Genomic DNA, 111,080 nt, shown 5'->3' with positions numbered 1-111,080 from the left:
GAGGTCGATCTCCTGCGCCCCCATCGGGACGATCCCGAGGGCGTCCATCGCGACGTCGTGCGGGCCGAGGCCCCACGTCGGCCGGAAGCCGCCCTCGTCGAGCGACGCGGCGGTCAGGAGCGGGGACATCACCTCGCGGAACACGGCCGGACTCTGCAGGGCGCGCCAGGCGGAGTCGGGGTCGGTGTCGAGCACGTGCTTGAGCATCACCTTCACGCGGACCATCCTGCCGCGGGTCGCGCTGGGCGGGGACCGGGTGCGCGCCGAGCTTCGGACGTGTAGGCGCCGGGAGCGCTCGGTACCGTGGAGGGGTGAACGCCGCGCTCCCCGACTCCGACCGCCCCGCCGCCCCGGCCGCCGCCGTGCCCGACACCGCCCCCGTGCCCGCCGACACCGAGGCCGCGCGCGCCGCCGCGGACCAGGGCACCTACCAGATCCGCTTCGACTGGGGAGTGCGGGGCCTGCGTGCCCTCGCCCCCGCGCACATCACCGTCCTGGTGGACGCGCTGCCGAGCACGGGCGACGGACCGGCCGACGCGCTCGCCCCCACGGAGGTCGAGGGACACGTGGTCCGCGCGGGACTCGCCGACCGCACCGCGGTGGCCCGCTGGATCCTCGAGCGCCAGCACGAGAACGGCGGCCGGACGAGCGTCAACGTCGTCGCGGTCGGCGACGTCGACGCGGCGGGCGAGCAGCGCTTCGCGGTCGAGGACCAGCTCGCCGCCGGCGCGCTGATCGACGCCCTGATCGGGCTCGGCATCGACCACGTCTCGCCCGACGCGGCCGTCGCCTCCGCCTCCTACGAGGGCCTGCGCCGCGCCTGCGGCCACCTGCTCACCGCGTCCGCCACCGGCCGGCTGCTCACCGCGCGCGGGCGGGGGAGCGAGGTCCGCGCGGCCGCGCGGGTGGACACCGTCGACACCGTGACCGTGCTGCGCTCGCTGCGCTGACCGGTCCGCGCGCTCGGTCACGGCCGACCCGCATCCGCCCCGCCGCGCTCTGCCCCGCGCGGCGCCGCACCGCAAGGGGTCCGGCCGTGCTCGACCGGCGGGGGCGCGGCGGCGTAGCGTTCCCCGGGAGCGGAGGACCGCCTCCGCCGTTCCCGCGACAGGAAAGCTGGCCCGAATGAAAGCCGTCCTCAACGACGTCGTCATCGCCGACGCCCCCGACTCCGACCTCATCTCGATCGAGGGCAACTGGTACTTCCCGCCCACGAGCGTGAACCCCGACTACCTCGTCCCCAGCAGCACGGCCTACACCTGCCCGTGGAAGGGCGAGGCCCAGTACTACGACGTCAAGTCGGAGGACGGCATGCTGAAGGACCGCGCCTGGTCGTACCCGACGCCCTACCCGACCGCGTTCGACCGCGTCGGCAAGGACTTCTCCGGCTACGTCGCGTTCTGGAAGGACGTGAAGGTCGTCGACTGACGCCCGTCGGCCGGTGCTCCTCGTCGAGGACCCGGTCAATCCGCGGCGCGGTCCGCGCGCTCGGCGCTCCGGCGCCGATGCGCGCGGACCTTCGCCCGGTTGCCGCAGCGCTGCATCGAGCACCACCGGCGCGAGGCGGCCCGCGAGGTGTCCAGGTAGAGGATCCGGCAGTCCTCCGCGTCGCAGCGGCGCAGCCGGCCCGGGGTGCCGCCGCCCAGCAGGTCGACGGCCTCGCGAGCGAGGGTGGACAGGGCCTGCCGCGCCGCCGCCTGCGAGCGCCCGGCCTGGCGGGAGCCGCCGGAGAGCGAGGGCGGCACGTCGGGCATCGCGGCGAACAGGTTGACGACGTCGACGTCCGCCGCTTCTCCCGCCGCACCGCGCTCGGCGGCGACCGCCAGCCGCGAGATCGCGCCGCGGAGCATCAGGGCGTCGTCGAGCCGCACGTCGCGGGCTCCGGCGTCCACCGCGTCGAAGCGCTCGGCGAGCCAGGCGGCCAGGGCCTCGTCGGAGTCGAGGCGCTCGCCGGGGATCCCGCGCAGCGGCCCGGTGCAGGCGAAGTCCAGCGCGAGGCTCCCGGAGTCGAACCACCAGCGCAGTCCGCTCGCGTCGACCAGCCACTGCCCCGTGCTCGGCACGCGGCCGCGGACGACGCGGTGCCCCGCTCCCGCGCTGTCGCTCACTCCGAGCGCAGACGCTCCTTCGCTGTCGCTCACGCCGAGCGCTCGGTCGCGGCCGGCCGGGCCGGCACCTCGCGGCGCCGCCACTCGATCGCGTTCGCCGCCTCGAAGCGCCGCGCGCACCGACCGCAGGCCAGCGGCCTGCTCGGCCGGCGGTGCCGGTAGAAGAGGTGCCCGCTCGGGCAGGCGCCGACCCACGGCGCGAGCTCGTCCGCGGTCGGATTGCTGTGCGTCCGGGCGCCGGTGTAGCCGATCGCGGCGGAGATCCGCCGCCAGGCGGGCCCGTGCGCGGCCTTCGGGCCGGCCAGGGCGTGCGCGACCTCGTGCAGCAGCGTCTGGTGCACCTCCTCGTCGCTCCACCGCGCGGCGAGGTGCCGCGAGACGGTGATGCGCCGGTCGGACCAGTGGCAGGCGCCGCCGCGGGTGCGGGCGTGGTCGAAGGCGAAGCTCCACGAGTCGTCCAGGTGCTCGCGCAGCAGCGCGTCGGCCCAGCGGGCCACCTGGTCGAGCTCAGCCATCGATCGCGTCGGGTCCGGGGCTCAGGCCTCGTCGCCGTCGGCGCGGCGGCGGCCGCGCACGGCACCGTCCGCCCGCGGTCCGCGGGTCGACTCGTCCTGGAACTCGGAGGCGGCGGCGAAGCCCAGGCGGGCGACCTCGAGCTCCTCCTCCTCCAGGCCGACGCGCTCGCCGAGGGCGGTCGCGGCGTCGAAGTCGCGAGCGGCCTGGCTGTACTCGCCGCTCTCGAAGAGGGCGAGCCCGCGGTGCTTGAGCGCGAACGAGTGCTCGAGGTGCCACTCGTGCGTGCGGGCCTCCTCGACGCAGAGCGCGAGCTCGGAGAGCGCCTCGTCGGAGCGGCCGCGCAGCTGCATCAGGCGGGCGCGGCGCACGCGCGCGGTGAGCAGCTCGGCGCGGTCGCCGGAGAAGCGGGTGCGGCGGACGGCCTCGGTGGCGATCTCCCACGCCTCGTCGAGGCGGCCGAGCAGGCGGAGCAGCTCGGCCTTCTCGGTGAGCGCGGCGAGCGAGCGGAGGGCGCCGATCTCCTCCAGGCGCTCCTGGGCGGCGTCGGCGTCGACCTCCTCGCGGAGCGTCGAGGGGTCATGGCGGATGATGATGCTCAGAGCGGTTCTTCCTCGTGGATGCGGATCCGGATCGGCGCACGCGGCGGCGAGAGGACGGAGGGGGCGCTGGCCCCCGACCACTGTACGGGCAACAGGGCCGTGAGGACCCGGACGCGCGGTTGCTCAGCCCCGGCGCACCTGGAAGATGCTCCGGGCCGGCAGCGGCGAGGGGGTGGCGGTCTCGTCGGTGACGACCGAGGCGCCGCCGAGGAAGTTCTCCAGCTCGCGGCCCTGCACGAGCTTCGCCGGGGCGGGGTCCGAGGCGAGCCGCCGCGGCAGGCCGTCCACCGGCAGCGGCGACGGCGAGGCGAGCATCACGACGTTGCCGAAGCGCTTGGCCTTGAGCATCTGGGTGTCGGTCATGATCGCGGTGTGCGCGAAGACCGCGGCGAGGGTGGCGGCCTGGGCCCGGGCGAAGGCCAGCGCGCCGCCGTCGGCGACGTTCACCGCGACCACGCCGCCCGGGGCGAGCAGCGGGGCGATCGCGCGGTAGAACTCGGCGCTCGTCACGTGCGCGGGCGTGCGGGCCCCGGAGAAGATGTCGACCACGACGACGTCGACCGTGCCGAGCAGTCCTGGCGGCAGCTTGCCGAGCACCTCGCGGGCGTCGCCCTGGCGGATCCGGATCTGCGCCCCGCGGGGCAGGGGGAGCGACTCGCGGACGAGGTCGACCAGGGCCGCCTCGATCTCGACGACCTGCTGGCGCGAGCCCGGCCGGGTCGCGGCGACGTAGCGGGGCAGGGTCAGCGCGCCGGCACCGAGGTGCAGCGCCGTGACCGCCTCGCCCTCGGGCGCGAGCAGGTCGATGGCGTGGCCGATCCGCCGCACGTACTCGAAGGAGAGGTGCGTCGGGTCGGCGAGGTCGACGTGCGACTGCGGCGTGCCGTCGACGACGAGGACGGCCGCGTCGGCCAGGTGGCGGTCGGGCTCGATCTGCGCGAGGAACCCGCTGGCGAGCACGGCGCGGGGGTGCTCGGAGTCGTCGCCGCGTCGGCGACCGGTGCGTTCGGCCATCCGTCCAGTCTGCCGTGCCGCGCGACGGCGGGGGCGGAGGAAGCCGGCCTATACCGGAGCCCCGACCGGGACGCAAGCACCTGCACTTGCGCGGCGTGGCGCAGGGCATCTATAGTTGTACTTTGCGCTCCCGAGTGCCGAGTCGTCATATTGCGGTCGACCAGCCATCGGAACCCGGCATCAGATGGTGGATGCCGATGCCACACTCTAGCCCCCGCTCCGAAGGCCGCGTCAAACCGGTCGCCGCGTCAGACCGGCCGCGTCACCGCGTTCGTCCTCGGGGAGCAGGACGTGTCGGCCCGCCCGGCGGGAGCCCACTCCACACATCCCACAGATTGAGACCCGCGAGGGTCTACGGAGGTTCCTTCCTTGGCTGCTGCGCCCAACGCAACCACCACCTCACCCAAGAACGGACGCGGAGCTTCGCGTCTCTCGTTCGCCAAGATCAGCGACACCCTGACGGTTCCGGACCTGCTCGCACTGCAGACCGAGAGCTTCGACTGGCTCGTCGGCTCGGAGGCGTGGAAGACCCGCGTCGCCGAGGCGAAGGCCGTCGGCCGGGAGGATCTCCCCGCCAACTCCGGACTCGACGAGATCTTCGAGGAGATCTCGCCGATCGAGGACCTCAGCGAGACGATGCAGCTGAGCTTCACGAACCCGTACCTCGAGCCCGAGAAGTACACGATCGAGGAGTGCAAGGAGCGCGGCAAGACCTACGCCGCTCCGCTGTACGTCGAGGCCGAGTTCATGAACCACCTCACGGGTGAGATCAAGACCCAGACGGTCTTCATGGGCGACTTCCCCCTGATGACCGAGAAGGGCACGTTCATCATCAACGGCACCGAGCGTGTCGTCGTGTCGCAGCTCGTCCGCAGCCCGGGCGTGTACTTCGAGCGCCAGCAGGAGAAGACGTCCGACAAGGACATCTACTCGGCGCGCGTCATCCCCAGCCGCGGTGCCTGGCTCGAGTTCGAGATCGACAAGCGCGACCAGGTCGGCGTCCGCATCGACCGCAAGCGCAAGCAGTCGGTCACCGTCTTCCTCAAGGCCCTCGGCCTCACGAGCGAGGAGATCCTCGAGCAGTTCGCCGGCTACGATTCGATCGAGCTGACCCTCGAGAAGGACAACATCCTCACCAAGGAGGACGCCCTCCGCGACATCTACCGCAAGCTCCGTCCGGGCGAGCAGGTCGCCGCCGAGGCCGCCCGCGCGCTGCTGGACAACTTCTACTTCAACTCCAAGCGCTACGACCTCGCCAAGGTCGGCCGGTACAAGATCAATCGCAAGCTGGGCATCGACAAGGCCCTGTCCGACTCCGTGCTCACGGTCGAGGACATCATCGCGACCATCAAGTACCTGGTCGCGCTGCACGACGGCCGCACCAACCTGCCCGGTGTGCGCGACGGCGCCTCGGTCGACCTCCGCCTCGACGTGGACGACATCGACCACTTCGGCAACCGCCGCATCCGCGCGGTCGGCGAGCTCATCCAGAACCAGGTCCGCACCGGCCTGTCCCGCATGGAGCGCGTCGTCCGCGAGCGCATGACCACGCAGGACATCGAGGCGATCACCCCGCAGACCCTGATCAACGTCCGCCCCGTGGTGGCCGCGATCAAGGAGTTCTTCGGCACCTCGCAGCTGTCGCAGTTCATGGACCAGAACAACCCGCTCGCGGGTCTGACCCACAAGCGCCGCCTGTCGGCGCTCGGCCCCGGCGGTCTCTCCCGTGAGCGCGCCGGCGTCGAGGTCCGCGACGTCCACCCGTCGCACTACGGCCGCATGTGCCCGATCGAGACCCCGGAAGGCCCGAACATCGGCCTGATCGGCTCGCTCGCGTCCTTCGCGCGCATCAACTCGTTCGGCTTCATCGAGACCCCGTACCGCAAGGTCGTCGACGGCGTCGTCACCGCGCAGATCGACTACCTCACCGCGTCGGAGGAGGACGAGTACCTGGTCGCCCAGGCGAACGCCCCCCTCACCTCGGACATGCGCTTCGCCGAGGGCAAGGTCCTGGTCCGCCCCAAGGGCGGAGAGGTCGAGCTCGTCGACGCCGAGCGCGTCCACTACATGGACGTCTCGCCGCGCCAGATGGTCTCGGTCGCGACCTCGCTGATCCCGTTCCTCGAGCACGACGACGCGAACCGCGCGCTCATGGGCGCGAACATGCAGCGTCAGGCCGTCCCGCTGCTGCGCAGCGAGTCGCCCGTCGTCGGAACCGGCATGGAGGGCTTCGCGGCCATCGACGCCGGCGACGTCATCACGGCCGACAAGGCCGGCGTGGTCCAGGAGGTCTCCGCCGACTCCGTCACCGTCCAGCTGGACGAGGGCGGAACGCAGACCTACTTCCTGCGCAAGTTCGACCGCTCGAACCAGGGCACCTCGTACAACAACCGCGTGGTCGTCTCCGCCGGTGAGCGCATCGAGGTCGGCGAGATCGTCGCCGACGGTCCCGCGACCGAGAACGGCGAGCTCGCGCTCGGCAAGAACCTGCTCGTCGCGTTCATGCCGTGGGAGGGTCACAACTTCGAGGACGCGATCATCCTCAGCCAGAACCTGGTGAAGGACGACGTCCTCTCCTCGATCCACATCGAGGAGTACGAGGTCGACGCCCGCGACACCAAGCTCGGCAAGGAGGAGATCACCCGCGACCTCCCCAACGTCAGCCCGGAGCTCCTGGCCGACCTGGACGAGCGCGGCATCATCCGCATCGGCGCCGAGGTCCGCCCCGGCGACATCCTCGTCGGCAAGGTCACGCCGAAGGGCGAGACCGAGCTGTCGGCCGAGGAGCGCCTGCTCCGCGCGATCTTCAACGAGAAGAGCCGCGAGGTCCGCGACACGTCGCTGAAGGTGCCCCACGGCGAGCAGGGCACGATCATCGGCGTCAAGGTGTTCGACGCGCAGGACGGCGACGACGAGCTCGGCTCGGGCGTCAACCAGCGCGTGGTCGTCTACATCGCCCAGAAGCGCAAGATCACCGAGGGCGACAAGCTCGCCGGCCGCCACGGCAACAAGGGCGTCATCTCGAAGATCCTGCCGGTCGAGGACATGCCGTTCCTCGCCGACGGCACCCCGGTCGACATCGTGCTCAACCCGCTCGGCGTCCCCGGCCGGATGAACTTCGGCCAGGTCCTCGAGATCCACCTCGGCTGGATCGCCAAGCAGGGCTGGAAGGTCGACGGCAAGCCCGAGTGGGCCAAGCGCCTGCCCGAGCACGCCCGCGAGGCGGCGCCCGGCACCAAGGTCGCCACCCCCGTGTTCGACGGCGCGGCGGAGGAGGAGCTCGCAGGGCTCCTCGACTCCACCACCCCGACCCGCGACGGCGAGCGCCTCATCGGCTCGTCCGGCAAGACGCAGCTGTTCGACGGCCGCTCGGGAGAGCCCTTCCCGGACCCGGTCTCGGTCGGCTACATGTACATCCTGAAGCTGCACCACCTCGTCGACGACAAGATCCACGCGCGCTCGACGGGCCCGTACTCGATGATCACCCAGCAGCCGCTCGGTGGTAAGGCGCAGTTCGGCGGCCAGCGCTTCGGCGAGATGGAGGTGTGGGCCCTCGAGGCCTACGGTGCCGCCTACGCGCTGCAGGAGCTCCTCACCATCAAGTCGGACGACATCCTCGGCCGCGTGAAGGTGTACGAGGCCATCGTCAAGGGTGAGAACATCCAGGAGCCGGGCATCCCCGAGTCCTTCAAGGTCCTCATCAAGGAGATGCAGTCCCTGTGCCTGAACGTCGAGGTCCTCTCGGCGGACGGCACCGCGGTCAGCCTGCGCGACACGGATGACGAGGTCTACCGCGCCGCGGAGGAGCTCGGCATCAACATCTCCTCCCGGTTCGAGTCGTCCTCCGTCGACGACATCTGATCCCGCGCCAGCATCTGACGACTCCCCGTCTCTGACGAGACACCCTGTTTTCCGACAAGGAGAAAACATTGCTCGACGTAACAACTTTTGACGAGCTGCGCATCGGCCTCGCGACGGCCGATGACATACGTCGCTGGTCGCACGGTGAAGTGAAGAAGCCCGAGACCATCAACTACCGCACCCTCAAGCCCGAGAAGGACGGTCTGTTCGGCGAGCAGATCTTCGGACCCTCGCGCGACTGGGAGTGCTCCTGCGGCAAGTACAAGCGGGTCCGCTTCAAGGGCATCGTCTGCGAGCGCTGCGGCGTCGAGGTCACCAAGTCCTCGGTCCGCCGCGAGCGGATGGGCCACATCGAGCTCGCCGCCCCCGTCACCCACATCTGGTACTTCAAGGGCGTCCCCTCGCGCCTGGGCTACCTGCTGGACATGGCGCCGAAGGACCTCGAGAAGGTCATCTACTTCGCGGCGTACATGATCATCGACGTGGACGACGACGGCCGTCACGCCGACATGCCCGGCCTCGAGAACGAGCTCCGGCTCGAGATCAAGACCCTCTCGGACCAGCGCGACTCCCGCATCGCGGACCGCCTGGCGCGCCTCGAGACCGACCTCGCCGCCCTGGAGGCGGAGGGCGCGAAGAGCGACCAGAAGCGCCGCACCAAGGACGGCGCCGAGAAGGAGATGGGCCAGATCCGCAAGTCCTTCGACGAGGACATCGCGCGACTGGAGAGCGTGTGGGAGCAGTTCCGCACCCTGAAGGTCGGCGACCTCAAGCCCGAGGACGCCGTCTTCAACGAGCTCGTCGACCGCTACGGCGTCTACTTCGAGGCCTACATGGGCGCCGAGGCGATCAAGAAGCGCCTCGAGCAGTTCGACCTCCAGGCCGAGGCCGAGACGCTGCACCTGCAGATCGCCGAGGGCAAGGGTCAGAAGAAGATCCGCGCCATCAAGCGCCTGCGCGTGGTCAACTCGTTCCTCGCCACCGGCAACTCGCCGGCCGCGATGGTCCTCGACGTGGTCCCGGTCATCCCGCCGGAGCTGCGCCCGATGGTCCAGCTCGACGGTGGCCGCTTCGCCACCTCCGACCTGAACGACCTGTACCGCCGCGTCATCAACCGCAACAACCGCCTCCGCCGCCTGCTCGACCTCGGTGCCCCCGAGATCATCGTGAACAACGAGAAGCGCATGCTCCAGGAGGCGGTCGACGCCCTCTTCGACAACGGCCGTCGCGGCCGTCCCGTCACGGGAACCGGCAACCGCGCCCTGAAGTCCCTGAGCGACATGCTCAAGGGAAAGCAGGGTCGCTTCCGCCAGAACCTGCTGGGCAAGCGCGTCGACTACTCGGGCCGCTCGGTCATCATCGTCGGACCGCAGCTCAAGCTGCACCAGTGCGGTCTGCCCAAGCAGATGGCGCTCGAGCTGTTCAAGCCGTTCGTCATCAAGCGCCTGATCGACCTGTCGCACGCGCAGAACATCAAGGCCGCCAAGCGCATGGTCGAGCGCTCGCGTCCGCAGGTCTGGGACGTGCTCGAGGAGATCATCCGCGAGCGCCCCGTCCTGCTCAACCGCGCGCCCACCCTGCACCGACTCGGCATCCAGGCCTTCGAGCCCCAGCTGGTCGAGGGCAAGGCGATCCAGCTGCACCCGCTCGTCTGCGCCGCGTTCAACGCGGACTTCGACGGCGACCAGATGGCCGTCCACCTGCCCCTGTCGGTCGAGGCCCAGGCCGAGGCGCGCATCCTGATGCTCGCCTCGAACAACATCCTCAAGCCCTCGGACGGCCGCCCGGTCACCCTGCCCACGCAGGACATGATCATCGGCCTGCACCACCTGACGACCATCCGCGAGGGTGGCGCCGGTGAGGGCCGCGCGTTCTCCTCCGTCTCGGAGGCGATCCTCGCGAAGGACCAGGGCTCGCTGCACCTGAACTCGAAGGTCCGCATCCGCATGTCGGACGTGTACTTCGCCCAGGGTCAGGCCCCCGAGGGCGTCGAGATCGACGACAAGGGCAAGGTCACCGCGCCCGTCCTCCTCGACACGACGCTCGGCCGCGCCCTCTTCAACGAGGCGCTGCCGGTCGACTACCCCTACTTCGAGCAGGTCGCCGACAAGACGACCATCTCCGGGATCGTCAACGACCTCGCGGAGCGCTACCCGAAGGTGGAGGTCGCCGCCTCGCTCGACCGCATCAAGGACGCCGGCTTCTACTGGGCCACCCGGTCCGGTGTGACCGTCGCCCTCTCGGACATCCTCACCCCGCCCTCGAAGCCCGTGATCATCGCGGGCTACGAGAAGAAGGCGGCCAAGGTCGAGTCCGAGTACGACAAGGGTCTGACCACCCAGGCGGAGCGCCGCCAGGAGCTCGTGAAGATCTGGACCGAGGCGACCGACGAGGTCGCCAAGGCGATGCGCGCGAACTTCCCGATCGACAACACGATCAACCGCATGGTCACCTCCGGTGCCCGTGGTAACTGGCTGCAGGTGCGCAACATCGCCGGCATGCGCGGTCTGGTGAACAACCCGAAGGGCGAGATCATCGCCCGTCCGATCATCTCCTCGTACCGCGAGGGACTGTCGGTCGCCGAGTACTTCATCGCCACGCACGGCGCCCGCAAGGGTCTGGCCGACACCGCGCTCCGCACCGCGGACTCGGGCTACCTGACGCGTCGACTCGTCGACGTCTCGCAGGACGTCATCATCCGCGAGGACGACTGCGGCACGACCAAGGGCCTCGACCTGCCGATCATGCTCCAGGACGCCTCCGGCGCCTGGATCCAGGACTCCAACGTCGAGAACTCCGTCTACGCCCGCTCGCTCGCCACCGCGGCGACGAACGAGGCCGGCGAGGTCGTGGCCGAGGCCGGCGAGGACGTCGGCGACGTCCTCATCGAGAAGCTCGTCGGCGCCGAGGTGCGTCACATCAAGGTGCGCTCGGTCCTGACCTGCGAGTCGGCCGTCGGCGTCTGCGCGGCCTGCTACGGCCGCTCGCTCGCCACCGGCAAGCTCGTCGACATCGGAGAGGCCGTCGGCATCATCGCGGCCCAGTCGATCGGCGAGCCCGGCACGCAGCTCACGATGCGCACCTTCCACACCGGTGGATCGGCCTCGGCCGACGACATCACGCAGGGTCTGCCCCGCGTGCAGGAGCTCTTCGAGGCCCGCACCCCCAAGGGTGCGTCGCCGATCGCGGAGGCCGCCGGTCGCATCACGATCGAGGACACCGACCGGGCCCGCCGGGTCATCCTCCAGCCGGACAACGGCGACGAGGCGGTCATCTACCCGGTGCTCAAGCGCTCGCAGCTCCTCGTCGAGGACGGCCAGTCGGTCGTGCTCGGTCAGCAGCTGCACGTGGGAACGGTCGACCCCAAGGAGGTCCTGCGCGTGCTGGGCGTCCGCGAGGTCCAGAAGCACCTCGTCGGCGGCGTCCAGGGCGTCTACCGCTCGCAGGGTGTTCCGATCCACGACAAGCACATCGAGGTCATCGTCCGGCAGATGCTCCGCAAGGTCACCGTCGTCGACCACGGCGACACCGACCTGCTGCCGGGTGAGCTCGTCGACCGCTCGCGCTACAGCGAGGTCAACCGCGCGGCTCTGACCGAGGGCAAGCGGACCGCGTCCGCCCGCCAGGAGGTCATGGGAATCACCAAGGCCTCGCTCGCGACCGAGTCGTGGCTGTCGGCCGCGTCCTTCCAGGAGACCACCCGCGTCCTGACGCAGGCGGCCATGGAGGGCAAGCGCGACCCGCTGATGGGCCTCAAGGAGAACGTGATCATCGGAAAGCTGATCCCGGCCGGTACGGGTCTGCCCCGCTACCGGAACGTGTCGGTCGAGGCGACGGAGGAGGCGAAGGCCGAGCGGTACCCCAACCGCATCTTCGCCGACGACGCCGCGTTCAGCGACGCGGACCTCTCGTTCGTCGACTTCGACTCGTTCTCGAGCGACGGATACGAGCCCGGCAACTACAGCTGAGCACGCTCTGACTGACGAAGGGCCCCGCCGGGAGACCGGCGGGGCCCTTCGTCGTCCCCGCCCCCCGCCCGGGAGGGACGGGCCGGGACCGCCCGGTGCCGCGACCCCCGGGAAGGGGCACTCGGGAAGCGGACACGCGGTAAGGGCACCCTCACGGGGGGTCGGTAGATTCCCGCCAGGCGCACAACGGGGGGCGCGCGGATGATTGACTTCTGTGACGTTCGTCCGGTCGATCCCCTGAACCCGCTCAGCAGGGGTCGCGGCGGTGAGGAAACGTGCGGATGAGAGTCCTGATCGTCGTGCTGTCCGCCCTGCTCGTGGCGGTCGGTGCCGTCGTCGTCCCCGCCGGTCGCGCCACGGCGGCCCCGGCGGCCCCACCCGCGAGCTGCGGCATCGCCGAGCTCGCTCCCGTGCTGCCCGGTGACGAGGTCGAGGCGACGACGGCCGCGTCCCTGGTCCCGATCCTCGTGCTGCACGGCTGGCTCGGCACCGCGACGCACGACGAGTCGCGGACGGGCGCCTTCTCGCACCTCGTCGACCTGATCGCGACCGACGGCGTCGACCAGCCCGTCACCACCTCGCAGCGCTCGCTGATCGGTGCGTTCCAGGACACCGAGGGCGCCGTCGTCTACACCTTCGACTACCGCGATCTCGCGGCGCGCTGGGTGACCGATCCCGGGATCGCCGACGCGCTGGCCTCCTCGATCGCCTGCCTGACCGCGGCGACCGGGCACCAGGCGGTCGTCGTGGCGCACTCGATGGGCGGGCTCGCCGCGCGCCAGGCGCTCAGCCAGAGCGTCGACGGCGTCCCGGTCGAGTCGATGGTGCGCGAGGTCGTCACCTTCGGCACCCCGAACACCGGCTCCGACCTCGCCCTCCGCCTCGGCGAGATCATCGACTCGACCGGCCCCATCAGTCCCGCCGTGGTGAGCGGGCTGGAGCCGCAGTCGCGCCTGGGGATCTCCGCGCTGCTCGCCTCCTGCGGGGAGGCGGCTTCCGAGGACGCCTCGAAGGCGGGGGAGTGCACCGGGATGCCGATGATCGACGCGCTGTCCTCGCAGGCGGGGATCGCCATGCGCACCGGATCGACGGAGCTCGCCGCCCTGCCGCCGTGGCCGGCGAGCGTCCGCGTGGTGTCGCTCGCCGGCGACATCCGGGTCACGATCGCGTCGGTCCTCGGGGCGCGGACGGGCTCCGTCTCGCTCGGCGACATCATCGTCGCGCCGCCCTCGGCCGAGGCGGGTGTCGACGAGTACGTCGTCTCGACCTGCTACTACACGATGCTCTCGATGCCCGACGTCCCGTCCGTCCTGGCGGAGCTCAGCCCGATGGCGCGGCTGGGCGACGCGATGCGCTTCTCCGCGATGGTCGTGGCGATCGACGCCAGCCCCTGCCACCACGCCAAGCTGATGCGCAACGTCGAGCTGGCGGGACACGCCGAGGCGGAGATCGCCCGGGCCGTCGCCGACGAGCTCGGCCTCCCGCGCGCCGACGGCGTCCGTGCGGGCCAGCGGTCCCTGCCGCCGGCGGACGAGCCGCGGCGTCCCTTCCGCCACTGACTCAGGGGGCCGCTGCCGCCCTCCCTGTCACCGCCTAAGGGACATCATGTCCGGTGCTTTTGACGCCGCCGGGATCGAGCGCTTACGGTCGACTCGGCCGATGGGGCGGCCGCCTGGGGGACAGGCAGCGCGGCTCGCGCGACTCTGGAGTCGACCGCGAGCCGCGCCCGTCCGCCGGCGCCCGACGCGACGCGGAGTCGCCGCCGACCGCCTCGACGTGCGCGACGACTGTCGGCGATCGTCTACGCTCGGGTGCACCGGGGACCCCGAAGCCGCCCCGCTCACCCGCCTCCGGAGGCACGATGGGCAACGACACCCCGCCCGAGGTCCCACCGCGCCCGGCCCGCCTCAGCCGCGAGCAGGTCCGGACCCGGCTCCTCGACGCCGCGCTCGCGGTCGTCCGAGCGGAGGGCCTGCGCGTCGGCGTCTCGCACCTGCCGCTCGAGGACGTGATCCGCGCCGCCGGCGTGCCGCGCAGCACGGTGTACCGCATCTGGCCCACCCGGCAGGCGTTCTACGACGAGCTGGTCGCGGCGATCCCGGAGCGGATCCTCACCGCCCGGCTCGATCCCACCTCGCTCTCCGCGGGCGACTCCTACCTCCACCGCCGCCTCTCCGAGCCGCCGACCGCCGAGCAGATGCGCGAGATCCTCGTCGCCTCGGTCTCGGTGGCGATCGAGGCGAACTACGAGAACGTGTTCTCCTCGCAGCACTGGCGGAACTTCGTCGCCCTGGTCGGTGCCGTCGACTCGCACGCGGAGCCCGCCCGCACCGCGATCCGGGAGGCGTTGCGCTCCCGCCAGATCCACTTCATCGAGAACATGGCGAAGTACTACCGGCACACCCTCGCCGAGGCCGGACTGCAGCTGCGCTCCGGGCGGGACGAGGACCACGCCGTCCTCGCCTCCGCGATCTGCGCCTTCGTCGAGGGCCTCTGCATCGCCAGGATCGCGGCTCCGGAGCTGGTCACCGGTCCGCTCGACGCCGATCGGCCGGAGTCGCCGTCGCTCGTGGTGGCGGGCGCGCTGATGCTCATCGACGGCTTCTGCGAGCCGGTGCCGGCCGGCCCGGTTCCTGCGGAGGACGCTCCGGTCCTCTAGCGGCCGGTGCCGCGGTCCCCGGCGCTGTCGTCCTCGGCGCCGCTCTCCCCGGCACCGCTCTCCCCGGCACCGTCCTCGTCCTCCCCGACCGGCACGAGCATCCCCTCGACGATCGAGCGGATCGTCCAGGCGGTGAGCGTCCACTCGACCGGTTCGCCGTCCGGGCCCGGCGCCGTGATCACGGCGTCCAGCTCGTCGTCGAGCAGCCGGCCGCGGTGCACGAGCCCGTCGGTCACGATCGCGGTGAGATGCGCGAGCTGCAGCGTCGTGAAGCCGGGCTTGAGCGACGAGCGGAAGAGATCGAGGATCTCCTGGTAGTAGTCGCGCATCCGCTGGGTGAGCATGCTCTCCAGCCGCTGAGCCGTCGCGCGGACCGCGTCCCGGGCGGGGCCCTCCTCCATCGAGAAGGTGCAGGCCAGCAGCGCGTTGTAGGAGGACCAGTCGACCGAGGAGCGCAGCGTCTCGACGCTCGAGTTCGCTCCGATCCGGATCATCTCCCAGGCGACCTCGCGCCGGCCCGCCGCGGTGCCGAGACGATCCGCGGAGCGCTCGTACACCTCGGTCATGGCGCGCTGGGCGTCCGGATCGGCGCCGTCGGCGAACCGATCGGCGACGAAGATCTCGCCGATGAGATCGGCGACGAACTCCTCGCGCGTGCTCCAGATCCGGTACACCGAGCTGCGCGGCACGGCGGCGAGGCGGATGTACTCCTCCATCGGCAGGTGGGCGAAGCCGACGGTGAGCCCGTTGACCGAGATGACCTCGCGGGCAGCGGCGAGCATCCGGGTCCGCACCTGGTCGGCGGGGATCCGGGTCGAGCGGGTCGTGGTGTCCTCGGAGTCGTTCATCGTCACGGAGACTAGCCCTCTCCGACCCCGTCGCGGGAGAGCGGATCGGCCGCGACGGCGTCGACCGGATCCGTGAAGAGACGGAATGTCCCATGCGTCGCCCCGGCGGGCGCGCGTTCGCTACGGTTCGATCCAGGACGGACCCGACCGTCCTCGCAAGGGGTTTCCGTGGCGGAATTCGATCACTTCGCTGTGACGGTCGTAGGCGGCCTGACGATCGAGCGCGCCGCGCTCCTGGCCCTCCTCGCCGAGGTCGTCCCGCGCCTGCGGGTCGCCGGCGACGACGACGCGGCGGCCGACACCATCGCCGTGCTGGACCTCGACCGCGTCCCGCCCGAGACGCTCGCGAGCACCCTCGCCGCGGTCGGCGCGCGTCACCGCGGCCTGGTCGTGCTGTCGGCGTCGGACTCCCTCGAGGCCGTCCGCGCGGTGCTCCGCCTCGAGCGGACCGCGTTCGTCTGGAAGGGCGACGAGCCGGGCGAGCTGGTCGCCGCCGTCGTCTCGGTCGCGTCCGGACGCTCCTGGATCTCCGAGGCGGCCCGGCACCGCTTCCTCGCCGCCGGGGAGCACCGCCGGCCGGTCCTCAGCCGGCAGGAGAGCCGCGTGATGCGCTCCTACGGCGGCGGCACCGCGGTCAAGGACGTCGCGCTCGACATGCGCATCGCGGAGCACACCGTGCGGACCTACATCAAGCGGATCAAGGCCAAGTACCTCGAGGCGGGCATCGCCCTGGAGTCACGGGTCGACTTCTACCGCCACCTCGACGGCCACGACGTCGCCGTCCGCAACGGCCGCGACCGGGTGCGGACCGGCCTGCAGGAGCCGGTGGGCGGCCCGCGAGGCGGCGTCGCCGCGAGAGGCGAGCAGGATCGCGTTGCCGCTGCCGCGCCCTTCGGCGAGCGTCTGTGAGCCGACCGCGGCGAGCACCGGGAGCAGCGGCCGCAGTCCGCTCCGCAGGCGCCGGAGCCGCCGGTGGTCGGCGTCGTCGGCGACGTTGACCGCCAGCAGCCCGCCCGCGGCGACCAGCCCGGCGAGACGCGAGAGCACGTCGGCGCGGTAGAAGGGCTCGGGGATCTCGTCGCCGTCGTACACGTCGAGCACGACGAGGTCCGCCGGCGCCACGGCGAGGGGGCCTGACGCGTCGGCCGTGACGCTGCGCAGCCGGGTCCCCGTGGGCAGCGGTGCGTGCTCCCGCACGAACTCGACCAGTCCCGCCGCCCGCTCGACGACGGTCTGCTCGGAGCCGGGACGCGTCACGGCGACGTAGCGCGCGAGCGCCAGCGCGCCCGCGCCGAGGTGCAGGACCGAGACCGGCTCTCCCGCCGGCGCGAGAGCGTCGACCGCGGCGCCGAGCCGCGCGAGGTACTCCAGACCGAGCCGGCCGGGGGCGCGGAGATCGATCAGCGACTGCTCCGAGCCGTCGATCTCCAGGACCAGCGATCCCGTCCGGATCGGGTCGGGCTCGAGCGAGACCACCGCCCCGTCGGGGAGGCGGACCGTGGGCGGCATTCGCTCACGCTAGCGCGCGGACGCCTCGCGCCGGGTCGCACCCGCGGCTACGGTTGCAGCCATGGCCGCCCTCATCCTGCTCGACGTCGACGGCGTCCTGAACCCCTCCGTCTCGAGCGATCGCGCGCTGGGCAGCCATCGGCTGATGCTCGAGCCCGAGCGCGAGGAGCTGGTCCACCGCCTCGCCGCGGTCGGCACGATCGTCTGGGCCACCACCTGGCCGCCCAAGCTCACCTCGGTGCTGGCAGACGATCTGGGGCTCCCGGCGGGCACCGAGGCGATCGTCTTCGGCGGAGGGCTGCCGCGCGACCCCCGCTTCCCCGGCCAGACCGGCAAGCTGCAGCCCGTCGCCGTCTGGCTCGAGCGGGCCGGAGAGCGCTTCGACATCGACGCCGTCGTCTGGATCGACGACAACCTGCGCGGCGACGCGGTCGACTGGGCGCGCGAGCAGGAGATCCCCTTCCATCTCGTCGTGCCGGAGTCGGCCGCCGGACTGACCGCGGACGAGGTCGCCGGAGCCGAGGCCTTCCTCGCGGGGCTCGGCGCCCAGTCGACGACACACGGCGACATCCGGGAATAGGCGTCCCCCTCGTCCTGGTTGGGTGGAGGGAGCGGGAATCGCGCGATCGATCGCCTCCGCTCCTCCCCACCCCCCCCCGAACCGTGCGCGGCTGCGGCCGCTCCCGGTCGTCGGACACCGCGATGCACCGAAGGAAAGACACTGTGACGCTCCTCCCCGCCCGCACCTCGCTGCGAGTCCTGCTCGGCACGACCGCGGCCGCCGCCGCCCTCGTCCTCGCCGGCTGCGCCCCCGCCTCGACGGACGACGTCGTCTCCGGCTCCGGCGGCGACAGCACCGCGTCGACCGCGTCGGGGCTCACGCTCGCCGAGGTCCAGGACTCCGGCACGCTGACCATCGGCACCGAGGGCACCTACTCGCCGTTCTCGTTCCACGCGGACGGCGGCACCGGCGAGCTCACCGGCTACGACGTCGAGGTCATCACCGCGGTCGCCGAGAAGCTCGGCGTCGAGCCGGAGTTCGAGGAGACCCAGTGGGACGCGATGTTCGCGGGTCTGGACGGCGGCCGCTTCGACGTGATCGCCAACCAGGTCTCGATCAACGACGAGCGCAGCGCCAAGTACGACTTCTCCGAGCCGTACTCGGTCAGCCCCGGGGTCGTCGTGGTGCCGGCCGACGACACCGAGATCACCTCGCTGGAGTCGCTCTCCGGCAAGACGACCGCGCAGTCCCTGTCGAGCAACTGGTACACGCTCGCGCAGGACAGCGGCGCGACCGTCGAGGGCGTCGAGGGCTGGGCCCAGGCCGTGGCGCTCGTCGAGCAGGGCCGCGTGGACGCGACGCTGAACGACCGCCTCACCTGGCTCGACTGGTCGACCACCTACCCCGACCAGGCCGCCGGCCTCAAGGTCGCGGTGACCACCGACGACAGCTCCGAGAGCGCCTTCACCTTCCCGAAGGGCTCCGACGACCTCGTCGCCGCGGTCGACGACGCGCTCGACGAGCTGCGCGCCGACGGCACCCTCGCCTCCATCTCCGAGCGCTACTTCGGCGCGGACGTCTCCCAGTAGCCCCGATCGAGCGGCCCGCGTCATGCTGATCGAGTAGCCCGCGCAGCGGGCGTATCGAGATCCACCGTCGCCGAGACGGCGCCTGAAGACCGCCGTCTCTGCATCGGTGGGTCTCGATACGCCCCTCCGGGGCTACTCGACCAGCATGTCGGCTGCCCGCCCCGCAACCATGCTGATCGAGTAGCCCGCGCAGCGGGCGTATCGAGATCCACCGTCACGTGCCAGCATTTCTCGGAAGCGGGCGCCACACGCTCCGCCCCACGCATCCACCTCGACAAGCCGACCGCGGTCTTCTCCCGCCCCGGCGGGAGAAGACATGGACCTACTGCTCCGGTCGTTCTGGCCGATCCTGTCGGGCGGCATCGTCGGGACGATCCCGCTGGCGCTGTCGAGCTTCGTGCTCGGCCTGGCGCTCGCGCTGGCCGTCGCGCTGATGCGCCTGTCGCGCGTCCGGGTGCTCGCGTGGATCGCACGCGCGTACATCTCGGTGATCCGCGGCACGCCGCTCCTGGTGCAGCTGTTCGTGATCTTCTACGGCCTGCCGAGCCTCGGCCTCAAGATCGATCCGTGGCCGAGTGCGATCATCGCCTTCGCGCTGAACGTCGGCGGCTACGCGGCCGAGGTGATCCGCGCCGCGATCCTCAGCGTGCCGAAGGGGCAGTGGGAGGCGGCGCACACCATCGGCATGGGCCGCGGTCTCGCACTGCGGCGGATCATCCTGCCGCAGGCCGCGCGCGTCTCGGTGCCCCCGCTCTCGAACACCTTCATCTCGCTGGTCAAGGACACCTCGCTCGCGTCGCTGATCCTCGTCACCGAGCTCTTCCGCCAGGCGCAGAAGATCGCCACCGCCTCGAGCGAGTTCATGCTGCTCTACCTCGAGGCCGCCCTCATCTACTGGCTCATCTGCCTCGTTCTCTCCAGCGGCCAGAGCCTCCTCGAGAAGCGATTGGACCGCTATGTCGCCCGCTGACGCTCCCTCCGACGCCGCCGGCCGCCCGGCCGACGCCGCCACCGTCCTGCGCGCCACGGGGCTGCGCAAGTCGTTCGGCGGCGTCGAGGTGCTGCGCGGGATCGACCTCGAGATCCGCCGCGGCGAGGTCGTCGCGCTGATCGGGCCGTCCGGCTCCGGCAAGACCACCGTGCTGCGATCGCTGAACAGCCTCGAGGTGCCCGACGGCGGCGTCCTCGAGCTCGCCGACGGCTCGAGGCTCGACTTCGACGCCGCGGTCGGCAAGCGCGCCCTCACGGCGCTGCGCGACCGGTCCGCGATGGTCTTCCAGCACTTCAACCTCTTCCCGCACCTCACCGTCCTGCAGAACGTCACGGAGGGCCCGCTGCGGGTGCAGCGCCGGCCCGCGTCCGAGGTGGTCCCCGAGGCGGAGGCGCTGCTCGAGCGCGTCGGTCTCGGCGGCCGCGGCGGCGCCTACCCCTTCGAGCTGTCCGGCGGGCAGCAGCAGCGCGTCGGGATCGTCCGCGCGCTCGCGCTCCGACCCGACCTCCTGCTCTTCGACGAGCCGACGTCGGCGCTCGACCCGGAGCTCGTCGGCGAGGTCCTCACGCTGATGCGCGAGCTGGCGGGCGAGGGCTGGACGATGCTTGTCGTCACGCACGAGCTCGAGTTCGCCCGGCGCGTGGCCTCCGAGGTCGTCTTCATGGCGGACGGGGTGGTGGTGGAGCGCGGAGCCCCCGCGGACATCCTCCGCGACCCGCAGGAGCCGCGCACACGGCAGTTCCTGCACCGCCTGCTGAACCCCCTCGAGTAGGCCGCCGCCCGCTCGACCGCGTCGCCAGGAGCCGCGCGGCGGTCGCTCACCCCGCGCGGACCCGTGCCTAAGCTGTTCAGGTGACGGGGAACAGCGATGCCGAGACCACGCGGATGCCGACCGCGGCCGGGACGACCGACGGCTCCGAGCCGACCCGGGGGACCGAGCCGACCCGGGAGTACGTCTGGCCCGAGCCGGAGCCCGGCGGCCGCCACCCGGTGACCGGCGCGACGGCCGTGCAGGAGTCGCAGCCCGCCGCCGCCTCCCCGCTCGGCCCCGTCGAGCCCGAGATCGAGCCGGTCCGCAGGAAGGGCAACCGCCTGGCCGGTCTCGCGATCGCCCTGCTCACCACCGCGGTCTTCGCGGCCCTCCTCCTCGTCGCCCTCACCGCGATCCGCCTGCTGATCGACGGCGTCGAGGGCGACCCGGTGGCGGTCGCGCTCGCCCAGGGTCCGACGGCCGTCTTCCTCCTGCCGGTCGCCGCGTTCCTTGTCGGACTCGGCCTGATCGTCCTCGTCGTCAACCGAGCCGGCTGGTGGGCCTACGTGCTCGGCGGCTTCTTCATCGCGCTCCTCGCCGGTGCGGCCGCCCTGGTCGGAGCCTGGTCCGCCGTGGGCGGCTTCGCCGTGCCGCAGGACCGCGCGGCCGTCGTCGACTTCCTCCGCGATCCGGCGACGCTCCTCGCCGTCGCCGCCGCGGCGGTGCTGGCCCGCGAGGTCAGCGTCTGGGGCGGAAGTCTGATCGCGGCTCGCGGACGTCGCGTGACGCGCCGGAACGCCGAGCGCGACGCCGCCGCGCAGTCGTGACGCCCGCGGGCCCGGGGGAGCAGGGTCGCGGCGCGGGCCTCGGCTACGGCATCGCCCTCGCCGCCTTCGCCTCCTTCCTCTACCTCGCCCTCGTGGTCTGCGCGTTCGGCGTGCTCAGCCTGCTGCTCGACCAGGACGTCGTCCCCGAGCGCGACGCCGGTCCGATTCTCGGCCCGGTCGTCGTCGCGGTCTGCGTCCTCGCCGTCCTCGTCTCGATGATCGTGCTCGCCGCCCGTCCGGGCGTCACCCGCCTCGTCGGCCCGTCGCTGCTGACCGGCGTGGTCGTGTACGCGCTCTTCCTGCTGGTCGGCGGCGCGATCTACGGTCTGGGGGTGGGGGAGCCGGGCGCGATCCTGCGCTTCGTCCTCGACCACGCCGCGACGCCCTTCGCGATCGCGGCCGGGGTGCTCGCGGCCGCGGTGCAGATCCTCTTCCTCGCGATGCTCGCCCGACGCGACGCCGGCGGCGGCACCCCGCACTGGGGCTGGGAGGGCGACGAGCGCGAGTGAGGCCCGACGCGAGCGGGGCCTGCCGCGAGCGGGGCCCCGGGCGCCGTTCTCTCCCAGGGCGAACGCCGCTCGGTTGACCGCCCCCGTCACTCCCCGTAATATTCTTCGGGTGTGCGCTTTGGCGTGCGCTTGTGTCGTGCCTCCGGGTCGGCGCGGGTGCCGCTTCGCTCCACCGGGTCCGCGAGGACCCGCGGGTTCGTCCGATCGGGCGGCCCCCACGGCATACCCCTCCCCCTCCAGGTCTCCGCACGTCGGTGCCGAGAGGGAGTCGGGTCCAGATGAACTCGGCCGTCCCGGAGACGGGCAGGCCGAATGTCGACCATCGATCCGCTGTCACCGTGCAGCATTCAAGGAGCAAATCAGTGCCAACGATTCAGCAGTTGGTCCGAAAGGGACGCTCGCCGAAGGTCACCAAGACCAAGGCGCCCGCCCTGAAGGCCAACCCCCAGCAGCGCGGCGTCTGCACGCGCGTCTACACGACCACGCCCAAGAAGCCGAACTCGGCCCTCCGCAAGGTGGCCCGCGTGAAGCTCTCCAACGGCACCGAGGTCACGGCCTACATCCCCGGTGAGGGCCACAACCTCCAGGAGCACTCGATGGTGCTCGTGCGCGGCGGTCGTGTGAAGGACCTCCCCGGTGTCCGCTACAAGATCGTTCGCGGCGCCCTGGACACCCAGGCCGTCAAGAACCGCAAGCAGGCTCGCAGCCGTTACGGCGCGAAGATGGAGAAGAAGTAATGCCTCGTAAGGGACCCGCTCCTAAGCGCCCCGTCGTCGCAGACCCCGTCTACGGCGCCCCGGTCGTCAGCCAGCTCGTGAACAAGATCCTCCTGGACGGCAAGAAGGGCCTCGCCGAGCGCATCGTCTACGGTGCCCTCGAGGGAGTCTCGACCAAGAACGGCCAGGACGCCGTCGTCACGCTGAAGAAGGCGCTCGACAACGTCCGTCCGACCCTCGAGGTCCGCAGCCGCCGCGTCGGCGGCTCGACCTACCAGGTCCCCGTCGAGGTCAAGCCGCACCGCGCCAACACCCTCGCCCTCCGCTGGCTCACCAGCTATGCGAAGGCCCGTCGCGAGAAGACGATGACCGAGCGTCTCATGAACGAGATCCTCGACGCGTCGAACGGTCTGGGCGCCGCTGTCAAGCGTCGCGAGGACACCCACAAGATGGCCGAGTCGAACAAGGCCTTCGCGCACTACCGCTGGTAGCGCACCCCGCGCCCGCCCCCGGGCGAGCGCGACCCCCGGTCCCGCGGCGCGCGCCTTCGCGCGTGCGCCGCGGCCCGGACCCGGCGGCGGATCCTCGGATCCGACGTGGACGGGCGACCGCCACCACCAGAACCCAGCCGATCGGCCATGAACCCGTTGCGCTGGCTCCATCACCTATCGGAGGAACTCCGTGGCACAAGATGTGCTCACCGACCTGAACAAGGTCCGCAACATCGGCATCATGGCCCACATCGATGCCGGCAAGACCACCACCACCGAGCGCATCCTGTTCTACACGGGTATCACGCACAAGATCGGTGAGGTCCACGACGGCGCCGCCACGATGGACTGGATGGCGCAGGAGCAGGAGCGCGGCATCACGATCACGTCGGCCGCGACGACGTGCTTCTGGAACAAGAACCAGATCAACATCATCGACACCCCCGGTCACGTCGACTTCACGGTCGAGGTCGAGCGCTCGCTGCGCGTCCTCGACGGCGCCGTCGCCGTCTTCGACGGCAAGGAGGGCGTCGAGCCCCAGTCCGAGACCGTCTGGCGTCAGGCCGACAAGTACGACGTCCCGCGCATCTGCTTCGTCAACAAGATGGACAAGCTCGGCGCCGACTTCTACTTCACGGTCGACACGATCATCAACCGCCTCGGCGCCAAGCCGCTGGTCATCCAGCTGCCCATCGGCGCGGAGTCCAGCTTCGAGGGCGTCGTCGACCTCGTCGAGATGCGCGCGCTCACGTGGCGCGGCGACTCGAAGGGTGACGTCGCGCTGGGCGCGAAGTACGAGATCGAGGAGATCCCCGCGGATCTGGCCGACAAGGCCGCCGAGTACCGCGAGAAGCTGCTCGAGACCGTCGCGGAGACCTCCGACGAGCTGCTCGAGAAGTACTTCGGCGGTGAGGAGCTCACGGTCGCCGAGATCAAGGGCGCCATCCGCAAGCTGACCGTGAACTCGGACATCTACCCCGTGCTCTGCGGCTCCGCGTTCAAGAACCGCGGCGTCCAGCCGATGCTCGACGCGGTCGTCGACTACCTCCCCTCCCCGCTCGACGTCCCCGCCATCGAGGCGCACGACGTCCGCGACGAGGAGAAGGTCATCATGCGCCACGCGGACTCGACCGAGCCCTTCTCGGCGCTCGCGTTCAAGGTCGCGGTGCACCCGTTCTTCGGTCGCCTCACCTACGTCCGCGTCTACTCGGGCAAGCTCGACTCCGGCGCCCAGGTCATCAACTCGACCAAGGGCAAGAAGGAGCGCATCGGCAAGATCTTCCAGATGCACTCCAACAAGGAGAACCCGGTCGACTCGGTCACCGCCGGCCACATCTACGCCGTCATCGGCCTCAAGGACACCACCACCGGTGACACCCTGAGCGACCCGAACGCGCAGGTCGTGCTCGAGTCGATGACCTTCCCGGAGCCCGTCATCGAGGTCGCCATCGAGCCCAAGACGAAGGCCGACCAGGAGAAGCTCGGCACCGCGATCCAGAAGCTCGCGGAGGAGGACCCCACCTTCCGCACCGAGCAGAACCAGGAGACCGGTCAGACGGTCATCAAGGGAATGGGCGAGCTGCACCTCGACATCCTGGTGGACCGCATGAAGCGCGAGTTCAACGTCGAGGCCAACGTCGGCAAGCCGCAGGTGGCCTACCGCGAGACGATCCGCCGCACGGTGGAGAAGTACGACTACACCCACAAGAAGCAGACGGGTGGCTCGGGCCAGTTCGCGAAGGTCCAGATCTCCATCGAGCCGATGGAGGTCGAGGCCGACAAGACCTACGAGTTCGTCAACGGCGTCACCGGTGGTCGCGTCCCCCGCGAGTACATCCCCTCGGTCGACGCGGGCATCCGCGACGCCATGCTGGTCGGCGTCCTCGCCGGCTACCCGATGGTCGGCATCAAGGCCACGCTGACCGACGGCGCGGCGCACGACGTCGACTCCTCGGAGATGGCGTTCAAGATCGCCGGCTCCATCGCGTTCAAGGAGGCCTCGCGCAAGGCGCAGCCGGTCCTCCTCGAGCCGCTGATGGCCGTCGAGGTCCGCACGCCCGAGGAGTACATGGGCGACGTCATCGGCGACCTCAACTCGCGTCGCGGGATGATCCAGTCGATGGAGGACGCCGCGGGCGTCAAGGTCATCAAGGCCAACGTCCCGCTGTCCGAGATGTTCGGCTACATCGGCGACCTGCGCTCGAAGACCTCGGGCCGCGCGGTCTACTCGATGACGTTCGAGACCTACGCCGAGGTCCCCAAGGCCGTGGCCGAGGAGATCGTCCAGAAGAACAAGGGCGAGTAGCACTCGTCCCCATCCCGCCGCGGTTCTGCGGAACCGCGGCGGGCCTGGTAGTGTCGTGCGGGTTTGCTGCCGCGTTCTGCGCGCCTCGGATCCTCATCGGATGGCCCGCGCGACCACTGCCGGTAACATACCTACACAAAACCCCCGCAAGTCCTCCTGTCCTCGTGCCGCCCCGTGCGGCGTCGGATGCGGATGCTTGCACCTAAGTCCTGAGGAGGACCCACAGTGGCTAAGGCCAAGTTCGAGCGGACCAAGCCGCACGTCAACATCGGAACCATCGGTCACGTCGACCACGGAAAGACCACCCTCACCGCGGCGATCTCGAAGGTTCTGGCGGACAAGTACCCGTCCGCGACCAACGTTCAGCGTGACTTCGCGTCGATCGACTCCGCTCCCGAGGAGCGCCAGCGCGGCATCACGATCAACATCTCGCACGTCGAGTACGAGACGCCGAAGCGCCACTACGCGCACGTCGACGCCCCGGGTCACGCCGACTACATCAAGAACATGATCACCGGCGCGGCGCAGATGGACGGCGCGATCCTCGTGGTCGCCGCCACCGACGGCCCCATGGCTCAGACCCGTGAGCACGTCCTCCTCGCCAAGCAGGTCGGCGTCCCCTACCTCCTCGTCGCGCTGAACAAGGCCGACATGGTGGACGACGAGGAGATCCTCGAGCTCGTCGAGCTCGAGGTCCGCGAGCTGCTGTCCTCGCAGGGCTTCCCCGGCGACGACGCGCCCGTCGTGCGCGTCTCCGGCCTCAAGGCCCTCGAGGGCGACGAGACCTGGACCCAGTCCATCCTCGACCTCATGGACGCCGTCGACGCCTCCGTCCCGGACCCGGTCCGCGACAAGGACAAGCCGTTCCTCATGCCGATCGAGGACGTCTTCACGATCACCGGTCGTGGAACCGTCGTCACCGGTCGCGCCGAGCGCGGCACCCTCTCGCTGAACTCCGAGGTCGAGATCGTCGGCATCCGCCCGACGCAGAAGACCACGGTCACCGGCATCGAGATGTTCCACAAGCAGCTCGACGAGGCCTGGGCCGGCGAGAACTGCGGTCTGCTCCTCCGCGGCACCAAGCGCGAGGACGTCGAGCGCGGCCAGGTCGTCGTCAAGCCGGGTTCGGTCACGCCGCACACCGACTTCGAGGGCACCGCGTACATCCTGTCCAAGGACGAGGGTGGGCGTCACAACCCGTTCTACGGGAACTACCGCCCGCAGTTCTACTTCCGCACCACCGACGTCACCGGCGTCATCACGCTGCCCGAGGGCACCGAGATGGTCATGCCCGGCGACACCACCGACATGACGGTCGCGCTGATCCAGCCGATCGCCATGGAGGAGGGCCTCGGCTTCGCCATCCGTGAGGGTGGCCGCACCGTGGGTGCCGGAACGGTCACCAAGATCGTCAAGTAGGTTCTCCTACTGATCTCTCGAGAGGGGTCGTCCGCTTCGGCGGGCGGCCCCTCTCGTCGTTCCCGGGCCGGCGTCTGGCTAGCGTGGAGGCATGCCCTTCGTGAAGTCGAACCCGTCCGCGCCCGATCACTTCTTCGAGTGGGAGGCGGCCGGGCTCCGCTGGCTGGCTGACGCCGAGGGAGCCGGGGGTGTGCGCTGCGCCGAAGTGCTGGAGGTGCGTCACGGTCGGATCGAGCTCGAGGAGATCGCGCCCGCGCGACCGACGCGCGAGACGGCCCGCGGATTCGGAGGCGCCCTCGCACGCACCCACGACTCCGGAGCCGAGACCTACGGCGCGCCGCCCACGGGCTGGTCCGGCCCCGCCTTCATCGGCCGCCGCGCGATGCCCTGCACCCCCGAGGAGTCCTGGGGCCGGTTCTACGCCGAGCAGCGCGTCCGGCCCTTCCTCCGTCCGGCCGTCGAGGCGGGGAACCTCTCCGCCCGCGACGCGGCGACGGTCGAGAGCGCCCTCGAGCTCGTCTCGGCGGGGACCTTCGACGACGACGACGTCCCGGCCCGCCTGCACGGCGACCTCTGGAACGGCAACGTCCTCTGGTCGGACGGGGGAGCGGTGCTCATCGACCCGGCAGCGCACGGCGGCCACCGCGAGACGGACCTCGCGATGCTCGCGCTGTTCGGGCTGCCGCACCTCGACGACGTCCTCGCCGGCTACGAGGAGGTCCACCCGCTGCGCTCGGGAGCCGCCGATCGCGTGCCGCTGCACCAGCTCCACCCGCTCGCGGTGCACGCCGCCGGGCACGGTCCCTCCTACGGGCGTGCGCTGGGCGAGGCGGCGTCGCGCGTGCTCGCGCTCTGAGCTCCCGGCGCGTCCCGCACCGTTCGTCCAGGCGGTGTCGCCACACTGATGCTCGCGAGGCCCCTGCCCGCACGGATCAAGGAGGAACCATGGTGGATCTCGGCAAGCTCGGACGACAGGCCGGCGAGCTCTTCAACAGCAAGAAGGTCCAGGACACTCTGCGCAGCGAGAAGGCGGAGGGCGTCTCGGACCAGGTCCTCGAGAAGACCGGCGACATCGCCAGCCGCCTCACCAAGGGCAAGTACGACGACCGCATCGAGGACCTCAAGCGCCAGGCCGACAAGCGCATCGGCAACGAGTAGCTCAGGACCGAGGGGGCGCCCGTCAACCCTGTGCCGGGAACGGCGCCCCCGTCCTATCGTCGGGTCGATGGCTGATGCGCTGACCCAACGACTCCGCAGGACCGATTCGAGCGGACGCGGGTACACCCGGGTGCGCTCGGGCTCCGGCTTCAGCTACCGCGACCCCAAGGGCGTCACCGTCACGGACCCGGAGCTGCGGGAGCGCTTCGAGCACCTCGGCATCCCGCCCGCCTGGCAGGACGTCTGGATCGCGCCCTACCCCAACGGCCACATCCAGGCCACGGGCGTCGACGGCGCCGGCCGCCGGCAGTACATCTACCACCCGACCTGGCGCGAGCAGAAGGACCGGATCAAGTTCGACCGGGCGCTCCGCCTGGCCGAGGCGCTCCCGGCCGCCCGCCGCCGGGTCACCGTCGCGCTGCGCGAGGACGGTCCGACCCGTGACCGCGCCCTGGCCACCGGCTTCCGGATGCTCGACACCGGCTCGCTCCGCGTGGGCAGCGAGCAGTACGCGAAGGAGCACGGCAGCATCGGCCTCACGACGCTGCTCTGCTCGCACGCGACGACCCACGGCGATCGCGTCGCGCTGGCCTTCCCCGGCAAGAGCCACCAGGCCTGGACGAGCGAGATCCTCGATCACGACCTCGCCCGGGTCGTGCGGGCGCTGAAGCGCCGCGGCCCGAACGCCCGGCTCCTGGCCTGGAAGGACGGCCGGGTCTGGCGCCCGGTGTCCGCCGCCGACATCAACGACTACGTGCGCGAGCGCGCCGGCGACGACTTCACCGCGAAGGACTTCCGCACGCTGCACGGCACGGTCGCCGCGGCGCTCAGCCTCGCGCGGACCGGTCCGCAGCCCACGCAGCGGCTGCGCACGAAGGCGATCTCGCAGGCGATGAAGGACGCGTCGGAGGTCCTCGGGAACACCCCGACGGTCGCCAGGGCGAGCTACGTCGACCCCCGCGTCCTCGACCACTTCCGGGCGGGCGAGACCATCGATCCGTCGCGGCCCGGGTCGGCCGAGACCACCCTGCGCGCCCTGCTCTTCGAGTGAGCGGTGCCCAGGGTCCGGGCCCCTCGCGGCCCGGAATCCCGCGGCGGACCGGCGGCGGCGGAGGAGGCGTGCAACGCGACACGCCCGGGTTGCACGGGTCGCTGTTCCGTGAGAGACTCTTCTAGTTCAAAATTTCCTCCCGCACGACGCTGCGTCCACTCGACCAGGGCCGCGCGGGGCGAACACTGCCAGGCAGTGCCGAGACGGCGCCGCAGCGGCTCGACCCGAGAGGGCGGCCCCGCGAGTGCGACGTCGAGGCGGCGGGTAGCAGAACGACAACAACCGACAACTCAACGGGCTCTCCGTGCGTCGTGCGTTCTGCACGGCTCTCAGAGCGCCTCGAGCGCGGTGCTTTTGACAGAAGAACACTGGTGCACTTCTCCGGTTCTCCGGATGTTCCTTCGCGAGCGCGTCCTATGCGACACGAGTCCGGCTCCGGCCGGGGGAGTGGCGTACGACGCAATAACAAGAGAGTGAGAGATCACACATGGCGGGACAGAAGATCCGCATCCGACTGAAGTCGTACGACCACGAGGTCATCGACACGTCGGCGCGCAAGATCGTCGACACGGTGACCCGTGCCGGTGCAACGGTCGTCGGCCCCGTGCCGCTTCCGACGGAGAAGAACGTGGTCTGCGTGATCCGTTCTCCCCACAAGTACAAGGACAGCCGCGAGCACTTCGAGATGCGCACCCACAAGCGCCTCATCGACATCATCGACCCGACGCCCAAGGCCGTCGACTCGCTGATGCGCCTCGACCTCCCGGCCGACGTCAACATCGAGATCAAGCTCTAAGGAGGAGTGCCACCATGTCTGTCACTGTTTCCCCCACGCTGAAGACCAGCAAGGGCCTCCTCGGCACCAAGCTCGGAATGACCCAGGTCTGGGACGAGAACAACAAGCTCGTCCCCGTCACGGTCATCGAGATCAGCCCCAACGTCGTTACCCAGGTCCGCACGGAGGAGAAGGACGGCTACACCGCCGTCCAGCTCGCCGCCGGTGCGATCGACCCGCGCAAGGTGAACAAGCCCGCTGCCGGTCACTTCGACGCCGCGGGCGTCACCCCCCGCCGCCACCTCACCGAGGTCCGCACCTCCGACGCCGCCGACTACTCGGCCGGCCAGGAGCTGACCGTGGACGCCGTCTTCGAAGCCGGCACCAAGGTCGACGTCGTCGGCACCTCCAAGGGCAAGGGCTTCGCCGGTGTCATGAAGCGTCACAACTTCAAGGGCGTCTCGGCTTCGCACGGTTCGCACCGCAACCACCGCAAGCCCGGCTCCATCGGCGCCTCCTCGACCCCCAGCCGTGTCTTCAAGGGCATGCGCATGGCCGGTCGCATGGGTGGCGAGCGCGTCACCGTGCTCAACCTCAAGGTGCACTCCGTCGACGCCGAGAAGGGCCTGCTGCTCGTCAAGGGCGCCGTCCCCGGTGCGCGCGGTCGCCTCGTGTTCGTTCGCAACGCCGTGAAGGGAGCGTAGTTCCATGGCTACCTCTGTCGACATCATCGACGTCCAGGGCAAGAAGTCGGGCGCGTTCGAGCTCCCCGCCGAGCTCTTCGACGTCCAGACCAACATCCCCCTGATCCACCAGGTCGTCGTCGCGCAGCTCGCCGCGGCGCGCCAGGGCACCCACTCCACGAAGAACCGTGGCGAGGTCTCGGGAGCCGGCCGCAAGCCGTTCAAGCAGAAGGGAACCGGTCGCGCTCGTCAGGGCTCGATCCGCGCCCCCCACATGACCGGCGGTGGCGTGGTCCACGGACCGAACCCGCGCAACTACGCGCAGCGCACTCCCAAGAAGATGATCGCCGCGGCTCTGCTCGGCGCTCTCTCGGACCGCGCTCGCGGCTCGCGCGTGCACGTGGTCGAGTCCCTCGCCCTCGGCGACACCCCGAAGACGAAGGACGTCCTCGTCCTGCTCGACGCCCTCTCGGTGTCGCGCAACGTCCTCGTGGTCCTCGAGCGCGACGACTACATCGCCGAGCTCTCGCTCCGCAACGTGCCGTTCGTGCACATCCTGCCGTCCGACCAGCTCAACGCGTACGACGTGCTCGTCTCCGACGACATCGTCTTCACGAAGGCTGCGCTCGACGCGTTCGTCGCCGCGAAGTCCGGCGCCAAGAAGGAAGAGGTGAACGCATGAGCCAGTCCGCCGCGTTCAACAAGGACCCCCGCGACGTCATCATCTCCCCGGTGGTGTCCGAGAAGTCCTACGGCCTGATCGACGAGGGCAAGTACACCTTCGTCGTCGACCCGCGCTCCAACAAGACCGAGATCAAGCTCGCGATCGAGAAGATCTTCGGTGTGCAGGTCGCGTCGATCAACACGCTGAACCGTCAGGGCAAGACCCGCCGCACGAAGTTCGGAACCGGCAAGCGCAAGGACACGAAGCGCGCGATCGTCACGCTGAAGTCCGGCTCCATCGACATCTTCACGAGCGTCGGCTGAGCCGAAGAAGCGTAGAGGAAACAGACAATGGCTATTCGTAAGTACAAGCCCACGACCCCCGGTCGCCGCGGCTCCAGCGTTGCCGACTTCGCCGAGATCACCCGATCGACGCCCGAGAAGTCGCTCCTTCGCCCGCTGTCCAAGACCGGCGGTCGCAACAACTCCGGTCGCATCACGACGCGTCACATCGGTGGTGGCCACAAGCGCCAGTACCGTCTGATCGACTTCCGTCGCAACGACAAGGACGGCATCAACGCCAAGGTCGCTCACATCGAGTACGACCCCAACCGCACGGCGCGCATCGCGCTGCTCCACTTCGTGGACGGCACCAAGCGCTACATCCTGGCTCCGAACAAGCTCTCGCAGGGCGACGTCGTGGAGTCGGGCTCGGGTGCCGACATCAAGCCCGGCAACAACCTGCCGCTGCGCAACATCCCGACCGGTACGGTCATCCACGCGATCGAGATCAAGCCCGGCGGCGGCGCGAAGCTCGCCCGCTCGGCCGGCACCTCGGTCCGCCTCGTCGCCAAGGACGGCCCCTACGCGCAGCTCCGCCTGCCGTCGGGCGAGATCCGCAACGTCGACGCCCGCTGCCGCGCCACGATCGGCGAGGTCGGCAACGCCGAGCAGTCGAACATCAACTGGGGCAAGGCCGGCCGCATGCGCTGGAAGGGCGTCCGCCCGACCGTCCGCGGTGTCGCGATGAACCCGGTCGACCACCCGCACGGTGGTGGAGAGGGCAAGACCTCCGGTGGACGCCACCCGGTCAGCCCGTGGGGTCAGTCCGAGGGACGCACCCGTCGCCCCAACAAGGAGAGCGACAAGCTCATCGTTCGCCGCCGCACCGCCGGTAAGAAGCGCAAGTAGGAGTTGTAGAAGATGCCTCGCAGTCTCAAGAAGGGCCCCTTCGTTGACGACCACCTGCTCCGCAAGGTGTTCACGGCCAACGAAGCCGGCAACAAGAACGTCATCAAGACCTGGTCGCGCCGCTCGATGATCATCCCGGCGATGCTGGGTCACACCATCGCGGTCCACGACGGTCGCAAGCACATCCCCGTGTTCGTGACCGAGACCATGGTCGGCCACAAGCTCGGCGAGTTCGCCCCCACTCGGACCTTCCGCGGTCACGAGAAGGACGACAAGAAGGGCCGTCGCCGCTGACGCGGCGACGAGAAGGAGGAGAGAAATGGTGGAGTCGATCGCACGCGTGCGACACATCCGCGTCACCCCCCAGAAGGCTCGCCGTGTCGTGAACCTGATCCGCGGGAAGCAGGCGGAGGAGGCCCTGGCCATCCTCAAGTTCGCCCCGCAGGGTGCGTCCGAGCCCGTCTACAAGCTCGTCGCCTCGGCGATGGCCAACGCTCGCGTCAAGGCCGATGCCTCGAACGAGTACCTCGACGACCAGGACCTGTTCGTGTCCCGCGCCTTCGTCGATGAGGGAACCACCCTCAAGCGATTCCAGCCCCGTGCTCAGGGTCGTGCCTTCCGCATCAACAAGCGCACCAGCCACATCACCGTCGTGCTGGCCACTCCTGAGGAGGGGACCAAGTAATGGGTCAGAAAGTAAACCCCTACGGTTTCCGTCTGGGAATCACCACCGACCACGTGTCGCGCTGGTTCTCCGACAGCACCAAGAAGGGCCAGCGGTACAGCGACTTCCTCGCTGAGGACGTCAAGATCCGCCGGCTCCTCGCCACGCAGCTCGACCGCGCGGGCGTCGCCCGCATCGAGATCGAGCGCACCCGCGACCGCGTCCGCGTCGACATCCACACCGCCCGCCCGGGCATCGTGATCGGTCGCCGCGGCGCCGAGGCCGAGCGCATCCGCGCCGACCTCGAGAAGCTCACCGCCAAGCAGATCCAGCTGAACATCCTCGAGGTGAAGAACCCCGAGGCCGAGGCTCAGCTGGTCGCGCAGGGCATCGCCGAGCAGCTCTCCGCCCGCGTGGCCTTCCGCCGCGCGATGCGCAAGGGTCTGCAGGGCGCGCAGCGCGCCGGCGCCAAGGGCGTCCGCATCCAGGTCTCCGGCCGCCTCGGCGGCGCCGAGATGAGCCGCTCGGAGTTCTACCGCGAGGGACGCGTGCCGCTGCACACCCTCCGCGCGAACATCGACTACGGCTTCTACGAGGCGAAGACCACCTTCGGCCGCATCGGCGTGAAGGTCTGGATCTACAAGGGCGACATCACCAACAAGGAGCTCGCGCGGGAGCAGGCGAACAGCAAGTCGTCGCGCCCCGAGCGCAGCGACCGTCCGCGTCGCGCCCCCCGCCAGCAGAGCGAGGCGCCCGTCGCAGCAGGAGTTGAGGCATAACCATGTTGATTCCGCGTCGAGTCAAGCACCGCAAGCAGCACCACCCGGGCCGTTCCGGCCAGGCCACCGGTGGCACCAAGGTGTCGTTCGGTGAGTTCGGCATCCAGGCCCTCACCCCGGCCTACGTGACCAACCGTCAGATCGAGTCCGCTCGTATCGCCATGACGCGCCACATCAAGCGCGGCGGAAAGGTGTGGATCAACATCTACCCCGACCGCCCGCTGACCAAGAAGCCCGCCGAGACCCGCATGGGTTCCGGCAAGGGCTCGCCGGAGTGGTGGGTCGCGAACGTCAAGCCGGGCCGCGTCCTCTTCGAGGTCGCCGGCGTCGACGAGCAGCTCGCTCGCGAGGCCATGACCCGTGCCATCCACAAGCTGCCCCTCAAGGCACGCATCATCAAGCGCGAGGAGGGAGACGCATAATGGCGATCGGATCCAAGGAGCTCGTTCCCACCGAGCTCGACACCTTCGAGGACGAGCGTCTCGTCACGGAGCTGAAGAAGGCCAAGGAGGAGCTGTTCAACCTCCGCTTCCAGTCGGCCACCGGCCAGTTGGACACCAACGGCCGCCTGCGTGCCGTCAAGCGCGACATCGCCCGCATCTACACGGTCATCCGTGAGCGCGAGCTGGGCATTCGCGCCACCCCCGCACCCGTCGAGGCCCCGGCCAAGGCGGAGAAGAAGCCGAAGACCAAGAAGGCCGCCAAGGCCGAGGTCGAGGCGACCGAGTCGAACGAGGAGGCCAAGTAATGGCAACCGTCACTGACAGCGCCGGCCACGAGTCGGCCGCCCACGACGTCAAGGAGGCGGGCGCTCGCGGTTACCGCAAGACCCGTCGCGGCTACGTCACCAGCGACAAGATGGACAAGACCATCGTCGTCGAGGTCGAGGACCGGGTGAAGCACCCGCTGTACGGCAAGGTCATCCGCCGCACGTCCAAGGTCAAGGTCCACGACGAGCTGAACTCCGCCGGCATCGGCGACTCCGTCGTCATCAGCGAGACCCGTCCCCTCAGCGCCACCAAGCGCTGGCGCCTGGTCGAGATCCTCGAGAAGGCCAAGTAGGCCGCGGCCCGCTTGAGTTAGCAGGAGAGACACATGCTTCAGCAAGAATCCCGAGTCAAGGTCGCCGACAACACCGGCGCCAAGATGCTCCTCACCATCCGCGTCCTCGGTGGCTCCGGCCGCCGCTACGCCGGCCTCGGTGACATCATCGTCGCGACCGTCAAGGACGCGATCCCCGGCGGAAACGTCAAGAAGGGCGATGTGGTCAAGGCCGTCATCGTCCGGACCATCAAGCAGACCCGTCGTCCCGACGGCTCGTACATCAAGTTCGACGAGAACGCCGCCGTGATCCTGAAGAACGACGGGGACCCCCGCGGCACCCGCATCTTCGGACCGGTCGGTCGCGAGCTCCGCGACAAGAAGTTCATGAAGATCGTCTCGCTGGCACCGGAGGTTATCTAGTCATGGCCAAGATCAAGAAGGGTGACCTCGTGCAGGTCATCTCGGGCGCGACCCAGGCCCGCGGCGGAGACCGCGGCAAGCAGGGCAAGGTTCTCGAGGTCCTGGTCGAGAAGAACCGCGTCGTCGTCGAGGGCGTGAACTTCGTCAAGAAGCACAACCGCGTCGGCCAGTCGCAGCGCGGCTCGAAGGAGGGCGGCATCGAGACCATCGAGGCCCCGCTCCACATCTCGAACGTCGCGATCGTCGACCCGAAGACCAAGAAGCCGACCCGGGTCGGCCACCGCAACGTGGCCGTCACCAAGGACGGCGTGACCAAGACCGTTCGCGTGCGCTACGCGAAGGCGTCGGGTGAGGAACTGTAATGACTGACACCACCGCAGTGGCTGCGAAGGTTCAGCCGCGGCTCAAGGCCAAGTACCAGGCCGACATCATCCCCGCTCTCAAGGAGCAGTTCGGCTTCTCGAACATCCACCAGGTCCCCGGCCTGGTCAAGGTGGTCGTGAACACCGGAGTCGGTGAGGCTGCCCGCGACGGCAAGATCATCGACGGCGCCGTCAAGGACCTCACCGCGATCACGGGCCAGAAGCCCCTGGTCACGAAGGCCCGCAAGTCCATCGCGCAGTTCAAGCTGCGCGAGGGCCAGGCCATCGGCGCGCACGTCACCCTTCGCGGTGACCGCGCGTGGGAGTTCCTGGACCGCCTGCTCTCGGTGGCGCTGCCGCGCATCCGCGACTTCCGCGGTCTCTCGGACCGCCAGTTCGACGGCAACGGCAACTACACCTTCGGCATCACGGAGCAGTCGATCTTCCACGAGATCGACCAGGACCGCATCGACCGCGTCCGCGGCTTCGACGTGACCGTGGTCACCACCGCGAAGACCGACGACGAGGGTCGCGCGCTGCTCAAGCAGCTCGGCTTCCCGTTCAAGTCGGCGGACAACGCGTAGCACGACCTCCGAGGCCGGAGGGCGGATCACCCGCCCTCCGGCCTCGCTGTGCACCCGCGCACCGGTGCCCCGCACCGGTGCCGCTGCACCTCAGAGCTCCGATCCGTCTCCGGGCGGATCGGCCAGTCGGCCCTCGACCGCCGGCCTCCAGCCGTGTACCATGGCTCGTTGGCCTGCGCTCGCGCGGCCGCATGGGCGTCGACGTCGTCGGCGCCGTCCCACACCACAGGTCGTCACTCTTGTAAAGGGTGCCGAAACCAGGCGAGAAAGGCACCATCAGCCATGACCATGACTGATCCGGTCGCAGATCTGCTGACCAGAATCCGCAACGCGAACTCCGCGCACCACGACTCCATCGCCCTCCCCGGCTCGAAGCTCAAGGCGAACATCGCCGAGATCCTCAAGCGCGAGGGCTACATCTCCGACTGGAAGGTCGAGGAGGCGCGCGTCGGCACGACGCTCTCCATCTCCCTCAAGTACGGACCGAACCGCGAGCGCTCCATCGCCGGCATCAAGCGCGTCTCGAAGCCGGGACTGCGCGTCTACGCGAAGTCGACCGAGATCCCCACCGTCCTCGGTGGCCTCGGCGTCGCCATCCTGTCCACGTCGAGCGGTCTGCTGACCGACCGTCAGGCCGAGAAGAAGGGCGTGGGTGGGGAGATCCTCGCCTACGTGTGGTAACCCCATGTCGCGAATCGGAAGACTCCCCATCGAGATCCCGGCGGGCGTCGACGTCTCCGTCGCCGGATCCGTCGTCACCGTCAAGGGCCCCAAGGGCGAGCTGACCGTCCCGGTCGCCAGCCCCATCCAGGTCGCCGTCGAAGGCGGCCAGGTCCTGGTGTCCCGCCCCGACGACGAGCGCGAGTCGCGCTCGCTCCACGGCCTCACCCGGACGCTCATCGCGAACGACATCGTCGGTGTCACGCAGGGCTACTCCAAGGGCCTCGAGGTCGTCGGAACCGGTTACCGCGTGCTGGTGAAGGGCTCGGACATCGAGTTCGCCCTCGGCTTCTCGCACCCGGTCGTCGTCACCCCTCCCGCGGGCATCTCGTTCACGGTCGAGGGCAACAACAAGGTCACCGTGCACGGCATCTCCAAGCAGGCCGTCGGCGAAGTGGCCGCCAACATTCGTAAGATCCGCAAGCCCGAGCCCTACAAGGGCAAGGGCGTGCGCTACGCCGGCGAGGTCGTTCGCCGCAAGGCCGGAAAGAGCGGTAAGTGATCATGGGACTCGGAACCAGAGGAAAGAGCAAGTCCGCTGCGCGCGGTCGTCGTCACGACCGTCTGCGCAAGAAGGTCGTCGGCTCCGCCGAGCGCCCCCGTCTCGTCGTCAACCGATCGGCCCGTCACGTCTTCGTGCAGATCGTCGACGACGCGCAGGGTCGCACCCTCGCGTCCGCGTCGACCCTCGAGGCCGACCTCCGCGTGTTCGACGGTGACAAGACCGCCAAGGCCCGCCGGGTCGGCGAGCTTCTCGCCGAGCGCGCGAAGACCGCAGGAGTCGAGGCGGTCGTCTTCGACCGCGGAGGCAACAAGTACGCCGGTCGCGTCGCCGCGATCGCCGATGGAGCACGAGAGGCAGGGCTCAACCTGTGACCGCCGCAGAGAGCAAGGAACCCGAGGTCGCCGCCGTGTCGGAGGCCCCCGTCGAGACCGCTGCGTCCACGCAGCCCCAGCAGGAGGCTCGCGAGCCCCGTCGTGGCGGCCGTGACCGCAACCAGGGTGGCCGCGACCGCGGTGGCCGCGACTCCGAGAAGAGCCAGTTCCTCGAGCGCGTCGTGACCATCAACCGCGTGTCGAAGGTCGTCAAGGGCGGTCGTCGCTTCAGCTTCACCGCGCTCGTCGTCGTCGGCGACGGCAACGGGCTCGTCGGAGTCGGCTACGGCAAGGCCCGCGAGGTCCCCACCGCCATCTCCAAGGGCGTCGAGGAGGCGAAGAAGAACTTCTTCCGCGTCCCCCGCGTCGCGTCGACCATCCCGCACCCCGTCCAGGGTGAGGCCGCTGCCGGTGTGGTGCTCCTGCGCCCCGCCGCCGCGGGTACCGGTGTCATCGCCGGCGGTCCCGTCCGCGCCGTGCTCGAGTGCGCCGGCATCCACGACGTCCTGAGCAAGTCGCTCGGCTCGTCGAACACCATCAACATCGTCCACGCGACGGTGACGGCCCTGCAGCAGCTCGAGGAGCCGCGCGCCGTCGCAGCTCGTCGCGGGCTCGACTTCGACCAGGTCGCGCCGCCCCGGCTCGTCCGTGCCGAGGCCGACGCCCTCGCCGCCGCGTCCAAGTCGAAGGCAGGTGCCTGATGGCCCAGCTCAAGGTGACCCAGATCAAGTCGAAGGTCAGCGAGAAGCAGTACCAGCGCGACACGCTGCGCTCGCTCGGCCTCAGGAAGATCGGTCAGAGCGTCGTCCGCGAGGACAACTCTCAGAACCGCGGATACGTGAAGACCGTCGCCCACCTGGTGAAGGTCGAGGAGATTGACTAATGGCTGAGAAGAACCAGGCCGTCGCGGAGTCCACGACTCCCGAGCAGGCCTCGACCAAGGAGCACGTGCTCAAGGTCCACCACCTCCGTCCCGCAGTCGGCGCCAAGAAGGCGAAGACTCGCGTCGGTCGCGGTGAGGGATCCAAGGGAAAGACCGCGGGTCGCGGCACCAAGGGCACCAAGGCCCGCTACCAGGTGCGCGTCGGCTTCGAGGGTGGGCAGATGCCGCTGCACATGCGCACCCCGAAGCTCCGCGGCTTCAAGAACCCGTTCCGCGTCGAGTACCAGGTCGTGAACCTGTCCGCTCTCGCGGAGCTCTACCCTCAGGGCGGCGACGTCACCATCAGCGACCTGGTCGCGAAGGGTGCCGTTCGCAAGAACGAGAAGGTCAAGGTTCTCGGCGACGGGGACATTGCGGTTACGCTGAACGTCGCGGTCGACAAGGTCTCCAGCTCTGCCGAGCAGAAGATCGTCGCCGCGGGCGGATCCATCAAGTAGCACCAGCAGCTTGTCGGTCGGGCTTGCCACGACGACTCCCCACGGGAACACCACCCCTGGAGAGCGCGTGGCAAGCTCGACCTGTATCCCGCACCCAGAACTGAGCAGGAGACCCTAGGTAGTGTTTGGCGCCGTAGCGCGGATCTTCCGCACCCCCGACCTCCGCCGCAAGATCGGCTTCACCCTCGCGATCGTGGCGATCTTCCGGCTGGGATCCTTCATCCCTGCTCCGTTCGTCGACTTCGAGGCCGTCCAGGCCTGCCTCGCCGGCAACCAGGGCACCTCCGGTCTGTACGAGCTCGTGAACCTCTTCAGCGGTGGAGCCCTGCTCCAGCTGTCGATCTTCGCGCTCGGCATCATGCCGTACATCACGGCGTCGATCATCGTGCAGCTCCTGCGCGTGGTCATCCCGCACTTCGAGACCCTCTACAAGGAGGGCCAGTCGGGCCAGGGCCGTCTGACGCAGTACACCCGCTATCTCACGATCGCGCTGGGCGTCCTGCAGTCGACCACCCTCATCACCGTCGCCCGCTCGGGCGCGCTGTTCGGCAACTCCGGTGTCCCGGAGTGCTCGGCGCTCATCATCACGGACGAGTGGTACTCCATCCTCCTCATGGTCATCACCATGACGGCGGGCACCGGCATCATCATGTGGATGGGCGAGCTCATCACCGAGCGCGGCATCGGCAACGGCATGTCGCTGCTCATCTTCACCTCGATCGCCGCCCAGTTCCCCACCTCGCTCTGGTCGATCGCGCAGTCGCGCGGCTTCGAGACCTTCCTGCTCGTCCTCGCCGTGGGCCTCGTCCTCGTCGTCGCGGTCGTCTTCGTCGAGCAGTCGCAGCGACGGATCCCCGTGCAGTACGCCAAGCGGATGGTCGGGCGCAGAACGTACGGCGGCAACAACACGTACATCCCGATCAAGGTCAACATGGCCGGCGTCGTCCCCGTCATCTTCGCCTCGTCGCTGCTCTACCTGCCCGCGCTCATCGCGCAGTTCAACCAGCCCGCGGCCGGCCAGGAGGCTCCGTTCTGGGTCACTTGGATCACGAACTACCTGACGCAGGGCGACCACCCGCTCTACATGGCGCTGTACTTCCTGCTGATCGTCGGCTTCACCTACTTCTACGTCGCGATCACCTTCAACCCCGACGAGGTCGCCGACAACATGAAGCGCTACGGCGGCTTCATCCCCGGCATCCGCGCGGGGCGCCCGACGGCCGAGTACCTGAACTACGTGCTGACCCGCGTGACGCTGCCGGGCTCGATCTACCTCGGTCTCATCGCCCTGGTGCCGCTCGTCGCCCTCGCGCTCGTCGGCGCCAACCAGAACTTCCCGTTCGGCGGCACGTCCATCCTGATCATCGTCGGAGTCGGCCTCGAGACGGTGAAGCAGATCGACTCCCAGCTGCAGCAGCGCCACTACGAAGGGCTCCTCCGATGACCTCGACCCCGGTCGGCTTCCGTCTGCTGCTGATCGGCCCTCCGGGTGCCGGCAAGGGGACCCAGGCCGCTCGGCTCAGCGAGGTCCTGAAGGTCCCCGCGATCTCCACGGGCGACATCTTCCGCGCCAACGTGGCGAACGAGACCGAGCTCGGCCTGCAGGCCAAGTCCTACCTCGACGCGGGGCGCTACGTCCCCGACGAGCTGACCAACGCGATCGTGCACGACCGGCTGCAGGAGGCCGACGTCTCGACGGGCTTCCTGCTCGACGGCTACCCGCGGACGACGGAGCAGGTCGACGAGCTCGACCGGATCGTCGCGGCCGACGGCAACCGGCTCGACGCGGTCGTGCAGCTGACCGCCGACCCCGACGAGGTGGTCCAGCGCCTGCTCAAGCGCTCCGCGGAGCAGGGTCGCAGCGACGACACGGAGGAGGTCATCCGGCACCGGCTCGCCCTCTACGAGGAGCAGACCGCGCCGCTGATCGACATCTACGCCGCGCGCGGACTCGTGATCGTCGTCGACGGGCTCGGCCCGGTCGACGAGGTCACCGACCGCATCGTGGTCGCGCTCGAGGGCCACCGGGTCGGCCGCCTGGTCGGCGACTCGCCGGCCGCCTGACCCGTGGCACTGCGCTCCTCCCTCTACAAGACGCCGGCCCAGCTGCGATCGATGATCGCGCCGGGGCTGGCGACCGCCGCCTCCCTCGACGCGGTGCGGGCCGCGATCCGACCCGGGATCAGCACGCTCGAGCTCGACGCGATCGCCGAGGCCGCGATCGTGGCACTCGGCGGTCACTCGAACTTCCAGCTCGTGCCCGGCTATCGGCACACGATCTGCGCGTCGGTGAACGACGAGGTGGTGCACGGGATCCCCGGTGGCCGCCTGCTCGAGCCCGGCGACATCGTCTCGATCGACAGCGGCGCCGAGATCGACGGCTGGAACGGCGACTCGGCGATGACGATCGTGCTGCCGGACGCGGACCGTCCGGACGAGGTCGCCCTGCGGACGGAGCTGTCCCGCGTCACCGAGGGCTCGCTCTGGCGGGGCATCGCGGCCCTGGCGTCCGCGCGGCATCTCAACGAGGTGGGCGCGGCGATCGAGGAGTACATCGAGGACGAGGCGGTGGCCTCGGGCCGTGTCTACGGCATCCTCACCGACTACATCGGCCACGGCATCGGCCGCACGATGCACGAGGCGCCGCCGGTCTTCAACTACCGCGTGCGCCAGCGCGGACCGGAGGTGAAGCCCGGCCTCGTCGTCGCGATCGAGCCGATGGTCACGGCCGGCAGCGCCGAGACCGTGGTCCGCGAGGACGAGTGGACCGTCGCTACGATCGACGGCAGCATGTCCGCGCACTGGGAGCACTCGGTGGCGGTGCACCGCGACGGGATCTGGGTGACGACGCTCGCCGACGGCGGAGCCGCCGGGCTCGCGGCGTACGGGGTCGTGCCGACGCCTATCGCGTAGGCGCGGCGTACGGAGGGTCCGCGTGTCTGCGACGGTGGATCTCGATACGCCCGCTGCGCGGGCTACTCGATCAGCATGAGCGCGCGAGTGCGCCGATGCATGGTGGTCGAGTAGCCGCGCAGCGGCGCATCGAGACCCGTGTCAGCTGTCGATGACGCGGACGAGCTCTTCAATGAAGCCGCCGAAGTCGGTGGAACGGCGGATCAGGCGCTGCACCTCCGCGCGATCGGCGAACACCTCGACGAACTGGTCGAACACCGACTGGAAGCTGCTGCGCCCGGCGGCGGCGAAGGCGATCATCGCGATGACGTTCACCCGCTGCTCGCCCCACGCCATCGGCACGTCGTTGACGACGATCGCGATCGCCGTGCGCCGTGCGCTCATCGCCATCGCGTGCGGCACGGCGAGATTGTCGGTGAAGGCGGTCGAGCTCATCCGCTCCCGCTCGATCGCCCCGTCGACGTAGTCCTCGTCGATGATGCCGTCGGCGATCATCCGCTCGCCGAGGCGCCGGATCATCGCCGGCTCGTCGCGCGCGTGCTCGTTCCGGAAGAACAGCGACTCGTCGAAGAACTGCAGCAGCTCGTCCTTGATCCGCGCCCGGCGGCGGTGCCGGCGCACGCGGGCGATCGCGCGCCGGACGGCCTCCACGTCGTTGTCGGTGAGGAACGGCTGCACGACGACGACCGCGTCCGAGGCCGGGCGCTCGTCGATGGTGGTGATCACCAGGTCTGCGGTGAGGCGGTCCCAGTCGACGTCGCTGCGGGTGATCAGCGACCGCACCTCGACCTCGGTGCCGAGCGAGCGCTCGACCCGCAGGCGCAGCATGTGCGCGAGGTCGTAGTAGTTGGGGCAGACGATGACGCAGGACAGCCGCTCCTCGCGTCGCGAGACCCGCTCGAGGAACGAGCCGACGTGCAGGGCGATGTAAGCGATCTCGTCCTCGTTGACGGTGATGCCGCGCAGCCGCTGGAGTCCGCTCGCCAGGAAGACGGCGATCTCGTACGTCATCGGGAAGCTCGTCTTGATCGAGCGGGTGAGCGGGTTCCGCGAGTAGCCGCCCTCCGCGGCCCGCGCGACGAGGTTCCGCACGTGCAGCGCGAGGCGCACGATGAAGCCCTCGTCGTCGAGGTCCACGAGGTACGCCTCGTTCACGTCCGCGACCAGCGCGCGCACCACCGCGACGTCCTCCGGATCGAGGTAGTTCTCGACGACGGCGGCGACCGGCTCGTTCTGGCCGGGCGTCGCCACCCGCGTGGTCATCAGGATCGCCAGCTGGGCGAGCTCGGCGTCGGTCAGCCGGGTGGCGAAGTGGCGCTCGACGAGCTCGGCGAGCAGGGCGGCGAGCTCGCCGTGGACCGCGGGGGAGGGGCGGGCGCCGGACGGGTCGCCGATGCCCCGCGACACCCGGTCGACAGCGATGGCGATGTGCAGCAGCACGCTGTTCACGCCGTAGTCGTTGATGTAGTAGCCGCGCTGCTCGAGCTCGGCCAGGAGCTCCGTCTTGAAGGCGCCGAGACCGGGAGAGGCGAACTCGCGCTGCACGTCGTCGAGCGTGAAGACGCCCTGGGCGCTCTCGTCGCGGAACATGCGCGAGATCAGGCGCCGCCGCGCCTCCTCGCTGCCCTCGAGCCGCACGGTGGCGCCGCGGCGGGCGAGCGCGAGTCCGGCCTCGTCCGCGAGAGCCTTCACGCGGCGCAGATCGGCGTCGATGGTCGATTCGCTGACGGAGAGCGTCTCGGCGAGGACGGCGGAGTCGAGTCCGTCGTCGGAGTCGACCAGGCGCCGGACGATGCTGTACAGCCGGTCCCGCGGAGTGTCCGGCTCCACGTCGCGGACGCGCTGGCTCTCGAGGAACGCCGTGTAGGCGTCGCGCGCGAGCCGGTAGCCGTTCGCCGACGACTCGACGGGCTCGAGCGGCGCGGCCTGGGCCTTGACCGCGGTCACGTAGCTGCGGACGCTGCGGGTGGTGACCCCCAGCCGGTCGGCCAGCTCGTGCGCGGTCACCCAGCCGTCGGCGCGGGAGAGGTACTCCAGCAGTCGTTCGCGGTTGTCAGGCATCGGTCTTCCAGTCAACCATCTCCGGCTCGACGGGGGCGGACCCGCGCCGAACCGCCTGGGAGCGCTCTTCCGCCCCCGCGGAAGATTGGCTGGCGGACGGGACGCGCGGCCCCCGAGATGCTTGGATGAGGCAAGACCCGGACGCGAGGAGGCGAACGAGGTGCGCACGATCCTGATCGTCTGCGGTGCAGGCGCGTCGAGCACGTTCCTGGCCCATCGGCTGCGAGCGGGCGCGAAGCAGCGCGGCATCGACGCCGTCTTCCGATCCGAGACCCTGACGGGTCTCGCGGACGCCCTGCCCTCGGCGGACGTCCTCCTGGTCGGACCGCATCTCGAGCCGCAGTTCGACGAGCTCCGCCAGCGCGCGGTGCACGTCGGTGCCGCGACAGCCCTCCTCCCGCACGACGTCTTCGGAGCGCACGGTGCCGATGCCGTGCTCGACACCCTTCCCGTCCTCTTCGCCGCTCGCGCGGTCGTCGCAGGGACGGACGGGGACGCTCCACCGCCCGCACCGGGTCTCGAGCCCGGCGCCGGGAACCACTGACGCAGTTCCGACTGCAGGATCAAGGAGAAACGTTCATGGTCGAGCGCACCGTGCAGGTTGCATCGTCGAAGGGCCTCCACGCCCGCCCCGCCTCGCTCTTCAGCCAGGCCGCGGCGAAGTCGGGTCAGAAGGTCCTGGTGAAGAAGGGCGAGGGCACCGCGGTGAACGCGGCCTCCATCCTCGGCATCATCTCGCTCGGCATCGAGCACGGCGACTCGCTCACCCTCTCCGTCGAGGGCGACAACGAGCAGGCCGTCCTCGACGAGCTGGCCGAGTTCCTCGGCACCGACCACGACGCCTGAGCCCCACCGCACTCTCACCGACGAGACGCACGACAGGAACCGGGAACCCATGACGCTGTCCACTCCTTCCACCGCCTACGCCTCCGCGAAGCTCCAGGGCACCGGAGTCGGCCGCGGCCTGGCCCTCGGGCCGGTCCTGCGCATGCCCGACCCGCTCCCCGAGCCCGAGGACACCGCCAGCACCCGCACCGTCGCCCAGGAGGAGGAGCGCGCCGTCGCGTCGCTCTCCGCCACCGCCGCGACGATCCGCCACCGCGGTGACCGGGCCGGCGGCTCGGCGAAGGACGTGCTCGACGCGCAGGCGCTGATGGCCGAGGACCCATCGCTCGCGGACGACGTCAAGACGCGGCTCGCCTCCGGCAAGACCGCCGAGCGCGCCGTGCACGAGGCGTTCGCCGGCTTCCGCGACCTGCTGGTCGCGATGGGCGGCTACATGGCCGAGCGGGCGACCGACCTCGACGACGTGTCGCAGCGGGTCGTCGCGCACCTGCGCGGTGTGCCGGCCCCCGGCGTCCCCGAGTCGGACGAGCCGTTCGTGCTCGTCGCCCGCGACCTCGCGCCCGCCGACACCGCGCTGCTCGACCTCGACAAGGTGCTCGGCCTGATCACCAGCGACGGCGGACCGACCTCGCACACGGCGATCCTCGCCCGGGAGAAGTCGATCACCGCCATCGTCGGCACGACCGGCGCGCTCGACCTGCGCGACGGCCAGCTCGTCATCCTCGACGCGACCTCCGGCGTCGTGACGGTGAACCCGTCCGACGTCGAGATCGGCGACGCGAAGTCGTCCATCGCGGCCCGCGCCGAGATGCTCGCCGCCCCCGTCGTCCCCGGCGCTCTCGCCGACGGGCACGCGGTGCCGCTCCTGGCGAACCTCGGCTCGGCCGACGGCGCAGCGAACGCCGTCGAGCTCGGAGCGGAGGGCGTGGGCCTGTTCCGCACAGAGTTCCTCTTCCTCGACGCGAAGGAGGCGCCCTCGGTCGCCGAGCAGGCCGAGCAGTACACCCGCCTCCTCGCCGCCTTCCCCGGCCGCAAGGTCGTGGTGCGCGCGCTCGACGCCGGTGCCGACAAGCCGCTGGCCTTCCTCAACGACGATCACGAGGAGAACCCCGCGCTGGGACTCCGCGGCCTGCGCGCCCTCCGGGCGAGCGAGCAGATCCTCCGCGATCAGCTCACCGCGCTCGCCCAGGCCGACGCGGCGACCGACGCCGACCTCTGGGTCATGGCGCCGATGGTCGCCACGGTCGACGAGACCCGGTACTTCACAGCCATGGCCAAGGAGCTCGGGATCCGCACCGCCGGCGTGATGGTCGAGGTCCCCTCCTCCGCGCTGCTGGCCGACCGGATCCTCGGAGTCGCCGACTTCGCCTCCATCGGCACCAACGACCTGACTCAGTACACCCTCGCCGCCGACCGGATGCTCGGCACCGTGTCGGCGTTCCAGGACCCGTGGCACCCCGCCGTCCTCCGCCTCGTCGGCGAGGTCGGCCGCGCGGGTGCCGCTCTGGGCAAGCCCGTCGGCATCTGCGGCGAGGCCGCCGCGGATCCGCTGCTCGCCGTGGTCCTCGTGGGCCTCGGCGCGACGACCCTCTCGATGTCGCCGTCGGCCCTGGCCGACGTCCGCGCCGAGCTGGCCGAGCACACCCTCGAGGACGCGAAGCGCTACGCCGAGCTCGCCCTCGCGGCCGACAGCGCGGCGGACGCCCGGTCCGCCGTCACCGAGGCGATCGCCGCCTCCTGAGACCGGGGGTCGCGCGGCCGCATCCGCGCGATCCTCCCCAGCACCACCCCCCGCACCACCCGGCACCGCCCCCGCACCACCCGAACCACCCCGTCACGACCCGCCCCGCGGGAGCCCGGCCGCCTCAGGAGCGACCGGATCTCCCACCCTCAGAATCGGAGAACACACCACATGACAACGACGTCAGCGACGTCGACGCGCGGAGGCACGCGCGTCCACGTCCAGCGCTTCGGCACCTTCCTCTCGGGGATGGTCATGCCGAACATCGCGGCCTTCATCGCGTGGGGTCTCATCACCTCGCTCTTCATCGCCGCGGGCTGGCTGCCCAACGGCATCCTCGGCGGTTTCGGCGACGCGGCCCAGATCGGCTGGGAGGGTGCTCGCACCCAGCTCGCCGCCGGCGAGGACGGCGCGACCTTCCAGCAGTACGTCGGTCTCGTCGCCCCGATGATCACCTACCTGCTGCCGCTGCTCATCGCGAACACCGGTGGCCGCATGGTCTACGGCCAGCGCGGTGGCGTGGTCGCCTCGATCGCCACCATGGGCGTCATCGTCGGCGCCACCATCCCGATGTTCCTCGGCGCCATGATCATCGGCCCGCTCGCCGCGTGGCTGATGAAGAAGGTCGACTCGATCTGGGACGGCAAGATCAAGCCCGGCTTCGAGATGCTGGTCAACAACTTCTCCGCCGGAATCCTGGGCATGCTGCTCTCGCTCGGCGCGTTCTTCGGCATCGCCCCGATCATCTCGTTCCTCACCCGGATCCTCGGCGACGGCGTCGACCTCCTGGTCAACGCGGGCCTGCTGCCGCTGACCTCGATCTTCATCGAGCCGGCGAAGATCCTCTTCCTCAACAACGCCATCAACCAGGGCGTCCTCACCCCGCTCGGCACCGTCATGGCGCAGGAGCAGGGCAAGTCGTACCTGTTCCTGCTCGAGGCCAACCCCGGCCCCGGCATGGGCGTGCTGCTCGCCTTCGCGATCTTCGGCGTGGGCATCGCCCGCGGCTCCGCCCCCGGCGCCGCGCTGATCCACTTCGTCGGCGGCATCCACGAGATCTACTTCCCCTACGTCCTGATGAAGCCCGCCCTGATCGCGGCCGTCATCCTCGGCGGCATGACCGGTGTCGCGACCAACGTCGCGTTCGACTCCGGACTCGTCGCCCCGGCCTCCCCGGGATCGATCATCGCGGTGCTCCTGCAGACCTCGCGCGACAGCTACCTCGGCGTGATCCTCTCGGTCCTGCTCTCGATGGCCGTGTCGTTCCTCGTCGCCTCGTTCATCATCCGCGGCAGCCGCAAGCGCGACCTCGACGCGATGGCCGCCGGTGACGACCAGCTCGCCGCCGCGGTCGCCGCCAACTCGTCGAACAAGGGCAAGGAGAGCGCCGTCGGCTCGCTCCTCAACGCGAGCGGCGCCTCCAACCAGGACGGCGCCTCGGCGACCGCCACCGCCACCCAGGTGCGCAACATCGTCTTCGCCTGCGACGCCGGAATGGGATCGTCCGCCATGGGCGCCTCCGTCCTGCGCAACAAGATGAAGAAGGCGGGCTTCGAGGACGTCACGGTCACCAACAAGGCGATCGCGGCCCTCGAGGACGACGTCGACCTGGTCATCACCCAGGCCGAGCTGACCGAGCGGGCGCGCCAGCGCACGCCGGGCGCGATCCACGTCTCCGTCGACAACTTCATGAACAGCCCGAAGTACGACGAGGTCGTCTCGCTCGTCGCGGAGCAGCACGGCAAGTAATCGGAAAGACCTCTGAGGGAACCCGTAGGGTGCGACGTGGCGGAGACGCTCCGCTCGCCCTGCGGGTTCCCTCACTCGTTCACCACTCCACGGAAAGGACGCACGCCATGAGCGATGTGCTCACCATCGGACAGATCAACGCCTCCGGCACCGCCACCTCGAAGGAGGCCGCCATCAAGGAGGCCGCGGACATGCTGGTCGGCGTCGGCGCCGTCACGCCCGCGTACCACGAGGCGATGCTCGCCCGCGAGGCGACCGTCTCCACCTACATGGGCAACCTGCTCGCCATCCCGCACGGCACGAACGACGCGAAGGACGAGATCCGCTCGTCCGCGCTGTCCTTCGTCCGCTACGCCCAGCCGATCGACTGGGACGGCAACGAGGTGCGCTTCGTCGTCGGCATCGCCGGCGTCAACAACGAGCACCTCGAGATCCTCTCGAAGATCGCGATCATCTTCTCCGAGGAGGACGAGGTCCAGAAGCTCCTCGACGCCCCGGACGCGCAGTCGCTCTACGCGCTGCTGGGCGAGGTCAACTCCTGATGCCCACCGCCGTCCACTTCGGCGCCGGCAACATCGGCCGCGGCTTCGTCGGGCTGATCCTGCACGGGGCCGGCTACGAGCTCGTCTTCGCCGACGTCAACGCGGCGCTGATCGACCAGCTCGCCGCCGCCGACAGCTACGAGGTGCACGAGGTGGGGGAGTCCTCGGCGACCCACGTCGTCGACGGCTTCCGCGCGATCAACTCCGGCAGTGACGAGGAGGCGCTCGTCCGCGAGATCGCCGCCGCCGACATCGTCACCACCGCGGTGGGTCCGAACATCCTGCGCTTCGTCGCCCCGGTCATCGCGAAGGGCCTCGCGGCCCGCGCGGAGTCGGCGCCCCGGCTCGCGGTGATGGCCTGCGAGAACGCGATCAACGCGACCCGCCTGCTGCAGACCGAGGTCGCCGCGAGCCTCGGCTCGGACGAGTGGAAGCGCCTGCGCACCCGCGCCGTCTTCGCCGACACCGCGGTCGACCGCATCGTCCCGAACCAGGCCGCCGGCCAGGGGCTCGACGTGACGGTCGAGAGCTTCTTCGAGTGGGTCGTCGACCGCACGCCCTTCGAGGGCTCCGAGCCCGAGATCCCCGGCGCGACCTGGGTCGACGACCTCGAGCCGTTCATCGAGCGCAAGCTCTTCACGGTGAACACCGGGCACGCCACCGCGGCGTACGTCGGCTTCGCGGCCGGCGCGCACAAGCTCTCGGACGCCCTGGCGCTGCCCGAGGTGCACGACGCGGTGAAGGCCGCGCTCGAGGACACCAAGACGCTCATCGTCGAGAAGCACGGCTTCAGCGACGCGGAGCAGGAGGCCTACCTCCAGAAGACGCTGAAGCGCTTCGCCAACCCGGGACTGACCGACACGGTCGACCGGGTGGGGCGCCAGCCGCTGCGCAAGCTCTCGCGGCACGAGCGCTTCATCGGTCCGGCGGCCGAGCTGGCCGAGCGCGGGCACGTCCCGACCGGGCTGCTCACGGCGATCGGCGCGGCCCTGCGCTTCGACGTGCCGGAGGACCCGCAGAGCGTCGAGCTGAAGGAGAAGCTGGCGGCCCTGTCGCCGGAGGACTTCGTCGCCGAGGTGACCGGGCTCGGCGCGGACCACCCGCTGTTCGAGCAGGTCGTCGCGGTCGTCCGCGGCTGATCCTCCGCGAGTCGACCCCCTGAGGGCGGGATCGGATGCTCCGGCATCCGGCCCGCCCTTCGGCGTTCCCGGGGCGCCGGCCGGGCGGGGTCCCGCGGGGTCCTGCTAGAAGAGGCGCCAGCGGGTCAACGGCCAGGCGACCGCGAAGACGCGGCCGACGACGCGCTCGATCGGCACGGTCTTGACGCACGAGTCGATCGGTCCGGGTGCTCCGCGGCAGTCGCCGAGCGAGTCGTTGGAGTTGGAGCGGTGGTCGCCGAGGACGAAGAGCGTGTCCTCCGGCACGGTGTACTCCGCGAAGCAGCGGACGGAGGCGGGCTGCGAGTCGCAGTCCTGCGTGCCGGGGACGAACGGGAAGTCCTCGAAGACGTAGTCGCCCTCGAGCGGCTGCCCGTCCACCAGCACGCGGCCCTCCGCGTCGCAGCAGGAGACGGTCTGGCCGCCGGTCGCGATGACGCGCTTCACGAGGAACTCCTCGTGCGACGGGCCGATGCTCGTGACGTCGCCGAAGTACTTCACGGCCTCGGAGAGCGGATTCCCGGTGACGTCGGTGGCGCCCCAGCGGGCGTCGCGGGAGAAGACGACGATCTGCTCCGACTCGGGCTCGCCGTGCAGCGCCGCCGTGCGGTCGACCAGGATGCGGTCGCCGAAGAAGCCGCCGCCCTGCAGCGTGGTCTCCATCGAGCCGGTGGGCACCGTGTACACCTTCACGAAGAAGGTCTGGACGAGCGCGATCACGACGATCGCGACGAGCACGGTCACCAGGGGGTGCGAGTACCAGCTCCGCCGGCCCCTCGTTCCGCCGTCCGTCGTCTTCTCTGTGCGCGCCATCCGCGGTCCCTTCGACGTGGGAGAGCCTAGGCGGAGGCCGCTTCGCCCGCCGCCCGCGCCGCGACCCGGTGGCGCTCCGCGGCGAGCGGCGGGACCCGAGCGGAGGCGACACGCCCGGGCTGGCGGAGAAGGGGTGATTCGCGTAGTATCGACCCTTGGTGTTTGCGCGTGCTCCGGCACGCCCGCGCACCGCCTTCCGGGCTCCGCCCGGGGGGAGGATCGTCGCGGAAGCATTCGCACGACCAGTACACACACTACTTCCGAACGACAGTGAGGCTATGGCCAAAAAAGACGGTGTCATCGAAATCGAAGGTGCGGTTGTCGAGGCGCTCCCCAACGCGATGTTCCGCGTGGAGCTGACCAACGGACACAAGGTTCTCGCCCACATCTCGGGCAAGATGCGTCAGCACTACATCCGCATCCTCCCGGAGGACCGCGTGATCGTGGAGCTGAGCCCCTACGACCTGACCCGCGGCCGGATCGTCTACCGCTACAAGTAGACGTTCGCTCCGCCCAGTTCGCGACGTGCGTGTCCTGTAAGGAACGGCCCCGGCATCCGCCGGGAGCACGACGCCAGCGAAAACAAGGAACAGAACAATGAAGGTCAACCCCAGCGTCAAGCGCATCTGCGACCACTGCAAGATCATCCGCCGCCACGGCAACGTGATGGTCATCTGCAGCAGCAACCCCCGCCACAAGCAGCGTCAGGGCTAGTCCTCCGGGACTCCCGGCGCTCCTGCGAGGAGCGCGGGCGGGAAACCGCCCAGCACGGCAACACACCACCCCGCAACGTCAGAAATCGCGCAGCACCCCGGGTCTCCCGGGGTGAACGGCGAGGACACCTTCGGTCGGAGGCCGAGGCACCGACGTTGCTTCACACCTCCACTCACTCACAGGAGAAGCCACCATGGCACGTCTGGCAGGAGTAGACATCCCGCGCGAGAAGCGCGTGGAGGTCGCACTGACCTACATCTACGGAGTCGGCCGCACCAGCGCGCTGAAGACGCTGAGCGACACGGGGATCGACGGCAACATCCGCGTCAAGGACCTCACCGACGACCAGCTCGTCGCGCTCCGCGACTACATCGAGGGCAACTACAAGGTGGAGGGAGACCTCCGCCGCGAGGTCGCCGCCGACATCCGCCGCAAGGTCGAGATCGGCTCGTACGAGGGCATCCGCCACCGTCGCGGCCTCCCGGTCCGTGGACAGCGCACCAAGACGAACGCTCGCACCCGCAAGGGCCCGAAGCGCACCGTCGCCGGCAAGAAGAAGGCCGGCCGCAAGTAACGCGGGCGACACGGACCTAGAGGAGATAACAAGTGGCTACCCCCAAGTCGGCCGCGCGCAAGCCGCGCCGCAAGGAGAAGAAGAACATCGCTGTGGGCCAGGCCCACATCAAGTCGACGTTCAACAACACCATCGTGTCGATCACCGACCCCGCCGGGGCCGTCATCAGCTGGGCCTCGTCCGGTGGAGTCGGCTTCAAGGGCTCGCGCAAGTCGACGCCGTTCGCCGCCCAGCTCGCCGCCGAGTCGGCCGCGCGCCAGGCGCAGGAGCACGGCATGAAGAAGGTCGACGTCTTCGTGAAGGGCCCGGGCTCGGGTCGCGAGACCGCGATCCGCTCGCTCCAGGCCGCAGGCCTCGAGGTCGGCTCGATCAACGACGTCACCCCGCAGGCGCACAACGGCTGCCGCCCGCCGAAGCGCCGTCGCGTCTAACGCAGCACTCGCAGCCGTCGGTCGGCCGCACGGAGCACCCCCGGGTGCGGCGTGGGGCCGACCGGCGGATCGCGCATTTCTTTCACAACTTCAGACTCGCAAACGCACGTGTCATATAGCGGACACGTGATCGAAAGGAATCAACAGTGCTTATCGCACAGCGTCCGACGCTCACCGAGGAGAACATCTCGGAGTTCCGTTCCCGCTTCGTCATCGAGCCCCTCGAGCCCGGCTTCGGCTACACGCTCGGCAACTCGCTGCGTCGCACCCTGCTGTCCTCCATCCCCGGCGCCGCTGTCACCAGCATCCGGATCGACGGAGTGCTGCACGAGTTCACGACCGTCCCGGGCGTCCGCGAGGACGTCACCGAGATCATCCTGAACATCAAGGGACTCGTCGTCTCCTCCGAGCACGACGAGCCGATCACCGCCTACCTGCGCAAGCAGGGCGCCGGCCAGGTCACCGCCGCCGACATCTCGGCTCCGGCCGGTGTCGAGATCCACAACCCGGACCTCGTCATCGCGACCCTGAACGACAAGGCGAAGTTCGAGCTCGAGCTCACCATCGAGCGCGGCCGCGGCTACGTCTCGGCGACCCAGAACCGCAGCGAGTTCTCCGAGGCCGGCCAGATCCCGGTCGACTCGATCTACTCGCCCGTGCTCAAGGTCACCTACCGCGTCGAGGCCACCCGTGCCGGCGAGCGCACCGACTTCGACCGCCTGGTCGTCGACGTGGAGTCGAAGCCGGCCATCACGCCGCGCGACGCCATCGCGTCCGCCGGTCGCACGCTCACCGAGCTCTTCGGACTCGCGCGCGAGCTGAACAACGCGGCCGAGGGCATCGAGATCGGCCCCGCGCCGGTCGACGCCGTCCTCTCGACCGAGCTGTCCATGCCCATCGAGGACCTCGACCTCTCGGTGCGCAGCTACAACTGCCTCAAGCGCGAGGGCATCAACAACGTCAACGAGCTCGTCGCCCTCTCGGAGACGCAGCTCATGAACATCCGCAACTTCGGTCAGAAGTCGGTGGATGAGGTCAAGGAGAAGCTGACGGAGCTGGGCCTGTCGCTGAAGGACTCGGTCCCCGGGTTCGACGGCGCCCACTTCTACAGCTACGACGACGAGAGCATCTAGGTCTCCCGCTCCGGCGTTCGACCTTCTGACACCCCTTTAGTACTGGAGTAAAGCCATGCCCAAGCCCACGAAGGGCCCCCGCCTCGGAGGCGGTCCCGCACACGAGCGTCTGCTGCTCGCGAACCTGGCCGCGGCCCTGTTCACGCACAAGAGCATCAAGACGACCGAGACCAAGGCCAAGCGCCTGCGCCCCCTCGCCGAGCGTCTGGTGACGTTCGCGAAGCGCGGCGACCTGCACGCCCGCCGCCGCGTCCTCGCGACCATCGGCGACAAGAGCGTCGTGCACGAGCTCTTCACCGAGATCGCGCCGCTCGTCGCCGAGCGTGAGGGCGGCTACACCCGCATCACGAAGATCGGCCCCCGCAAGGGCGACAACGCGCCCATGGCGGTCATCGAGCTCGTCCTCGAGCCCGTGACCCCGAAGGTCAAGAAGTCGCGCACCTCCGCCGCTCCCGTCTCGGCTCCGGTCGAGGACGAGACCGTCGAGACCGCGCCGACCGAGGACGCCACCGTCGAGGAGGCGCCCGTCGCCGACACGACCGAGGCCGACGCCACCGTCCAGGACGCTCCCGTCGAGGACGCCCCGGTCGAGGGAACCAGCACCACCAAGTAGTCCCGCGCACTCGTCGAGAGCCCTCCGCCCCCACCGGGACGGGGGGCTCTCGTCGTTTCCGCGTGTCGCGGAACGTCGCTTACGATGGCGGAATCGTCCGACGCCCGGACGGGTCGTGGCCGGTTCGCCGGCACCCTCGCCGGCGTCGTCCAGCAGGAGGTGTCCCGTCCGCTCGCACCACCCGGTCCTCCTCCTCGCCGCGGTCACCCTGCTCGCGGGATGCTCCTCCACCCCCGTCGTCGACGTGCCGGCGTCCGCGGTCTCCGCCTCGCCGAGCGCCGCCGTCGCCCCCTCGCCGACCGCGACCGCCACGGTCGCTCCCTCCGCGGGGCCGGAGCTCGACTGCGCGGCGGCCCTGCCCGCGGCGGTCGTCGAGACCGGCGTCGGCCTGCCCGCGGAGACGGCGACGCTGGTGCAGAGCGGGGACTCCTGCTCCTACGGCATCGCCGGCAACCCGGCCGCCGTGGTCGTGACGGTCGGGCCCGCACGGCTCGCCGAGACGTTCCAGGGCGCGGGGGAGGCGGTCGGCGCCGTCCCCGTACCGCTCGGCGAGGCCGCGTACCGGATCCAGGGGTCGGCCACCGCGCCGTCCGAGCTCGCCGTGCTGGCGGGCGGATACGAGCTCCGCGTCGAGTCGTTCGTCGGCGACCAGGACCTGCTCGCGGAGTGGGCCGTCGCGGTCCTCGACTCGCTCGGCGTGCGCCTCTCCGCAGGCTGACCGGAGCACCCGGGACGCGTCCCGCGGCAGGTTTAGACTCGTCGGGTGCTTCACCGCGTCCGCCTCGATCTGGCCTACGACGGCTCCCACTTCAACGGCTGGGCGCTCCAGCCCGGGCTCCGCACCGTGCAGGGGGTCCTCGAGGACGCGCTCGGCCTCGTCCTGCGCTCCGAGGAGCGGACGGTCGTCACCGTCGCGGGACGCACCGACGCCGGAGTGCACGCGAGTGCGCAGGTCGCGCACCTCGACCTCACGCCCGAGCAGTGGTCCCGCCTGAACGGCCGGCCCCGCGCCGGGACGGAGGCGGTCGAGCCGGAGGTCGTGCTCCAGCGCAAGCTCCAGGGCATCCTCGGCCAGTACTCGGACGTCTCCGTGCATCGGGTGAGCCGGGCGCCCGACGGCTTCGACGCGCGCTTCTCGGCGCGCTGGCGCCGCTACGAGTACCGGCTCGCCGACCGGTCGTCCCTGCGCCGGCCCCTCGAGCGGACCTACACGACGTGGATCAACGAGGCGGTGGACGAGAGCCTGATGGAGCGGGCGGCCGAGTCCCTGCTCGGGCTGCACGACTTCGCCTCGTTCTGCCGCGCCCGCGTCGGCGCCACCACGATCCGCAGCCTGCTCGACTTCACCTGGGAGCGCGATGACGACGGCGTCCTGCACGCGCACCTGCGCGCCGACGCCTTCTGCCACAGCATGGTGCGGGCGCTCGTCGGCTCCTGCGTGGCGGTGGGGATCGGGAAGCTCGGCGCGGGAGAGCTGCCACTGCTGCGCGAGTCCGCCCGGCGCACGAACGCCTTCGCCGTGATGCCGGCGCGGGGCCTCATCCTGCGCGAGGTCGACTACCCCGAGGACTCCGAGCTGGCGGAGCGGGCCGCGCTCACCCGGGTGAAGCGGACCCTGCCCGGGACGGCTGACGAGAGCGAGGACGAGGCGTGACCCGCCGGAGCCGCCGCGCGGCCGGTCTCGCCGCCGCGCTCGTCCTGCCCGCGGTTCTGCTGCTCGCGGGCTGCTCCTCGGCGGCGCTCGACGTGCCGGACGAGGCTCCGCCGGTCGCGACCCCGGTCGAGACCGTCGCGCCGAGCACCGATCCCACCGCGGGGGAGGGGGCGCCCACCCCGGGGGCCGCCGACGTGGAGTCGCTCGACTGCGCCGCCGTGCTGCCGATCACATCGATCGAGGCGGTGCTCGAGTTGCCCGCGGGCTTCGTCACGACCTCGGAGCAGGGGTCCGGCTGCGCCTGGGCGATGGCGGGGAACCCGGCGGCGCTGGTCCTGCAGACGGCGACCGGCGACGTCGCCGGCGCGTTCGAGGCGCAGGAGTCCGTCGGCTCCGCGGTGCCGAGCGACCTGGGGGACGACGCCTTCTTCCGCGCGGGCGACCCGGCCGTCGACCCCGCGGCGACCCTCGTCGTGCTGGCGGGGGACCGGCTGCTCTCGATCCGCTCGGCGGTGGGCGGGCAGGCGGCGCTGGAGTCGCTCGCCACCGAGGTCCTGACCGCGCTGGAGCAGGAGTCGCTCTGAGTGCTCGCGCGCCTCGGCGGGCGACGGCGGGGGCTCGCGAGCTTCCGCTCCGGGCCCGTTTGCTGTAGCGTCGACCCTTGGTGTTCTCGGCCGTGTGCCGGCACCCGAAGTTGAGCCCTCCACCGGATCGGTTCGGCCCCCTCGCGGGTCGAACGGCCACGGAGCGGGATTCACGAACTCCTCACTCCGATCAGAAAGCAGCACTCACGTGACTCGCACTTTTTCTCCGAAGCCGGCTGACGTCCAGCACGACTGGATCGTCATCGACGCGTCCGACGTCGTGCTCGGCCGTCTGGCCACCCACGCCGCTGCGCTCCTGCGCGGCAAGCACAAGCCGACGTTCGCGCCGCACATGGACATGGGCGACTTCGTCATCATCGTCAACGCCGAGAAAGTGGCCCTCACCGGCCAGAAGCTCCTCCAGAAGAAGGCGTACCGCCACTCCGGCTACCCGGGCGGCCTCACGGCCACCACGTACGCCGAGCTCCTCGAGAAGAACCCGATCCGCGCCGTCGAGAAGGCCATCCGCGGAATGCTCCCCAAGAACTCCCTCGGTCGTGCGCAGCTGCGCAAGCTGAAGGTCTACACGGGCACCGAGCACCCTCACGCGGCTCAGCAGCCCAAGGCGTACGCCTTCACCCAGGTCGCCCAGTAGGCTCCGGCCCTCCCCGACACCCCAGACTTCGAAGACAAAGGATCACCTACACCGTGGCGAAGATCGCAGACCAGATCGACGTGGCTCCCGAGAGCTACTCCACCGAAAGCCCGGCCACCGAGGCGTCCTCGACGCCTCGCGCCGTCCTCAACGTCTCCGGCGCAGCCGTGGGCCGTCGCAAGCAGGCCATCGCCCGCGTGCGCCTGGTCCCGGGCTCCGGCAGCCTGACCGTGAACGCCCGCGAGTTCGCGGAGTACTTCCCCAACAAGCTGCACCAGCAGCTGATCAACGACCCGTTCAAGGTCCTCGACCTCCTCGGCTCGTACGACGTCGTCGCGAAGATCACCGGCGGCGGCCCCTCCGGCCAGGCCGGCGCCCTGCGCCTCGCCATCGCCCGCGCGCTGAACGAGATCGACCGCGAGAACAACCGCGCCATCCTCAAGAAGGCCGGCTTCCTCACCCGCGACGCTCGCGTCATCGAGCGCAAGAAGGCCGGTCTCAAGAAGGCCCGCAAGGCGTCCCAGTTCTCGAAGCGCTAGTCGCTGCGGCCCCTGCGGCCGCCGATCAGCAGCTTCAGAAGGGGAATGGCACCATGCCGCGCCTGTTCGGAACAGATGGCGTCCGTGGCCTCGCGAATCGCGACGTCACGGCCGACCTGGCCCTCGGCCTCGCCCAGGCGGCCGCCCGTGTACTCGGTGCGGCCGCCCGGGCGGAGGGCCGTCGGCCTCTCGCCGTGCTCGCCCGCGATCCTCGGATCTCGGGCCAGTTCATCGGGGCCGCCGTCGCGGCGGGCCTCGCCAGCGCCGGCGTCGACGTGCTCGACGCGGGAGTGATCCCCACTCCGGCCGCCGCCTACCTCATCGCCGACGAGAGCGCCGACTTCGGCGTGATGATCTCGGCGTCGCACAACCCCGCCGCCGACAACGGCATCAAGTTCTTCGCGGCCGGCGGCCGCAAGCTCCCGGACGAGCTCGAGAACCGCATCGAGGCGGCCCTCGGCGTCCCGGCGCTGACGCCGCTCGGTGCGGACGTCGGCCGGATCCGCCGCTTCGCCGACGCCGAGGACCGCTACGTCCTGCACCTGCTCGGCTCGCTCGGCAGCACCCGCCTGGACGGACTGCACGTGGTCATCGACTGCGCGCACGGCGCCGCCGCGGGCATCTCTCCCGAGGTCTTCACCGACGCGGGCGCGACCGTCACAGTGATCGGCAACGACCCCGACGGCATCAACATCAACGACGGGGTGGGCTCGACCCACCTCGACCACGTCGCCGAGGCGGTCCGCGAGGCGGGCGCCGACCTCGGCATCGCCCACGACGGCGACGCCGACCGCTGCCTCGCGGTCGACGCCGAGGGGCGCGTCGTCGACGGCGACCAGATCATGGCGATCCTCGCCACCTCGATGGCGCGCCGCGGAGTCCTCCGCGACAACGTGCTCGTCGCCACGGTGATGAGCAACCTCGGACTCAAGACCGCGATGGCCGACGCCGGCATCCGCGTGATCGAGACGGGGGTCGGCGACCGCTACGTGCTCGAGGCGATGAACGACGGCGGCTACTCCCTCGGCGGCGAGCAGTCCGGCCACGTCATCATGAGCCGCTTCGCCACGACGGGCGACGGCGTCCTGACCGGTCTGCAGCTCGCGGCCGAGGTCGCGCGCACCGGGCGGACGCTCGCGGAGCTCGCCTCCGTGATGCGCGTGTTCCCGCAGACGCTCGTCAACGTCCGCGGCGTCGACCGCGAGGGCGTGCACGACGACGCCGTCATCGCGGCGGCCATCGCCGACGCCGAGCGCGAGCTCGGCACCGGTGGACGCGTGCTGCTGCGCCCCTCGGGCACCGAGCCGATGGTCCGCGTGATGGTCGAGGCCTCCACCAAGGAGACGGCGGACCGCCTGGCGGAGTCGCTCGCGGCGGTCGTGCTGCAGCAGCTGCGCGTCGCGGCGTAGTCCCGTCCATGCTGGTCGAGTAGCCCCGGAGGGGCGTATCGAGACCCACGTGATCGATGCGGGTGGATCTCGATACGGCCGCTGCGCGGCCTACTCGATCAGCATGGGGTGTGCGGTCCGCCTGCGCGGCATGCCGGTCGAGTAGCCCCGCAGGGGCGTATCGAGACCCCGCGTCAGATCTTGCGGAGGAGCACCGAGGAGACGGTGTGGTCCGCCTGCTTGCGCAGGACGAGGCTCGCGCGCGAGCGCGTCGGCCGCACGTTCTGCAGCAGGTTCGGCTCGTTGATCGAGGACCAGATGCTGCGGGCCCGGGCGCGCGCCTCGTCGGGCGTCAGCGAGGCGTAGCGGTGGAAGTACGAGTTCGGGCTGGCGAACGCGCCCTGCTGCAGGGCGAGGAAGCGCTCCTCGTACCAGCGCGCGATGTCGCTCGTGCGGGCGTCGACGTAGACGGTGAAGTCGAACAGGTCGCTGACCGCGAGGCCGTGCCCGGGAGCGGGCGGCTGGAGCACGTTCAGCCCCTCGACGATCAGCACGTCGGGACGGCGCACGACGATCTCCGCGTCGCGCACGATGTCGTAGGACAGGTGCGAGTAGAACGGCGCGCGGACCTCGGCGGCCCCGCCCTTCACCTCCGAGACGAAGCGCAGCAGCGCCCGCCGGTCGTACGACTCCGGGAAGCCCTTGCGGCTCATCAGCCCGCGCCGCTCGAGCTCGCTGTTCGGCAGGAGGAAGCCGTCCGTCGTCACCAGCTCGACGCGGGGGGTGTCGTCCCAGCGCGCGAGCAGCTCGCGGAGCAGGCGCGCGATGGTCGACTTCCCGACGGCGACCGAGCCGGCGACGCCGATCACGAAGGGGGTCGGCTGCGCCCGCTCGCCGAGGAACGTGCTCGTCGCCCGGTGCAGCTGACGCGCGCCGCCGGCGTAGAGGGTCAGCAGTCGCGACAGCGGCAGGTAGACCTCGGCGACCTCGGTGAGACTCAGCCGGTCGCCGAGCCCGCGCAGCTGCACGACCTCGGTCTCGCTCAGCGGCAGGTCGGTGCTGCGGGCGAGCTCGGCCCAGTCGGAGCGGACGATCTCGACGAACGGGGAGGGGTGCGCCTCGCGCCCGGGTTCGCGAGCTGACGACGACATTCGACCGATCCTAGCGGCCGGTGCGGTTCGGCCCCGTCGCCGCAGGAGCGGTCCCGCGCGCGATTAGGATCGAGCCCATGTGTGGAATCGTTGGATACGTCGGCGCGCGCGACAGCCTGGCCGTGCTGCTCGGGGGCCTGAAGCGACTGGAGTACCGCGGATACGACTCCGCCGGTGTGGCCGTGATCGACGCCGACGGCGCGATCGACAGCCGCAAGCGCTCCGGAAAGCTCAGCGTCCTGGTCGACGACCTGGAGGCGCACCCCATCGCGCAGGGCACGACCGGCATCGGGCACACCCGCTGGGCGACCCACGGCGGCCCGACCGACCGCAACGCGCACCCGCACCTCGCGGACGACGGGCGCCTGGCCGTCATCCACAACGGCATCATCGAGAACTTCCAGCCCCTCAAGGAGGAGCTGCTCGCCGAGGGCGCGGTCTTCGAGAGCGAGACCGACACCGAGGTCGCCGCGCACCTGATCGCCCGGGAGCACCGCCGCACGGGCGACCTGGTGCTCGCGTTCCAGGCCGTCGTGGCCCGTCTCGAGGGCGCGTTCACCCTGCTCGCGCTGCACCAGGATCAGCCCGGCGTCGTCGTCGGGGCTCGTCGCAACTCGCCGCTCGTCATCGGGCTGGGCGACGGCGAGAACTTCCTCGGCTCCGACGTGGCCGCCTTCGTCGAGTTCACCCGCCGCGCGGTGGCCATCGGGCAGGACCAGATCGTCACGATCACCCCCGACCTCGTCACCGTGACCGACTTCTTCGGCAACGCCGTCGAGACGGAGCCGTTCGAGATCGCCTGGGACGCGTCCGCGTCCGAGAAGGGCGGCTGGTCCAGCTTCATGGCCAAGGAGATCAGCGAGGGCCCGGAGGCCGTGGCCAAGACGCTGCTCGGCCGCCTCCACGACGGCGCCGTCGCGCTGCCCGAGCTCGAGGCGCTCGACGCGACCCTCGCCGAGATCGATCGCATCACCGTGATCGGCTGCGGCACCGCCGCCTACTCGGGCATGGTCGCCAAGTACGCGATCGAGCAGTGGGCCCGCGTGCCCGTCGAGGTCGAGCTCAGCCACGAGTTCCGCTACCGCGACCCGGTGCTGACCCCGCGCACCCTGGTGATCTCGATCAGCCAGTCCGGCGAGACGATGGACACGCTGATGGCCGTCAAGTACGCCCGCGAGAAGGGCGCCAAGACGCTGTCCGTCTGCAACACGCAGGGCGCGACCATCCCGCGCGAGTCCGACGCGGTGCTCTACACCCATGCGGGCCCCGAGGTCGCCGTCGCCTCGACCAAGGCGTTCGTCGCGCAGATCGCGGCGCTCTACCTCTTCGGCCTGCACCTGGCCGCGGTGCGCGGGGCGTCCTCGCCCGAGCTGATCGCGTCGCAGGCCGCGCAGCTCGCCGCGATCCCCGAGAAGCTCTCCCGGGTGCTGGACGCCTCCGAGGCGATCGCCCAGCTCGCCGGCTGGATGGCGGACACCCGCGCGGTGCTCTTCCTGGGCCGCCACGTCGGCTACCCGGTCGCGCTCGAGGGCGCGCTGAAGCTCAAGGAGCTCGCCTACATCCACGCCGAGGGCTTCGCCGCCGGCGAGCTCAAGCACGGCCCGATCGCGCTGATCGAGCCGGGCCAGGTCGTCTTCGTGATCGTGCCGAGCCCGAGCGAGTCGTACGAGCTGCAGCGCAAGGTGATCTCGAACATCCAGGAGATCAAGGCTCGCGGAGCCCGGGTCATCGCGATCGCGGAGCAGGGCGACGCGGCCGCGATCCAGATCGCCGACGAGGTCGTGCCGATCCCGCTGGCCGACCCGCTGTTCGAGCCGCTGCTCGCCGTGACGCCGCTGCAGATGTTCGCGATGGAGCTGGCCTCGGCCAAGGGCCTGGACGTCGACCAGCCGCGCAATCTCGCCAAGTCGGTCACGGTCGAGTGACCCTGCCGTGATCGTCGGGATCGGCGTGGACGTGGTGGATCTCGCGCGCTTCGAGCGGGCGATCAGCCGCACCCCACGCCTCAGGGAGCGGCTGTTCGCCGAGAGCGAACGCGACCTCCCGACGGCGTCACTGGCCGGGCGCTTCGCTGCCAAGGAGGCGCTGATCAAGGCGCTGGGCGACTCGGCCGGCGCGCGCTGGCACGACATGGTCATCGAGCGCGACGAGCACGGGAACCCCTCCTTCGCCCTGCACGGCGCCGCGCGGATCGCGGCCGAGGCGCGCGGGATCGCCCGGGTGCACGTCTCGATGAGCCACGACGCGGGTGTCGCCTGCGCCTTCGTGGTGGTGGAGTCGTGATCGCTCCGCTGGCCTACCGCGAGGCCCTGATCGACCTCGACGCCGTCACAGCGAACACGGCCCGGCTGCGCGCGCTGACGGCGGCCCCGCGCTTGATGGCGGTCGTCAAGGCGAACGCCTACGGCCACGGCGCCCTCCCGGTCGCGCAGGCCGCTCTCGCCGGCGGCGCGGACGCCCTCGGCACCGCGGACCTCGAGGAGGCGGTCGCGCTGCGCGAGGCCGGGATCCTCGCGCCCGTGCTCTGCTGGCTGCACGACCCCGAGCAGGACTTCGACGCGGCCCTGGAGCACGGGATCGACGTCGCCGTCTCCTCGGTCGCGCAGCTCGACCGGCTGGCGCAGGCCGCCGAGGATCGCGGTGTCCGCGGAGCCGTGCAGCTGAAGGTCGACACCGGTCTCAGCCGGAACGGCGCGGCGGAGGCGGAGTGGCCGCTGCTCGCTCAGAGCCTCGCCCACCACGCGGCGCGCGGCTCGCTGCTGCTGACGGGGCTGTTCTCGCACCTCTCGAACACCTCCCGCGAGGAGGACCTGGAGCAGCTGGCCGTGCTCCGCCGGGCCGAGGAGGTGCTGCGCGACCACGGCACGCCGGCGCCGATGGTGCACCTCGCCGCGACGGCCGCCGCGCTCCGGCTGCCGGAGGCGCGGCTGGACCAGGTGCGCACCGGCATCGGCGTCTACGGACTCTCGCCGTTCGACGACGAGACCTCCCTCGGCCTCGGCCTCGTGCCGGCGATGACGCTGCAGGGCCGCGTCGCCGGAGTGCGCCGGGTGCCCGCCGGGACGGGCGTCAGCTACGACTACGCCTACCGCGCCGCCGGGGAGACGACGCTCGCGCTGGTGCCGTTCGGCTACGCCGACGGGATCCCGCGGTCGGCCTCGGGGGTCGCCGAGGTGGCGATCGGCGGGCGTCGGCACCGCATCGCGGGCCGCGTCGCGATGGACCAGTTCGTCGTGGACGTGGGCGACGCCCCCGTCGAGGTCGGCGATCCGGTGACGCTGTGGGGCGACCCGACCACGGGGGTCCCCTCCGTCGACGAGTGGGCGCGCTGTTGCGGGACGATCAACTACGAGCTCGTCACGCGGATCGGGCACCGGGTCCCGCGCCGGACGGTCGGCGGCCCGGCGGGCGCCGTCCGTGCCTGAGCGCGCCTGGTTCGCCGACCGCACCGTCGAGGTCGCGGATCCGGACGCGATGGAGGAGCTCGGCCGCTCCCTCGGCCGGGTGCTGCGCGCCGGGGACCTGCTCGTGCTGACCGGGCCGCTGGGCGCGGGCAAGACGACGTTCACCCGGGGTCTCGGCGAGGGCCTCGGCGTCCGCGGGCCGGTGACGAGCCCGACGTTCGTGATCGCACGGACGCACCCCTCGCTGCACGGGGGCCCGCCGCTGGTGCACGTCGACGCCTACCGCGTCGGCTCCGCGGTGGAGCTGGACGACCTCGACCTCGACCTCGAGCACTCGGTCGTCGTGGTGGAGTGGGGCGCGGGGCTGCTCGACGGCGTCGCGGAGTCGTGGCTCGACGTCGTCCTCGAACGCCCGACCGGCGGCTCCGACGCCGAGGACGGCGTGGAGCCGATCGAGCCGCGCACGGTGCGCTTCCGCGGCACGGGCTGGGCCTGACGGCCGAGCGTCGTCGGTGGGTGGGCTCGCTGCATGCTGATCGAGCAGCCCTCGGAGAGGGCCCTCTCATGCTGATCGAGTAGCCCTCGGAGAGGGCGTATCGAGATCCACCGTCGTTCGGTGGGTGGGTCTCGATACGCCGCTGCGCGGCTACTCGACCAGCATGAACGGGCCGCTGCGCGGCTACTCGACCAGCATGAAAGGGCCGCTGCGCGGCTGATCGACCAGCATGGAGGGGCCGCTGCGCCGCGGGCTCCACCGCAGGCTGCGTCGCCGCCCGCGGGTAGCCTGTCAGGGTGCTGCTCGCGATCGACACCTCCTCCGGTACCTCCGTCGCCGTCGTCGGCCTCGACGGCGCGGTGCGCGCCGAGCGGACCGAGACCGACACCATGCGGCACGCCGAGGTCGTCGGCCGGTTGATCCAGGAGGCCCTCGAGGCCGCGGGCGTCGGCCCGGACGCGATCGAGGCCGTCGCCGTCGGCATGGGCCCCGGGCCCTTCACGGGCCTGCGCGTCGGGATCGCCGCGGCCCGCGCCTTCGCCTTCGGCCGCGAGGTGCCCGTCCTCCCCGTCGTCTCGCACGACGCGATCGCGCTCGCCGCGCTGCGCCACGGCGGCGCCGACGGCTTCCTCGTCGTCACCGACGCGCGCCGGCGCGAGCTCTACTGGAGCGCCTACGCCGGCCTCGACGAGCAGGGCCTCCCCGTCCGCACCGCCGGCCCCGGTCTCGACAAGCCGCCCGCGCTGCCCTTCCCCGAGCTCCCGCGTCTCGACGCCGAGACCGTGTCGGCCGCGGAGCTCGGCGTCGTCGCCGCGCTCACCCGCGCCGCCGGCCGCGCCCCCGCCGAGGACGAGCCCCTCTACCTCCGCTCGCCCGACGTGACGCTCTCCGCCGGCCCGAAGCGGGTCACCGCGTGAGCGCCGAGCTGCGCGAGGCCACCGTGGACGACCTCGACGCGATCATGGCGATCGAGGAGTCGGAGTTCACCAGCGACGCCTGGTCGCGCACCATGATGCGCGAGGAGATCCGGAGCCGGCACACCCGCTACCTCGTCGCCGAGGACGCGGGCGAGCTGGTCGGCTACGCCGGGCTGCTCTGCCCGGTCGGCGCGCACGAGGGCGACGTCCAGACCATCGCGGTGCTGGCCACCGCCCGTCGCGCCGGCCTCGGCCGCCGCCTGCTGCGCGCGCTCGTCGCCGCGGCCGCCGAGCGCGGCGCCCGCGAGGTCTTCCTCGAGGTCCGCGCCGACAACCCGGCCGCCCAGTCGCTCTACCGCTCGGAGGGCTTCGAGGAGATCGGCGTCCGCCCCGCCTACTACCAGCCCGACGGAGTCGACGCGCTCGTGATGCGCGCCCCGCTCCCCGCCCCTCGACAGGAGTCGCCATGACCGCCGGTCCGCTCGTCCTCGGCATCGAGACCAGCTGCGACGAGACCGGCATCGGCATCGTCCGCGGCACGACGCTGCTCGCCAACACGATCGCCTCCTCGATGGAGGAGCACGCGCGCTACGGCGGCGTGGTGCCCGAGGTCGCCGCCCGAGCCCACCTCGAGGCGCTCGAGCCGACGCTGCGGACGGCGCTCGCCGAGGCGGGGGTCTCGCTGCAGGAGCTCGACGCGATCGCGGTCACCAGCGGCCCGGGCCTCTCCGGGGCGCTGATGGTCGGCGTCGGCGCCGCGAAGGCGCTGGCGCTCGCGCTGGGGAAGCCGCTCTACGCCGTCAACCACCTCGTCGGACACGTCGGCGCCGACGTCCTGCGCGCCGACGGCAGCGCGGGCAGCCCGGTCGAGGTGCCCACCATCGCGCTGCTCGTCTCGGGCGGGCACACCTCGCTCCTGCACGTGCGCGATCTGGTCTCGGACGTCGAGCTGCTCGGCGAGACCATCGACGACGCGGCGGGCGAGGCGTTCGACAAGGTCGCCCGCGTGCTCGGCCTGCCCTACCCGGGCGGTCCGCAGATCGACCGCGTCGCCGCCGACGGCGACCCGCGGGCGATCCGCTTCCCGCGCGGTCTCACCCTGCCGAAGGACCGGGAGAAGCACCGCTACGACTTCTCCTTCTCCGGGCTGAAGACCGCGGTCGCGCGCTGGGTGGAGAAGCGGCAGGACGCCGGCGAGGAGGTCCCGATCGCGGACGTCGCCGCGAGCTTCCGCGAGGCGGTGGCCGACGTCCTCCTGACCAAGGCGATCGCCGCGTGCGTCGACCGCGGGGTGCCCCGGCTGCTGCTGGGCGGGGGAGTGGTCGCGAACGCGCGGGTCCGCGAGCTCGCCGAGGAGCGCTGCGCCGCGGCGGGGGTGACGCTGCGGATCCCCGCGCTCTCGCTCTGCACCGACAACGGCGCGATGATCGCGGCGCTCGGCGCGCAGCTGATCGAGGCCGGGCACGCACCGTCGAGCCTGTCCTTCGGCGCCGACTCGACGCTGCCGGTGACCGAGATCCAGGTCCGCTAGCTCTCTAGCGCAGCGACGTTCCGCGTCACAAGCGCCGTCCAGCCTTTTGACAGCCCTCCGACGGCACTGCCACGCTGAGCGCACTCACCCGTTCCTGATCAAGGGGATCCGCCATGACCACTCCGTACACGCCCGCCTCCGACCGCTACAACATCCTGGCGATCATCGGCTTCATCGCCTCGTTCTTCGTCTCGATCGTCGGCATCGTCCTCGGCTTCATCGCCCTGTCGCAGATCAAGCGGACCGGCGAGCGCGGGCGCGGTCTCGCGATCGCCGCCGTCGTGATCGGCTTCGTCGCGATCATCATCACCATCATCTCCGCCGTCGCCCTCTTCTCCCTCGCCGGCCTGGCGAGCACGACGACGAACTACTGATCGACAGCACGCCCGCCGCAGGGGGCGAGGGCGTGCGGGGCTCGAGGAGGGCGACGTGAACGACGACACCACCGGCGATCCGGCAGCGGGGTCCGCGGCACCGCCGCCGCGGTACGCGCCGCCCTCCGGACCGCCGTCGCCGACGTACGCGCCCCCGACGGAGCCGGCGGAGGCGGCGGGACCCGGGGAACCGGGCTCCGCCGTCCCGTCGGACGGGTACGCCGAGGGCTACGGCCACCCGGGCGCGCCCGCACCCCGTCCGCCGCTGAACGGCCTCGCCGTCGCCGCGCTGATCTGCGGCATCCTCGGACTCGCCCCCGCCGCGATCGTGCTCGGTCACGTCGGCTTCGCGCAGGCGCGCCGCTCGGGTCAGCGCGGTCGCGGGCTCGCGATCGCCGGCTTCCTCCTCGGCTACCTCGCGCTCGTCCTGCTGGTGCTCGGCGTCGTCCTGTACACGGCCTTCGTCGGCGGTCTGCGGACGGACGGCTACCTGCCCTCCTGAGGCCGGCACCGCCCTCGTCCTAGACTTCCAGGCATGAGCGACAGCAGCCAGCCCGGTCCCGACGACCGCCCGGGCCGCCCTCCCGTCCCCCCTGCTCCTCCCGTGCCCCCGGCGCCGCCCGCGTACTCCGCCGGCCCGTCGTCGGCGCCCCGCGAGGACGCCCGCGACGCCGTGCCGCCCGCCTACGGCACGCCGCTGCCCCCGGCGCCCACCGCGGTGCCGCCGCAGTACGCGTACGTCCCGGCGCCCACGACCGTGCCCAAGACGCTCAGCCTCACCGGCATGATCCTCGGCATCGTCGGCCTGGTGATCTCGATCTTCGGCTGGGGGTTCGGCTTCATCCTGTCCGCGCCCGCGATCGTGCTCGGGGTCCTCGGCCGCCGTCGCGAGCCCGGGGCCCGCGGCTTCGCGCTGACGGCGATCATCACCGGCATCGCGGGCGTGCTGGTCTCGCTGATCTACCTGGCCGTCACCATCGTGCTCTTCGTGGTCGCCCTGGACGCGGTCGCCTCCTCGGGCGGCTGAGCGACCGGCTGCCCGCTCGGCGCGCCGCTGCTCAGGAGACGCGCTCGGCGAGCAGCGCGCGGTGGCGCCCCTGGATCCTGGTGAGGATCAGGACGGCGCTGCCGCGTCCGGCCAGTCCGAGCTTCCTGCGGAAGCGCGCCGGATCGACGTCGACCCCGCGCTTCTTGATCTCGAGCACGCCGATGCCGCGGGCGCGCAGCTCGCGCGCGAGCGTGCGCTCGTCGAGCGGCAGCTCCGCGAGCACCCGGAAGCTGCGGAGGAACGGCGACGCGGACGGCTCGTCGCCGGTGAGATAGGCGATCCCGGGCGAGAGCATCCGCGATCCGCTCGCGCGGGCGAGCTCGCCGAGCAGGCGCGCGCGGATGGCCGACCCGTCGGGCTCGTGGACGTAGGCGCCGAGGTCGCCCACCTCCTCGTCCTCGCTGTCGGCGGGCGCGGTCAGCTCGACGGCGCCCGAGGCCTGGAGCAGGAGCGCGGAGCGGCGGACGCCCGGCCGGGCGAGAGCGCCGAACCACAGGCCGGTCTCGACGAGCTCGCCGTCGACGGACACCCACTGCGCCTCCGCGTCGGCGGGGATCCGCTCGCGATCGAAGCCGGGGCCGACCTTGACGCCGACGGGCCGCTCGCGCGCGAGGCCGAAGGCGAAGTCGAGCGAGGGGGAGTAGTCGTCCGGGTCGTCCAGGCGGCGCGTCTCGCGGTGGCCGGCGGTGCGGCGGGCCGGGTCGAGGTAGACGGCGTCCACGCCGCCCAGATCGAACGACTCGGCGTCGCCGTGGACGGCCTGCGCAGAGGGGAAGGGAGCGAGGTTGAAGCTCGCGAGCGTGGCGGTGATCTCGTCCGCGTCGACGGCCGTCACCTCGAGGTCGATCGCCGCCATCGCCAGGGCGTCGCCGCCGATCCCGCTGCCGAGGTCGGCGATCCGGGTCAGGCCGGCGGAGGCGAAGCGGCCGGCGTGCAGCGCCGCGACGCGGAGGCGGGTGGCCTGCTCGAGCCCGGCGTCCGTGAAGAGCATCGACCGGGCGAACTCGCCGAACTTCGCGGTCGCCTTGGCCCGCAGCCGCGCCTGCGTCAGCACGGCGGAGACCAGTCCCGGCGAGTGCCCGGCGGAGCGGAGCGAGGCGACGGCCCGCACGAGGTCGTCCGCGCGGTAGCCGTCGAGCGAGTCGAGGAGCCGGAGCCCCTCGGGGGAGAGGAGCTCGACCAGCTCGGCGCGTTGCATCCGGCCATGCTAGGCCACGGCCTCCGCCGGTCGCGGCGCGCCTGTCTGGCACTCTGATTGCACGAGTGCCAGCGGAGCCTCTACAGTGGAGCTAGCACTCTCGGAGCGTGTCTGCCAACGGCGGCGCTCCGCCCCCGTCGTCGTCAAGAAAGAGGTCAACCGTGTCGGTGTCCATCAAGCCGCTCGAAGATCGCATCGTCATCAAGCAGGTCGAGGCCGAGCAGGTCACTGCTTCCGGACTCGTCATCCCCGACACCGCCAAGGAGAAGCCCCAGGAGGGCGAAGTCGTCGCCGTCGGCCCCGGCCGCATCGACGACAACGGCAACCGCGTCCCGCTCGACGTGGCCGTCGGTGACAAGGTCATCTACTCCAAGTACGGCGGAACCGAGGTCAAGTTCGGTGGAGACGACCTCCTGGTCCTCTCCGCCCGCGACGTCCTCGCGGTCGTGGTCCGCTAGAGACGGATCCCCGAAGGGCCCGGCGACGAGAGTCGCCGGGCCCTTCGTCGTTCCCGGCGGTGGGCCCTGGTGAGGGGAGTCGCCGGGCCCTTCGTCGTTCCCGGCGGTCGTCTCCGTGAGGGAAGTCGCCCGGCCCGCCGCGGTCTCCGGTCCCCTTCGCGACCGGTGGCCTGATCCCGACGCCGGGTGGCCGTTCCGGGCGGTCTCCGGGTGCGGGGGCTGCGTAGCATCGATCGGGTGCCGATCTCCCGCGTCCCCTCCGACTCCGCCCCCGCCTCGCCCACCGCGGGCGACGCCGCTGCCGGCGAGGGCGTCGAGGCGCTCCCCGTGAAGGGAGCCGGCGGGGCCCTGTCGTCGACCGGACTGTGGTTCGGCTTCTCCGCGTACCTGCTCTGGGGCGCGATGCCGCTCTACTTCATCGCGATGGCGCCCGCCTCCCCGTTCGAGATCGTCGCGCTGCGGGTGCTCTTCTCGCTCGTCTTCTGCCTGCTGCTGCTGACCGTGACCCGCAGCTGGCGCGGCTTCACGGCGCTCTTCCGCGACCCGCGGCTGCTGGGCGTCATGGCGATCGCGGGCGTGCTGATCTACATCAACTGGCAGGTCTACGTCATCGCGACCACGACCGGTCACGTGATCGAGGCGGCGCTGGGCTACTTCATGAACCCGCTGGTGACCGTGCTGCTCGGCGTGATCGTCCTGCGCGAGCGCCTGCGCCCGGCGCAGTGGGTCGCGATGGCGATCAGCGCCGTCGCCGTCCTCGTCATCGCCGTCGGCTACGGCGCCTTCCCCTGGGTCTCGCTGGCGCTCGCCTTCTCCTTCGGCCTCTACGGCCTGGTCAAGAGCCGGGTCGGCGGCCGCCTGGACGCGGTGAGCGGTCTCACGCTCGAGACCCTCTGGCTCACGCCGCTCGCGATCGTGCAGCTGCTGGTGGTCGGCTCGATGGTCGGGCTGACGCTCGGCACGGAGGGGACGGGGCACGCCCTCATCCTCGCCTCGGCCGGGATCGTCACGGCGGTCCCGCTGCTGCTGTTCGCCGGGGCGGCCCGGCGGCTCCCGCTGTCGATCGTCGGCTTCATCCAGTACCTGACGCCCGTGCTGCAGTTCGTCGTCGGCGCGTTCGTCCTGCACGAGGAGATGCCGCCGGAGCGCTGGATCGGCTTCGCGCTCGTCTGGGCGGCCCTGGCGATCTTCTCAGTCGACCTCGTCTCGGCCGAGCGCCGGAGGCGTCGTCTGGCGGTCTGACGTGCGGATCGCGTCGCGGGAGAGCGCTCCGACGACGGAAAGTAACGATCAGGTCGCGAAACGCATCTGAAACACCCCCGTATTGTTCACGGCTTCTCCGAAGGTTAGGTTGGCCGAGCGGTTGCCTCCGGCTCCGCTCCCACGACAGAACCTCTCAAGGAGAAACATGCGCGTTCACGCGAAGGCCGGGACGGCCCGTACGCGATCCCTCCGGGCGACCCTCGGCGGAGTCGCCTTCCTGGGCGCCAGCGCTCTCGTCCTCGCCGGTTGCGCCAGCGGCGGCGGCGGAGACGCGGGCACCGGTGGCGGCGAGTCCGGCGACCTGTCCCTGAAGATCGGCACGATCCTCCCGCAGACCGGCACCCTGGCCGTCCTCGGCCCGCCCGAGATCGCGGGCGTCGACCTGGCCGTCAAGGACATCAACGACGCCGCTGCCGGCATCACGGTCGACGTCGAGCAGAAGGACTCGGGCGACACCACGACCGACATCGCGACCCAGTCCGCGACGTCGCTCATCGCCGACGGCGCCAGCGTCATCATCGGCGCGGCCTCCTCGGGCGTCTCGAAGACGTTCATCGACCAGGTGACCCAGGCGGGCGTCGTCCAGATCTCGCCGGCCAACACCTCGCCGGACTTCACCACCTACGAGGACGACGGCTACTACTGGCGCACCGCCCCGTCGGACGTCCTCCAGGGCCGCATCCTCGGCAACAAGATCCTCGGCGACGGCAAGACCAACGTCTCGATCCTGTACCTGAACGACGCGTACGGCACCGGCCTCGAGTCGAACATCAAGGAGACCCTCGAGGCGGGCGGCGCGACCGTCGCGGCCGAGGAGATCTTCGAGCCGGCCTCGACCGACTTCAACTCGGCGCTGACCACGCTGCTCGCTCCGAACCCGGACGCGCTCGTCGTCATCTCGTTCGACGAGATCACGACGATCGCCGAGCAGCTCGCGGCCAAGGGCTTCGACTTCGCGAACCTCTACGGCACGGACGGCAACTACGGCGTCATCACCGACGCGGACACGAACGTCGACATCGACGGCGCGCAGTTCACCAACCCCGGTGTGCAGGCGTCGGACGAGTTCCAGTCGAACCTCCAGGCTCTCGTCGAGGAGCAGGGCAACGACGCGCTGACGGTGTTCAGCTACGCGCCCGAGTCCTACGACGCCACCGTGCTCGCCGCTCTCGCGGCGCTCAAGGGCGGCGCGACGGACGGAGCGACCATCCGCGACAACCTGCAGGACGTCTCGACCGAGGGCACCAAGTGCACCACGTTCGCGGACTGCGCCACGATGCTCGCCGACGGTGAGGACATCGACTACGACGGCCTCTCCGGCCCGATCTCGTGGGACGAGAACGGCGACCCGACCGAGGCGTCGGTGTCGATCTACAAGTACGGCCCCGGCAACGTCACCTCGTTCGAGGAGACCGTCGACGGCTCGCTGAACTAGCACCACGCCCGCGGCTCCGGCCGCGACGCGCGAAGGGGCCCGGTCATCCGACCGGGCCCCTTCGTCGTGCCCGGGCGGCGCGGGTCCTGACGCCTCTCCTCCACCGGCACGTGTGTGCTCGGTGGGTCTCGATACGCCTCTGCGCGGCTACTCGACCAGCATGCAGAGGGCGGCGGCTCGATCGGCACCATCAGGGTCAGGCGCGGTCATGCTGATCGAGTAGCCCTCGCAGAGGGCGTATCGAGATCCCGTGGACGTGCACGGGCCCGAACGCAGCGAGCGCGCGCCCCCGGGGGGACGCGCGCTCGCGGAGTGCTCGGTGCGGCTCAGGAGGCGCGCAGCAGCTCCGCCTCCTGGGCGAGGCGGTAGGTGACGAACGAGCGGCTGTAGTTGCGCCGCTTGCCGCCGGTGGTCTCGGCGATGACGACCTGCGCGTAGACGCCGACGACCGACCAGCGCTCGTAGTCGCCGATCGCGCCGGTGCCGAAGGTCGCGCCGAGGGCGACGGGCGCGGGGGTGTAGCTCTTCATGGGACGGCTCCTTCGAGGACGGGGATCGCGGCGCCCGAGAGGGCCGCGGAAGGGGAAGGAATCGGTGCCGGAAGGGCCGGTGTCCGCCCCGTGTTCGAGGGGGAGGAGCGGAGGGCCGAGCCGGTGGCGCCGACGTTTCGTGTCACCAAAATTACGGCACACGGACCTTCTCCCCGGCCCTCGGATGGGGGACGCCCCCGCAGAGAGAGACTCGATGTCCTCGGGCCGGCGGGTTCACTCCCAGTGGCAGGAGTCCTCGGCGATGAAGCGGTAGATCGCCCCGCGGACCGCGTCGTCGACTCCGACGAAGACGACCCCCGAGGTGCCGTCGTCGAGGACGACGGCGACCGGCAGGAACGTCCCGCGCTTGTCCTCGGACACCGTGTGCGTGTTGCAGTTGCTCGGCACGATCGCCAGGTCGACGCGGGTCGACGGGGAGGCCGCGTCGACGCGGACACCGACCGGCCAGGCGTCCTCGCCGGACGCGGGCCGGAGCAGGATCGTGCGTCCGATCGAGTCGATCCTCACGCCGCCCTCCGCGCCCGTCGGGCTCAGGGCGACCTCCAGGTGCGCGACGCTCTCCCCGCCCTCCTGGGCGACCGTGACGGCGTCCCCGGGCACGATCGAGACCAGCTCGGCCACCCGCTGCGCCAGGCAGTCCTCGGAGTGCACGCGGGAGAGGGTGCCGAGCGGGTCGGCCGGGGCGATCACGGCCGTCCCCGAGACGGCTCCCCGGGTGAAGGCGAGGCGCACCCGGGCGTCCGAGCCGGTCCCCGCGCAGTCGGGCGGGGCGAGCTGCAGGCGGAGCGCGGTCGTCGTGCCCGGGCGGATCGTGGTGGGCCCGTCCGTGACGGCCGGGTCGGTGAAGGCGGGCGAGTCCAGCCGCGCCTCCCAGACGTCGAGCGGCTCGTCCGCGTCGTTCGTCACCAGGACCTCGATCCGGCGGGGACCGTAGTCGTCGCGGTTCTGCTGCACGGCGATCGAGACGCCGGCGGGGAGCTCGGACACCGGTCCGGGCGCGCAGCCGGCCAGGAGCCCCGCCGCGACCGCGACGACGAGCAGCGCGATGCTGCGGCGCATCCGGTCCTCCTCCTGGACGACGACGGGGCCCGCCGTCGCCTCTCGGCGGACGACGGGCCCCGGACGGTGCGGCGGCCTCAGCCGCCGACGGTGGGCGTGCTCGTGGTGACCTCGTTGGTCGTCGCGAGCGTGCCGAGGTAGAGCTCGATCACCTTCGGATCGTTCATCAGCTCGCGGCCCGGACCCTCGTAGGCGTCCCGGCCCTGATCGAGCACGTAGCCGCGGTCGCAGATCTGCAGCGCGCGGCGGGCGTTCTGCTCGACGATCATGATCGACACCCCCGCGCGGTTGATCCGCTGGACGTTGACGAACGTCTCGTCCTGGCGCATCGGCGAGAGACCGGCGCTCGGCTCGTCGAGCAGCAGCATCGACGGGTCCATCATCAGCGCCCGCGACATCGCGACCATCTGCCGCTCACCGCCCGAGAGCGAGCCGGAGCGCTGCTTCAGCCGCTTCGTCAGCTCGGGGAAGAGCTCCGTGACGAACTCGAGCCGCTCCTTGAACATCTTCGGCTTCTGGTACATGCCCATCTCGAGGTTCTCCTCGATGGTGAGCGACGGGAAGACGTTGTTGTTCTGCGGCACGAAGCCGACGCCCTTCGAGACCAGCTTGTCGGCCTTGAAGCCGGTGATGTCCTCGCCGTTGAGCAGCACGGTGCCCTGGCGGATGTTCACCAGCCCGAACATCGCCTTCAGCAGCGTGGACTTGCCCGCGCCGTTGGGGCCGATGATGCCGACGAGCTCGCCCTTCTTCACGTAGACGTTCGACCCGTTGAGGATGTTGACCCCGGGGACGTAGCCCGCGTGGAGGTCGTGCGTCTCGAGCGTGTTGGAGGTCACTTCTCGTCCTTTCCGAAGTCGACGGCGGGCGCGTCGGTGGTCGGCGCGATGCTCGTCGGGGCGGCGTCCGCGGGGGCGGCCGTCGCGGTCGTGCCGGCGGTCGCGCCGTCGGCCGGGGGCGCGTCGGCAGTGGCCGTCGCGGCGTGCTCCCCGTGGGTGTGGTGCACGTCGACGCCGGCCGCCTCGGCGCGGTGCTCGACGTCCTCGCGGACCAGGTCCGAGTCCATCTCCTCAGCCACCTCGAGCTGGCCCTCGATCGTGCCGAGGTCGGTGTCGTGGTGGGCGCCGAGGTAGGCGTCGATGACCGCGGGGTCGTTCATCACGGTCGAGGGCGGGCCCTCGGCGACGACCTTGCCCTCGGCCATCACGATCACCCAGTCGGCGATGGTGTTGACCATGTGCATGTCGTGCTCGACGAAGAGCACGGTCATGCCCTCGGCCTTGAGATTCACGATGTGCCCGAGGAGCGACTGCGTCAGCGCCGGGTTCACGCCCGCCATCGGCTCGTCGAGCATGACCAGCTCGGGCTCCGACATCAGGGCGCGCGCCATCTCGAGCAGCTTCTTCTGGCCGCCGGAGAGGCTCGACGCGTAGTCGTCCTTCTTGGTGTCGAGCTTGAACTTCTCGAGCAGCCGGATGGCCCGGGCCTCGATCGTCTCCTCCTCCTTCGACCACAGCGGCCGGATGAGGGAGGTGAGGATGTTCTCGCCCTTCTGGCCCTTGGCGCCGAGGAGCATGTTCTCGAGCACGGTCATGCCGCCGAGGGCCTTGGTGAGCTGGAACGTGCGCACCATGCCCATCCGCGACACCTTGTAGGCGGGGACGTTCGCGAGGTTCTTGCCCTTGAAGTTCCAGCGCCCGGTGTTGGGCTTGTCGAAGCCCGTCAGCAGGTTGAAGAACGTCGTCTTGCCGGCGCCGTTCGGGCCGATCAGGGCGGTGATCGAGCCGCGCGGGATCTCGACGTGGGCGACGTCGACCGCGGTCAGGCCGCCGAAGCGGCGGCTGACGCCGTCGGCGACGAGGATGGGGTCCTTCTTCGTGACCCCGGGGACGATTTCCTGCTCGGTGATGTCCGAGACCGGCGTTTTAGGCAAAGTGCAGATCCTTCTTCTTGCCGAAGATGCCCTGTGGTCTGAAGATCACCAGGAGCATGAGGGCCACACCCACCACGATGAACCGGATCGGTCCGGTCTGCACCGTCGTGAGCTTGATGAGGTCGTTGTTCAGGACCCCGGTGTCGATCCCCAGCGTGAGCAGTCCGTCGGTCAGACCGAGGACGACCCAGAAGATGATCGAGCCGACGACCGGGCCGAAGACCGTCGCGGCGCCGCCCAGCAGCATGATCGTGTAGAGGAAGAACGTGAGCTGGGTGCCGTAGTTGTCGGGCTGCAGCGAGCGGGGCAGGATGAACAGTGCTCCGGCCAGGCCGCCCAGCACGCCGCCGAGGATCAGCGCCTGGATCTTGTAGGAGAAGACGTTCTTGCCGAGCGAGCGCACGGCGTCCTCGTCCTCGCGGATGCCCTTGATGACGCGGCCCCAGGGGCTGCGCATCAGCAGGAAGACCAGCAGGCAGGCCAGCAGCACGAGGCTCCAGCCGACGATGCGGACCCACCACTGGTCCTGGTTGTAGGTGAGGATGCCGATGCCGAAGCGCCCCTCCGGCAGCGGGTTCAGGTCGTTGAAGGCCCGCGCCGCGCCGTTGATGCCCTCCGAGCCGCCGGTGACCGCCGAGAACTCGGGTGTCTTGACCGAGAGCCGGACGATCTCCGCCGCCGCGATGGTGACGATCGAGAGGTAGTCCGCCCGCAGCCGCAGCGTCGGGACGCCGAGGATCAGGGCGAACAGGGTCGCCGCGACGATGGTCGCGAGCAGGGAGCCCCAGACGGGCCACTCGAACTTGACCGAGGTGATGGCGAAGGCGTAGCCGCCGACCGCCATGAAGCCGGCCTGTCCGAAGTTGAGGAGACCGGTGAATCCGAAGTGGATGACCAGGCCGATGGTCGCGAGCGCGTAGGCGGCGACGGTGGGGTCGACGATCTGCCCGATCGCCAGCCAGATGAAGTTGAGGTTCATGGTGTCAGCCGATCCGTTCCTTGCGACCGAGGATGCCCTGCGGTCTGACCAGCAGGATGATGATCATGAGGACGAGCGGAGCCACGTACTTGAGGTTCTCCGGGATCCAGATCGTCGAGATGTTCATCATCAGGCCGATGATGAGCGAGCCGACCAGCGCTCCGTAGGCGGAGCCGAGGCCGCCGAGTGTGATCGCCGCGAAGATCAGCAGCAGGATCGACGCTCCGGTGTCCCAGCGCAGCGACTGGTAGTAGCCGATGTAGACGCCCGCCAGCGCGGCGAGGGCTCCGGAGAGCACCCAGACCACGCGGATGACGCGCTCGACGTTGATGCCCGAGGCGGACGCGAGCGCCCGGTTGTCGGACACCGCGCGCATCGCCTTGCCGATCTTCGTCTTCGTGAGCAGGAGGGCCACGCCGACGATGCAGACGACGCCGACGGCCGCGCCGACGAGGTCGGTGAACTTCAGGCTGATGCCGAGCTCGGGGACCGTGAAGAACGGAGCGGTGCTGTTGGGCAGCGAGAGCCGGTCGGCGCCGAAGAAGAAGACGAAGACGTAGCGCAGCGCCAGCGAGAGGCCGATCGTCACGATCATCAGCGGGATCAGCTGGATGCCCTTCTTCCGCAGCGGCTTCCAGAGCAGTCCGTCCTGCACGAAGCCGAACGCCCCGCCGAGGATCACCGCGATCGGGATCGCGAGCAGGGCCGGCAGTCCGAAGACCCCGGAGAAGAGGTACGCCATCAGGGCGCCGAACGTGACCAGCTCGCCATGGGCGAAGTTGTTCAGTCCGGTGACGCCGTAGATCAGCGAGGCGCCGATCGCCGCCAGGGCGATCAGCAGGCCGAAGATCAGGCCGGTGACGACCTTGGGCCAGAAGATGATCCAGAAGGTGTTCGCTGTGACCGGCTGGTTCGCCGCGGTCGAGGTCCCGTCGGGGTTCGTCGCGTCGTTCCCGGTGGTGCCCTCGGTGGCGGGGTTCGTCGGGGCAGCGGAGTCGGTGGGGACCGGAGCGCTGGCGCCCGTCCCGATCGGGTTCGCCGTCGAGACGATGAAGTTCACGATCTGGTTCTGCGAGGAGACGATGGTCACCTGCTTCGGGTTCTGCCCCGCGGCGGGGTAGCCCTTGTCGGCGGGGAGCGTCTCCTCGTCGACGGTGACGCTGAACGTGCCGGCCTCCTCGAGCGGGAAGACGGCGCGGCCGTCCTCGCCCGTGGTGAGGGTCGCCGTGGCGTCGCCGCCGAGCTCGACGGTGACTCCCGTCAGGTTCTCGTTCGTGCCCTGCACGCGGACCCAGGCGATGATCGACTGGTCCGCCGTGGTCTCGGCGGTCGCGGCGGGGGCCGCGGCGGCGACGCCGGTCAGGGTCGCCGCGAGCAGGCCCAGCGCGACGAGGGAGTCGCGGAGCGTGCGCAGTGGGGGGAGCCTCCTAGGCACGGGGGGCCTCCCGGTCCGTCGGATGCAGGGTCGTCGCGCGCTTGTGGCACGTCGAACGGCTGGCTGTGAGCAAGACGTCTACCTCTCGTCAGGGTGCACAGACGGATGGGGTCCTCGGGCAGGCCCGGATCGCCGTCGTCAAACAACGTTGGTTGACCATACGTTCCGCATGTGTCGGCGGTGTTTCCCGCCAGAACTACTGCGTGACGACATTATGAGGGGCGGAGAGCGCTCCAGCGTCCCCCACACGGGTAGCCCGCGCGTCCGCGGGACATCCGGGGGCCCCGCGAGCAGGAATACCGGGTGCGTCCGCGCGCTTAAGATTGAGCATCCGGGACACCCGTGACCGGACGCGCCACCTCCACCACCGGGCCACCCGCTCGACCTGCTAAGGGGCATTGATGGACCAGCCGGATCCCTTCGGATTCCTCGGACTCACCTACGACGACGTCATGCTCCTCCCCGGGCACACCGACGTCATCCCGAGCGAGGCCGACACGGCCTCCCGGCTCACCAAGCGGATCACGGTCGCGACCCCGCTGCTCTCCGCAGCGATGGACACCGTCACCGAGTCGCGGATGGCGATCGCGATGGCCCGCCAGGGCGGTCTCGGCATCCTGCACCGCAACCTCTCCATCGCCGACCAGGCCGACCAGGTCGACCGCGTCAAGCGCAGCGAGTCGGGCATGGTGTCCAATCCGGTCACCACGAGCCCCGACGCCACCGTCGCCCAGGTCGACGAGCTCTGCGGCCAGTACCGGATCAGCGGACTCCCCGTCGTCGACGGGAGCGGCGTGCTCGTCGGCATCATCACGAACCGCGACATGCGCTTCGTCTCGCCGTTCGAGAAGGCGTCCACCCTCGTCCGCGACGTGATGACCAGCCGCGGCCTCATCACCGGCCGCGTCGGCATCCCCGACAGCGAGGTCATCGCCCTCTTCGCGCAGCACAAGATCGAGAAGCTGCCGCTCGTGGACGAGCAGGGCAAGCTCGCCGGCCTCATCACGGTCAAGGACTTCGACAAGTCGGAGCAGTACCCCAACGCGACGAAGGACGAGGAGGGGCGCCTGCGCGTCGGCGCGGCCATCGGCTTCTTCGGCGACGCGTGGCAGCGCGCGACCGCGCTCCTCGAGGCCGGGGTCGACGTCCTCGTCGTCGACACGGCCAACGGCGACTCCGCGGGAGTGCTCGAGATCATCCGCCGCCTGAAGTCCGACTCCGCGTTCGCGGGGGTCGACGTCATCGGCGGCAACGTCGCCACCCGCTCCGGCGCGCAGGCGCTCGTCGACGCGGGCGCGGACGCCATCAAGGTCGGAGTCGGCCCCGGCTCGATCTGCACCACCCGCGTCGTCGCCGGCGTCGGCGTGCCGCAGGTCACCGCCGTCTACGAGGCGTCGCTCGCGGCGCGCGAGTCCGGCGTCCCCGTGATCGCCGACGGCGGCCTGCAGTACTCCGGCGACATCGCCAAGGCGCTCGTCGCCGGCGCGGACACCGTCATGCTCGGCTCGCTGCTCGCCGGCTGCGAGGAGAGCCCCGGCGACCTGGTCTTCCAGAACGGCAAGCAGTTCAAGACCTACCGCGGGATGGGCTCGCTCGGCGCGCTGCAGACCCGCGGGGAGCGCACCTCCTACTCGAAGGACCGCTACTTCCAGTCCGACGTCCCCACCGACGACAAGCTGATCGCCGAGGGCATCGAGGGCCAGGTGCCGTATCGCGGGCCGCTCGCGAACGTGGCGTACCAGCTGGCGGGCGGGCTGCGGCAGTCGATGTTCTACGTCGGGGCGCGGACGATCTCGGAGCTGAAGGAGCGCGGGAGGTTCGTGCGGATCACGGCTGCGGGGCTGAAGGAATCGCATCCGCATGATGTGCAGATGGTCGTCGAGGCGCCGAACTACCGGCGCTGAGGCTCTTCTCTGCTGGTGTGGGTGGGGGTCGGCGGCGGAGCGTGATGGCGGCCCCTCTGCCCGATGGGCCTTCGGCCCATACGCCCACCACACCGGAGGGGCCGCCATCACGCTCCGCCGCCTCCCACTCGGACCGCGCGGTCCCTGGGAGAGACCGGGGGACGCAGCGCGAGCGGCGCTGAAGCGCCGCCGCGACTGCGACTGCTGTCGGCAGCGCGAGCGGCGCTGAGGCGCCGCCGCGACTGCGGCTGCTGGCGGCAGCGCGAGCGGGCTGCGCCCGCCGCGGCTGGAGGTGGGCGCGGGCCACAGTAAACTCGCGGCTATGGAGATCGAGATCGGGCGCGCCAAGCGCGCCCGCCGCGCGTACGCCTTCGACGACATCGCGGTGGTCCCGAGCCGCCGGACCCGCGACCCGGAGGTGGTCTCGGTGAAGTGGGCGATCGACGCGTACCAGTTCGCTACCCCGATCCTCGCGGCTCCGATGGACTCGGTGGTGTCGCCGGCGACGGCGATCACACTGGGACGGCTGGGGGCGCTGGGCGTCCTCGACCTCGAGGGGCTGTGGACGCGATACGAGGACCCGGAGCCGCTGCTCGCGGAGATCCGCGAGCTGCCGGCCGAGCGGGCCACGCAGCGCATGCAGGAGATCTACTCGGAGCCGGTGAAGCCGGAGCTGGTGACGGCGCGGCTCGCCGAGATCCGCGCGGCCGGCGTGACCGTCGCGGGCGCCCTGTCGCCGCAGCGCACCGCCGAGCTGTACCAGACGGTCGTCGACGCGGGGGTCGACGTGTTCGTCATCCGCGGGACCACCGTCTCCGCCGAGCACGTCTCGCGGGACACCGAGCCGCTGAATCTCAAGAAGTTCATCTACGAGCTCGACGTGCCGGTCATCGTGGGCGGCGCCTCGACCTACACCGCCGCTCTGCACCTCATGCGCACGGGCGCCGCGGGCGTGCTCGTCGGCTTCGGCGGCGGCGCTGCCTCGACCACCCGCACGACCCTGGGCATCCAGGCGCCGATGGCGACCGCGGTCGCCGACGTCGCCGGCGCTCGCCGCGACTACCTCGACGAGTCGGGCGGACGCTACGTGCACGTCATCGCGGACGGCGGCCTCGGCACCTCCGGCGACATCGTGAAGGCCGTCGCGGTCGGCGCGGACGCCGTCATGCTCGGCTCGGCCCTCGCCCGGGCGACCGACGCGCCCGGCGGCGGCTGGCACTGGGGTGCGGAGGCGCACCACCAGCAGCTCCCGCGCGGCCGCCGCGTGCAGGTCGGCACCGTCGGCACCCTCGAGCAGGTCCTCTACGGCCCCGCGACGGACGCGAACGGCACCGCCAACCTGATCGGCGCGCTCCGCCGCTCGATGGCGACCACCGGCTACTCCGACCTCAAGGAGTTCCAGCGCGTCGAGGTCGTCGTCGCCCCCTACCAGCCCAGCTGACCCTCCGTCCCTCCTCCCTCCCTCCCCGGCGCGAGGCGTCCCCGAACGGTCGAGGCGTCCTGCAGCAGGTGGACGCCTCGACCGCTCGCGGACGCTTCGGTCGGGCGGACGCCGGCGTGCGCGAGCCGGGCGATCAGCGGGTGCGCGGAGTAGGCGTCCTGCCAGCGCCAGCGGACGACGCTGCTGACGAGGGCGCGCAGGCGCTCCTCCCGGCGCTTCTCCTCGAGCAGCGCCTGCTCGGGGGTGCGTCCTCGGAGGAAGCGCGGGTCGGTGTACTTGTGGGCGCCGTCGGCCTCTCCGATCACGTCCGCGTCCTCGAAGAAGAAGTCCACCGCACCGATCAGGCCCTCCTGGTCATGGAGCACCCGCTGCAGGACGGGTGCGGGCAGTCCCGCCTCGTGCATCGCGACCCGGCTGATCGACTCGAGCGGCGAGTCGGCGCGCTCGTCGGCGAACTCGGCCGCCCGGGCCGCCGCAGCACGGCCGCGCGTCCCAGCGGGCAGCTCGGCGACGCGGTTCCGCAGCTCCTCCGGCCCCAGGAGCCGCTCGCCGCGGCGGTCCCGCATCCGCAGGGCGTGGTCCGCGGCGGTGACGGCGCGCCGGAACGACGAGAACCGGCAGAGATCGAGCACGGTCTGTGCGAGATCGGAGACGGCCAGGCCGTCGACGACCACCACTCGGCCGGACGCCGAGCCCCGGTGCTCCGCTACGCCGTTGCGGGTCCGGCTGCCGACCGACGGCGACGCGGCGACGTGGACCGTTCCGTCGAGCGGCTCGACGAGGGGCAGGCCCCAGACCGCGGCGGCGGACTCGCGGAGGAGGACGGGACTCGTCCAGGTCGCGGCCACCGCCTCGATGCAGGCACGGTGGCGCACGTCGACCGAGGCGCTCCTCCACTCGGCGGCTCGCACGTGCACTCCGCGGCGGAGTCGGACGAACTCCGCCGATCTCCTGCAGGCCCCGCCCCGGAACAGCTCCAACCGTGTCATCCCGGAACCCTCTCACCGCGCAGCAGTCCCCGACCGGCCCCCTCGGCATCTGTGGACGGCGCGCGACGCCCTGTGGACAGCGAGGCGTCCCGGCGCGGTCGAGACGTCCCGCAACTACAGGACGCCTCGACCGTTCGAGGACGCATCGGCGTCGAGGGCCTCACGGGGTACGGGAGGCGGTCCTCCGTGGGCGAACGGCCGCCGGGGGAGCGCGGGGCGCGCCTAAGCTGGGAGCATCCCCGAGGTCGGAGCGCTGTCAGGCGCGGATGGAGCACGCATGGTCGAGGTCCGCAGGGTCAAGCTGCCCGGTGTCGGCGTTCTGCACACCTTCCTGACCGCGGACGGCGGCAAGGTCGGCGTGATCGCGCACCGCTCCGGTCACAGCGACCTCATCACCTTCGCCGAGGGCGATCAGGACGGCGCGAAGGTCTCGCTCCGCCTCAGCGACGACGAGGCGCACACCCTCGCCGAGCTGCTCGGCGGCACCCAGATCACCGAGTCGCTCACCGCGCTCGATCAGATCCCCGGCCTCTCGATCGACTGGTTCACCGTCGACTACGACGACCACATCGCGGGCCAGCAGCTCGGCAAGCCCGCCGACCGCGGCATCGTCGGCCTGACGGTCGTCGCCGTCGTGCGCGGCGACGCGGCGAACCCTGCTCCCGCCCCCGACTTCCGGGTGTTCCCCGGCGACACGCTCGTGGTCGCCGGCAGCCCCGAGAAGGTCGCCAAGGCCTTCGCGTTCTTCCGTTCCGGCGTCTTCGCCAAGGCTCCCGAGACGCCGCCCGGAGCCTGAGGATGCACCACGGCGAAGACCTCATCGTCCTCGGTGTCCTGTTCGTCGTCGCCTACGTCCTCGGGCGACTGGGGCGCACGATCGGCCTCCCGGCCATCCCGATCTACATGGTCGTCGGCCTGCTGGCGAGCCCGAACTTCCACCTGTTCCCGCTGGACTTCGAGTCGTCCTACATCGAGCTGACGGCCGTCTTCGGGCTGATCCTGCTGCTGTTCAATCTCGGGCTGGAGTTCGACCAGGACGAGTTCTACGGCAACGCGGCGCGGCTGATCCTCTCCGGCGGCTCCTACATCGCCGTCAACATGGCCGTGGGGCTCGCCTTCGGCTTCCTGCTGGGCTGGGGGAGCCGCGAGGCGCTGATCATCGCGGGCATCACGGCGACGAGCTCGAGCGCGATCGTGACGAAGCTGCTGATCGAGCTCAAGCGCCTCGCGAATCCGGAGACGCCGATGATCCTCGGCGTGACCGTGGTCGAGGACATCTTCATCGCGGTGTACCTGGCGATCGTGTCGGTCGTGCTCTCGGGCGAGACCGAGCCGTGGCCGGTCGTGCTGAAGCTCGTGATCGCCTTCGCGTTCCTCGTGGTGATGTTCGCGATCGCCCGCTGGGGCGGCCGCGTGGTGTCGCGGTTCTTCCGGACCCGGGACGACGAGCTCTTCACGATCCTGTTCTTCGGACTCGCGATCCTCTTCGGCGGCATCGGCGAGGTGCTCGGCGTCACCGACGCCATCGGCGCGTTCCTCATCGGCCTCGTGATCGGCGCCACCCGATTCCGCGCGCGGGTCGAGCGGATCGCGATCCCGCTCCGCGACGTCTTCGGCGCCTTCTTCTTCGTCAACTTCGGTCTCGGCCTCGACCCCGGGGCCTTCCCCGACGTGGTGCTGCCGGTCGTCGCGGCCTCGGTCATGACGATCGTGCTGAACCTCGGCGCCGGCCAGTTCGTCGCCTGGCTGAACAAGCTCGGTCCGCGGGCCGGGCTGAACGCGGCGTTCATCCTGCACAACCGCGGCGAGTTCGCGCTCATCCTCGCGACGCTCTCGCTCTCGGCGGGGCTCGACGAGCGGATCCAGCCCTTCGCCGGCCTCTACGTCCTGGTGATGGCGATCGTCGGCCCGATCCTGGCCTCGCGGTCCGAGAGCATCGGGCAGTTCCTCTCCCGGCGGCGGCACCGCCCTGCGCCGAGCGCCCGCGGCGCGATGGCGGAGGAGGACTTCGCCCTGGTCGAGGCGGCGATGGCCGACGGGGCGCCGGAGGAGCGCCCGCAGATCGAGACCGCGGAGACGCCGGTCGCCGAGCCGACGCCGCGCCCGCGCCGCCCGGTCGAGCCGGACGAGCTGGACGACGAGTTCCCCGATCCGATGCGGCAGGCCCTGATCGACCAGGCGATGCAGCAGTCGGACGGGATCGACTCCGACCGCCCGCGGCGCCCGCGCGAGCCCGACTACTGATCCGTGGACTCCGGTCTCCTTCGCGGAGTCACCGTGGACGGCGGAAAGTCCCATGCTGATCGAGTAGGCCGCGGCGCGCGGCGTATCGAGATCCACCGCAGTCGGGAGGTCGAGTCTGCAGGCCCGCCGTGCTCATGACGGTGGGTCTCGATACGCCCCTGCGGGGCTGCTCGACCAGCAGGGGGTCCTGCGGGGCTGCTCGACCAGCAGGAGGGGCAGCGATCCGAGGGTCCTCCCACCCTGGTTGGCTAGGCTTCTCGGGTCCGTCGTCGCCGAGCGGATCCGCCCCCGAACGAGGAACGCATGACGCAGAGCGCCCCGACGCAGAGCACGGTCTGGCAGGTCGCCCGGCGCCCGCGCTGGCTCGCCGCGCTGGTCCTGGCCCTCGTGATCGCGGGGCTCTTCGCCGCGCTCGGCCAGTGGCAGGTCGGCCGGGCGGTCGAGGCCGCCGCGCCCGACTCCGGGATCTCCGAGACCGTGCTGCCGCTGGACGAGGTCGCGGCGCCGTCGCGCCCGATCACGGCGACGGCGGACGGCCAGCGCGTCGAGGGCGCGTCCGATCTCGTCCCGGGCGGAGCCGAGATCCTCGGCGGCCGGCTGAACGCCGAGGAGCCCGGCTGGTGGGTCATCGCGCGCACCCGCGCGGCGACCGCCGACCTCGTGGTCGCCTACGGCTGGACCGCGGACCGCGCGCAGGCGCAGGCCGTCGCGGACCGCTTGAACGACGGCGCCGAGGCGGCGCCGGCCGCGTTCACCGGCCGCCTCGTCGCGAACGAGGCCGCCGAGGTCCCGGCCGAGGGCACCGACCCGATGACGCTCACCGCGCTCTCGATCCCCGCGCTGATCAACCGCTGGCCCGACCCGCCGCAGGACGTCTACCAGGGCTACGTCGTCCTCGACCAGCCCGTCGCCGGCCTCGAGGCGATCGACTCGCCGGCCCGCGTCACGGACGTCTCGCTCAACTGGCTCAACGTCTTCTACGCGATCGAGTGGGTCGTCTTCGCCGGCTTCGCGCTCTACCTCTGGTACCGCCTCGTCCGCGACGCCTGGGAGCGCGAGACGGAGGAGGCGCTCGAGGCCGCCGAGGCCGCGCAGGGCCCGGTCGGCTCCCGCGCCCCGTAAACTGGACCCCATGCCCCTCGAGCCCAAGCCCGCGCAGTTCCCTGCGATCAGGAGCGCGCTGCGCTTCTACCGGGTGACCTCGATCATCACCGGCGTGATGCTGCTGCTGCTCTGCGCCGAGATGCTGCTGAAGTACGTGTTCCACCTCGAGCTGTTCGTCTTCGGGCAGCAGGGCATCGCCCACTTCGCCCCGATGTACGAGGTGCCGGGCGGCGAGTGGAAGTCGAGCGGGACGGGCGCGAACCTGTCCACCGGCATCCTCATCGCGCACGGCTGGTTCTACGTCGTCTACCTCTTCGCCGACTTCCGCCTGTGGAGCCTGATGCGCTGGCCGTTCTCGCGGTTCGTGCTCATCGCGCTCGGCGGCGTGATCCCGACCCTGTCCTTCTTCGTCGAGACCCGCATCGCCCGCGAGGTCGAGCAGTACCTCGAGCGGCGCACCGCCGCACTCGATCCGACGACCCCGACCGACTCCGTGGAGGCCCCCCATCAGTGAGCAGTCCGGCACCAGCGCGCCCCAGTCCGGCGCGCAGCCGCATCTCGCCGCCCAGCCCGTGCTCGTCGTCGACTTCGGCGCGCAGTACGCGCAGCTGATCGCGCGGCGCGTCCGCGAGGCGAACGTGTACTCCGAGATCGTCCCGTCGAACACGACGGCCGCCGAGATCGCCGCGAAGTCGCCCGTCGGCATCATCCTCTCCGGCGGGCCCTCGAGCGTCTACGAGGAGGGGGCGCCGCAGCTCGACCCCGCCATCTTCGACCTCGGGATCCCCGTGCTGGGCATCTGCTACGGCTTCCAGGTGATGGCGAAGTCGCTCGGCGGCGAGGTCGCGAACACCGGCCTCCGCGAGTACGGCGCGACCGACGCGTCCGTGTCGGCGGACGGCGGCGTGCTCCTCGGCGACCAGCCCGTCGACCAGACCGTGTGGATGAGCCACGGCGACCAGGTCTCGAAGGCCCCCGCCGGCTTCGACGTCCTCGCCTCGACCGGCTCGACCGCGGTCGCGGCGTTCGGCAGCGACGAGCGCCGCCTCTACGGTGTGCAGTGGCACCCGGAGGTCAAGCACTCGGCGCACGGCCAGGCCGTGATCGAGAACTTCCTGCACCGCGCCGCCGGCATCCCCGCCGACTGGAACTCCTCGAACGTCATCGACGACCAGGTCGCGCTGATCCGCGAGCAGGTCGGCACCGGCCGTGTGATCTGCGGGCTGTCCGGCGGCGTCGACTCCGCCGTGGCCGCGGCGATCGTGCACCGCGCGGTCGGCGACCAGCTGGTCTGCGTCTTCGTCGATCACGGCCTGCTGCGCAAGGACGAGCGCCGCCAGGTGGAGGAGGACTACGTCGCCGCCACCGGCGTCCGCCTGGTCACCGTCGACGCGCGCGAGCAGTTCCTCGACGCGCTCGCCGGCGTCAGCGACCCCGAGCAGAAGCGCAAGATCATCGGCCGCGAGTTCATCCGCACCTTCGAGGGCGCCGCCGAGGCGCTCGTCCTCGAGGCGCAGGGCGAGGGCACGTCGATCGACTTCCTCGTGCAGGGCACGCTCTACCCCGACGTCGTCGAGTCGGGCGGCGGCACCGGCACCGCGAACATCAAGTCGCACCACAACGTGGGCGGCCTCCCCGAGGACCTGCAGTTCGCGCTCGTCGAGCCGCTGCGCACCCTCTTCAAGGACGAGGTGCGCGCCATCGGCCGCGAGCTCGGGCTGCCCGAGACCATCGTGGGCCGCCAGCCCTTCCCCGGCCCGGGCCTGGGCATCCGCATCGTCGGCGAGGTCACCCAGGAGCGGCTCGACCTGCTCCAGGAGGCGGACGCGATCGTCCGCGCCGAGCTCACCGCCGCCGGTCTCGACACCGAGATCTGGCAGTGCCCGGTTGTTCTGCTGGCCGACGTGCGCTCCGTCGGCGTGCAGGGCGACGGCCGCACCTACGGTCACCCGATCGTGCTGCGCCCCGTCTCCTCCGAGGACGCGATGACGGCCGACTGGACGCGACTGCCCTACGACCTGCTGGCCCGCATCTCGAACCGCATCACCAACGAGGTGAGCGGCGTGAACCGCGTCGTGCTCGATGTGACGTCCAAGCCCCCGGGAACCATCGAATGGGAGTAGCCGCGACCGCGGTATGAGAACGGGCCTCCGCAGGGGGCCCGTTCCTCGTTGGGGGCGCGCGGTCCGATTCGCAGGTGATCCCGGCGGGAGAGCGTGCTCATCCGCGTCGGGCGCAGCGGAGCGGCCGGATCGCCTGCAGATCGGACGGTAGCCGGATCGCATGCAGACCGGACGGGGGCGGGCCGGACTCGAGGGTCAGACAGGCGTGTCGAGGACGCCGACGAAGCGGGTGCCGATGCCGTCGTACTCGTCGCGGCGCCGGCCCTCGGGATGGTGCGGCCACTCGTCGGGGGAGTGGTCCTCGCAGACGAGGAAGGTGAACTCGGGCCACCACTTCTTCGGCCGGGCGGCCTCGGAGCGGCCGCAGATCGCGCACTCGAGGGTCACCCAGACCGGGCGCTTCCCCGTGCGGTTCTCCCGCGACTGCGCGAGCCAGGCCGGCGGGTCCTGCTCGAGGGCGACGACCTCCTCCTCGGAGAGCCGGGTGGGCAGCCCGTGCCGCGTCGCCATCTCGACGGGGATGTCGAGGCGCTGGGCGGCCTCACGTCGCGTGATCATCGGATCACCCTAGCCGAGCACCGGCTGCGCAGCCCGGGTCTGCGGGCGGAGCGAGGCCCGCGCGATCAGCCACTCGAGCGGCCCCTGCCCGACGAAGCGGCGCCAGAGCAGCGCGCCCAGGACGGAGGCGACGACGAAGGACGCGAGCAGCGTCCAGCTCTGCCAGGCGGCGAAGTCGAAGGGCTCGTACGGGGTCAGGTAGACGGCCAGGGCGACGAGCTGCACGGAGTAGATCGTCAGCGGCATCGCCCCCACCGCGGCCAGCGGCGCGGTGACGGTGCGGACGACGGCCAGGCGCTGCGCGAGAGCGGTGAGCGCTCCGATCGCGATCGCCGCGATGCCGCCGGCGCCGACGATCTCGGCGGTCGTGCTCGAGTGCGCCTCGACGGCGACCGGTCCGCCGAGGGCGAGCCCGATGCCGTAGCCGAGCGGTGCGGCGACGGCGCCGCCGATCACCAGCCAGCGCTGGGTGGTGGGCGAGCGGATGTCGCAGCGCGCGATCAGCAGTCCGAGCATCACGTAGGCGAGCCAGGAGGGGACGGGGTAGTACTCCGTCAGCCAGGTGAGCGGCATCCGCGCGAGCAGGGCGTCCGCGGGGGAGAGCGTCGCGATCCAGTCGTTCCCGGCCACGACGATCCGGTCGACGACGAGCGGTCCGCCCACCGCGAAGACCACGGCGAGGACGGCGAGCACCGCGCGCGGCAGGAGCATCAGGAGGGCCGCGACGGCGAACATCAGGCCGTAGTGCGGCAGGATCACCGCGATCGGCGTGCCGAGCAGATTCAGCCCCGCGCCGATCACGAGGAGGTACAGACCGCGCAGGAGGATCGAGGCGGTGTCGCGGAGCGGGCGGGTCGAGCGCCCGGCACCGCCGGACATCAGGCCGATCGAGACGCCGGCGAGCACGGCGAAGAGGACGGAGCTGCGGCCGTCCCAGGCCGCCTCCTGCTCGAGCGGGGCGAGGTGCGCCGCGAACATGCCGAGCACGGCGAGTCCACGGGCCACGTCGAGGCCGACGACGCGGGTCGGTGCATCGGCCATCATTCCTCCATCGTGTCAGCCGGAGTCGAGCGGACGGTGAGTGGCCGCGGAACGACGAACGGGCGCCCGACCGGTGAGGTCGAGCGCCCGTCGAGGCCGATCGCGTCCGGATCGCTCCGGTCGATCGAGTGCGAGGACTACTGGCGGAAGATCGAGATCAGTCGCAGCAGCTCGAGGTACATCCAGACGACGGTGACGAGGATGCCGTAGGCGCCCGTCCAGCCGTAGATGCGCGGGGCGCCGTTGCGGACGCCCTGCTGGATGAACTCGAAGTCCATCACGAGGGAGTAGGTGGCGAGCGCGATGGCGATGAGGCCGATCACGATGCCGATGAAGCCGGTGCGCAGACCGAAGCCGCCGCCGACGCCGAACAGGCCGAGGCCGAGGTTCACCAGCGAGAAGACCGCGTAGCTGATCATGCCGATGAAGAAGATCTTGTTCAGCTTCGGCGAGGTGCGGATCTTGCCGTTCATGAACAGCGCCAGGGTGACGCCGATCACGACGACGGTCGCGAGCAGGGCCTGAACGACCGCGCCCTCGTAGGCGCTCTCGAAGAAGCGCGAGATCGCTCCGACGCCGACGCCCTGGAAGGCGGCGTAGCCGAGGATCAGGCCCGGCGACGGGACCTTCTTGAACGCGTTGACGATGCCGAGGACCAGTGCCACGAGCACGGCGGGGAGCATCAGGCCGGGGACGAACCAGCCCACCGCGGCACCCGCGAGGAGCACGACGAAGGCGAGGGCCGTCTTCGCGAGGGTGTCCTCGACGGTCATCCGGTTGGTGTCGGCCGAGCCCGCGGCCGGACGGTTGTACATCTGGTCGAGCGTGCCGGGCGACACGTCCGGGACGTCCTGCACGCGGCCGGCGTAGCCCCGGTTGCTGAACTCCGGACGACCGAACGCCGGGTTGTTGCTTGCCATGGTTCCTCTTCTCTCAGGTGCGCTGGGCGGTGACGGACACGTCCGACGGGACTCGCGGATCTGAGTCGCTGTGATTGCGGGAGCCGCCGGGGACCTCTCGGACCTCGGGCGGTGCGTCCACAGTATCTGAGAACATCTCTCAGAGTCTGGCTATTCCCTTCTCGGGAGCCGAGGTTCCGCCCGGAGTCGTCGGTCGCCGCCCGTAGTATCGCCGCATGCCGACCTCCGCTCCGCTCGTCATCGGCCACCGCGGCGCGAGCGGCTACCGCCCCGAGCACACGCGCTCCGCCTACGAGCTGGCCGTCGCGCTCGGCGCCGACGCGGTGGAGCCGGATCTCGTGGCCTCCCGCGACGGCGTCCTGGTGCTCCGGCACGAGAACGAGATCTCCGGCACGACTGACGTGGCACGTCGCCCCGAGTTCGCGGAACGTCGTACGACGAAGCGCGTCGACGGCAAGGAGATCTCCGGCTGGTTCACCGAGGACTTCACCTGGGCCGAGCTGTCGACGCTCCGGGCCCGCGAGCGGCTGCCGGCGGTGCGCGCCTCCAGCGCCACCTTCGACGGCCAGTTCCCGATCCTGCGCTTCAGCGATCTGCTCGCCCTGCTCGACCGGGCGGGGGAGGACGCACCGCAGTCGCCGCCGGGGCTGGTCGCCGAGATCAAGCACGCGACGTACTTCGACGCGCTCGGGCTGCCGCTCGACGTGCTCCTCGAGCAGGAGCTCGCGGCGGCGGGCTGGGCGCGGACCGACCCGCGGCTGACGATCGAGAGCTTCGAGAAGACCGTCCTCGAGCGCCTCGCCGTCCGCGGGGTGGGGACGCGGCGCGTCTACCTGATCGAGTCGCGCGGGACGCCGCCGGACCTCGTCGCCGCGCACGGCTCGAGGGCGACGCCCTACGCCGACTTCGTCACCCCCGCCGGGCTGCGCGGCCTGGCCGGGACGGTCGACGGCGTGAGCGTCGACAAGAGCATGCTCTTCAGCCGGGACGGCGCGGGGCGCGCGACCGGGACGAACTCCCTGGTCGCGGACGCGCACGCGGTCGGCCTGCAGGTCTACACCTGGACGCTCCGGGCCGAGAACCGCTTCCTCGAGAAGGTGCATCGGATCGGCCGCGAGCCGGAGGCGTACGGGGCGTGGCAGGACGAGTTCCGGGCGATCCTGCGCACCGGGATCGACGGCGTCTTCGCCGACCAGCCTGACCTGGCGATCGAGGCGCGCGCCGCCGAGGACGAGGCCTGGGCGGGGCCGACCGGCTGACGCGTCCCCGCCCGCTCCGGCGCGTGCGGAGCGAACCGGGAGCAACCGCTGGCATCATCGGCGCACGTGCTCGCGTCCGGGCGGCTCCTCGCGACGCGGCGTCCGTCGGCTCCGACCGTCGTCCCCGCTCCGTGCCGCCGCCCGCCGTCACCGCTGTCCGCCACCGACCCCGACCCGCCGAGAGGAGTCCGACCGTGAAGACCCGCGCCCGCATCACCCGCCGCTGGATCAGCTTCGCCGTGCTCGCGGCTCTCGGCGTCGCCGCGGTGTACTGGCTCGCCGTGCTGACCCCGCAGGGCCAGGCGGCCGAGAACTCCGGGCTCCGGGGCGCCGACCTCGTCTTCGGCCGCGCGACCGGGACGGCCGCGGGGGCGCTCGCCGACGTGACTCCGGTGTCGATGATCGGCGGAGCGCTGCTGGTCGCCGCGATCGCGCTGATCCGCCGGCGGCCGGCGCTGGCGCTGGCGTCCGTCGGCTCCATCGTCGTCACGGCGGGGCTGACGCAGCTGCTGAAGAACGTGGTGCTCGAGCGGCCGCTGCTCGTCGAGACCGACTCCTGGTACACCGGCGGCAGCTTCCCGAGCGGGCACACGGCGGCGGCGGTCTCCGTGGTGTTCGCCCTGGCGATGGTCGTCCCGGGGCGCGGGCGCACGGTCGTGCTGGCGATCGGCGGCGCCGTGGTGGTCCTGGTCGGGAACCTGACGATGGCGGCCTCCTGGCACCGCGCGAGCGACGTGCTGGGCGCCGACCTGGTCGCGCTCGCCTCCGCCTCGCTCGCCTGCGCCTGGCTCTCGACGCGCGCGCAGGTGGGCCGGGCGCCGCGGAAGCCGCCGCGCCGGGCGGTGCTCCGGGTGCTGCTCGTCTGCTCGATCGTGCTGGTGCTGACGCTGGCGGCGCTCGCCGTGCAGGGCATCCAGTACTACCCGGACGACACGAAGGACCTCGTCGCGTTCGGGCTGCTCCAGGTGCTCGCGGTGGCGACCTCGACGGTCGCGGTGGTGGGCTTCGCGCTGGCCTGGCGCGGGCTCGACATCGGCGGTCCGCTCGCCGCCCCGGCGCGGCGGCAGCGCACCGCCTAGAGCCGGGCCTCGCGAGCGGGCCGCATCCCGCGCCGGGTGTCGGAGGGGCGATCTACACTCGGAGGGACATGAGCCTCCTCTTCGATCCGAGCGATTCCCGCGCCACCCCGGTCATCGTCGGCGCGCCCGGCGGGCCCTCCGACGACTCCGCGCGCACCGACCCCGCGCACGAGCGGCTGGTGGCCGGGCTGAACCCGCAGCAGCGCGAGGCGGTCGAGTACCGCGGCGACGCGCTGCTCATCGTGGCCGGCGCGGGGTCGGGCAAGACGAGCGTGCTCACCCGGCGCATCGCGAGCCTGCTCGGCAGCGGGGAGGCGTGGCCGAGCCAGATCCTCGCGATCACCTTCACCAACAAGGCGGCCGCCGAGATGCGCGAGCGCGTCGAGAAGATCGTCGGCCAGGCGGCCGAGGGGATGTGGATCTCGACCTTCCACTCCGCCTGCGTGCGGATCCTGCGCCGCGAGGCCGAGAACTTCGGGATGACCTCGTCGTTCACCATCTACGACTCGGGCGACCAGCGCGCGCTGCTCAAGCGGATCGTGAAGGACCTCGAGGCGGACTCGCTCGGGATCACGGTCGCGAGCGCCTCGGCGAAGATCTCGAAGCTCAAGAACGAGCTCGCCGACGTCGACTCCTACGCCCGCACCGCGAACATGAGCGACCCGAACGAGGAGATGTTCCTCCAGGTCTTCCGCGCCTACTCGCGCGCGCTCGAGAGCGCGAACGCCTTCGACTTCGACGACCTGATCGCGCAGACGGTCTACCTCTTCCGCGCCTTCCCGCACGTCGCGGCGAAGTATCAGCGCCGGTTCCGGCACGTGATGGTCGACGAGTACCAGGACACGAACCACGCGCAGTACTCGCTGATCCACGAGCTGACCCGGCCCGTCCCGCCGGCCACGATCGCGGCGGCCGCCTTCGACCGGCCCTACCGCGGCCCGGTGACGGCCGACGGCTCGATCCCCGGGGCCTCGCTCACGGTCGTGGGCGACTCCGACCAGTCGATCTACGCGTTCCGCGGGGCGGACATCCGCAACATCGTCGAGTTCGAGCGCGACTTCCCGGGCTGCCGGGTCATCCTGCTCGAGCAGAACTACCGCTCGACGCAGAACATCCTCTCGGCCGCGAACGCCGTCATCTCGAACAACTTCGACCGCCGGGCGAAGAACCTCTGGTCCGCCAGCGGCGAGGGCGAGAAGATCATCGGCTACACGGGGTACTCGGGTCACGACGAGGCGCAGTTCGTCGTCGACGAGATCGCGCGGATCCACGCGGCCGGCACCGGGTACGACGAGATCGCGGTGTTCTACCGCACCAACGCGCAGACCCGCGCGCTGGAGGAGATCTTCATCCGCTCGGCGCTGCCGTACCGCATCCTCGGCGGGACCAAGTTCTACGAGCGCGCCGAGATCAAGGACGCGCTCGCCTATCTGATCACCGTCGCGAACCCGGCCGACGTGCTCGCGCTCCGGCGCATCATGAACACGCCCAAGCGCGGCATCGGCCCGGCGACCGAGGCGCAGCTGCAGTCCTTCGCGGACACCAACGGGGTGACGCTGCGCGAGGCGATGCGGAACGCCGGGTCGCTCGGCATGGGGCCCAAGGTGACGAAGGCGATCGTCGACCTCGCGACGCTGCTCGACGAGTGCGCGCTGATGCTCGACCCGGCGCGGCCCGAGGGCGAGGCGAAGGTGCACGAGGTGCTGACGGCGCTGCTCACGCGCAGCGGCTACATCGACATGCTCCGCGCCAGCCGCGACCCGCAGGACGAGGCGCGGGCCGAGAACGTCGACGAGCTGATCGCCGTGACGAAGGAGTTCGCCCGGAACAACCCCGACGGCGGCCTGGTCGACTTCCTGACCGAGGTGTCGCTCGTCGCGGCGGCGGACGACCTCGACGACGACTCCGGCACCGTGTCGCTGATGACGCTGCACACCGCGAAGGGGCTGGAGTACGACGCGGTGTTCCTCACCGGCATCGAGGAGGACCTCCTCCCGCACCGCATCTCGGCGAACGAGCCGGGCGGCCCCGCGGAGGAGCGGCGGCTGTTCTACGTCGGCATCACCCGGGCGCGCAAGCGCCTCTACCTGTCCCTCGCGATGACCCGGGCGCAGTACGGCGAGACCTCGGTGGCGATGCCGAGCCGGTTCCTCCAGGAGATCCCGGCCGAGCTGATCCAGTGGCGCCAGTCGCCGGGCGCCGCGACCTCGCGCGGCGGCACGCAGCCGCGGGCGCTCAATGCCCAGCGCCCCGGCTTCGGCCGCTCGAAGGCGAACACCGAGTTCCGCCAGGCGCTCGCCGCGGCGCCGAAGGCGAAGGGCGAGTTCCCCAATCGGATCACCGGGATGGTGCGCGACAACGGCGACCTCGAGCTGATCGCGGGCGACCGGATCCGGCACACCGACTTCGGCGAGGGACGCGTGAACGCGGTCACCGGCGAGGGCAGCAAGCGGGTCGCGCACGTGCTCTTCGACCAGGTCGGCGCCAAGAAGCTGCTGATCAAGGTCGCGCCCATCGAGAAGCTCTGAGCCGGTCGTGTCTGAGCCGTACGTGTCCGAGTCGCTCGTGAGTGAGCCGTTCGTGTCCGAGTCGCTCGTGAGTGAGCCGCTCGAGTGGTCGTGAGCCGGTCGAGAGCGCCTGAGGCGGGCGCGGCGGGCTGGCGCGGACCGATCGCGGCGCGGGTGGCGACGGAGGCGTTCGCGCCGCCGGTGCTGGCGATGGTGGTGCCGCTGATCGTCGGCGCCCGGGTCGCGGACCCTCCGTTGCTCGGCGTGGCCTGGGGCGCGCTCGCGGCGCTCTTCGTCGGGGTGCTGCCGTACCTCGTGGTCCGGCTGCTGATGCGCGCGGGGCGGATCCGCGGCGATCACCACGTGCCGGACCGGCGCGAGCGGGCGCTGCCGATCGGGCTCGCGCTGGTCTCGATCGTCGTCGGGCTCGTGCTGCTCGCGGTGCTCGGGGCGCCGCGGGCGGTCACGACCTTCGGCGTCGTCACGGTGGCGGTGCTCGTCGTGATCGGCCTGGTCAACCTCGGCTGGAAGCTGTCGGGGCACGCGGCCGTCGTCGCGACCTGCGCCGTGGTGGTGCTGATCGCCTACGGACCGTGGTCGCTCCTGATCACCGTGCCGATCGCGCTCTGGACCGGCTGGTCACGGGTGCGCCTCGGCGCGCACACGCCCGCGCAGGTGACCGCGGGCGCCCTCGTCGGCGGCGTGCTCGCCTCCGTCGTCTGGTCCCTGCTGGGCTGACCCGCCTCCGCGAGATGCCACTTGTGCACGCCTTCCACGGCGTGTCGCGTGCACAAGTGGCATCTCGCGGGAGGGAAGGCTAGGCGTCGCAGGCGATGCCGTCGCCGTCGTTGTCGAGGTCGTAGTCGTCGGGGCCGACGACCGTCACCGGGCCCAGGATGTAGACGGGGCCGTTGCCGCTGCCGGCGGCGCAGTCGCCGTCGGAGGCGATCGGGACGCACTCGCCGGCGTAGCTGGAGTGGCAGCCGGCGCCGGCCGGCTCGGCGACCGGCGCGGGGGCCGGCACCAGCGTGCCCACGCGGGTGACGTCGTCGACCGGGGGCGTGGTGACCGACTCCGACAGCTGCGAGCGGGAGACCTCGGCACCGTCGTGCTTCACGACCTCGACGGTGCGGGTGAGCACGCCGTCGACGCCGGCGATCACGGTGCTCGTGCCCTGGGCCGCGCCCGGGTCGTCCTCGGTGCGCGAGGAGCGGGGGATCGCGACGGTCTCGGTCACCGTCTCGGTCGTGATCACGACCGTCCGCGTCGGCGTCGGCGTCGGCGTCGGCGTGGTCGTGCGAGTCGGTGCGGCGGCAAAGGACGCCGGGCTCTCGGTGCCGGACGCCACGGCCTGCTCGTCGGCCGGTGCCGGCGCGGTCGTGGATCCGAGCGCCGAGGTGCTCAGGACGAGGACGAGCATCGCGGCGGCTCCCGTCATCGCCGACGCTCGGCGGCGACGCGGCAGTCCGAGCCAGGTCGGCCGACGCAGGAGCACGCCGTAGGCGGCCGTGATCAGCACGACGAGGGCGACCATGATCAGCGCCGACCAGGGCCCTCCCGTCAGCCAGGCGACGAGGGCGAGAAAGGCGGTGATGCCGCCGACGACCCACTGCAGCGGGGTGAGGCGGAGACGGGTGAGCCTGAGCGACCCCGCCCGCAGCGGCCGGCGCCCGGAGGGGCTGCGGTCAGCGGCGCTGACATCGGCGGGCCGGCTGTCCTGGACCCTGCGTGCGAAAGGACGCGGAGCGGGCCGCCGATCTGCGGAGCGGCGGTTGCGTCGAGCGCGGTCCGGCAGATCGGGCGGGGAGTGGTGCGGGCGGGAGCTCATCGACGGTTCTTCCTGGTGGCGCGGCGGGACGCCTCAGCATGCCTCACCCGCGCCCTCCCCCGTGTCCCCCTAACAGGGCTGACCCTCCTGCTCGCCCGCCCGTTCCCCCGCCGCGAGATGCCACTTGTGCGCGCGACACGCCGTGTCGGGCGTGCACAAGTGGCATCTCGCGGAGGAGGGGACGAGCGAGCAGGGCGTCAGGAGTACTGGGCGACGAGCTCGCGCTTCAGGACCTTGCCGCTGGGGCCGAGGGGGAGCGCCTCGACGAGCTCGATGCGGCGGGGGAACTTGAAGGCGGCGAGGTGCTCGTTCGCGTACGCGATCAGCTCCTCCGCGGTCGCCGAGGCCGACGGCAGCAGCACCACGGCGGCCATGATCTCCTGGCCGTGCTTCTCGTCGGCGACGCCGAAGACGGCGGCGTTCGCGACGTCCGGGTGCCCGATCAGGACCTCCTCGACCTCGCGCGGGTACACGTTGTAGCCGTTGCGGATGATCATGTCCTTGGTCCGGTCGAGGATGCGGATGTAGTCCTCGTCGTCCTTGGTGCCGAGGTCGCCGGTGCGGAACCAGCCGTCGACGACCGCCGCGGCCGAGGCCTCCGGGTTGCCGAGGTAGCCCTTCATCAGGTTGTGGCCGCGGACCACGATCTCGCCCAGCTCGCCGCGAGGGAGCAGCTCGATCCGGTCGGCGAGATCGGGCCGGGCGACCTCGACGTCCACACCCCAGATCGGCGTGCCGACGGTGCCGGCGCGCGGCGGGACGCCGACGTGGTTGAAGGTCGCGACGGGGGAGGTCTCGGTCAGGCCGTAGCCCTCGTAGATCTCGACGCCGAACACCTCGCGGAAGCGCTCGATCACCGCGACCGGCAGCGCGGCGCCTCCCGAGACCGCGTAGCGCAGCGGCGGTCGGTCCGCCCGGCGGGACGCGGCGTCCAGGAGCGCCACGTACATCGTCGGGACGCCCTCGAACACGGTGCAGCCGTGCGCGATCATCGCCTCCAGTGCCGCGTCGCCGTCGAACTTCGGCACGAGCACCACGGTCGCCGCCGTGCGGAACGCGGTGTTCATCGCGCAGACCTGGCCGAAGGTGTGGAAGAGCGGCAGCGCTCCGAGCACCACGTCGCCCTGGTGCAGATCGAAGGTGTTCATCAGGAGCACGTCGGACTGCGAGACGATCGCGAGATGCGTCCCCTCCGCTCCCTTCGGACGCCCGGTGGTGCCGCTGGTGTAGAGGATCGTGGCCGTGTCGAACGGCGAGCGCGGCACGTAGGTGTCGATCGGCGTCGCCGTCGCGGCGAGGTCCTCGAGCCGCGGGAAGGGGCTCTCTGTGCCGTCGGGCACGAGGACGCTCAGCACGGGGACGCCGGCGAGGGCCGCTCCGGCGGCGCCCTCGGCGAGCAGCGGGGCGGCGCAGATCAGCGCGGTCGCCCCGGAGTCGCGGAGGACGTAGGCGATCTCGTCGTGCTTGAGCAGCGCGTGCACCGGCACGACGACCGCGCCGAGGGCGAGGACGGCGAAGTAGCCGCGCGGGAAGTCGGGGACGTTGGGGATCAGCAGCGCCACCCGGTCGCCCGGCCCGACGCCCTGGGCGTGCAGGGCGCCGGCGTAGGCGCGGGTCTGGTCCCAGAGGGTGCGGTAGTCGAGGGCGAGCGGGCCCACCCGGACCGCGACCGTCGTCGGCGTGCGGCGCGCCGCCTCCGCCAGGATCGCCGCGACCGAGACGCTGCCGTACCCGGTCGCGGGCGGGGGTGCGGCGGGTGCCTCGGCGGTCCGCGGTTCGGTGATGCTCATCGGGGGCTCCAGTCGTCGTTGACCGCCACGGCGCTGTGCCGGGTGCTCCACACGGTAGATCCGGCGGGGGCGCCGTTCAAGCGCTCCGCACCGGATGCTCAGTGTGCGGCCCGGCGCGGCGGGTGGACGAGGGGGCCCGCACCGCGCGGCGCAAGTGCCTGCGAGGGCCGGCGGCCGCCCGTACAGTCGATCGGACCACGCCGACCCGACCACGGCGAGGGTCCGGGACGGCGGTGGTCCGACGATCGAGGAGGCGCTCATGCGCGGCGAGGCGACGCTCTACACCGAGACGATCGCGACGGCGCCGTTCGCGCTGGCCGTGATCGCCGAGGCGACCGGCTCGCGGGTGGTCGGCGCGCGCACCGCGGACGCCCACGTGCCGCTCTACAGCGGACCGACCAGCGCGCGGGTCTCGGTGGCGGGCTTCGGCGACAGCGTGCCGATCGCCGTCGACGTCCGCGACGAGCGCGGGCAGGACGAGGCGCGGGCGGCGGCGCAGGCTCTCGGGCTCGAGCTGGCGGCCTACGCGGGGTGGACGATCACGCCCGGCTTCTGAGGCGGGCGGCGTCGCGCTCGGTCTCGGCGCGCACGCGGGCCAGGAAGTAGCGGCTCGGCGCGGTGCGCACGACCGTGGGCAGGGCGCGGTAGACGGCGAACGTGCGGGCCAGTGCGCGGTCGAAGCGCGCCTGCTGCCGCGCGCTCCAGCGGAAGCCGAACGGCGCGCGCAGCTCCGCCGGCAGCAGCCCCGCGGTGATCAGGCGCAGATACGGGCCGAGCGGGCGCAGCCACCAGGCCGCGAGTCCGCCGCCGAGCAGATCGCGGGCGACCCGGCGCGCGGCGGGCGTGACCTCGAGGCGGCCGAGCTCGCGCTCCCAGTAGGCGTCGAACGCCGCGCGCGAGGACGGCCAGAGCTCCTCGGGCATCTGCAGCGCGGTGCCGACGACGCGGGAGCGGTGCACGATCTCGTCCGCCTCCTCCCGGCCGAGCGGGCCGAAGGCGCCCTCGTGGAGCTGCAGCATCGACTGCGTGATCGTCGCGGCCACCCAGCGCTGCAGCTCCGGGTCGAAGGCGGTGTAGCCCGGGCCGCGGACCGGGCCGTGCGCGCGGTTCACCCGGCGCTGCACGGTCCGGAGGTCCTCGGGGCTGCCGAACTGGAGCGCGTAGAGGTAGGAGAGGGTGCCGTACAGTCGGCCGAGCGCGCGGTGCACGAAGTCGGAGTGCTCGGCGACGCCGGCGCCCACCGCGGGGTGCGCGATCTGCAGGAGGATCGCGCGGGCTCCCGCGACGAGGAAGACGCCCTCGCGGAAGACGTCGCGGTCGGCGGGGGCGCGCAGGGGCATCCCTCCACGGTACGCGGCGCGGGCGTCCCTCCCCAGCCGGCGATGCGCGCATCCCTGCACACTCCAGCCGCGGCACGGCGAGGGCTCGCGGGGTCCGGAGTAGAGTTGGCGCGGCCCAGAAAGAGTGCCGACACAGAACCGTGCCGAGACTCCGGACAGCGCGACCCTCCGACGGCGCGGATCCGGACAGCACGGACCTCCGGCGCCGTGGGCCGCACTCGGACTCGGAACGCAAGCGCGCTCGGCGCGGAATGGGAATGCAGCGTGGATCTCTTCGAATACCAGGCCCGTGATCTGTTCGAGAAGTACGGCGTGCCCGTGCTCCCCGGCATCGTCGCCGATACGCCGGAGGAGGTGCGCGCCGCGGCGGAGAAGCTGGGCGGCGTCACCGTCGTCAAGGCGCAGGTCAAGATCGGCGGCCGCGGCAAGGCGGGCGGCGTGAAGGTCGCGAAGACCGCGGACGACGCGTTCGAGGCGGCGAAGTCGATCCTCGGCCTGGACATCAAGGGCCACGTCGTCAAGCGCGTCATGGTCGCCGGCGGCGCGCGGATCGACCGCGAGTTCTACTTCTCGGTCCTGCTGGACCGAGCCAACCGCTCCTACCTCTCGCTCACCTCGTACGAGGGCGGCATGGAGATCGAGCAGCTCGCCGTCGAGCGCCCCGAGGCCCTCGCCCGCGTCGAGGTCGTCCCCGGCCAGGGCATCGACCAGGCCAAGGCCGAGGAGATCGCCCGCGCGGCGAAGTTCCCGGAGGAGCTGATCGCCAAGGTCGCCCCCGTGCTCGTGAAGCTCTACGACGTCTACACCGGCGAGGACGCGACCCTCGTCGAGGTGAACCCGCTCGTGCTCACCGAGGAGGGCGACATCGTCGCGCTCGACGGCAAGGTCTCGATCGACGAGAACGCCGGCTTCCGCCACCCCGAGCACGCTGCGCTCGAGGACAAGGACGCCGCCGACCCCCTCGAGGCCAAGGCCAAGGAGAACGACCTCAACTACGTGAAGCTCGACGGCGAGGTCGGCATCATCGGCAACGGCGCGGGGCTGGTCATGTCCACGCTCGACGTCGTCGCCTACGCCGGCGAGAAGCACAAGGGCGTCAAGCCCGCCAACTTCCTCGACATCGGCGGCGGAGCCTCCGCCCAGGTGATGGCGAACGGCCTCGACGTGATCCTCGGCGACGAGCAGGTCAAGAGCGTCTTCGTCAACGTCTTCGGCGGCATCACCGCGTGCGACGCCGTCGCCAACGGCATCCTGCAGGCGCTGGAGATCCTCGGCGACTCGGCGACCAAGCCGCTCGTCGTGCGCCTGGACGGCAACAAGGTGGAGGAGGGCCGCGCGATCCTCGAGGCCGCCGCCAACCCGCTCATCACCCTGGCCGCGACGATGGACGAGGGCGCCGACAAGGCCGCCGCTCTCGCCGCCGCGTAACGACCCCCTCGACTCAAGGAATCAGAGAACAAGCATGTCGATCTTCCTCAACAAGGACTCCAAGGTCATCGTCCAGGGCATCACCGGCGGCGAGGGCACCAAGCACACCGCGCTGATGCTCAAGGCCGGCACGAACGTCGTCGGCGGCGTCAACGCCCGCAAGGCCGGCACGACCGTCACCCACGGCGACGTCGAGCTGCCCGTCTTCGGCACCGTCAAGGAGGCCATCGAGGCCACCGGCGCCGACGTGTCGATCGCGTTCGTCCCGCCCGCCTTCTCGAAGGACGCCGTCATCGAGGCGATCGACGCCGAGATCGGCCTCCTCGTCGTCATCACCGAGGGCATCCCGGTGCAGGACTCGGCCGAGTTCTGGGCCTACGCGCAGGAGAAGGGCAACAAGACCCGGATCATCGGCCCGAACTGCCCCGGCATCATCACGCCGGGCGAGTCGCTGGTGGGCATCACCCCCGCGACGATCACCGGCAAGGGCCCGATCGGCCTCGTCTCCAAGTCGGGCACCCTGACCTACCAGATGATGTACGAGCTGCGCGACCTGGGCTTCTCGACCGCCATCGGCATCGGCGGCGACCCGATCATCGGCACCACGCACATCGACGCGCTCGCCGCGTTCGAGGCCGACCCCGAGACCAAGGCGATCGTGATGATCGGCGAGATCGGCGGCGACGCCGAGGAGCGCGCGGCCGACTTCATCAAGGCGAACGTCACGAAGCCGGTCGTCGGCTACGTCGCAGGCTTCACGGCTCCCGAGGGCAAGACCATGGGCCACGCCGGCGCCATCGTCTCCGGCTCCGCGGGCACCGCGCAGGCCAAGAAGGAGGCCCTCGAGGCCGCCGGCGTCCGCGTGGGCAAGACGCCCTCCGAGACGGCCGACCTGCTGCGCGAGGTCTACGCGGCGCTCTAGTCCGCCGCGCGTCCGGAACGGACGGGATCGCCCGCCTCACGCGGGGGTCCCGTCCGTTCCGTCGTCTCCGGCCGGGGGAGCGGTAGCGTGCAGTCGTGACCCGCCGCCTCGGACTCGACTTCCTCACCTTCGTGCCCTACCCGGACGGCCCCGAGCGGCCGGACGACGCGGCGCGCAGCCTCGAGGACGGACTCGCCCTCTTCGAGCTCGCCGAGCGGCTCGGCTACGACACCGGCTGGGTGCGCGTGCGGCACTTCGAGCGCTTCCTCGCCTCGCCGATGACCTTCTTCGCGGCGGCCTCGCAGCGCACTCGCCGCCTGCGGCTGGGCACCGCGGTGATCGGCGCCCGCTACGAGTCGCCGGTCCGGCTCGCGGAGGACGCGGCGACCGTCGACCTGCTCTCGGGCGGTCGGCTCGATCTCGGCGTCAGCAGCGGCTTCGCGCACCTCGCCTCCGTGTTCGACGGCGTCTTCGGCCAGGCCGAGCGCGAGTTCCGCGCCGAGGCGCAGGAGCGGATCGAGCGCCTGCGCGAGGCCCTCTCGGGCTCGGTGCTGGGCATCGCCGAGTCGGCGCTGATGTCGGTGCCGGTCGGCGATCCGCTCGTCCAGCAGCCGCATGCGCCCGGCCTGGCGGACCGGCTCTGGTACGGCGCCGGCACGACCGCGTCCGCCGTGCGCGCGGGCGAGCAGGGCATGCACCTCCAGGTCTCGACGCTGAACACGGAGGAGACCGGGCTGCCGTTCGCCGAGCAGCAGGCCGCGCAGATCCGCGCGTATCGGGCGGCCTTCGCCGCCGCCCACCCCGAGCGGACGTCCCGCGTCACGGCGGGGCGCATCGTGCTGCCGCTGACGGGTCCCGCCGACGAGGAGGCGCACCGCCCCTTCGTCGAGGGCTATCTCGCGCGGATGGACGACGACGGCCGGCCCCGCACGGCCGACCGCTCGATCATCGCGGCGCCGATGCGCTTCAGCCCGCTCCACCTCGGAACGGCCGACGAGATCGTCGCCTCGCTCGCCGCCGACCCGGCGCTCGCCGAGGCGGACGCGCTCACGATCACGCTCCCCGCGGTCGGCGGGGTCGAGTCGCACCGGCGGATCCTCGAGGTCGTCGCCGAGGAGATCGCGCCGCGACTCGGCTGGACTCCCGCGGCCTAGCTGCGGACGCGCCGCGCGAGCAGCAGGAGAGGCCGCTGGAGCAGGAGCAGCAGCAGCCACCACAGCCCGCCCGACGGCACGAGCAGCGCGAGCGCGAGGGCGAGGACGAGGAGCGTGACGGGGACGACGGCCGGGGCGAGGCGGACCGGCCCGGCGCCCTCGCGCAGCAGTTCCGGACGGAGCCGCAGCCGCAGCTCGATCAGCAGCAGCGCGCCGCTGATCACGATCATCGTGCCGATGTAGAGGCCGACCGTCGCGCGCGAGTCGGGCAGCAGCGCGATCGCGCTCGTCGCGAAGGGCAGGAACGCGATCCCGATCAGCCAGAGCAGGTCGAGCCAGACCAGCCCCGCGTCGTAATCACCGGCGAGCTCGAAGATCCGGTGGTGCGGCATCCAGAACACCGCGATCAGCGTGAAGGAGAGGGCGAAGGCGAGCACCGAGTCCAGGTGCTGGCCGAGCACCGCGCCCACCCCGCCGCCCTCGCGGCCGATCTCGGGGGCGAGCTCGACCAGCGGCAGCACCAGGATCGTGATCGCGATGGCCACGGTCGCGTCCGAGAAGTTCACGATGCGGTCCAGGCCCCGCTCGGTGCGCGTGGGCCGGCGCGCCTCGCTCCGGCGTCCGCGGTGCACCAGGCGCTCGATCGGACCGGAGAGCAGGAGCAGCAGCAGCGCGAGCATGTTCACCGCGGGCACGGCGACGGCGAGCACGAGTGCGACGAGCAGGATCGAGATCACGATCAGCGATCGCGCGGAGGATCGCTGCGGTGCGATCCCGGGGGCGAGCAGCGCGGGGTCGCGCCGCAGGACCAGCTGCATCGCCAGGGTCGCGGTGCTCGCGACGATCATCGTGCCGATGTAGAGCGCGAACACGGTCGGATCGGTGTCGAACGCGTTCGAGAGCAGGTTCGCCGCGAACGGCAGCAGCACGATCGAGGCGAGCCAGACGAAGTTCACCGCGACCAGCGCGGGGGAGTACCGGGCCACGCCCTCGACGACCGCGTGATGCACCAGCCAGAGCCGGCCGATCACGGCGAAGGTGATGACGAACGCCGAGAGCGTGCCCCAGTGGCCGGCGAGCAGCGCGCCGAGATCGCTCGCGCCGCCCTCCTCGACCACGTCGACGAGGGGGAGGACGAGGAAGGTGATGGCGATGGCGACCGTGGCGTCGGTGAAGTTCACCAGCCGATCGAGGCCGCGCTCGGTGCGGTCGCCGGTCGTCGTCACGGCTCGACCCTAGGGGACGGCACGGCCGGCGGCTCCGGTGGATCTCGATGCGCCCGCGGTGCGGGCTGCTCGATCAGCAGGAGGCACCCGCGTGCCGACGGGCCGCGCAGATCGAGCGGCCGCTCCGATGCCGGTCGAGCCGCCCCGGAGGGACGTATCGAGACCCGCCCACCTCGGCACGGAGGAGGAGCCGGTCCGCGCTCGCCCGGGGCGTCGCTGAGCCGCCGCGGGCGGGGCCGCCGATAGGCTCGACAGGCTCATGAACCGGATCACCGTCGCACTCCTCGCCGCCTTCGACGCCGCGCTCTCGGCGCTGATCGGCCTCGCGATCCCGCTCGTGCCGCTGACGATCCTCTGGGCCGTCCAGTACGACACGGCCGTCGACTGGAGCGTCTTCTGGCGGGTCGCCGCCGACGCCTGGCTGCTCGGCCACGGCGCGGACCTGCAGGCCGCCTTCGCCCCCGACTCCCCGCTCGCGCTCGGGCTGCCGGGCGGCGGGCAGCCGTTCGCGATCACTCTCGCCCCGCTCGCCTTCGCGCTCCTCGCGGTCCTGCTCGGGGCCCGGACGGGCCGGCGCGCGCAGGAGTCGCCCTACCGGCTCCTCGGCATCGGCTCGGCGATCGCCACCTACCTCCTCGTCGCTCTGCTGGTGACCCTCGGTGCGACCGCCGACGTCGCACGGATCGACGTCCTCCAGGGCACGCTGCTGCCGCCGCTCGTCTTCGCCCTCGGCGTGGTGATCGGGGCGGCGACCCACTCGGCCCGCAGCGGCGAGCGCGATCCGATCGGCGACTTCGCCGAGCGGTCGCTGCACCGCCTGCCCGAGCCGGCCGCCCCGCTCATCCTCGTGGCGCTGCGCGGCGGGACCCTCGCGGCAACCGCGGTCGTCGGCGCCGCCGGAGTGCTCGTGGCGGTGCTGCTGCTGGTCGACTACGCCGCCGTCGTCGCGCTCTACGAGGGCCTCGGCGGCGAGGCCCTGGGCGGACTCGCGCTGACGCTCGGGCAGCTGGCGATCCTCCCGAACCTCGTGATCTGGGCGGCGAGCTGGCTGATCGGGCCGGGCTTCGCGCTCGGCGCCGGCTCGTCGGTCGCGCCGGCGGGGACACTGCTCGGGCCGATCCCGTCCATCCCGGTGCTCGCCGCGCTGCCGCAGGGCGAGCTCGCCTTCGCCTTCCTCGGCCTGCTGGTGCCGCTGCTGGCGGGCTTCGCGGCTGGCTGGCGGTTGCGCGCCGCGGTCGTCGAGGGCCTCGACGGCCGGTCGCTGCTGCGCTGGGGCGCCGCCGCGGCGGGCGGCATCGGCCTGGTCGGCGGTCTGCTGCTCGGTCTGCTCGCCTGGTTCTCGGCGGGAGCGGCGGGGCCGGGGCGTCTCGCCCAGGTCGGCCCGGATCCGCTCCTGGTCGGCGCCCTCGCCGCGCTCGAGCTGGCGCTCGCCGCCGGTCTCGGCCTGGCCTCGGGCCGCGTCCGTCGCGGCTGAGCGCCGGTGGTCGCCGCCGGGGCGTCCCCCTAGACTTGCGCAGTGCTGAAGTTGGTCGTCCTCATCTCCGGCGGTGGCTCGAATCTCCGCGCGCTGCTCGAGGCGACGCGCGACGACCGCTTCCCCGCCCGCGTCGTCGCGGTCGGCAGTGACACCGATGCCGACGGCCTGCGCCACGCCGAGGTGCACGGCGTGCCGTCCTTCGTCGTCGCCCCCGGCGCCTTCGCGTCCCGCGACGCCTGGGGCGCGGAGCTCCTCGAGCAGATCCGCGGCTGGCAGCCCGACCTCGTCGTCTGCGCCGGCTTCATGCGCATCCTCCCGCCCGTCGTCGTCGACGCGCTCAGCCCGCGGATGATCAACACGCACCCCGCCCTGCTGCCGCTCTTCCCCGGCGCGCACGCCGTCCGCGACGCGCTCGCCGCCGGCGCCACCGAGACCGGAGTGACGGTGCACGTCATCGACACCGGCGTCGACACCGGCCCGGTCATCGCCCAGGAGAGCCTCGCCGTGCTCCCCGGCGAGAGCGAGACCGCGCTGCACGAGCGCATCAAGACCATCGAGCGTCGTCTGCTGGTGCAGACGGTGCTCGACATCGCCCACGGAACCGTCGATCTCGAGGAGCTCGCCCGCGCATGAGCATCACCGCCCACGACCCCAGCAGCTACGACGACCGCGACGTCGTCCCCGTCCGCCGGGCGCTGATCTCGGTCAGCGACAAGACCGGACTGCTCGAGCTCGCCTCGGCGCTGGCCGGCGCCGGCGTCGAGCTGGTCTCCACCGGCTCCACCGCCGCGACCATCCGCGAGGCCGGCCACTCCGTGACCGACGTGTCGGCCGTCACCGGCTTCCCCGAGTCGCTCGACGGCCGGGTGAAGACCCTGCACCCGGGCGTGCACGCGGGCATCCTCGCCGACGTCCGGCTCGCCTCGCACCGCGAGCAGCTCGAGCAGCTCGAGATCGCGCCGTTCGAGCTCGTCGTCGTGAACCTGTACCCGTTCCGCGAGACCGTCGCCGGCGGTGCCGACGCCGCGACCGTGGTCGAGAACATCGACATCGGCGGCCCGGCCCTCGTCCGCGCCTCGGCGAAGAACCACGCCAACGTCGCGATCGTCGTCGACCCCGCCGACTACTCCGGCATCGTCGCCGCGCTCGGCACCGGCGGCACGACCCTCGCCGCCCGCCGCACCCTCGCCGCGCGCGCGTTCGCGCACACCGCCTCCTACGACTCCGCCGTCGCCGCCTGGTTCGCCGGGCAGGAGGCGGGCGGCGAGTCGGAGTTCCCCGGCTCGGTGGAGATCCGAGGCACTCGCCAGCAGGTGCTCCGCTACGGCGAGAACTCGCACCAGAAGGCGGCGCTCTACGTCTCGCCCGACGGCACCGGCATCGCCCAGGCGCGCCAGCTGCACGGCAAGGAGATGTCGTACAACAACTACGTCGACGCCGACGCGGCCGTCCGCGCCGCCTACGACTTCGTGCTCCCCGCCGTGGCGATCATCAAGCACGCCAACCCCTGCGGCATCGCGATCGCCGGAGCGAAGGCGATCGACCCGATCGCCTCCGCGCACCGCCGCGCCCACGAGTGCGACCCGGTCTCCGCGTTCGGCGGCGTCATCGCGGCCAACCGCACCGTCACCCTCGCGATGGCCGAGACGGTCAAGGAGATCTTCACCGAGGTCCTCGTCGCCCCCGGCTTCGAGCCCGAGGCGCTCGAGGTGCTGAAGACCAAGAAGAACCTGCGCCTGCTGCAGCTGCCCGACTTCTACGCCCCCGTCGAGACCGAGTTCAAGCAGATCTCCGGCGGCATCCTGCTGCAGGAGCCGGACCGCTTCGTCGGCGGCCCCGGCGAGGTCAGCTCCGGCTGGGAGCTCGTCGCCGGCGAGCCCGCCGACGCCGACACGATGCTCGACCTCGAGTTCGCCTGGAAGGCCTGCCGCGCCGTCAAGTCCAACGCGATCCTGCTCGCCAAGGGCGGCGCCTCCGTCGGCGTCGGCATGGGCCAGGTCAACCGCGTCGACTCCTGCCACCTCGCCGTCTCCCGAGCCGGTGACCGCGCCCCCGGCTCCGTCGCCGCCTCCGACGCGTTCTTCCCCTTCGCCGACGGCCTCGAGGTCCTCCTCGCGGCCGGCGTCAAGGCCGTCGTCCAGCCCGGCGGCTCCGTCCGCGACCCCGAGGTGATCGAGGCCGCGAAGCGCGCCGGCGTCACCATGTACACGACGGGGGAGCGGCACTTCTTCCACTGAGCGCCGCAGGCGCTCAGTGGGCGCTGTCTTCCACGCCGCTCCCTGCGCGGCGTGGCGCGGTCGGCTTCTCGGGGTGGTGCGTTCCGCAGAGCGGGGCGCGTCGGCCGCCGCGGGAATCGCTTGGCACGCGATCCCCGCCGCGCGGCCTCTCCCTTCGGGAGTCGGAGTCGAGGGTCCCACCCTCCAGAAGTCCCGGTAGTCGGGCGCGACTACCGCAACTCCTGCAGAGTCGGTGGACGTCGGTCCGAACGCGCTGCGCGAGTCCCCAGAAGTTGTCGTAGTCGAGCGTCGACGACGACGACTTCTGCGTTCTCGAGGACGGAGCGAGTGGTCGCGAGGCCACCCTCCAGAAGCTGCGGTAGTGGGTCGCGAGTACCGCAACTTCTGCAGAGTCGGTGGCGGTGGGCGCGTCGGTGCTGCGCGAGTCTCCAGGAGTTGTCGTAGTCGCGCGTCGAGGACGACGACTTCTGCGTACTCGGGGAGGGAGCTCGTGGTCGTGAGGCCATTCTCCACAAGTTGCGGTAGTGGGGCGCGAGTACCGCAACTTCTGCGGAGCCCGTCGGGGTCGGGGCGGACGCGCTGCGCGAGTCCTCGAAAGTTGTCGTAGTCGAGCGTCGAGGCCGACGACTTGTGCGTACTCGGGGAGGGAGCTCGTGGTCGCGAGGCCATCCTCCGGAAGTTGCGGTAGTCGGGGGCGAGTACCGCAACTTCTGCTGACTCGGTGGGCGTCGGGGCGGACGCGCTGCGCGAGTCCCCAGAAGTTGTCGTAGTCGAGTGTCGAAGACGACGACTTCTGCGGAGTCGGTGGGCGTCTGGGCGAACGCGCTGCGCGAGTCTCCAGAAGTTGTCGTACTCGGGCGTCGACTACGACAACTTCTGCGTACTCGAGAGGACGCGGGTGGACGCGGGGCCATCCTCCGGAAGTTGCGGTAGTGGGAGGCGAGTACCGCAACTTGTGCGGGGTCGGCGGGGGAGGGGCGGCGGCGCGGCTCTCAGACGGCTGCGAGGGGGTGGCCAGGGGGCGCGAGGGTGCGGGCGCGTAGGGTCTCGGGGTGCCCAACGACTCGATGCAAGACGCGCCGAACGCCCGGATCGACCCGAACCCCGCCACCGGCCCGACCGTGGGGCGGCGGCTGCTGACGGCGCTCGCGGCAGCGGCGGCCACGGCGATCGCCGCCCACCTCGCCAACCTGCTCGCCTTCTTCATCGGCAACCAGCTGCAGCCGACGTCGATCCCGCAGGTCAACGCGTACTTCCTGCTCTCGAGCGTCCTCGCCTTCGTCGTGGTGCTCGTCCTCGCGGCGGCCGGCCTGCTCGCACGCGCCTGGACGGCCGCGATCGTCGGCCTGATCGCCGGCCTCGTCGGCGCCGTCTTCGGGACCCTCGTGCAGGCCAGCGCGACGGGCACCCCGATCACCGGCGAGGTCTGGGGCTCGATCGTCGCGACGTTCGGCGGCCTCAACCTCGTCTTCCTGCTCGCCTTCGTGATCGCCGCCGCCACCCTCGGCCACCGGATCGCGGTCGCCTCGACGCCCCGCAGGCACACCGCGACCACCCCGCGCTCCGCCGCCGCTCGCCGGGAGCGCCGCATCGCCCTCATCCGCCAGCCCGCGGACGACCTCGACGCCGGCGAGCTCACGCACCTCGAGCGCGTCCCCGTCGACCGGGTGACGGCGCTGCAGCAGTGGGAGGAGTACGTCGACGCACTCGAGGAGGCCGGCTGGGAGACCGTCCAGGTCCCCACGGCGCCCGCGATGCCCGACTCCGTCTTCCTCGAGGACGCGCTGCTCGTCGTCGACGGCCACGCGATCCTCACCCGTCCGGGCGCCGAGTCGCGCCGCGGCGAGGTCGCCGGTGCCGAGGAGGCCGCTCGCGCCCTCGATCTGACCGTGCACCGCATCGAGGCGCCCGGCACCCTCGAGGGCGGCGACGTCCTCCGCGTCGGCTCGACCGTCTACGTCGGCCGCGGCGGCCGCACGAACGCGGAGGGCGTCGCCCAGCTGCGGGGCCTGCTGCGCCCGCTCGGCCTGCGCGTCGTCGCGGTGCCGCTCACTCGCGCGCTGCACCTCAAGAGCGCCGTCACCGCGCTCCCGGACGGCACCGTCATCGGCTGGGAGCCCGTCGTCGACGAGCCGCGGC

The 111,080-nt window shown here is 71.2% G+C and carries 117 protein-coding genes (2 of these 117 running past the window's edge); 93 read left to right on the top strand and 24 right to left on the bottom strand.

The features are described 5' to 3' along the window. Nucleotides 1-207, bottom strand: partial view of a hypothetical protein gene (locus HQQ82_RS06585; RefSeq protein ID WP_254071329.1) — the start only. It extends 303 nt beyond the left edge of the window; the window shows 207 of its 510 coding nt (coding positions 1-207); it begins with the start codon at nucleotides 205-207; its stop codon lies beyond the left edge, outside the window. Nucleotides 208-311: 104 nt separating this feature from the next. Here HQQ82_RS06585 and HQQ82_RS06580 point away from each other — a divergent pair, with 104 nt between their 5' ends. Next, nucleotides 312-950, top strand: a complete 639-nt coding sequence (locus HQQ82_RS06580) for a 2-phosphosulfolactate phosphatase (protein WP_367947840.1) — start codon at nucleotides 312-314, stop codon at nucleotides 948-950. A gap of 175 nt (nucleotides 951-1,125) precedes the next feature. After that, nucleotides 1,126-1,428, top strand: a complete 303-nt coding sequence (locus tag HQQ82_RS06575; protein WP_173232168.1) for a DUF427 domain-containing protein — start codon at nucleotides 1,126-1,128, stop codon at nucleotides 1,426-1,428. 35 nt (nucleotides 1,429-1,463) lie between these two features. On the opposite strand, the gene HQQ82_RS06570 is transcribed toward HQQ82_RS06575, so the two are convergent. From HQQ82_RS06570 to HQQ82_RS06555, 4 genes are read right to left on the bottom strand one after another with little or no spacing between them, the layout of a single operon-like run. Next, complete coding sequence (locus HQQ82_RS06570; protein WP_367948277.1) at nucleotides 1,464-2,141, bottom strand: CGNR zinc finger domain-containing protein; 678 nt, start codon at nucleotides 2,139-2,141, stop codon at nucleotides 1,464-1,466. Continuing rightward, entirely contained in the window at nucleotides 2,138-2,623 is a 486-nt protein-coding gene (locus tag HQQ82_RS06565) for a SprT-like domain-containing protein (RefSeq protein WP_173232167.1), read from the bottom strand. Before HQQ82_RS06565 ends, HQQ82_RS06570 begins: the two co-directional genes overlap by 4 nt. Nucleotides 2,624-2,644: 21 nt before the next feature. Next, the gene (locus HQQ82_RS06560; RefSeq protein ID WP_216848218.1) at nucleotides 2,645-3,304 is read right to left on the bottom strand and encodes a hypothetical protein; all 660 of its coding nucleotides are present in this window, start codon (nucleotides 3,302-3,304) and stop codon (nucleotides 2,645-2,647) included. A gap of 42 nt (nucleotides 3,305-3,346) precedes the next feature. Beyond that, a complete protein-coding gene (locus tag HQQ82_RS06555) occupies nucleotides 3,347-4,237 on the bottom strand; it encodes a spermidine synthase (RefSeq protein ID WP_173232166.1) in 891 nt (296 codons plus the stop codon). Nucleotides 4,238-4,606: 369 nt separating this feature from the next. Between HQQ82_RS06555 and rpoB the strand changes: the two genes are divergently transcribed. From rpoB to HQQ82_RS06535, 4 genes are all read left to right on the top strand, one after another. Beyond that, a complete protein-coding gene (gene rpoB / locus HQQ82_RS06550; RefSeq protein ID WP_173232165.1) occupies nucleotides 4,607-8,098 on the top strand; it encodes a DNA-directed RNA polymerase subunit beta in 3,492 nt (1,163 codons plus the stop codon). Between the two features lie 68 nt (nucleotides 8,099-8,166). Beyond that, a complete protein-coding gene (locus tag HQQ82_RS06545) occupies nucleotides 8,167-12,066 on the top strand; it encodes a DNA-directed RNA polymerase subunit beta' (RefSeq protein ID WP_173232164.1) in 3,900 nt (1,299 codons plus the stop codon). A 281-nt stretch (nucleotides 12,067-12,347) separates the two neighbouring features. Further along, nucleotides 12,348-13,625, top strand: coding sequence for a triacylglycerol lipase (locus HQQ82_RS06540; RefSeq protein ID WP_173232163.1), 1,278 nt, complete (start codon nucleotides 12,348-12,350; stop codon nucleotides 13,623-13,625). Nucleotides 13,626-13,927: 302 nt separating this feature from the next. Beyond that, nucleotides 13,928-14,725, top strand: a complete 798-nt coding sequence (locus tag HQQ82_RS06535) for a TetR/AcrR family transcriptional regulator (RefSeq protein WP_173232162.1) — start codon at nucleotides 13,928-13,930, stop codon at nucleotides 14,723-14,725. Here the strand turns inward: HQQ82_RS06535 and HQQ82_RS06530 are convergent. Continuing rightward, nucleotides 14,722-15,573 carry a hypothetical protein gene (locus HQQ82_RS06530; RefSeq protein ID WP_173232161.1) on the bottom strand — a complete coding sequence of 284 codons (852 nt, stop codon included), beginning with the start codon at nucleotides 15,571-15,573 and terminating at the stop codon, nucleotides 14,722-14,724. The two genes, HQQ82_RS06535 and HQQ82_RS06530, sit on opposite strands and share 4 nt — an antisense overlap. A gap of 168 nt (nucleotides 15,574-15,741) precedes the next feature. On the opposite strand from HQQ82_RS06530, the gene HQQ82_RS20530 reads away from it, so the two are divergent. The 37 genes from HQQ82_RS20530 (at nucleotide 15,742) to map (ending at nucleotide 41,944) form a co-directional block, all read left to right on the top strand. After that, on the top strand, nucleotides 15,742-16,482 hold the full coding sequence (locus HQQ82_RS20530; protein WP_173232160.1) for a LuxR C-terminal-related transcriptional regulator: 741 nt from the start codon (nucleotides 15,742-15,744) through the stop codon (nucleotides 16,480-16,482). Between the two features lie 661 nt (nucleotides 16,483-17,143). Next, nucleotides 17,144-17,662, top strand: a complete 519-nt coding sequence (locus HQQ82_RS06520; RefSeq protein WP_173232159.1) for an HAD domain-containing protein — start codon at nucleotides 17,144-17,146, stop codon at nucleotides 17,660-17,662. Nucleotides 17,663-17,805: 143 nt separating this feature from the next. Then, nucleotides 17,806-18,672 carry an amino acid ABC transporter substrate-binding protein gene (locus HQQ82_RS06515; RefSeq protein ID WP_367947838.1) on the top strand — a complete coding sequence of 289 codons (867 nt, stop codon included), beginning with the start codon at nucleotides 17,806-17,808 and terminating at the stop codon, nucleotides 18,670-18,672. Between the two features lie 316 nt (nucleotides 18,673-18,988). Continuing rightward, a complete protein-coding gene (locus HQQ82_RS06510) occupies nucleotides 18,989-19,642 on the top strand; it encodes an amino acid ABC transporter permease (protein ID WP_173232155.1) in 654 nt (217 codons plus the stop codon). After that, nucleotides 19,629-20,435 (top strand): amino acid ABC transporter ATP-binding protein, encoded by an 807-nt coding sequence (locus HQQ82_RS06505; RefSeq protein WP_173232153.1) that lies wholly within the window; start codon nucleotides 19,629-19,631, stop codon nucleotides 20,433-20,435. The genes HQQ82_RS06510 and HQQ82_RS06505 overlap by 14 nt, the downstream gene beginning before the upstream one ends. A gap of 80 nt (nucleotides 20,436-20,515) precedes the next feature. Beyond that, nucleotides 20,516-21,241 carry a hypothetical protein gene (locus tag HQQ82_RS06500; RefSeq protein WP_173232150.1) on the top strand — a complete coding sequence of 242 codons (726 nt, stop codon included), beginning with the start codon at nucleotides 20,516-20,518 and terminating at the stop codon, nucleotides 21,239-21,241. After that, on the top strand, nucleotides 21,238-21,750 hold the full coding sequence (locus HQQ82_RS06495) for a DUF6121 family protein (RefSeq protein ID WP_173232148.1): 513 nt from the start codon (nucleotides 21,238-21,240) through the stop codon (nucleotides 21,748-21,750). The genes HQQ82_RS06500 and HQQ82_RS06495 overlap by 4 nt, the downstream gene beginning before the upstream one ends. A gap of 362 nt (nucleotides 21,751-22,112) precedes the next feature. Then, entirely contained in the window at nucleotides 22,113-22,487 is a 375-nt protein-coding gene (gene rpsL, locus HQQ82_RS06490; RefSeq protein WP_055787040.1) for a 30S ribosomal protein S12, read from the top strand. Then, nucleotides 22,487-22,957: a 30S ribosomal protein S7 gene (gene rpsG / locus HQQ82_RS06485; RefSeq protein WP_056037355.1), complete on the top strand. Its 471-nt coding sequence runs from the start codon at nucleotides 22,487-22,489 to the stop codon at nucleotides 22,955-22,957. The genes rpsL and rpsG overlap by 1 nt, the downstream gene beginning before the upstream one ends. Nucleotides 22,958-23,147: 190 nt before the next feature. Further along, a complete protein-coding gene (gene fusA, locus HQQ82_RS06480) occupies nucleotides 23,148-25,262 on the top strand; it encodes an elongation factor G (RefSeq protein WP_173232146.1) in 2,115 nt (704 codons plus the stop codon). Between the two features lie 225 nt (nucleotides 25,263-25,487). Then, on the top strand, nucleotides 25,488-26,681 hold the full coding sequence (tuf, locus tag HQQ82_RS06475; protein WP_133960599.1) for an elongation factor Tu: 1,194 nt from the start codon (nucleotides 25,488-25,490) through the stop codon (nucleotides 26,679-26,681). 91 nt (nucleotides 26,682-26,772) lie between these two features. Further along, a complete protein-coding gene (locus HQQ82_RS06470) occupies nucleotides 26,773-27,537 on the top strand; it encodes a fructosamine kinase family protein (protein WP_173232145.1) in 765 nt (254 codons plus the stop codon). Between the two features lie 89 nt (nucleotides 27,538-27,626). Further along, a complete protein-coding gene (locus tag HQQ82_RS06465) occupies nucleotides 27,627-27,839 on the top strand; it encodes an Rv0909 family putative TA system antitoxin (RefSeq protein WP_173232144.1) in 213 nt (70 codons plus the stop codon). Between the two features lie 67 nt (nucleotides 27,840-27,906). Continuing rightward, nucleotides 27,907-28,890 carry a DNA topoisomerase IB gene (locus tag HQQ82_RS06460; protein WP_173232143.1) on the top strand — a complete coding sequence of 328 codons (984 nt, stop codon included), beginning with the start codon at nucleotides 27,907-27,909 and terminating at the stop codon, nucleotides 28,888-28,890. A 487-nt stretch (nucleotides 28,891-29,377) separates the two neighbouring features. Continuing rightward, on the top strand, nucleotides 29,378-29,686 hold the full coding sequence (gene rpsJ, locus HQQ82_RS06455; protein ID WP_005050520.1) for a 30S ribosomal protein S10: 309 nt from the start codon (nucleotides 29,378-29,380) through the stop codon (nucleotides 29,684-29,686). Between the two features lie 14 nt (nucleotides 29,687-29,700). Next, a complete protein-coding gene (rplC, locus tag HQQ82_RS06450; protein WP_104224566.1) occupies nucleotides 29,701-30,369 on the top strand; it encodes a 50S ribosomal protein L3 in 669 nt (222 codons plus the stop codon). Between the two features lie 4 nt (nucleotides 30,370-30,373). Further along, nucleotides 30,374-31,030, top strand: coding sequence for a 50S ribosomal protein L4 (rplD, locus tag HQQ82_RS06445; protein ID WP_173232142.1), 657 nt, complete (start codon nucleotides 30,374-30,376; stop codon nucleotides 31,028-31,030). After that, complete coding sequence (gene rplW, locus HQQ82_RS06440; protein WP_123702106.1) at nucleotides 31,027-31,335, top strand: 50S ribosomal protein L23; 309 nt, start codon at nucleotides 31,027-31,029, stop codon at nucleotides 31,333-31,335. The genes rplD and rplW overlap by 4 nt, the downstream gene beginning before the upstream one ends. Before the next feature lie 27 nt (nucleotides 31,336-31,362). After that, a complete protein-coding gene (gene rplB / locus HQQ82_RS06435; protein ID WP_123445043.1) occupies nucleotides 31,363-32,202 on the top strand; it encodes a 50S ribosomal protein L2 in 840 nt (279 codons plus the stop codon). Between the two features lie 12 nt (nucleotides 32,203-32,214). After that, nucleotides 32,215-32,496 (top strand): 30S ribosomal protein S19, encoded by a 282-nt coding sequence (gene rpsS, locus HQQ82_RS06430; protein ID WP_055787078.1) that lies wholly within the window; start codon nucleotides 32,215-32,217, stop codon nucleotides 32,494-32,496. Nucleotides 32,497-32,521: 25 nt separating this feature from the next. After that, nucleotides 32,522-32,887: a 50S ribosomal protein L22 gene (gene rplV, locus HQQ82_RS06425; protein ID WP_123445044.1), complete on the top strand. Its 366-nt coding sequence runs from the start codon at nucleotides 32,522-32,524 to the stop codon at nucleotides 32,885-32,887. Continuing rightward, complete coding sequence (gene rpsC / locus HQQ82_RS06420; RefSeq protein ID WP_056037327.1) at nucleotides 32,887-33,645, top strand: 30S ribosomal protein S3; 759 nt, start codon at nucleotides 32,887-32,889, stop codon at nucleotides 33,643-33,645. Before rplV ends, rpsC begins: the two co-directional genes overlap by 1 nt. Nucleotides 33,646-33,647: 2 nt before the next feature. Beyond that, complete coding sequence (gene rplP, locus HQQ82_RS06415) at nucleotides 33,648-34,067, top strand: 50S ribosomal protein L16 (protein ID WP_068209436.1); 420 nt, start codon at nucleotides 33,648-33,650, stop codon at nucleotides 34,065-34,067. After that, nucleotides 34,067-34,393: a 50S ribosomal protein L29 gene (rpmC, locus tag HQQ82_RS06410; protein ID WP_056037322.1), complete on the top strand. Its 327-nt coding sequence runs from the start codon at nucleotides 34,067-34,069 to the stop codon at nucleotides 34,391-34,393. Before rplP ends, rpmC begins: the two co-directional genes overlap by 1 nt. Continuing rightward, nucleotides 34,393-34,707, top strand: a complete 315-nt coding sequence (gene rpsQ, locus HQQ82_RS06405) for a 30S ribosomal protein S17 (RefSeq protein WP_173232141.1) — start codon at nucleotides 34,393-34,395, stop codon at nucleotides 34,705-34,707. Before rpmC ends, rpsQ begins: the two co-directional genes overlap by 1 nt. A 33-nt stretch (nucleotides 34,708-34,740) precedes the next feature. Beyond that, nucleotides 34,741-35,109 carry a 50S ribosomal protein L14 gene (rplN, locus tag HQQ82_RS06400; RefSeq protein ID WP_056037314.1) on the top strand — a complete coding sequence of 123 codons (369 nt, stop codon included), beginning with the start codon at nucleotides 34,741-34,743 and terminating at the stop codon, nucleotides 35,107-35,109. A gap of 2 nt (nucleotides 35,110-35,111) precedes the next feature. Continuing rightward, nucleotides 35,112-35,471, top strand: coding sequence for a 50S ribosomal protein L24 (rplX, locus tag HQQ82_RS06395; protein ID WP_159985807.1), 360 nt, complete (start codon nucleotides 35,112-35,114; stop codon nucleotides 35,469-35,471). After that, nucleotides 35,471-36,055, top strand: a complete 585-nt coding sequence (gene rplE, locus HQQ82_RS06390) for a 50S ribosomal protein L5 (protein WP_173232140.1) — start codon at nucleotides 35,471-35,473, stop codon at nucleotides 36,053-36,055. The genes rplX and rplE overlap by 1 nt, the downstream gene beginning before the upstream one ends. Before the next feature lie 282 nt (nucleotides 36,056-36,337). Then, on the top strand, nucleotides 36,338-36,736 hold the full coding sequence (gene rpsH / locus HQQ82_RS06385; protein ID WP_123445051.1) for a 30S ribosomal protein S8: 399 nt from the start codon (nucleotides 36,338-36,340) through the stop codon (nucleotides 36,734-36,736). 4 nt (nucleotides 36,737-36,740) lie between these two features. Then, a complete protein-coding gene (rplF, locus tag HQQ82_RS06380) occupies nucleotides 36,741-37,277 on the top strand; it encodes a 50S ribosomal protein L6 (RefSeq protein WP_173232139.1) in 537 nt (178 codons plus the stop codon). 2 nt (nucleotides 37,278-37,279) lie between these two features. Next, nucleotides 37,280-37,651, top strand: a complete 372-nt coding sequence (gene rplR, locus HQQ82_RS06375) for a 50S ribosomal protein L18 (RefSeq protein WP_173232366.1) — start codon at nucleotides 37,280-37,282, stop codon at nucleotides 37,649-37,651. 35 nt (nucleotides 37,652-37,686) lie between these two features. Continuing rightward, complete coding sequence (gene rpsE, locus HQQ82_RS06370) at nucleotides 37,687-38,352, top strand: 30S ribosomal protein S5 (protein ID WP_173232367.1); 666 nt, start codon at nucleotides 37,687-37,689, stop codon at nucleotides 38,350-38,352. Continuing rightward, nucleotides 38,352-38,534: a 50S ribosomal protein L30 gene (gene rpmD / locus HQQ82_RS06365; RefSeq protein WP_173232138.1), complete on the top strand. Its 183-nt coding sequence runs from the start codon at nucleotides 38,352-38,354 to the stop codon at nucleotides 38,532-38,534. Before rpsE ends, rpmD begins: the two co-directional genes overlap by 1 nt. Then, a complete protein-coding gene (gene rplO, locus HQQ82_RS06360) occupies nucleotides 38,534-39,031 on the top strand; it encodes a 50S ribosomal protein L15 (RefSeq protein ID WP_160087630.1) in 498 nt (165 codons plus the stop codon). Before rpmD ends, rplO begins: the two co-directional genes overlap by 1 nt. A gap of 121 nt (nucleotides 39,032-39,152) precedes the next feature. Further along, the gene (gene secY, locus HQQ82_RS06355) at nucleotides 39,153-40,475 is read left to right on the top strand and encodes a preprotein translocase subunit SecY (protein WP_173232137.1); all 1,323 of its coding nucleotides are present in this window, start codon (nucleotides 39,153-39,155) and stop codon (nucleotides 40,473-40,475) included. After that, complete coding sequence (locus HQQ82_RS06350) at nucleotides 40,472-41,095, top strand: adenylate kinase (protein WP_173232136.1); 624 nt, start codon at nucleotides 40,472-40,474, stop codon at nucleotides 41,093-41,095. The genes secY and HQQ82_RS06350 overlap by 4 nt, the downstream gene beginning before the upstream one ends. A 3-nt stretch (nucleotides 41,096-41,098) precedes the next feature. Next, complete coding sequence (gene map / locus HQQ82_RS06345; RefSeq protein ID WP_173232135.1) at nucleotides 41,099-41,944, top strand: type I methionyl aminopeptidase; 846 nt, start codon at nucleotides 41,099-41,101, stop codon at nucleotides 41,942-41,944. A 141-nt stretch (nucleotides 41,945-42,085) separates the two neighbouring features. Here map and HQQ82_RS06340 read toward each other — a convergent pair whose 3' ends face one another. Continuing rightward, complete coding sequence (locus tag HQQ82_RS06340; protein ID WP_173232134.1) at nucleotides 42,086-44,005, bottom strand: transcription antiterminator; 1,920 nt, start codon at nucleotides 44,003-44,005, stop codon at nucleotides 42,086-42,088. A gap of 160 nt (nucleotides 44,006-44,165) precedes the next feature. On the opposite strand from HQQ82_RS06340, the gene HQQ82_RS06335 reads away from it, so the two are divergent. The 6 genes from HQQ82_RS06335 (at nucleotide 44,166) to HQQ82_RS06310 (ending at nucleotide 50,022) form a co-directional block, all read left to right on the top strand. Then, nucleotides 44,166-44,549 (top strand): PTS sugar transporter, encoded by a 384-nt coding sequence (locus HQQ82_RS06335; protein WP_173232133.1) that lies wholly within the window; start codon nucleotides 44,166-44,168, stop codon nucleotides 44,547-44,549. A gap of 35 nt (nucleotides 44,550-44,584) precedes the next feature. Beyond that, complete coding sequence (locus HQQ82_RS06330) at nucleotides 44,585-44,851, top strand: HPr family phosphocarrier protein (RefSeq protein ID WP_173232132.1); 267 nt, start codon at nucleotides 44,585-44,587, stop codon at nucleotides 44,849-44,851. 49 nt (nucleotides 44,852-44,900) lie between these two features. Further along, on the top strand, nucleotides 44,901-46,592 hold the full coding sequence (ptsP, locus tag HQQ82_RS06325; RefSeq protein ID WP_173232131.1) for a phosphoenolpyruvate--protein phosphotransferase: 1,692 nt from the start codon (nucleotides 44,901-44,903) through the stop codon (nucleotides 46,590-46,592). Between the two features lie 171 nt (nucleotides 46,593-46,763). After that, on the top strand, nucleotides 46,764-48,341 hold the full coding sequence (locus tag HQQ82_RS06320) for a PTS mannitol transporter subunit IICB (RefSeq protein WP_173232130.1): 1,578 nt from the start codon (nucleotides 46,764-46,766) through the stop codon (nucleotides 48,339-48,341). Between the two features lie 107 nt (nucleotides 48,342-48,448). Beyond that, nucleotides 48,449-48,883 carry a PTS sugar transporter subunit IIA gene (locus tag HQQ82_RS06315; RefSeq protein WP_173232129.1) on the top strand — a complete coding sequence of 145 codons (435 nt, stop codon included), beginning with the start codon at nucleotides 48,449-48,451 and terminating at the stop codon, nucleotides 48,881-48,883. Then, nucleotides 48,883-50,022 carry a mannitol-1-phosphate 5-dehydrogenase gene (locus HQQ82_RS06310; protein WP_173232128.1) on the top strand — a complete coding sequence of 380 codons (1,140 nt, stop codon included), beginning with the start codon at nucleotides 48,883-48,885 and terminating at the stop codon, nucleotides 50,020-50,022. The genes HQQ82_RS06315 and HQQ82_RS06310 overlap by 1 nt, the downstream gene beginning before the upstream one ends. A gap of 105 nt (nucleotides 50,023-50,127) precedes the next feature. Here HQQ82_RS06310 and lepB read toward each other — a convergent pair whose 3' ends face one another. After that, complete coding sequence (gene lepB, locus HQQ82_RS06305; protein ID WP_173232127.1) at nucleotides 50,128-50,853, bottom strand: signal peptidase I; 726 nt, start codon at nucleotides 50,851-50,853, stop codon at nucleotides 50,128-50,130. A gap of 278 nt (nucleotides 50,854-51,131) precedes the next feature. Between lepB and infA the strand changes: the two genes are divergently transcribed. From infA to glmM, 12 genes are all read left to right on the top strand, one after another. Next, entirely contained in the window at nucleotides 51,132-51,353 is a 222-nt protein-coding gene (infA, locus tag HQQ82_RS06300; protein WP_022883252.1) for a translation initiation factor IF-1, read from the top strand. A gap of 97 nt (nucleotides 51,354-51,450) precedes the next feature. Beyond that, a complete protein-coding gene (gene rpmJ / locus HQQ82_RS06295) occupies nucleotides 51,451-51,567 on the top strand; it encodes a 50S ribosomal protein L36 (RefSeq protein WP_055787164.1) in 117 nt (38 codons plus the stop codon). A 193-nt stretch (nucleotides 51,568-51,760) separates the two neighbouring features. Then, the gene (gene rpsM / locus HQQ82_RS06290; protein WP_056037260.1) at nucleotides 51,761-52,141 is read left to right on the top strand and encodes a 30S ribosomal protein S13; all 381 of its coding nucleotides are present in this window, start codon (nucleotides 51,761-51,763) and stop codon (nucleotides 52,139-52,141) included. 32 nt (nucleotides 52,142-52,173) lie between these two features. Further along, the gene (gene rpsK, locus HQQ82_RS06285) at nucleotides 52,174-52,572 is read left to right on the top strand and encodes a 30S ribosomal protein S11 (RefSeq protein ID WP_056037257.1); all 399 of its coding nucleotides are present in this window, start codon (nucleotides 52,174-52,176) and stop codon (nucleotides 52,570-52,572) included. Nucleotides 52,573-52,718: 146 nt separating this feature from the next. After that, nucleotides 52,719-53,705 (top strand): DNA-directed RNA polymerase subunit alpha, encoded by a 987-nt coding sequence (locus HQQ82_RS06280; protein ID WP_123445069.1) that lies wholly within the window; start codon nucleotides 52,719-52,721, stop codon nucleotides 53,703-53,705. A 55-nt stretch (nucleotides 53,706-53,760) separates the two neighbouring features. Next, complete coding sequence (gene rplQ, locus HQQ82_RS06275; protein ID WP_173232126.1) at nucleotides 53,761-54,318, top strand: 50S ribosomal protein L17; 558 nt, start codon at nucleotides 53,761-53,763, stop codon at nucleotides 54,316-54,318. 115 nt (nucleotides 54,319-54,433) lie between these two features. Further along, on the top strand, nucleotides 54,434-55,036 hold the full coding sequence (locus tag HQQ82_RS06270) for a hypothetical protein (RefSeq protein WP_173232125.1): 603 nt from the start codon (nucleotides 54,434-54,436) through the stop codon (nucleotides 55,034-55,036). Between the two features lie 45 nt (nucleotides 55,037-55,081). Further along, on the top strand, nucleotides 55,082-55,972 hold the full coding sequence (locus HQQ82_RS06265) for a tRNA pseudouridine synthase A (protein WP_173232124.1): 891 nt from the start codon (nucleotides 55,082-55,084) through the stop codon (nucleotides 55,970-55,972). Further along, nucleotides 55,969-56,556, top strand: a complete 588-nt coding sequence (locus HQQ82_RS06260; protein WP_173232123.1) for a hypothetical protein — start codon at nucleotides 55,969-55,971, stop codon at nucleotides 56,554-56,556. Before HQQ82_RS06265 ends, HQQ82_RS06260 begins: the two co-directional genes overlap by 4 nt. Before the next feature lie 208 nt (nucleotides 56,557-56,764). After that, nucleotides 56,765-57,211, top strand: coding sequence for a 50S ribosomal protein L13 (gene rplM / locus HQQ82_RS06255; RefSeq protein WP_123445074.1), 447 nt, complete (start codon nucleotides 56,765-56,767; stop codon nucleotides 57,209-57,211). 53 nt (nucleotides 57,212-57,264) lie between these two features. Further along, nucleotides 57,265-57,750, top strand: a complete 486-nt coding sequence (gene rpsI / locus HQQ82_RS06250) for a 30S ribosomal protein S9 (protein ID WP_123445075.1) — start codon at nucleotides 57,265-57,267, stop codon at nucleotides 57,748-57,750. Nucleotides 57,751-57,803: 53 nt separating this feature from the next. Next, complete coding sequence (glmM, locus tag HQQ82_RS06245) at nucleotides 57,804-59,159, top strand: phosphoglucosamine mutase (RefSeq protein ID WP_173232122.1); 1,356 nt, start codon at nucleotides 57,804-57,806, stop codon at nucleotides 59,157-59,159. Between the two features lie 173 nt (nucleotides 59,160-59,332). On the opposite strand, the gene coaA is transcribed toward glmM, so the two are convergent. Continuing rightward, nucleotides 59,333-60,289, bottom strand: a complete 957-nt coding sequence (gene coaA / locus HQQ82_RS06240; RefSeq protein ID WP_173232121.1) for a type I pantothenate kinase — start codon at nucleotides 60,287-60,289, stop codon at nucleotides 59,333-59,335. A gap of 77 nt (nucleotides 60,290-60,366) precedes the next feature. Here coaA and glmS point away from each other — a divergent pair, with 77 nt between their 5' ends. The 10 genes from glmS to HQQ82_RS06195 all read left to right on the top strand — a co-directional run bounded on the left by glmS (nucleotide 60,367) and on the right by HQQ82_RS06195 (nucleotide 68,038). After that, nucleotides 60,367-62,214 carry a glutamine--fructose-6-phosphate transaminase (isomerizing) gene (gene glmS, locus HQQ82_RS06235; RefSeq protein WP_173232120.1) on the top strand — a complete coding sequence of 616 codons (1,848 nt, stop codon included), beginning with the start codon at nucleotides 60,367-60,369 and terminating at the stop codon, nucleotides 62,212-62,214. Nucleotides 62,215-62,221: 7 nt separating this feature from the next. Further along, nucleotides 62,222-62,572, top strand: a complete 351-nt coding sequence (locus HQQ82_RS06230; protein ID WP_173232119.1) for a holo-ACP synthase — start codon at nucleotides 62,222-62,224, stop codon at nucleotides 62,570-62,572. Continuing rightward, nucleotides 62,569-63,714, top strand: coding sequence for an alanine racemase (gene alr, locus HQQ82_RS06225; RefSeq protein WP_173232118.1), 1,146 nt, complete (start codon nucleotides 62,569-62,571; stop codon nucleotides 63,712-63,714). The genes HQQ82_RS06230 and alr overlap by 4 nt, the downstream gene beginning before the upstream one ends. A gap of 49 nt (nucleotides 63,715-63,763) precedes the next feature. After that, complete coding sequence (tsaE, locus tag HQQ82_RS06220) at nucleotides 63,764-64,189, top strand: tRNA (adenosine(37)-N6)-threonylcarbamoyltransferase complex ATPase subunit type 1 TsaE (protein WP_173232365.1); 426 nt, start codon at nucleotides 63,764-63,766, stop codon at nucleotides 64,187-64,189. A 296-nt stretch (nucleotides 64,190-64,485) separates the two neighbouring features. Continuing rightward, nucleotides 64,486-65,106: a tRNA (adenosine(37)-N6)-threonylcarbamoyltransferase complex dimerization subunit type 1 TsaB gene (tsaB, locus tag HQQ82_RS19495; protein WP_367947836.1), complete on the top strand. Its 621-nt coding sequence runs from the start codon at nucleotides 64,486-64,488 to the stop codon at nucleotides 65,104-65,106. Beyond that, nucleotides 65,103-65,576: a ribosomal protein S18-alanine N-acetyltransferase gene (rimI, locus tag HQQ82_RS19490; RefSeq protein ID WP_367947835.1), complete on the top strand. Its 474-nt coding sequence runs from the start codon at nucleotides 65,103-65,105 to the stop codon at nucleotides 65,574-65,576. The genes tsaB and rimI overlap by 4 nt, the downstream gene beginning before the upstream one ends. Further along, nucleotides 65,573-66,637: a tRNA (adenosine(37)-N6)-threonylcarbamoyltransferase complex transferase subunit TsaD gene (tsaD, locus tag HQQ82_RS06210; protein WP_173232117.1), complete on the top strand. Its 1,065-nt coding sequence runs from the start codon at nucleotides 65,573-65,575 to the stop codon at nucleotides 66,635-66,637. Before rimI ends, tsaD begins: the two co-directional genes overlap by 4 nt. 113 nt (nucleotides 66,638-66,750) lie before the next feature. After that, nucleotides 66,751-67,011, top strand: coding sequence for a DUF4190 domain-containing protein (locus tag HQQ82_RS06205; protein WP_173232116.1), 261 nt, complete (start codon nucleotides 66,751-66,753; stop codon nucleotides 67,009-67,011). Nucleotides 67,012-67,066: 55 nt separating this feature from the next. After that, entirely contained in the window at nucleotides 67,067-67,513 is a 447-nt protein-coding gene (locus tag HQQ82_RS20525) for a DUF4190 domain-containing protein (RefSeq protein WP_173232115.1), read from the top strand. Between the two features lie 33 nt (nucleotides 67,514-67,546). After that, nucleotides 67,547-68,038, top strand: coding sequence for a DUF4190 domain-containing protein (locus HQQ82_RS06195; protein ID WP_173232114.1), 492 nt, complete (start codon nucleotides 67,547-67,549; stop codon nucleotides 68,036-68,038). 31 nt (nucleotides 68,039-68,069) lie between these two features. Here HQQ82_RS06195 and HQQ82_RS06190 read toward each other — a convergent pair whose 3' ends face one another. Beyond that, nucleotides 68,070-69,257 (bottom strand): class I SAM-dependent methyltransferase, encoded by a 1,188-nt coding sequence (locus HQQ82_RS06190; RefSeq protein ID WP_173232113.1) that lies wholly within the window; start codon nucleotides 69,255-69,257, stop codon nucleotides 68,070-68,072. A 161-nt stretch (nucleotides 69,258-69,418) separates the two neighbouring features. Between HQQ82_RS06190 and groES the strand changes: the two genes are divergently transcribed. The 3 genes from groES (at nucleotide 69,419) to HQQ82_RS06175 (ending at nucleotide 72,413) form a co-directional block, all read left to right on the top strand. Then, on the top strand, nucleotides 69,419-69,715 hold the full coding sequence (gene groES, locus HQQ82_RS06185) for a co-chaperone GroES (protein ID WP_068251574.1): 297 nt from the start codon (nucleotides 69,419-69,421) through the stop codon (nucleotides 69,713-69,715). 327 nt (nucleotides 69,716-70,042) lie between these two features. Beyond that, nucleotides 70,043-70,957 (top strand): EamA family transporter RarD, encoded by a 915-nt coding sequence (gene rarD, locus HQQ82_RS06180; protein WP_367947858.1) that lies wholly within the window; start codon nucleotides 70,043-70,045, stop codon nucleotides 70,955-70,957. A gap of 166 nt (nucleotides 70,958-71,123) precedes the next feature. Further along, nucleotides 71,124-72,413, top strand: a complete 1,290-nt coding sequence (locus HQQ82_RS06175) for an ABC transporter substrate-binding protein (protein ID WP_173232112.1) — start codon at nucleotides 71,124-71,126, stop codon at nucleotides 72,411-72,413. A 326-nt stretch (nucleotides 72,414-72,739) separates the two neighbouring features. Here the strand turns inward: HQQ82_RS06175 and HQQ82_RS06170 are convergent, their stop codons facing one another. The 6 genes from HQQ82_RS06170 to HQQ82_RS06145 form a co-directional block, all read right to left on the bottom strand. Continuing rightward, nucleotides 72,740-72,943, bottom strand: coding sequence for a hypothetical protein (locus tag HQQ82_RS06170; RefSeq protein WP_123445088.1), 204 nt, complete (start codon nucleotides 72,941-72,943; stop codon nucleotides 72,740-72,742). Nucleotides 72,944-73,177: 234 nt separating this feature from the next. Further along, on the bottom strand, nucleotides 73,178-74,023 hold the full coding sequence (locus HQQ82_RS06165; protein ID WP_173232111.1) for a hypothetical protein: 846 nt from the start codon (nucleotides 74,021-74,023) through the stop codon (nucleotides 73,178-73,180). Nucleotides 74,024-74,100: 77 nt separating this feature from the next. Then, nucleotides 74,101-74,862: an ABC transporter ATP-binding protein gene (locus tag HQQ82_RS06160; RefSeq protein WP_173232110.1), complete on the bottom strand. Its 762-nt coding sequence runs from the start codon at nucleotides 74,860-74,862 to the stop codon at nucleotides 74,101-74,103. Further along, nucleotides 74,859-75,956, bottom strand: a complete 1,098-nt coding sequence (locus HQQ82_RS06155; RefSeq protein WP_173232109.1) for an ABC transporter ATP-binding protein — start codon at nucleotides 75,954-75,956, stop codon at nucleotides 74,859-74,861. Before HQQ82_RS06155 ends, HQQ82_RS06160 begins: the two co-directional genes overlap by 4 nt. After that, nucleotides 75,949-76,935 carry a branched-chain amino acid ABC transporter permease gene (locus HQQ82_RS06150; RefSeq protein ID WP_173232108.1) on the bottom strand — a complete coding sequence of 329 codons (987 nt, stop codon included), beginning with the start codon at nucleotides 76,933-76,935 and terminating at the stop codon, nucleotides 75,949-75,951. Before HQQ82_RS06150 ends, HQQ82_RS06155 begins: the two co-directional genes overlap by 8 nt. A 4-nt stretch (nucleotides 76,936-76,939) precedes the next feature. Then, on the bottom strand, nucleotides 76,940-78,370 hold the full coding sequence (locus tag HQQ82_RS06145; RefSeq protein ID WP_367947834.1) for a branched-chain amino acid ABC transporter permease: 1,431 nt from the start codon (nucleotides 78,368-78,370) through the stop codon (nucleotides 76,940-76,942). 401 nt (nucleotides 78,371-78,771) lie between these two features. Here HQQ82_RS06145 and guaB point away from each other — a divergent pair, with 401 nt between their 5' ends. Together guaB and HQQ82_RS06135 are read left to right on the top strand one after the other, a co-directional pair. Further along, entirely contained in the window at nucleotides 78,772-80,274 is a 1,503-nt protein-coding gene (gene guaB / locus HQQ82_RS06140) for an IMP dehydrogenase (protein ID WP_173232107.1), read from the top strand. Nucleotides 80,275-80,596: 322 nt separating this feature from the next. Next, on the top strand, nucleotides 80,597-81,715 hold the full coding sequence (locus HQQ82_RS06135; protein ID WP_173232106.1) for a GuaB3 family IMP dehydrogenase-related protein: 1,119 nt from the start codon (nucleotides 80,597-80,599) through the stop codon (nucleotides 81,713-81,715). Here HQQ82_RS06135 and HQQ82_RS06130 read toward each other — a convergent pair. After that, nucleotides 81,700-82,626, bottom strand: coding sequence for a hypothetical protein (locus tag HQQ82_RS06130; protein ID WP_173232105.1), 927 nt, complete (start codon nucleotides 82,624-82,626; stop codon nucleotides 81,700-81,702). The genes HQQ82_RS06135 and HQQ82_RS06130 overlap by 16 nt on opposite strands. 355 nt (nucleotides 82,627-82,981) lie before the next feature. Between HQQ82_RS06130 and HQQ82_RS06125 the strand changes: the two genes are divergently transcribed. The 5 genes from HQQ82_RS06125 (at nucleotide 82,982) to guaA (ending at nucleotide 88,175) form a co-directional block, all read left to right on the top strand. Next, nucleotides 82,982-83,500: a cation:proton antiporter regulatory subunit gene (locus tag HQQ82_RS06125; RefSeq protein WP_123445096.1), complete on the top strand. Its 519-nt coding sequence runs from the start codon at nucleotides 82,982-82,984 to the stop codon at nucleotides 83,498-83,500. A gap of 2 nt (nucleotides 83,501-83,502) precedes the next feature. Beyond that, nucleotides 83,503-84,948: a cation:proton antiporter gene (locus tag HQQ82_RS06120; RefSeq protein WP_173232104.1), complete on the top strand. Its 1,446-nt coding sequence runs from the start codon at nucleotides 83,503-83,505 to the stop codon at nucleotides 84,946-84,948. A gap of 303 nt (nucleotides 84,949-85,251) precedes the next feature. Further along, entirely contained in the window at nucleotides 85,252-86,070 is an 819-nt protein-coding gene (locus HQQ82_RS06115; protein WP_173232103.1) for an SURF1 family cytochrome oxidase biogenesis protein, read from the top strand. 10 nt (nucleotides 86,071-86,080) lie between these two features. Continuing rightward, nucleotides 86,081-86,566: a DUF3817 domain-containing protein gene (locus HQQ82_RS06110; RefSeq protein WP_173232102.1), complete on the top strand. Its 486-nt coding sequence runs from the start codon at nucleotides 86,081-86,083 to the stop codon at nucleotides 86,564-86,566. Between the two features lie 58 nt (nucleotides 86,567-86,624). Beyond that, nucleotides 86,625-88,175 (top strand): glutamine-hydrolyzing GMP synthase, encoded by a 1,551-nt coding sequence (gene guaA, locus HQQ82_RS06105; protein WP_173232101.1) that lies wholly within the window; start codon nucleotides 86,625-86,627, stop codon nucleotides 88,173-88,175. Between the two features lie 195 nt (nucleotides 88,176-88,370). Here the strand turns inward: guaA and HQQ82_RS06100 are convergent, their stop codons facing one another. The 3 genes from HQQ82_RS06100 to HQQ82_RS06090 form a co-directional block, all read right to left on the bottom strand. Beyond that, a complete protein-coding gene (locus tag HQQ82_RS06100) occupies nucleotides 88,371-88,733 on the bottom strand; it encodes a hypothetical protein (protein WP_173232100.1) in 363 nt (120 codons plus the stop codon). A 9-nt stretch (nucleotides 88,734-88,742) separates the two neighbouring features. Next, complete coding sequence (locus tag HQQ82_RS06095) at nucleotides 88,743-89,774, bottom strand: DUF418 domain-containing protein (protein WP_173232099.1); 1,032 nt, start codon at nucleotides 89,772-89,774, stop codon at nucleotides 88,743-88,745. 137 nt (nucleotides 89,775-89,911) lie between these two features. Beyond that, a complete protein-coding gene (locus tag HQQ82_RS06090) occupies nucleotides 89,912-90,694 on the bottom strand; it encodes a Bax inhibitor-1/YccA family protein (protein WP_173232098.1) in 783 nt (260 codons plus the stop codon). Between the two features lie 215 nt (nucleotides 90,695-90,909). Here HQQ82_RS06090 and HQQ82_RS06085 point away from each other — a divergent pair, with 215 nt between their 5' ends. From HQQ82_RS06085 to HQQ82_RS06070, 4 genes are all read left to right on the top strand, one after another. After that, the gene (locus tag HQQ82_RS06085) at nucleotides 90,910-91,953 is read left to right on the top strand and encodes a glycerophosphodiester phosphodiesterase family protein (RefSeq protein ID WP_173232097.1); all 1,044 of its coding nucleotides are present in this window, start codon (nucleotides 90,910-90,912) and stop codon (nucleotides 91,951-91,953) included. A 194-nt stretch (nucleotides 91,954-92,147) separates the two neighbouring features. Next, the gene (locus tag HQQ82_RS06080; protein ID WP_173232096.1) at nucleotides 92,148-93,032 is read left to right on the top strand and encodes a phosphatase PAP2 family protein; all 885 of its coding nucleotides are present in this window, start codon (nucleotides 92,148-92,150) and stop codon (nucleotides 93,030-93,032) included. Nucleotides 93,033-93,100: 68 nt separating this feature from the next. Continuing rightward, nucleotides 93,101-95,560 (top strand): ATP-dependent helicase, encoded by a 2,460-nt coding sequence (locus tag HQQ82_RS06075; RefSeq protein WP_173232095.1) that lies wholly within the window; start codon nucleotides 93,101-93,103, stop codon nucleotides 95,558-95,560. Between the two features lie 90 nt (nucleotides 95,561-95,650). Continuing rightward, nucleotides 95,651-96,277: a phosphatase PAP2 family protein gene (locus tag HQQ82_RS06070; RefSeq protein ID WP_173232094.1), complete on the top strand. Its 627-nt coding sequence runs from the start codon at nucleotides 95,651-95,653 to the stop codon at nucleotides 96,275-96,277. Between the two features lie 79 nt (nucleotides 96,278-96,356). On the opposite strand, the gene HQQ82_RS06065 is transcribed toward HQQ82_RS06070, so the two are convergent. Both HQQ82_RS06065 and HQQ82_RS06060 read right to left on the bottom strand, forming a co-directional pair. Next, nucleotides 96,357-97,367: a G5 domain-containing protein gene (locus HQQ82_RS06065; RefSeq protein WP_173232093.1), complete on the bottom strand. Its 1,011-nt coding sequence runs from the start codon at nucleotides 97,365-97,367 to the stop codon at nucleotides 96,357-96,359. A gap of 197 nt (nucleotides 97,368-97,564) precedes the next feature. Continuing rightward, nucleotides 97,565-99,157 carry a long-chain fatty acid--CoA ligase gene (locus HQQ82_RS06060; protein ID WP_173232092.1) on the bottom strand — a complete coding sequence of 531 codons (1,593 nt, stop codon included), beginning with the start codon at nucleotides 99,155-99,157 and terminating at the stop codon, nucleotides 97,565-97,567. Between the two features lie 259 nt (nucleotides 99,158-99,416). Here HQQ82_RS06060 and HQQ82_RS06055 point away from each other — a divergent pair, with 259 nt between their 5' ends. Next, the gene (locus tag HQQ82_RS06055; protein WP_160087704.1) at nucleotides 99,417-99,713 is read left to right on the top strand and encodes a hypothetical protein; all 297 of its coding nucleotides are present in this window, start codon (nucleotides 99,417-99,419) and stop codon (nucleotides 99,711-99,713) included. On the opposite strand, the gene HQQ82_RS06050 is transcribed toward HQQ82_RS06055, so the two are convergent. Beyond that, on the bottom strand, nucleotides 99,697-100,497 hold the full coding sequence (locus tag HQQ82_RS06050; protein WP_173232091.1) for an oxygenase MpaB family protein: 801 nt from the start codon (nucleotides 100,495-100,497) through the stop codon (nucleotides 99,697-99,699). The two genes, HQQ82_RS06055 and HQQ82_RS06050, sit on opposite strands and share 17 nt — an antisense overlap. Nucleotides 100,498-100,761: 264 nt before the next feature. Here HQQ82_RS06050 and sucC point away from each other — a divergent pair, with 264 nt between their 5' ends. The 3 genes from sucC (at nucleotide 100,762) to HQQ82_RS06035 (ending at nucleotide 104,001) form a co-directional block, all read left to right on the top strand. Further along, nucleotides 100,762-101,925: an ADP-forming succinate--CoA ligase subunit beta gene (sucC, locus tag HQQ82_RS06045; protein WP_123445112.1), complete on the top strand. Its 1,164-nt coding sequence runs from the start codon at nucleotides 100,762-100,764 to the stop codon at nucleotides 101,923-101,925. A gap of 34 nt (nucleotides 101,926-101,959) precedes the next feature. After that, nucleotides 101,960-102,847 (top strand): succinate--CoA ligase subunit alpha, encoded by an 888-nt coding sequence (sucD, locus tag HQQ82_RS06040; protein ID WP_123445113.1) that lies wholly within the window; start codon nucleotides 101,960-101,962, stop codon nucleotides 102,845-102,847. Nucleotides 102,848-102,942: 95 nt separating this feature from the next. Continuing rightward, nucleotides 102,943-104,001, top strand: coding sequence for an LLM class flavin-dependent oxidoreductase (locus HQQ82_RS06035; protein ID WP_173232090.1), 1,059 nt, complete (start codon nucleotides 102,943-102,945; stop codon nucleotides 103,999-104,001). Here the strand turns inward: HQQ82_RS06035 and HQQ82_RS06030 are convergent. Further along, nucleotides 103,998-105,227, bottom strand: a complete 1,230-nt coding sequence (locus HQQ82_RS06030) for a TMEM175 family protein (RefSeq protein ID WP_173232089.1) — start codon at nucleotides 105,225-105,227, stop codon at nucleotides 103,998-104,000. The genes HQQ82_RS06035 and HQQ82_RS06030 overlap by 4 nt on opposite strands. A gap of 259 nt (nucleotides 105,228-105,486) precedes the next feature. Here HQQ82_RS06030 and HQQ82_RS06025 point away from each other — a divergent pair, with 259 nt between their 5' ends. The 4 genes from HQQ82_RS06025 to ddaH all read left to right on the top strand — a co-directional run. After that, nucleotides 105,487-106,701 (top strand): DUF6350 family protein, encoded by a 1,215-nt coding sequence (locus HQQ82_RS06025; RefSeq protein ID WP_173232088.1) that lies wholly within the window; start codon nucleotides 105,487-105,489, stop codon nucleotides 106,699-106,701. Nucleotides 106,702-106,743: 42 nt separating this feature from the next. Further along, nucleotides 106,744-107,337, top strand: a complete 594-nt coding sequence (gene purN, locus HQQ82_RS06020; RefSeq protein ID WP_173232087.1) for a phosphoribosylglycinamide formyltransferase — start codon at nucleotides 106,744-106,746, stop codon at nucleotides 107,335-107,337. Further along, nucleotides 107,334-108,941, top strand: coding sequence for a bifunctional phosphoribosylaminoimidazolecarboxamide formyltransferase/IMP cyclohydrolase (gene purH, locus HQQ82_RS06015; RefSeq protein WP_173232086.1), 1,608 nt, complete (start codon nucleotides 107,334-107,336; stop codon nucleotides 108,939-108,941). The genes purN and purH overlap by 4 nt, the downstream gene beginning before the upstream one ends. 1,052 nt (nucleotides 108,942-109,993) lie before the next feature. After that, nucleotides 109,994-111,080: the 5' portion of a dimethylargininase gene (gene ddaH / locus HQQ82_RS20280; protein WP_367947833.1), read on the top strand. It continues 203 nt past the right edge of the window; 1,087 of the gene's 1,290 nt are visible here — the first part of the coding sequence; the start codon lies at nucleotides 109,994-109,996; its stop codon lies off the right edge, out of view.

It is taken from the genome of Rathayibacter sp. VKM Ac-2856 (assembly GCF_013205055.1).
Taxonomy (GTDB): Bacteria; Actinomycetota; Actinomycetes; order Actinomycetales; family Microbacteriaceae; genus Rathayibacter.
The sequence above is the reverse complement of the archived record's forward strand: the minus strand, read 5'-3'. Positions and strand labels throughout refer to the sequence as shown.

Bases quoted from the DNA above. Each gene is read 5' to 3' on its own strand.
- rplW (WP_123702106.1), top strand. From the start codon at position 31,027: ATGAGCCAGTCCGCCGCGTTCAACAAGGACCCCCGCGACGTCATCATC.
- rplN (WP_056037314.1), top strand. From the start codon at position 34,741: ATGCTTCAGCAAGAATCCCGAGTCAAGGTCGCCGACAACACCGGCGCC.
- HQQ82_RS06530 (WP_173232161.1), bottom strand. From the start codon at position 15,573: ATGAACGACTCCGAGGACACCACGACCCGCTCGACCCGGATCCCCGCC.
- rplC (WP_104224566.1), top strand. From the start codon at position 29,701: ATGTCTGTCACTGTTTCCCCCACGCTGAAGACCAGCAAGGGCCTCCTC.
- sucD (WP_123445113.1), top strand. From the start codon at position 101,960: ATGTCGATCTTCCTCAACAAGGACTCCAAGGTCATCGTCCAGGGCATC.
- ptsP (WP_173232131.1), top strand. From the start codon at position 44,901: ATGACGCTGTCCACTCCTTCCACCGCCTACGCCTCCGCGAAGCTCCAG.
- rpsG (WP_056037355.1), top strand. From the start codon at position 22,487: ATGCCTCGTAAGGGACCCGCTCCTAAGCGCCCCGTCGTCGCAGACCCC.
- HQQ82_RS06320 (WP_173232130.1), top strand. From the start codon at position 46,764: ATGACAACGACGTCAGCGACGTCGACGCGCGGAGGCACGCGCGTCCAC.
- HQQ82_RS06175 (WP_173232112.1), top strand. From the start codon at position 71,124: ATGCGCGTTCACGCGAAGGCCGGGACGGCCCGTACGCGATCCCTCCGG.
- HQQ82_RS06520 (WP_173232159.1), top strand. From the start codon at position 17,144: ATGGCCGCCCTCATCCTGCTCGACGTCGACGGCGTCCTGAACCCCTCC.
- rplQ (WP_173232126.1), top strand. From the start codon at position 53,761: ATGCCCAAGCCCACGAAGGGCCCCCGCCTCGGAGGCGGTCCCGCACAC.
- HQQ82_RS06025 (WP_173232088.1), top strand. From the start codon at position 105,487: ATGAACCGGATCACCGTCGCACTCCTCGCCGCCTTCGACGCCGCGCTC.
- rpsJ (WP_005050520.1), top strand. From the start codon at position 29,378: ATGGCGGGACAGAAGATCCGCATCCGACTGAAGTCGTACGACCACGAG.
- HQQ82_RS06510 (WP_173232155.1), top strand. From the start codon at position 18,989: ATGGACCTACTGCTCCGGTCGTTCTGGCCGATCCTGTCGGGCGGCATC.
- HQQ82_RS06350 (WP_173232136.1), top strand. From the start codon at position 40,472: ATGACCTCGACCCCGGTCGGCTTCCGTCTGCTGCTGATCGGCCCTCCG.
- HQQ82_RS06135 (WP_173232106.1), top strand. From the start codon at position 80,597: ATGGAGATCGAGATCGGGCGCGCCAAGCGCGCCCGCCGCGCGTACGCC.
- HQQ82_RS06340 (WP_173232134.1), bottom strand. From the start codon at position 44,005: ATGCCTGACAACCGCGAACGACTGCTGGAGTACCTCTCCCGCGCCGAC.
- rplV (WP_123445044.1), top strand. From the start codon at position 32,522: ATGGTGGAGTCGATCGCACGCGTGCGACACATCCGCGTCACCCCCCAG.
- rplD (WP_173232142.1), top strand. From the start codon at position 30,374: ATGGCTACCTCTGTCGACATCATCGACGTCCAGGGCAAGAAGTCGGGC.
- HQQ82_RS06055 (WP_160087704.1), top strand. From the start codon at position 99,417: ATGCGCGGCGAGGCGACGCTCTACACCGAGACGATCGCGACGGCGCCG.
- HQQ82_RS06120 (WP_173232104.1), top strand. From the start codon at position 83,503: ATGCACCACGGCGAAGACCTCATCGTCCTCGGTGTCCTGTTCGTCGTC.
- HQQ82_RS06540 (WP_173232163.1), top strand. From the start codon at position 12,348: ATGAGAGTCCTGATCGTCGTGCTGTCCGCCCTGCTCGTGGCGGTCGGT.
- HQQ82_RS06330 (WP_173232132.1), top strand. From the start codon at position 44,585: ATGGTCGAGCGCACCGTGCAGGTTGCATCGTCGAAGGGCCTCCACGCC.
- HQQ82_RS06315 (WP_173232129.1), top strand. From the start codon at position 48,449: ATGAGCGATGTGCTCACCATCGGACAGATCAACGCCTCCGGCACCGCC.
- purH (WP_173232086.1), top strand. From the start codon at position 107,334: ATGAGCATCACCGCCCACGACCCCAGCAGCTACGACGACCGCGACGTC.
- HQQ82_RS06110 (WP_173232102.1), top strand. From the start codon at position 86,081: ATGCCCCTCGAGCCCAAGCCCGCGCAGTTCCCTGCGATCAGGAGCGCG.
- HQQ82_RS06535 (WP_173232162.1), top strand. From the start codon at position 13,928: ATGGGCAACGACACCCCGCCCGAGGTCCCACCGCGCCCGGCCCGCCTC.
- rplR (WP_173232366.1), top strand. From the start codon at position 37,280: ATGGGACTCGGAACCAGAGGAAAGAGCAAGTCCGCTGCGCGCGGTCGT.
- rpmJ (WP_055787164.1), top strand. From the start codon at position 51,451: ATGAAGGTCAACCCCAGCGTCAAGCGCATCTGCGACCACTGCAAGATC.
- rplB (WP_123445043.1), top strand. From the start codon at position 31,363: ATGGCTATTCGTAAGTACAAGCCCACGACCCCCGGTCGCCGCGGCTCC.
- HQQ82_RS06565 (WP_173232167.1), bottom strand. From the start codon at position 2,623: ATGGCTGAGCTCGACCAGGTGGCCCGCTGGGCCGACGCGCTGCTGCGC.
- HQQ82_RS06465 (WP_173232144.1), top strand. From the start codon at position 27,627: ATGGTGGATCTCGGCAAGCTCGGACGACAGGCCGGCGAGCTCTTCAAC.
- rpsC (WP_056037327.1), top strand. From the start codon at position 32,887: ATGGGTCAGAAAGTAAACCCCTACGGTTTCCGTCTGGGAATCACCACC.
- HQQ82_RS06310 (WP_173232128.1), top strand. From the start codon at position 48,883: ATGCCCACCGCCGTCCACTTCGGCGCCGGCAACATCGGCCGCGGCTTC.
- infA (WP_022883252.1), top strand. From the start codon at position 51,132: ATGGCCAAAAAAGACGGTGTCATCGAAATCGAAGGTGCGGTTGTCGAG.
- HQQ82_RS06575 (WP_173232168.1), top strand. From the start codon at position 1,126: ATGAAAGCCGTCCTCAACGACGTCGTCATCGCCGACGCCCCCGACTCC.
- rplF (WP_173232139.1), top strand. From the start codon at position 36,741: ATGTCGCGAATCGGAAGACTCCCCATCGAGATCCCGGCGGGCGTCGAC.
- HQQ82_RS06125 (WP_123445096.1), top strand. From the start codon at position 82,982: ATGGTCGAGGTCCGCAGGGTCAAGCTGCCCGGTGTCGGCGTTCTGCAC.
- HQQ82_RS06085 (WP_173232097.1), top strand. From the start codon at position 90,910: ATGCCGACCTCCGCTCCGCTCGTCATCGGCCACCGCGGCGCGAGCGGC.
- rplE (WP_173232140.1), top strand. From the start codon at position 35,471: ATGACTGACACCACCGCAGTGGCTGCGAAGGTTCAGCCGCGGCTCAAG.
- coaA (WP_173232121.1), bottom strand. From the start codon at position 60,289: ATGTCGTCGTCAGCTCGCGAACCCGGGCGCGAGGCGCACCCCTCCCCG.
- rplX (WP_159985807.1), top strand. From the start codon at position 35,112: ATGGCCAAGATCAAGAAGGGTGACCTCGTGCAGGTCATCTCGGGCGCG.
- HQQ82_RS06460 (WP_173232143.1), top strand. From the start codon at position 27,907: ATGGCTGATGCGCTGACCCAACGACTCCGCAGGACCGATTCGAGCGGA.
- HQQ82_RS06075 (WP_173232095.1), top strand. From the start codon at position 93,101: ATGAGCCTCCTCTTCGATCCGAGCGATTCCCGCGCCACCCCGGTCATC.
- HQQ82_RS06505 (WP_173232153.1), top strand. From the start codon at position 19,629: ATGTCGCCCGCTGACGCTCCCTCCGACGCCGCCGGCCGCCCGGCCGAC.
- HQQ82_RS06065 (WP_173232093.1), bottom strand. From the start codon at position 97,367: ATGAGCTCCCGCCCGCACCACTCCCCGCCCGATCTGCCGGACCGCGCT.
- HQQ82_RS06190 (WP_173232113.1), bottom strand. From the start codon at position 69,257: ATGCAACGCGCCGAGCTGGTCGAGCTCCTCTCCCCCGAGGGGCTCCGG.
- HQQ82_RS06060 (WP_173232092.1), bottom strand. From the start codon at position 99,157: ATGAGCATCACCGAACCGCGGACCGCCGAGGCACCCGCCGCACCCCCG.
- rpsM (WP_056037260.1), top strand. From the start codon at position 51,761: ATGGCACGTCTGGCAGGAGTAGACATCCCGCGCGAGAAGCGCGTGGAG.
- HQQ82_RS06090 (WP_173232098.1), bottom strand. From the start codon at position 90,694: ATGGCAAGCAACAACCCGGCGTTCGGTCGTCCGGAGTTCAGCAACCGG.
- rpsQ (WP_173232141.1), top strand. From the start codon at position 34,393: ATGGCAACCGTCACTGACAGCGCCGGCCACGAGTCGGCCGCCCACGAC.
- HQQ82_RS06150 (WP_173232108.1), bottom strand. From the start codon at position 76,935: ATGAACCTCAACTTCATCTGGCTGGCGATCGGGCAGATCGTCGACCCC.
- HQQ82_RS06195 (WP_173232114.1), top strand. From the start codon at position 67,547: ATGAGCGACAGCAGCCAGCCCGGTCCCGACGACCGCCCGGGCCGCCCT.
- HQQ82_RS06165 (WP_173232111.1), bottom strand. From the start codon at position 74,023: ATGCGCCGCAGCATCGCGCTGCTCGTCGTCGCGGTCGCGGCGGGGCTC.
- guaB (WP_173232107.1), top strand. From the start codon at position 78,772: ATGGACCAGCCGGATCCCTTCGGATTCCTCGGACTCACCTACGACGAC.
- rplP (WP_068209436.1), top strand. From the start codon at position 33,648: ATGTTGATTCCGCGTCGAGTCAAGCACCGCAAGCAGCACCACCCGGGC.
- rpmD (WP_173232138.1), top strand. From the start codon at position 38,352: ATGGCCCAGCTCAAGGTGACCCAGATCAAGTCGAAGGTCAGCGAGAAG.
- HQQ82_RS06170 (WP_123445088.1), bottom strand. From the start codon at position 72,943: ATGAAGAGCTACACCCCCGCGCCCGTCGCCCTCGGCGCGACCTTCGGC.
- tsaE (WP_173232365.1), top strand. From the start codon at position 63,764: ATGGAGGAGCTCGGCCGCTCCCTCGGCCGGGTGCTGCGCGCCGGGGAC.
- HQQ82_RS06470 (WP_173232145.1), top strand. From the start codon at position 26,773: ATGCCCTTCGTGAAGTCGAACCCGTCCGCGCCCGATCACTTCTTCGAG.
- tsaD (WP_173232117.1), top strand. From the start codon at position 65,573: ATGACCGCCGGTCCGCTCGTCCTCGGCATCGAGACCAGCTGCGACGAG.
- glmM (WP_173232122.1), top strand. From the start codon at position 57,804: ATGCCGCGCCTGTTCGGAACAGATGGCGTCCGTGGCCTCGCGAATCGC.
- lepB (WP_173232127.1), bottom strand. From the start codon at position 50,853: ATGGCGCGCACAGAGAAGACGACGGACGGCGGAACGAGGGGCCGGCGG.
- rpsS (WP_055787078.1), top strand. From the start codon at position 32,215: ATGCCTCGCAGTCTCAAGAAGGGCCCCTTCGTTGACGACCACCTGCTC.
- rpsH (WP_123445051.1), top strand. From the start codon at position 36,338: ATGACCATGACTGATCCGGTCGCAGATCTGCTGACCAGAATCCGCAAC.
- HQQ82_RS06205 (WP_173232116.1), top strand. From the start codon at position 66,751: ATGACCACTCCGTACACGCCCGCCTCCGACCGCTACAACATCCTGGCG.
- HQQ82_RS06115 (WP_173232103.1), top strand. From the start codon at position 85,252: ATGACGCAGAGCGCCCCGACGCAGAGCACGGTCTGGCAGGTCGCCCGG.
- HQQ82_RS06050 (WP_173232091.1), bottom strand. From the start codon at position 100,497: ATGCCCCTGCGCGCCCCCGCCGACCGCGACGTCTTCCGCGAGGGCGTC.
- HQQ82_RS06095 (WP_173232099.1), bottom strand. From the start codon at position 89,774: ATGGCCGATGCACCGACCCGCGTCGTCGGCCTCGACGTGGCCCGTGGA.
- glmS (WP_173232120.1), top strand. From the start codon at position 60,367: ATGTGTGGAATCGTTGGATACGTCGGCGCGCGCGACAGCCTGGCCGTG.
- HQQ82_RS06100 (WP_173232100.1), bottom strand. From the start codon at position 88,733: ATGATCACGCGACGTGAGGCCGCCCAGCGCCTCGACATCCCCGTCGAG.
- rpmC (WP_056037322.1), top strand. From the start codon at position 34,067: ATGGCGATCGGATCCAAGGAGCTCGTTCCCACCGAGCTCGACACCTTC.
- HQQ82_RS06555 (WP_173232166.1), bottom strand. From the start codon at position 4,237: ATGGCCGAACGCACCGGTCGCCGACGCGGCGACGACTCCGAGCACCCC.
- rplO (WP_160087630.1), top strand. From the start codon at position 38,534: ATGGCTGAGAAGAACCAGGCCGTCGCGGAGTCCACGACTCCCGAGCAG.